The following is a 115,343-nucleotide window of genomic DNA, read 5'->3' as shown; positions in this document are numbered from 1 at the left end:
GAGGTATACCTCCCGCATGTCCCCCTGCTTGGATTCCCAATACTCGGCCGGAATAAAATGATGGGCCTCTTTGGAAGCGGCTAGCCATATTTCGATAAGGTCATTTAGATCTTCATTGGTCATCTGTCTGATCATCATAGGGGTATCGACTCCATTTCATAAACGGTGGGTTTCTTCGGTTGCTATATATTGACGATCCAGTTGTCGGTATTGGATCGCTTCGGCGACATGCCGGCTTTGGATGCCGTCGGATGCCTCGAGATCGGCGATGGTTCGGGCCAGCTTTAGGATTCGGTCATATGCGCGCATGCTCAGGCCCAGCGTATCGATGGTTGCTTGCAGGAGCTCTGCCGACTCCTTGTCCAGCCTCGCATGTTTTCTCAGAAAGCTGCCGAACAGTTCACTGTTCCAGCTGAATGGGAGCCCGTCATAGCGTTTCAATTGAATCGCTTGTGCCGCATAGACCTGATCCCGCATGTGCTCGGAGGATAGGGGCGGCGTGCTTCCCGGCCATTCCTTGGGCCGAGGCACGTCCACTTGAAGGTCGATTCGGTCCATCAAGGGGCCCGAGATTTTCGCCCGGTATTGGGCGATCCGGGAAACGCTGCAGGTGCATCGCTGATGAGGATGGTCGCTGCCGTAGTAACCGCACGGACAGGGATTCATCGAACAAGCCAGCATGAAATGCGCCGGGAAGGTAAAAACCGCCCGCGCTCTGCTTATGGTCACTTCACGATCCTCCAGAGGCTGACGCAGCACCTCCAGCACATGCCTTGAGAACTCGGGAAGCTCATCCAGGAACAGAATTCCTTTATGGGCCAGACTGACCTCTCCCGGCTTCGGAATGGTTCCTCCTCCGATGAGGCCGCCGGCTGAGATGGTGTGATGGGGAGAGCGGAAGGGACGTCTCTTCATCAGTCCAACGGAGGGCTTTAGCTTCCCGGCAGCGCTGAATATTTTCGTTGTCGTCAACGCTTCTTGGTCGGCCAGCGGCGGAAGTATGGTCGGGAGGCGCTTCATCAGCATCGTTTTACCGGTACCAGGGGGCCCGATGAGAAGGATATTGTGCATGCCGGCCGCGGCGATGGTCAGGGCGCGTTTGATATGCTGCTGCCCGATCACGTCCCTATAGTCTTCAAGCTGCCTGCCCTGATGGCTGCCTTCTTGCGATCTGCTTGCATTCATCGATCGGTCATACCTGAGCTGTGAGAGCGAAACGGTAACAGTACCATCTCCTGCAGCATCACTACGGCGAGTGGTTTCTGCTGGTGGATTCGGGACGAGCTCATTCAAATGACCGAGCCCATAGACCTCGATTCCTCCGATTAAAGCTGCTTCCGCCGCATTTTCCCGCGGAAGAAGAACGCCGGCATACCCTTCTTTTTGAGCTTGCTCCACCATCGGAAGAACTCCCGTCACGGGCCTGAGCGTGCCATCGAGTGCAAGCTCGCCGATGATCAATATTCGATCGGCATTCGAGAAGGCCCACTGCTCGCTTGTCAGCAAAATGCCGACGGCGATCGCCAGATCGAAGGAGGAACCTTCCTTGCGCAGGTCAGCAGGGGCAAGATTGACGGTCACCCGTTTCAGTGGATAAGTAAAACCGCAGTTTTTAATCGCTGCCCGTACTCGCTCGACGGATTCGCGGATGGAGGAATCGGGCAGCCCGATGATGGCGGTTTGCGGCAGCCCGTTAGCGAGGTCCACCTCCACTTGAATGATGACGCCGTCAATGCCGTGCAAGCAGGCGCTATGAAGTTTTCCATACATTAAGAAAAGCACCTCTTTTCAGATATCAGTGGATTGTAACAAGAACGAACATCCAAGATTCGAAAAGGGTGCTTCCTCATTTTCGCTGGGTGATTCTAGTCCGTATTGTAAAAGTTTCCCTCCTGTCTGTCAATTCGAGAGTATGTACAAAAAGCCCCGGCGTACAGGCAGGAACCCGGACAGGATGCGGGGTTTCGGCGATGAATGTACCGTGTTTCAGATGATTGCCACTTTTTCAGATTCTGAGGTCTGGCCAATAACGGGAAGGATTGTGAATGGTCAATGAGCAGCTCCGGCAGGTACAATCAAAACCGTAAACGTCAAGACGGGTTGAGCGTCGAGCGTTACATTATCATACATAAGGGAGAGGGTTGCGTGAAAATTTGGAACCGAAAGCTGGGGCTGGCGGCATTGGCTGCCGTTATGACCGGCGCATTGCTGAGCGGCTGCTCGAAAGATAACGCGGCAAACGAGGGGAATCATGAAAGCGCTGATACTGGGAAGGAAATCACGTTAGAGATGATGACCTTTTCCCATACGAATTGGCCGTACAAGGAGAATTGGCCGATTTATAAGTATTTAAAAGAGGAAACCGGCATCTCCTTCAAGGTACAACCCGTCATGAGCGATTATACGACCACGATGAACCTGGCGATATCTTCGGGCGAGATCCCGGATCTCATGATGGTCAACAGCCTGAATGCCGCCAACACGCACGGAGCCAGCGGAGCGTTCGTCGACTATTTCGAGCATCTGGATCAGATGCCGAATTACAAGAAGTTTCTTGATGATCATCCGGAGGTAAAGGCTGCTATTCTGTCTCCCGAGGGAAAAAATTATTTTATGCCGTTGTACGGACTTGAGCAGCAATCCAGGCGTTCCTGGCTTTACCGGGACGATATATTCAAGAAACACAATCTGACGCCGCCCACTACTTACGACGAGCTGTATACCGTTGCGAAAAAGTTGAAGGAACTGTATCCGGACAGCTTCCCGATTGCCGTGTTCAACGGATTGAGCCCGCTGGTTAATATGGCACCTGCGTTTAATACCAACAGCAGCTATTATTACGATTTCGAGAAGAACGAATGGCGCTACGGACCGACAGAAGACAACTACAAGAAAATGGTCGAATACATGAATAAATTTTACGCGGAGGGCTTGGTTGCGCCTGACTTCATGGCACATAAACGCAAGCAATTTAACGATCTGCTGCTTCAGAACAAATCGTTTATCGCCAGCGACTACATTGGCATCATGGATGAACTCCCGTTGATGCTGGGGGATGCAACGTCTGAGTTCAGCCTTGATTACATGGTTCCGCCTATCGGCACGCCGGATGGCAAGTCCCATAACGTATTTGCCGGATTGCAGAGTGACGGCTTTGCCGTAGCGTCAAATTCCAAAGAGCGGGATCGACTGCTGCAGTACCTTGATTTCCTGTTCTCCCCCGAAGGAATTGAGCTGGCAACCTGGGGCAGGGAAGGCGAGACGTTCACGACGGAGAACGGGGTTCGCACGTTCAACGATGATTACAAAGAGTTTGGCGACTTAAGGACCAAAACGGGAATCGCGACGGTCGGGGCTCACTTGGTATTGGACATGACCGCATACGAGTCCATGTATTCACCAAAAATGCGGGAAGCGATGAAAATCGCACCAGACCATGAAACGAAGCCGCAGCCAAGGCTTGCGTATACGAATGAAGAGAATGAAGTGCTGAGCATGGTCGGCGAAACCGTGAAGAAGTTCCATGAGGAGCAGATTGCGAAATTCATTTTGGGACAGAAACCGATGGATGAATGGGACACTTACGTGCAAGAAGTGAACAAACTTGGCGTGCAGCAGGTGCTGGATGTTCATCAAAGCGCTTATGAACGGACGCAGAAATTCCTGAACGAAGCCAAGTAATTTAACCTGAACGCCATGCACCCAGATGAACTGTGGCGGCTCTCTTTTTCGGACAGGCTCTTCGGATGCTCGTTAAGCCTGGTTCCGGTCCGCAGGGGGAGCCGCTTATGAATACCGCATGGATTTCGCTGCTAAAGGAGGATACGTTTTTTGCAAGCACGGCATTCGAGTTTCTTGACCAAAGTGAAGCGGGATAAATACCTGCTGCTGCTGCTTCTTCCCTGTGCTCTGTATTACATCATTTTTAAATATGTTCCCATATTCGGCGTTTCGATCGCCTTCATGGACTACAACTTGTTTAAGGGAATCGCGGAGAGCGACTGGGTGGGGTTCAAATATTTCAGCATGTTTTTTAATACGCCCGACTTCTGGCCTGTTCTCCGGAATACTTTTCTGCTGGGGTTGTATAAGCTGATTTTCGGCTTTCCTGCACCCATCATCCTTGCGTTACTCATTAATGAAGTGAGCAAATCTTTCTTGAAGCGGTTTGTCCAGACGGTCAGTTATCTTCCGCATTTCATATCCAATGTGGTTGTCGCGGGGATCGCGGTCATGTTTCTGTCGCCTACAGGCGGGGTGGTCAACCAGCTGCTGAATGCCATTGGGCTTGAACGGATCAACTTTCTGGTGGAAGCCTCCTGGTTCAGGTCGATTTATGTAACGACGGACGTATGGCAGCATATTGGGTGGGGGACCATTATCTATTTGGCTGCATTGACGGCCATCGATCCGCAGCTCTATGAAGCGGCGCGCATGGACGGAGCGAACCGGTGGAGACAGACGCTGAACATTACGCTGCCCGGCATCGCCCCGGCGATTGTGATCATCTTGATACTCGATATCGGAAAAATATTGGAGATCGGCTTTGAGAAGGTATACCTGCTTGCAACTCCCGCTACGTACGAGACGGCCGATATCATATCTACTTACGTATACAGAGTAGGCTTAACGCAAGGCAACTACAGCTATGCAACGGCGATCGATCTGTTTACCGGCATCATCAGCTTTATTTTCATTATCGCGGCAAATGCGTTCAGCCGGCGAGTCAGCGGAAGCAGCATCTGGTAGAGGAGGAACGTGATGAAACCCAAATGGAATTGGTTTGACGCCCTGAATGCCTTGATATTGACAGGGGTCGTAGGGGCGTGTTTATACCCGTTTGTCTACATGCTGGCCGTGTCCCTCAGCGATTCCGCCTCCATTGCCTCGGGGGAGGTCTGGCTGTGGCCGAAGGGCTTCAACCTGGATATGTATCAGTATGTGTTCGAGGACGGGCGCGTGCTGAAAGGATATAAGAATACGCTGATTTATGTCGTTCTTGGTACGGCAATTTCCTTGATGGTGACGGCGCTCGGAGCCTATTCGCTCTCCAAGGCCAAGCTGGTCATGGGTAAACCGATATTGATGCTGATCGTGTTTACGATGTTTTTCAACGGAGGCATGATTCCGACGTTTCTGGTCGTGAAGGAGCTGGGCTTTGTCAACACCATATGGGGCATGGTGCTGCCCGGAGCCGTAGCCACCTGGAATCTGCTGATCATGCGGACTTTCTTCATGGGGATGCCCCAAGAGCTTGAGGAATCCGGCAAAATCGACGGTCTGTCCGAGATCGGAATTTTCTTTCGGATTGTGCTTCCGCTCTCCAAGCCGGTGCTCGCCACCATCGGATTGTATTATGCGGTAGGGATGTGGAATAACTTCATGGGTCCGCTCCTGTACTTGCGGGATGCCGATATGCAGCCGCTGCAGGTGATATTAAGAAACATCGTGCTGTCGGGCCAATTGACGGGAACGGATGGGCCTGTTGTAGGCGATATCGTGGTGGTGGAGGATGGTCTGAAGTTCGCTACCATCATGGTGTCCACCCTGCCGATCCTGCTGGTTTACCCGTTTATCCAGAAATATTTCGTAAAAGGAGCTCTGATCGGCTCCGTCAAAGGTTAAGCGGCCGGCCGCTCACCTGCCTTACCGGATCCAATTGGTCTTCCGGTAATCGCCTGGTGTTTGGCCGGTTATTTTTTTGAACATGCGGATAAAGGAAGTGACGTTGCGGTAGCCGATCCGGTTGCCTACTTCCTGAATCGGCATGTTCGTCGTCTCCAGAAGCTCTTTTGCTTTTGTTATCCGGATGGCATTCAATTGGTCGCTGAAGTTACTCCCCGTCTTCTCTTTAATATACCCGGACAGATAGGTGGGTGACATGTTGAGTTTATAAGCAAGCTGCTCGAGCGATATTTCTTCGTTGTAATGGGACTCCAGGTACTGAATGACATATTGGATGATATCGTAATGCTCCTCCCGTTTCCGGCGGATCGCTTGGGTTGCATGGGAGAGCTCGTCGAGAAGGACTTCCCGGTATTGGTCGGGAGTTACGCTGTATGCAAGCATATCGGCATCATTCGGAAGCACGTCGGTATTGATCTTCAGCAGTTCTACGGTTCTTCTCATGCGGACCGAGACCGAATTGGCAAAATGGCTCAGCTGATCCGCCGTAGCCTCCTGCCGCTGCAACCGTTCCAATGCCCGATCGATCAGCATTTGGCAGCTGCTCTCGTTGCCCGCCTGCAAATTCACGTAAAACTCGTGTTCCTGCTCGGCTGTGAAGCCCGTAACATCGCCGCGGAGTTCCTTCTCCCAAATAATCTGGGTTTCTTCAAGCGGCCTGGCTTGAAGCAGGAACGACATGGCTTCCGCATAGGCTTGATCGAACTCCGAGGTTTGCTGGAAGACGGATGAAACCGCGATATTCACGAGATAGGTGCTTTGATCGTGATCAAAAATCCGTTTGAGCTGGGTGAGGCTCTGCTGCAGCGTGTCTGATTTTTCCTGCGTGTACACGATGGATAAGATTTGTTTGCCCTCCATCTGAAGGGTGTGCGATAAGGGAAAAGCCTCTTGGATCTGCAGCGTGATGATGTCCTTGATTTTGCCGGTTGCCCGTGTCATCAAGGCATCAAGCTTTTGAGTCGGGTTATGACGGTACCTCAATTGATAGACAATGACCATGAATGCTCCTTCGCCGACCCAAAGTTCTTTGGAAGCGGCGGTATCGATGGCAATGTTCTTGAACTGTGCCAAATAATGATAGCTGGTTAAGAGCGGTTTGGTTTGGTCCATCCATTCCTTGATCATCTTGCGCTCGTGCTGCAATCCCTTCAGGTGGTTGGAAATGGCGCTGAATTCGGCGATGCTTCCTTGATAAAGCTCCATCTCCGTTTGGCCCAGCCCCGTCACCATTCTCTTCAGCGGTTGGTTGATATTGCGAGAGAAGATCCACGATGCCAACGTGCCTATTAGCAGCGTAGCGGCAAATAACAGCACGGCAATCCAGTTCATGCGGCTGATGCTTTGATTAAGTTCGCTGTGCGGAATGATGGAGATATAGGTAAGACCGGAGCGTGCCCCTTTTTCGAAAAAATAGTACGATCCCTTCTCCATGATCCAATCCGACTGGCCATCCCATACCGGCAGCGGCTGGGAAGCCGCGTCCGGCGAGGATTCATACAGTTTCGTTCCCTTCGGGTCCAACAGCACGAAGCGGGAACCGGCCATTCCTTTATAGGATTCATACCAGCTTTTCATATTTACGAAAGCTATGATTTGCCAGGGGCTTCCTTGCACATCCGCGACTAACGGCAGCAGCTGCACCTCGCTCTTCTCGGTCCCGATGGAGAAGGCGCTGCTGGGAAGCATTTGCATAAACCCATTCGCGCGCTCTGTCTTTTTCCAGAACTCGTACGGGTAGGAACTGCTTATGTAATAGTGCTTGAACATGCGGTCATCGTTAACGATGCCGTCCCGTTCAAGCAGAAAGGCATGATTCCGGTAGTAGATCATGACATTATTCAAGTGATAGTATGGCTGGCTTACCAGGGTCCGAATCTGATCCGTCACCATTTCAACCTGCAGATAATCGATTCCTTTCTTTCCGCCGGCATCGGCCTGCCTGCTGATATTGCCGACGAATTCGTTATGCTGAAGGTTGAGGAGGAGGCTTTTCCAGGTGGAATATTGCTTCTCGAAATTATCGACGGTGTTTCGAATCAGGGTCAGATTATATTTGACGATCTCATTGTTCACATTGCGGGAATAGAAGGTCATCGACCATAGGTTGTAGGAGGAGAGCAGGATAATTACGACGAGAAAATAGACCAACATTTTGACGAACAAGGAATGAAGCGGAAAAAACGATGTCAACCATTTCATGCTGAATCTCCTTATGAAAATGCCTACTTGTCTTTCTCTTTTCCAAATCATTCTACCGGATCGCACAGAAAGGATAAAGAGTTTTATATTGCGTCACAGTTCGATCTCCCTGAAAAGGGATTTAATGGTATAATAGTAATAGATGAACTAATTCTATGGGGATGGAGAGGGAATCGAAATGACAATATTGTGGGAAAATATCTTAATTATGCTTGCAGCAGGATTGCTTGGCATTGCAATTGTGGTGTTAGGCATTATAGGTTTGATATTTTACGCGCGAAAAAACAGATGATGATACATATATTTCCAATTTATATCTGGAAGGAATCATACCCATGCCAAATCGAGTGGATAAACGGTGAACTTTTTAAGGTAAGCGTTTTAAAAACATGTTACAATAGCTTGGGTTTAATATATAAAGGTTGACAGTGCGAACTTTCATAGATTGGTTCCGTGTCAGCCAGCCTTGTTCCAGTCATGTTGATAGGAGGATTCGAGAATGAATATCCATGAATATCAAGGAAAACAAGTACTGAAGCAATATGGAGTAGCTGTTCCGAACGGCAAGGTAGCGTTTACGGTGGAAGAAGCAGTTGAAGCTGCGCAATCTTTGGGCAGTCCCGTAACCGTTGTCAAAGCGCAGATCCACGCAGGCGGCCGCGGTAAAGCCGGCGGCGTTAAAGTGGCGAAGAACCTGGATGAGGTTCGTGCTTATGCCGAAGAAATTCTGGGCAAGGTGTTGGTGACTCACCAAACGGGTCCGGAAGGCAAGGAAGTCAAGCGTCTCCTTATTGAAGAGGGCTGCGATATTCGCAAAGAGTACTATATCGGGGTGGTCGTTGACCGCGCTACCGGCCGTGTCGTCATGATGGCGTCCGAGGAAGGCGGTACCGAAATCGAAGAGGTTGCAGCAGCAACTCCTGAGAAAATTTTCAAAGAAGTCGTGGATCCGGCGATCGGACTTCAAACATTCCAAGCGCGGAAATTAGCGTATTCCATTAATATTCCGAATGAACTGGTAGGCAAAGCCGTTCAGTTCATGCTGGCCTTGTATAAGGCATTCGTAGAGAAGGATTGCTCTATCGCTGAAATCAATCCGCTTGTCGTAACCGGTGACGGAAACGTCATGGCTCTCGATGCCAAACTCAATTTCGATTCCAATGCGTTGTTCCGTCATAAGGACATCTTGGAACTGCGTGATCTGGATGAGGAAGACGAGAAGGAAATCGAAGCGTCCAAATACGACTTGAGTTACATAGCTCTCGACGGCAATATCGGCTGCATGGTTAACGGGGCAGGTCTTGCCATGGCTACGATGGACATCATCAAGTATTATGGCGGCGACCCTGCCAACTTCCTTGATGTTGGGGGCGGCGCAACAACGGAGAAGGTAACGGAAGCCTTCAAGATTATTTTGTCCGATCCTCAAGTAAAAGGAATCTTTGTCAACATTTTCGGCGGCATTATGCGTTGCGACGTTATTGCTACCGGTGTTGTCGAAGCAGCGAAACAGCTGGGACTGACTCGTCCGCTTGTTGTACGCTTGGAAGGAACGAACGTAGACCTCGGCAAGCAGATTTTGGCTGAGTCCGGTCTCAATATCGTGCCTGCTGATTCCATGGCCGACGGAGCACAGAAGATCGTCTCCCTCGTTCAGTAATATTTCATTCCTGAAGGGGCATGGCACGATGGGCTTCTTAGCCCTGCCGTGCGGTTGCTTTCATTTTCAAATAACAATAGGGGATGTGAATCAATCGTGAGTATTTTGATCGATAAAAATACAAAAGTTATCACGCAAGGGATTACAGGTAAAACAGCCCTGTTCCATGCAAAAGGCGCCTTGGATTACGGTACGCAGATGGTCGGCGGAACTTCGCCCGGCAAAGGCGGAACCGAAGTTGAAATCACGCTGGAGAACGGCGAAACCGTCAAACTGCCGGTTTACAACACCGTTGAGGAAGCCAAAGCCAAAACAGGCGCAACCGCAAGCGTCATTTATGTACCGCCTGCTTTTGCGGCCGACTCCATTCTGGAAGCCGTTGATGCCGAGATGGATCTGGTAATCTGCATTACGGAAGGCATTCCGGTGCTCGACATGGTAAAGGTATCCCGTTATATGGAAGGCAAGAAGACTCGCTTGATCGGACCTAACTGTCCGGGTGTCATCACGCCGGGTGAATGTAAAATCGGCATCATGCCGGGTTATATCCACACGCCGGGACATGTCGGGGTAGTATCGCGGAGCGGTACCTTGACCTATGAAGCCGTTCATCAGCTGACGGCTCGCGGCATCGGACAATCCTCCGCCGTAGGAATCGGCGGCGACCCTGTCAAAGGGACGGAGTTTATCGATGTGCTGAGACTGTTTAACGAAGATCCGAATACCAAAGCGGTGATCATGATCGGCGAGATCGGCGGAACCGCTGAGGAAGAAGCGGCTGAGTGGATCAAAGCCAACATGACCAAGCCGGTGGTAGGCTTCATTGGCGGCGCAACAGCGCCTCCAGGGAAACGCATGGGCCACGCGGGCGCGATCATTTCCGGCGGTAAAGGAACAGCCAAGGAAAAAATCGCTGTGCTTGAAGCATGCGGTATCAAAGTGGCTCCTACGCCTGCAGAAATGGGCTCGACCTTGGTTAGCGTGCTGGAAGAGAAGGGTCTGTTGGAGTCCTGCACAACGCACTAAGGCTAAGACCTATCCATTAATAGGCCAGATTAACGTTATAACTTAAGGTAAGCAACCTTTTATTTCCTGATTAGGAAATGAAGGGTTGCTTTTTTGTTTATGATTTTATATTTTAAGGAGGTCGCGTGATGAGGCTGGACAGATTACTGCTGGTTGCATTGCATGAAAGCGAAGGCATCGGATGGAAGACCATCAACCGAATGCTACTGAACGGCGAGCTGCATGAAGGCTTGCTGTCCTATGATGCGCAGGATTGGAGAGCGTGCGGTCTGCCTGTCGAAAAAGCAAACAAGCTGGCCAAAGAATTCCCTATCGCCGTCGAAAGAAAGCGTGTCGAACTGTCGAATGACGAGGAGGTCGAGCTTCGACAAGAGGAAGACAAGGTATGGAATTTGACAAACCGCACAAAAATACGTATTATAACAGCCCTTGATGCTGTCTACCCGGACATGTTGAAATCGTCGCCGCAAGCGCCCTGGGTTCTGTATTGCATCGGGGATCCTCATTTGCTGTCCACGCCAGGGATCGCGATGGTCGGCACAAGAATGCCTACCGGCTACGGGCGCAAGGTTGCATCGATGCTGTCTGAGGCGTTGACCCGAGCGGGGCTTATGGTTGTCAGCGGCATGGCCAGAGGCATTGACAGCGTCGTGCACGAAACCGCTTTGCGAAGCGGCGGGCCGACGGTGGCCGTTCTCGGAGCCGGCATCGATGTCATTTATCCGCCGGAGAACCGATCACTTTATGAAGAGATCGCGGCTAAAGGGCTTATTATTTCCGAATACCCGCCGGGTACCAAGGCGCTGCCGGGATTCTTCCCGCAGCGAAACCGAATCATCGCCGGGCTGACGCTGGGAACCGTAGTGGTGGAAGCGGATGCCCGCAGCGGGTCGCTGATTACGGCCGATTTGGCCCTGGAGGCGGGAAGGGACGTGTTTTCCGTTCCGGGACCGCTAACTTCACCCAAGAGCAGAGGGACCTTGGATTTGATCAAGCAAGGGGCCAAGATGGTCACGGAAGCAGAGGATATAATAGAAGAATATGATTCCTGGTTGCCAAAAGGGGTCTCGGATACATACAATAAGGAGCGGCGGGCCCCTCGTCAGGAGCGTCCGGATGAACTAGCCGGGTTGACAAATGACGAGCGACAAATATACCATATGCTCGAACAGGGTCCCGGGTCGTTGGATGAGATGATCGAGCGTACCCGGTGGGATTTTGGACATTTGCATTCAGTTCTGTTATCTTTAATCATAAAAAAGCAGATTACCCAATTACCCGGTGCTATATATAAAATCATATAATGGGAAAGTTTGAATGTTGGAGAGGAGGATGAACCTGTGGCGGATTCACTCGTCATCGTAGAGTCGCCTGCTAAGGCGAAAACGATTGGCAAATATCTCGGCAGCAAGTATATCGTGAAGGCTTCGATGGGTCATGTTCGCGATTTGCCGAAGAGCCAGATCGGGGTTGAGGTGGAAAACGACTTCAATCCGAAATACATTACGATCCGCGGAAAAGGTTCTGTCTTAAAGGAACTTAAGGATGCAAGCAAAAAGGTGAAAAAAGTGTACCTCGCAGCTGACCCCGATCGCGAAGGGGAAGCCATTGCATGGCATCTTGCGCATGCGTTGGAGCTGGATGATACTCAAAGCCTGCGGGTTGTATTTAATGAAATAACGAAAACGGCCGTGAAGGATGCCTTCAAAACGCCGCGCAAAATTAACATGGATCTGGTTAACGCGCAGCAGGCCAGACGTATTTTGGACCGATTGGTTGGTTATAAGATCAGTCCTATTCTATGGAAGAAAGTGAAGAAGGGTCTTTCGGCCGGCCGGGTTCAATCGGTAGCCGTCAAAATCATTCTCGACCGCGAGAATGAGATAAGCGCTTTCGTTCCGGAAGAATATTGGACCATAACGGCCAAGCTGGCGATTAAAGGCTCCGCATTCGAAGCCAAATTCACGCAGCTAAACGGCGCGAAGAAGGAACTGACCAATGAGCAGGAAGTGAATGAAATTCTCGAGGCGATTCGGGATGCCTCCTTCCAGGTCGGCGAAGTGAAAGAGCGTGAGCGTCAGCGCCACCCGTCGCCGCCGTTTACGACGAGTTCCTTGCAGCAGGAGGCTGCCCGTAAACTCGGTTTCCGTGCCGCCAAGACCATGTCGGTAGCCCAGCAGCTGTACGAGGGTGTTGAGTTAGGCAAGGAAGGCACCGTCGGTTTAATTACTTATATGCGTACGGATTCCACGCGGATCTCAGGTACGGCTCAAGAAGAAGCGAAGGAATACATCACCGAGAAGTACGGTGATCCGTTCGTGCCGGAGAGCCCGAGACAATATTCGAAAAAAGCTGCCAACGCCCAGGATGCGCACGAAGCGATTCGTCCAACGTCCGTGCTGCGCGATCCGGAATCGATGAAGCCGTTTATGAGCCGCGACCAGCTTCGGTTGTACAAACTGATCTGGGAACGCTTTGTGGCAAGCCAGATGTCTTCTGCAGTACTGGATACGCTTTCGGTGGACATCACTGCCGGGAATACGGTCTTCCGGGCGACCGGTTCGAAGGTCCGTTTCCCTGGATTCATGAAGGTTTACGTTGAAGGCAACGACGACGGGACGACAGAGGAAGACAAATACCTGCCGGAGCTTCATTCCGGAGACATTCTGGAGAAGCAGGACATTGAGCCGAAGCAGCACTTCACGCAGCCGCCTCCGCGTTATACGGAAGCGCGGCTAGTCCGAACGCTGGAGGAGCTCGGCATAGGGCGTCCGAGTACGTATGCGCCGACGCTGGAGACGATCCAGAAGAGAGGCTACGTTGCCATCGAAGAGAAAAAATTCATGCCGACGGAGCTCGGCGAGCTTGTCATCGAGCAGATGGAGCAGTTCTTCCCGGAAATCCTCAATGTGGAGTTTACGGCGAACATGGAAGAGGATCTCGACCATGTGGAGGAAGGCTCCGAGGATTGGGTCAAGGTATTGGCAGAGTTCTATGAGTCCTTTGAGAAGCGGCTTGAAGTAGCAGAGGAAGAAATGAAGGAAATCGAAATCGAAGACGAGGTTTCCGATGAGATCTGCGAAAAATGCGGCAAGCCCCTGGTTTATAAGCTGGGTCGTTTCGGCAAGTTTCTTGCCTGCTCGGGCTTCCCGGATTGCCGGAATACCAAACCGATCGTGAAGGACATTGGCGTATCTTGCCCGAAATGCAAGGAAGGCCATGTCGTGGAACGCCGGAGCAAGAAGGGGCGCGTCTTCTTTGGCTGTGACCGGTATCCCGAATGCGACTTTGTATCATGGGATAAACCGTCAACGAAGCCGTGTCCGAATTGCAGCAGTTTAATGGTAGAGAAGAAAAGCAAGCAAGGCATCAAGCTTCAGTGTACCTCTTGCGATTATTCCGAAATGGTCGAGGAACAGGATGAAGCAGCAGATTTGTAAGGCATACAGGGGGTAATGACGTTGACAGATTCACAGAGGGTTACGGTTATCGGGGCAGGACTTGCTGGCAGTGAAGCTGCCTGGCAGATCGCCAGCCGCGGCGTACCCGTTACACTATACGAGATGCGGCCGGTCGTAAAGACGCCGGCTCATCATACGGACAAGTTCGCCGAGCTTGTATGCAGTAATTCGCTTCGGGCGAACGGATTGACCAATGCGGTCGGCGTATTGAAGGAAGAGATGCGGATGCTGAATTCCCTCGTCATCGGATCGGCTGACCGCAATTCCGTCCCGGCTGGCGGCGCATTAGCCGTCGACCGCGACGGCTTCTCCGGAGAAATTACGGAAACCTTGCATCAGCATCCGTTAATCGAGGTCGTAAATGAAGAAATTCAGCATATACCTGAAGAAGGCATCGTTGTTATTGCTACGGGACCGCTGACTTCGCCGGCATTGTCGTCGCAAATCCGCGAGCTGATGGGCGAAGACTATTTCTATTTTTACGATGCGGCTGCTCCGATCGTGGAGAAGGATTCCATCGATATGAGCAAGGTCTATCTAGCGTCACGTTATGATAAAGGCGAAGCGGCCTATCTGAATTGTCCCATGACGGAAGAAGAGTTCGACGCCTTCTATGACGCTCTTATTAATGCTGAAGTCGCGCAATTGAAAGAGTTTGAGAAGGAGATTTATTTCGAGGGCTGCATGCCGATCGAGGTTATGATGAAGCGCGGCAAACAAACCGCCTTGTTCGGCCCGATGAAGCCTGTAGGATTGGTGAACCCGCATACGGGCAAACTGCCTTACGCCGTGGTTCAGCTCCGTCAGGATAATGCGGCGGGTACCCTCTACAACCTTGTCGGCTTCCAGACCCATTTGAAGTGGGGCGAACAGAAGCGCATCATTTCCATGATACCGGGACTCGAGAACGCCGAAATCGTGCGATACGGCGTCATGCACCGCAATACGTTTGTCAATTCGCCAAAATTGCTGGAACAAACCTATCAGGTGAAAACACGGCCGAATTTGTACCTGGCGGGACAAATGACCGGCGTCGAAGGGTATGTTGAATCGGCGGCGTCCGGATTGATTGCAGGCATTAATGCGGCAAGAGCGGCTCAGGGGCGTGAGGGGATCGTATTTCCTCAGGAATCGACCATCGGAAGCATGGCTTATTACATCACCCATGCGGATCCCGATAATTTCCAGCCGATGAACGCGAACTTCGGTCTTCTTCCGGGCCTAGAGAAGCGGATTCGGAACAAAAAGGAAAAGAACGAAGCGCTTGCGAACCGTGCCCTTGACGGGGTACGCGTATTTATTAGCGAGCATGAACTAAATACAATCTAATCTTATTTTCTTAGGGAGGTCCTGCCATCATGGAAATGACTTTTCACGCCACGACGATTTGCGCAGTGCGGCACAATGGCACGGCAGCTATAGCCGGCGACGGCCAAGTCACATTCGGTGAAAGTGTAGTCATGAAGCAGACCGCCAAGAAAGTGCGCCGTCTTTACCGGGGACAAGTTGTCGCCGGTTTTGCCGGTTCTGTGGCGGATGCGATCACGTTGTTTGAGAAATTCGAAGGCAAGCTGGAGGAGCACCATGGAAACCTGCAGCGGGCCGCTGTCGAGCTTGCGAAGGACTGGCGTCAAGACAGGGTGCTCCGTAAACTTGAAGCCTTGATGATTGTTATGGACAAAACGGGGATGCTGCTGATTTCCGGCGGCGGCGAAATCATCGAGCCTGATGATGATGTGCTGGCCATTGGGTCAGGAGGCAATTTTGCCTTGTCTGCCGGACGTGCGCTTAAGCGCCATGCAGGGCATATGGAAGCGAAAGACATCGCCAGAGAAGCCCTTCAGATCGCTTCTGAGGTGTGTGTCTACACGAACAGCAACATTATTGTTGAAGAGCTGTAAGAGGGCCATGCAGCAACATATAGCCATATCAGGGGTGGAGGTATTCGCGATGAGTAAAGAATCGATGACGCCTAGACAGATTGTATCCGAGCTGGATAAATACATCGTAGGCCAGAAGGACGCTAAAAAATCGGTCGCTGTCGCACTTCGGAACCGTTATCGCCGGAGTCTGCTGACCGAGGACGAGCGGGATGAAATCGTACCGAAGAACATTCTGATGATCGGTCCTACCGGCGTCGGCAAAACGGAAATTGCGAGAAGGCTTGCCAAGCTGGTCCATGCACCGTTCGTCAAGGTCGAGGCAACGAAGTTTACCGAGGTTGGTTATGTCGGCCGTGATGTGGAGTCCATGGTACGGGATCTGGTGGAAACCGCGATCCGGATGGTGAAGCTGGAACGTACGGAGAAGGTTAAGGACAAAGCCGAGGAAATGGCGAACGAGCGGATCGTTCAGCTGTTGGCGCCTTCAACCAAAGGCCAGAAGAGCCAGCGTAATCCCTTTGAGATGCTATTTGGCGGAGGAAACAACGAAACCCAGGCCGATGAGGAAGATGCGGACGATAAGGACGTTAGTCTTAAAGAGAAGCGGAGACAGGTGCGCTTTAACCTGCTGTCCGGCAAGCTTGAAGACGAAACGATTGAGATCGATGTCGAGGATGCCGCACCGAATATGTTCGACATGTTTGCCGGACAGGGCAATGATCAGATGGGCATGAATATGCAGGAGATGTTCGGCAACCTGATGCCGAAGCGTACGAAGCGCCGCAAGCTGTCCGTCAAGGAAGCCAGAAAAGTGCTTACGCAGGAAGAAGCAGGCAAGCTCATTGATATGGATGATGTCATCCAAGAGTCCATACGCCGGGCCGAGCAATCCGGGATTATTTTCATCGACGAAATCGACAAGGTTGCCAGCCAGGGCCGTCAATCGGGTCCTGATGTGTCCAGGGAAGGCGTGCAGCGCGACATTCTGCCTATCGTGGAAGGCTCCACGATCATGACGAAATACGGGCCGGTAAAAACGGACTTTGTCCTGTTTATCGCTGCTGGCGCATTCCATATCGCGAAGCCGTCGGATTTGATTCCCGAGCTTCAAGGGCGTTTTCCGATTCGGGTAGAGCTGAACAGTTTGTCGCTCGACGATTTTGTGTCCATTTTGACCGAGCCGAAAAACGCATTGACCAAACAATACGTCAATCTGCTGCGTACCGAAGACCTGGAAATCGAGTTTTCGCCGGAAGCGATCCGGGAAATTGCCCAAATCGCGGCTTCGGTGAACCAGAACACGGAGAATATCGGCGCACGGAGGCTCCATACGATATTGGAAAAGCTGCTGGAGGATCTGTCGTTTGAAGCGCCTGAATTGACGCTGGACCGGATGGTGATCACCCCGCAGTATGTCCGGGAGAAACTTGCCGGCATCGCCCAGGATCGGGACCTGAGCCAGTATATTCTGTAGTTGCATTCGTATAGGTCTATCTGCCGGGTATGCAAAAAGGAGATAAATGTCGATATTCATCCCGGCCTTTCTTGCTAGATGTCGAAGCGCTTTCGCATGTTGGAAGGGATCGGGACGGATTTCGCAATTTTTTGTGAATATTCAGGATGGGAACAGGACCTACCTAGCGGGTAAATTCACTTAAAATTTACAGATTTAGTGGTACGATTTGCAATAATATAGAAAAAAATCGGATAAAAATGAACACAAAGCCCTTCTTTTTGGTAAAAGATAGGGCTTTTTTCTTATTGTAAAAAGTCCCAATCTTTAAGAAACTTAGTTTATGTGACATCATGTTGTCTTTTTCTACTTAAGACCTAGGTTAGTTCGTACGGATTATATTATTTGTCGAAAAAAGAGGGTTTAGCTAGGAAGAGTGGAATACCTTTCGGCAAATCCAGTCAGGAGGAATGAGCTAGTGAATCTGTTGAATAATAGTTCTTTTCAACGGCTTCAAAGCGGTTTGGATGCAGCGAATCTCAGGAACAACGTGATTGCAAACAACATCGCGAACGTGGATACACCTCATTTTAAGAGATCCGAAGTATCCTTTGAGAGTCTTCTGAAGAAAGAAATGGATGGAGCCCAGTTGTCGCTTCAGGGCAGAAGAACGGATCCCAGGCATTTTGTCATTGGTCCAACCGGGTCAATCCCGGATGCCTCGGTCATAAAGGACGGCAGCAGTTCCATGAATAACAACCAGAATAATGTCGATGCAGACAGAGAAATGTCGCTGCTTGCAGAGAATCAGCTCCGTTATAATTCGTACGTACAAGCTGTGAATGAGCAGATTCGAATGATGCGTACAGCTATTGAAGGGAGATAGGGATTCATGAATATTAGCAATAGCTTCGGAATTAATGCATCAGCTCTTACGGCACAACGGCTTCGAATGGATGTTATCTCCTCCAACATAGCCAATGCGGAAACCACGCGCGCGCGAATCGAGAATGGACAAGCCGTTCCGTATCGCCGAAAGACGGTTGTGTTTCAGCCGCAGCAGGAATCATTTGAAGGGCTTCTCAGAGCCCAGATGAACGGTCAGAATGCAGGGCAAGGGGTTAAGGTTGCGCAGGTGCGGGAAGATCAATCCCCGTTGAAGCAGGTATATAACCCCACACATCCGGATGCGAATGCGGAAGGCTATGTCTTTATGCCTAACGTTGATATTACGAAGGAAATGGTGGATATGCTCGCAGCTACCCGTTCTTACGAGGCTAACGTTACGGCGATAAACGCTTCGAAAGCGATGATCATGAAGGCTTTGGAGATTGGAAGATAATACGATGATATATACATAGACCAGCATAGTAGGAGGAGAGAGAGATGATTCAGAATGCAATGTTCAGTGTTCAGGGTGTACAGCCGCTGCAAATGCAGGAGCAAGTGAAAAATGGTGCGACGCCTTCCGAATCGATCCGAGATTTTGGCTCTTACCTGAATGAAGCACTGAACTCCGTGGCCGCGCAGGAACAGAACGCGCACGTGATGAGCGATAAATTAATGATTGGACAAGTAAACGTAGATCAGGCGATGATATCCGCCCAACAGGCTCTGTTGAGCATTCAGCTCACGACACAGGTCCGAAACAAAGTGGTAGAAGCCTATCAAGAGATCATGCGCACGCAAATCTAAATGTTTCTAGCAAAGTTTCGGATGGGGTGACAATGTGAACGAGAGAATTACCCAATACCGGGAGAGAATGACCCAGTATTGGAACCAATTCAGCAACAAACAAAAAATAATGTTAATCGCTACCGTAGCATTTGTTCTAATTGCTCTTGTCGTACTAACGATGCAATTCTCTAAGACGAAGTATGAGGTAGCATTCCGGGATCTGAATTCCAGCGACGCCGCAGGCATCATCAGCCACTTGGAGACCCAGGGGATTTCCTACAAGCTGAGCGAGGACGGCAGAAGCATTCTGGTTCCGAGCACAAGCGCGGCTAAAGTCCAGATCGATGTAGGATCACAGGGACTGGTGCAGAATGGCACAATCGGATTCGAAACCTTCGAAAAGAATGCGTCAGCCATCGGGATGACGGATAACGAATTCGAAGTGAAATATGTAAATGCACTGAATGGCGAAGTCGAACGGCTGCTGGAGAAGATGCAGGGCGTTCAGGACGCAACGGTATTATTGAACCTGCCAAAAGAAAGTGTGTTCGCGAAAAACGGAAACGAAGATCAGGCCAGCGCTTCCGTGGTTGTGCAGTTCAAACCGGGCTATCGTCCTAATCAGGAAGTCATAGACGGGTACTACAACCTTGTAAAAACGGCCATTCCCAATTTGCCGATAGAGAACATTACAATCACCAATGACGAAGTCGAGCTGCTCGCAACAGCTAAAGGCGGTCAAGGCGGATTGATCGGCAAGGTGGAAGAAAATTTCGCGCTTCAGAAAAAATTCGAAAACGACGTAAGGCAAAATGTCCAGCAATTCCTCTCGCAGTACATGGGTTCGAATAAAGTCAATGTTCTTGTAGCTTCCAAACTGAACTTTGATCAGGTGCAAAGCAAGGAAAACATCGTAACCCCTGTGGATGAAGAAGAAATGAAGGGGATTGAGCTCAGCGTTCAGGAGATCCAGAAGAACTACTCGGGAACCGGCAGTCCTACAGGCGGCGTGGCCGGCGTAGGCGAAGAGGCCGTTCCGGGATATCCAAGCGATTCTGGAAGCGGAGAAACGAATTCGGAAGAGCTCTCCAAAACCGTTAACTATGAGGTTAACCGGATTACGAAGGATATCATTGCAAGTCCATATACTGTTAAAGATTTAACCATTAATGTCTCGGTTGAACCACCTGCCGGGCAACAAACTTTGGATGATGCCACAAGAACGGCTATTCAGAACATCCTGGTCAATATTGTAAGAGCATCGCTTTCGGATTCAGACTCTACTTATACAGACGCTGATTTGTCCAAAAAAGTTTCGGTTATTTCGCAGGTATTTAATGTAAATGCGGATGAAAATCCGAAATCCGTATTTTCACAGCCTGTATTATGGGGAATCGGTATCGCTGCGTTGGCATTGATTGCGGGAGGAACCTATTTCTTCATCCGCAGACGCAGACAGCAGCAGGAGGAGCTTGAAGAGGATATCCAGCTTCCGCCCGTTACGGAATTCCCGTCGATTAATCTCGAAAGCATAACCAATGAAAGCCAGGTTCGTAAGCAGCTCGAAACCTTGGCGAAGAAGAAGCCAGATGAATTCGTGAATTTACTTCGCACATGGCTAGCTGAGGAATAGAGGTGGAAGCATTGGCTAAGGGAAATAACCAAATGTTAAGCGGACGTCAAAAAGCGGCTATACTGCTCATTACACTTGGCCCGGAAGTGTCTGCTCAAATATTTAAGCATCTTCGAGATGAAGAAATCGAACAATTAACGCTCGAGATTGCGAATGTTCGCAAAGTCGACAGCGTCGAGAAAGATAGCATTATTCAGGAGTTCCATCAAATTTGCCTGGCCCAGGAATACATCTCGCAGGGCGGCATCAATTACGCGAAGGAGATTTTGGAGAAGGCGCTTGGACAGCAAAAAGCGATGGAAGTGATCAACAGGCTGACGGCAACGCTTCAAGTAAGACCGTTTGACTTCGCCCGTAAAGCGGATCCGAGCCAAATCCTGAACTTTATCCAGAATGAGAATGCCCAGACCATCGCACTCGTATTGTCTTATCTTCAATACGAGCAGGCATCCGCGATCCTGTCTTCGCTCCCGCAAGAGAAGCAGGCGGAGGTTGCGCGCAGGGTTGCAGTCATGGACAGTACTTCGCCGGAAGTCATCGCTCAGGTGGAGCGCGTGCTGGAACAGAAGCTGTCGGCTACGGTGACGCAGGATTACACCAGTGCGGGCGGCATCGAGTCCATCGTTCAAATTCTGAACGGCGTGGACCGCGGAACGGAACGGACGATCCTCGACTCCCTGGAAATCCAGGATCCCGAGCTTGCGGAAGAAATCAAGAAGCGGATGTTTGTATTCGAAGACATCGTCAACGTGGACAACCGTTCGATACAGCGCATCATCCGCGACGTCGAGAACGCGGACCTGCAGCTTGCGCTCAAGGTGGCAAGCGAAGAGGTGCGGGACGTTATTTTCCGCAATATGTCCAAGCGGATGGCCGAAACCTTCCGCGAAGAAATGGAATACATGGGACCGGTGCGGCTGCGTGACGTGGAGGAAGCCCAGACTCGGATCGTAAGCACGATCCGGAGACTCGAAGAAGCGGGTGAGGTTATTATTGCCCGCGGCGGAGGAGATGACATCATTGTCTAACTTGATCAAATCGTCCCACTATAAACCGATGGATGTGTTGAAAGAGTTGGATCTTGCTCGTCGTTACGCTTCGCCAACCGAGGAAACGGTGGAGGAGCCTGCACCGCCGACTGCCGAGCCGGCTGCTGTACAAACGCTGGCTGAAGCCGAACGTTTGAAGCATGAAATGCTAAAGGACGCTCAGGAGTTTGCCGAAAGGCAAATCCGTGAGGCCTCGGAAGAGGCGCAGCGTCTGCTGACCGAAGCGCAGGAGCAGATTGAGGCTTGGTGGACCGAAAGAAGGCTTCAGGACGAGGATTTGTCCGAAACGCTGAAAATGGAAGGCTTTAATCAAGGATATGCGGAGGGCTCTGCCAAGGCGGAGCTTGAGATGAAGGAACTGATGGAGCAGGCGACGCTGCAAGCGAGCGAGCTGCTTCAGCTCGCGCACCAAGCCAAGGAAGATCTGATTCAGGAGGCGGAGCCGTTTTTGGTGGAGCTCAGCTGCAGCATTGCGGAGAAGGTGCTGGATCGTCAGCTTACGATCGAACCGGAATTCACGCTGGAGCTGATTCGAAAGAACCTGGCGCGCAAGCGGGAAAAAGGAATCATTTCCCTCTGCGTAGCTCCCGATCAGTTCGAATTCGTAAACGCCGCGCGGGAAGAGCTCGGATTATCGATCGACTCCCAGGCGGAGCTTCAAATTTTGCCGGACTCCACGGTAAAGGATCGCGGCTGCGTCATCCGTTCTTCCTTCGGAAGCGTGGATGCACGCATCGATACACAGCTGGCCGAGATCAAAAAAGAACTCGTACGGATCGCCCTTGATGTCGAGGAACGGAGAAATCAAGATGAAGAAGCTGAATAGCGCCCGGTACATGGACCATCTGAAACATTTGGATCCCGTTCGCATCAACGGCAAGGTTACGCAAGTCATCGGATTGATGGTGGAGTCCGAAGGGCCGGATGCCAGCATCGGCGACGTTTGCTACATCTATCCCACGAAGCAATCCAAGCCGCTCAAGGCCGAGGTCGTGGGTTTCAGAGACAATAAAGTGCTGCTGATGCCTCTCGGCGAGCTTCACTCCATTGGCCCGGGCTGCGATGTAGTGGGTACAGGCAAACCGCTGAGCGTGCAGGTAGGTTCGGAGCTGCTTGGCAAAGTGCTGGACGGATTGGGACAACCGCTCGACGGATCCATTATTCCGGCACGCATGCCGCATTATTCCACCCATAACGTTCCGCAGAACCCGCTTAATCGGCCCAGGGTTCAGGAGCCGATCAGCATCGGCGTGCGAGCGATTGACGGATTGCTCTCCATCGGCAAAGGCCAGCGTGTCGGCATATTCGCCGGCTCCGGCGTCGGGAAGAGTACCCTGATGGGAATGATCGCACGCAACACCTCAGCCGATGTCAATGTCATTGCCTTGATCGGTGAACGGGGACGAGAGGTGCTTGATTTCATCGAGCGGGACCTGGGTCCCGAAGGGTTGAAACGGTCCGTTGTGATCGTGGCCACCTCGGATCAACCGGCGCTCATCCGCATTAAAGGAGCCCTGATCGCCACCACGATCGCCGAATATTTCAGGGATCGCGGACTGAACGTGATGCTGATGATGGATTCGGTTACCCGTTATGCGATGGCGCAGCGCGAAGTCGGGCTTGCCGTAGGGGAACCGCCGGCGATGCGCGGTTACACTCCGTCGGTATTTGCCAGTCTGCCGAAGCTTCTGGAACGCGCAGGCACGGGTCCGACGGGTTCGATCACCGCTTTTTACACGGTGCTGGTAGACGGCGACGACATGAACGAACCGATCGCGGACGCGGTCAGGGGGATACTGGATGGTCATATCGTCCTGAACCGGAATATCGCGAACAAAGGCCATTTTCCGGCGATCGACGTGCTGGCCAGCATTAGCCGGGTCATGAAAGACATCTCGCCTGAGGAACAAATCGATGCCTCCGAGAACGTAAAGCGTTTGATGGCGATCTACAAGGACTCGGAGGATTTGATCAATATCGGAGCTTACCAACAGGGCTCGAATGCCGACATCGATGAATCGATCGAATACATCGGCCGCATCTGGGATTTTACGAAACAAAAAGTGAATGAGAAGACCACATTGGATGAGGTTCAGGAACGTTTGATTTCCGAGTTTTCAAGGAGATGACTTTGAAGAATGAAATTTCATTATGCATTCCAGAAAATCGTAGACCTGAAAAGCAACGAGAAAACGCAAGCGGAATGGATGCTGTCAAGCGCCATCGGGAAGCTGCAGGCGGAAGAGAAAAGCCTGAATGAGCTGTATGAGATGCGGGATCAAATGTACCGTGCTCAGCAGGAAGCGGCATCGCGGTGCGTGCCTGTCGCAGAAATCCGAAACATTCAGGTCTATGCAGAGCACCTGGAAGAATGCATTGAACGGAAACGGGATGACATACGGATCGCCCATGTCAATGTAACGAAGAAACAAAAGGTACTGTCCGACAAAATGCTTGACGAAAAAGTGTGGCTGAAGGCAAGAGACAAATCCCAAGAAAAGTTCCGGCATGAAAGTCTCCTTCGGGAACAAAACGAGCTGGACGAAATGGCGACGGTACGTTTTGCGATCAGAGCCCGTTAAGGTTTGCAAACACCGGTGGGTATGACCGCGAGGGAGGAATGAGTGTGGCACGAAAAGACATGCCGCTTGATAAGGAAGAATCAGGCGGAGGATTTGAACGGATATTGTTGATTTTGGTACCTGCTATATTCACGATCGTTCTGCTCGGAGCGCTCGCCGTATTTTTCAGAGCCGATGTCCGGGATGGGCTGCTCGAAGTAGCCAATAAAATTCCGGTCGTTAAGAACTGGGTCCCTGACCCGGTGTTGACCCCGGAAGAGCAGAAGCTCAAAGAGGCGAAGCAGCAGGAAGAAAGCGCAGAAGCGACGATTGTGGAACTTAAGAAGCAGCTTGCCGAGAAAGAAGAAACGTTAAACCAAGTAACGGAGCAAAAAGCAACGCAGGAAAACAAGGTGAAAGAGCTGGAAACCCAAATAGAATCGATGCAAAGCACATCCACGGGCGGCGAGGCGGAAGAGGAAGACGCGTATACCAAGCAGATTCGTGAGCTGTCCAAGCTTTATGCGGACATGAGTCCCAGCAAAGCCGCACCGATCATGCAGAACCTGACGCTGGAAGAAATGGTGCTAATGCTGAGCCAAATGAAGAGCAGCAACCGGGTTGCCATCCTTCAGAAGATGGATCCGAAAACGGCGGCGGATGCAACCATGATGCTGAAAGACGCGGAGACCTCCGAAGATATTGCCATTGCCGCTTTGCAATCCAGGCTAAAGAAGAACGACGCGGAGGCTGCGCAGAAGAAAACCTCCGAGAACCTGGATAAAAGCCAGCTGAATCAGACTTTTGCCGGAATGACGCCCGCCAACGCCGCGGACCTGCTGATGCAAACGTACAAGATCAGCCCCGCGAAAACGATGACCATTCTAAATACGGTGGACGATGCTACGCGTTCGCGAATTTTAAATGCAATGTCCTCGAAAGACGCGGAGCTGGCAGCTAAGATATTGAATCGCCTGATGGGCTCTAAATAAGCTCTGAAATGAATCTCCATCCTCAGGAAAGGAGGTGAAATAGACGATGACAATAACGGTACAAAGCAGTATGTCTTCTTCCGTTAGCAGTACCGCGGGAAGCGGAAAGACCAGCGCAGCCGGTCAAGCGGCAACGGGTGTTTCCTTTGATGCGACGCTGGCTTACCAGATGAACGGCAGCGGCAGCGGCGCTGCAACAACTTCAACAGAAGTCGCGGCCAAGCTGGAATCCCTGCTTGCGCAGTATTCAGCGGAAACCGACGAATCGCTTGAAGGCTTAATGGAGCTGCTTCAAGGATTGCTGCAGGAGCTAGATACCATGGACCAGGCGTTAGAAGAGGATCCATCGTTATTGCAAGAGCTGCAGAACTGGCTGACGCAAGCGAACCTTCTGTTGAGCGGAACAGCTCCTCACGCCCAAGGTAACGCTGACGGCAATGAAATGCCGCCATTGGCTTCCCATCCGGAAACGATTCGGTTTGCGGTACAGGACACGATCAGCCAGCTGGCTTCGATGCTATCCAAATCGGGTCAAGTGGACCTCCAGACGGAGGCAGCCGTCAAACAACTTGTCCAGTCCTTCCAAAGTTTGCTTGGTCAAGGAACGGGGACTGGAGAAAGTAAAGCAAGCGGCAGTTTTGCCAACATCCTGAGCCAAAAGCAGCCGGACGCGGTACAGCCTAACATTGCAGCGAATACTGCAGGACAGTCGGCTTCATCTGAGACAACGGGGCAAGCGAACGCTAAATGGTCTACTCTGGCCACAAGTACCCCGGTTGACGGCACAGCAGCTGAATTTGCGTTAAACGAAGGAGATTCCCTATTGGAGCAGGGAACGGTTACTGCCGGTCAGCTGGCCCTGCGTTCCGGAACCCAAGTTGCGGTGAAACCTGCAGCTCCGCCGGTGCCTGTTGAGAATTTTTCTAACGAAATGACTTCCTTCATTATTAATAAGCTCGAAATCGTGAAGCAAACCGGTTTTACCGAAGCGAGAATCTCCTTGAATCCGGAGCATCTGGGCCAAGTAGACATCAAGCTAACGATGCAGAACGGCCAGTTGATCGCACAGTTCATGACGCGGTCGACGGATGCTAAAGAGCTGATTGACCAGCAAATGGCACAGCTTCGAAGCGCATTGCTGGCCCAAGGCCTTCAAGTTGAGAAAATTGAAGTTACGCAGAGCAGCCAGCCATCCAATGCCAATCTCTATCAGGATGGACGTCAGCCTGGATCAGGACAGCAGCAGCCGCAGCACCGCTCGAAGGAAAAAGATAGGCCTTCCGACGATGCCGTTCTTGCCGCGAATTTGACGGAAGAATTGAACGATTGGATTGCCGAGCATCAAGCCGACGATGAGACCTTGCAAGCAGGAACATTTACCGCGAAAGCCTAACAGTGAGGAGGTGAGCTTGGATGGCAACAAATCCGGTATCTACGAATAATATGTGGCCCAATTATGCCAAAGGAAACGTCAGCACTAAAAACGGAAACGGCCAAGAGCTTGGAAAGGACCAGTTCTTAAGCATTCTGATTACGCAATTGCGGCATCAGGATCCGCTTCAGCCGATGCAGGACCGGGAATTTATTGCCCAAATGGCCCAGTTTACTTCACTGGAGCAGCTGATGAATATCAATACTCAATTAACGGCAATGAGCCAGTCTTTGGGTGCTGCTTCGAGTTTGATCGGTAAACAGATCAGCTGGATGTTCAAGCCGGAGGATGGCTCAGATTCCGTCATGAAGAGCGGTCTTGTGGATTCCATCATCGTCCGCGAAGGCGTCCATTACGCAAAAGTCGGTGAAAGTGAAGTATCGCTTGACCAGATCGTGAAAATCGAGAACGCTATGGCCGAGAATGATCCAGGAGCAACGGATCCTGTTCCTTCCGAACCTGAAGCAGGCAATCCGGATCCGGGAGAGCCTGAAGCCGGAGACCCGGGACAAGATGAAGAGTCTGGGGGAACCTCACCATGAGTGACCGTATGATGATCGGGCATTTATTTCCCGGGAAAATACATCCCGCAGCGCTTCACAATGAACGAAAAACAACGCAAGCTCAACATAATCCTCCACCCGGGACGTTTCAGGAGCTCTTAAATGAGAATCTCCTTAAAATTAGCAATCATGCGGCGAAGAGACTACAGCAGCGCGGCATTGAATTGAAGGGGGATCAGTTGGAACAGATCCAGAGTGCGGTGGATAAAGCCGCAGCGAAGGGGAGCAAGGAATCGCTCATTCTGATGAAGGACATGGCCCTTATCGTGAATATTCCGAATCGGACCGTAGTTACGGCGATGGATGGCAAGGCGATGAAAGACAACGTGTTCACGCAAATCGATAGTGCAGTTATTATTTCATAAATCTGGCTGGCCCGTGAGGAAGCCAGGCGGCCGCTGATCGACAGAAGCGGTCCATAACAGAAGGAGGAAAATCGATGTTAAGATCCATGTATTCCGGCATTTCCGGAATGAGAGGTTTCCAAACCAAACTTGACGTCATTGGTAATAATATTGCCAACGTAAATACGGTTGGGTTTAAAGCGGGACGTGTCATGTTTAAAGATATTCTCAGCCAAACGATGTCCGGCGTAACGCCGGGAACCGACGATCCATCCGGCGGCGTAAACGCAAAGCAGATCGGTCTCGGCGTATCCATCGGCTCGATTGATACTTTGCATACGCCAGGCAGTGCAATGACAACCAATAATCCGACAGACCTGAGAATTGACGGAGACGGATTCTTCATGGTGAAGCTCAGCGAGGATCAAGAAGTGCCTTTCTTAACTCGTGCTGGCGACTTCCATGTCGACGTAGCGCGTAACCTGGTCACTTCGGACGGTATGCTCGTTCTCGATTCGGCGGGTGACCCAATCCAGCTGGACGAAGAGGTTACGGCATTCACAATTGCTCAGAATGGCGCCATCATTCAGAAGATGAGTGACGGAACGACGGAAGAAGGAGCCATTATCGGCGTTGCGAAAATTCCGAATCCGGAAGGCCTGGAAAAAATCGGAGGCAATATGTATCGCGTGACCCTGAATGCAGTTCCGGATGGCGATCTGGCTGCCGTCATGTTTGATGGGAATAACGCGGAAGAAGGAACAGGTGCGATTATTGCCGGTCAGCTTGAAATGTCCAACGTTGACTTGACAGGCGAATTTTCTGAAATGATCGTCGCTCAGCGCGGCTTCCAAGCTAACTCCCGGATTATCACGACTTCGGATGAAGTGCTTCAAGAAGTTGTCAATCTGAAACGATAAGGATGGATAGGGAGGGGCCCTCCCCTCCCTAATTAAACAAGGAGGCTATCCATGATATCGGTAACGAGGTTAAATGGTTCGCAGTTGTGGCTTAACGCGCTGTTGATAGAAATGGTTGAGGAGACTCCTGACACCTACATTACTTTGATTAATGGAAAACGGATGATTGTGCTTGAAAGTGCAAATGAAATCATCGCTTCCGTTAAGGCGTATCACCACGAGGTAGGCATTCATCAAGCCACCATTAAAGTGCAGCAATTGGAGGAACCTTCATGAAAAAGATGCTCCCCTGGTTAATTACGATCCTGTTATCGATTACGCTGATTGTCCTGGCCATCTTCCTGTTGTCGGACAAGCTGCTTGGCGATAACGGAAAAAGTCAGGCTTCGGCCAATGCCGCGGCTTTATCCAAGTTGTCGGCCGACGAGATCGTAAAGATGACATCGGAAATAACCGGTATCAAGACGAATCTGGCAGATCCTGAATTTGTTGCCCAGATGGCCTTTGCTTTTCAGCTTAACGATAAAAAAGCAAAGGAAGAATTCGATAAAATCAAGGAAATCAAGATCAAACCAATTATTATCAAAACGCTGGCCGACACGAAACCCGAATTACTGAATGATTCCAAAGGGCGCGAACAGTTTATTGCCAAGCTGCAAAACCTGATCAATAAGTCGTTAACGTCCGGTCACTTGATTCAAATCGAAATGACAGAAGTAATGATCGTAGGTATCTAGACTGTTCGTCGGACGACCTGTAAGGGGGTGAGTAGATGGTTGATGTTTTATCGCAGAATGAGATCGATGCCTTATTGGCCGCTCTCTCTTCAGGGGAAATGGATGCTGAAGAACTGAAAAAAGAGGAAACGCAAAAGAAAATCCGTTCTTACGATTTTAAGAGGGCCCTCCGTTTTTCGAAGGATCATATTCGAAGCTTGACTCGGATCCACGAGAACTTTGCACGCTATTTGACGACCTACTTCTCGGCGCAGTTACGTACTTTTGTGCAAATCAATGTGGTGCAGGTTGAACAGCTTCCGTATGATGAATTTATTCGCTCCATACCAAAAATGACAGTTCTTAATATATTTGAAGCCGAACCGCTCGTAGGTCGGATGGTGCTTGAGGTCCATCCCAACATTGCCTACGCGATGCTGGACCGATTGCTTGGAGGAACGGGCATTGCTCCGTCTTCCATCAGCTCGATGACCGAAATCGAAACGATTATCATGGAGCGCATATTCAGCCGGGCGTTCGATAGCCTCCAGGAGGCATGGAAAACGGTACTGGATATATCCCCGCGCCTCGAAGCATTGGAAACGAATCCGCAATTCATGCAGATCGTGTCACCGAACGAAACCATTGCGCTAATATCCCTTAGCACAAAAATCGGCGATACCACGGGCATGATTAACCTGTGCATACCGCATGTGGTGCTGGAGCCGATCATGTCCAAGCTGTCCGCGCATCAATGGTTCATCTCGGAGAAAAAAGCGAGCGTTCCGGAGGAAGTGGATGCTCTTAAACAGCGCGTAAGCAAAGCCAAGCTTCCGATCGTTGCCGAGCTGGGCGTTTCGCAGCTTACCGTGTCCGAGTTCTTGGGACTGAGCGTCGGCGACGTTATTTCGTTAAACAAGCCGATGCATGACGGACTATCCATCAAGGTCGGCGACAAATTAAAGTTTATTGGCAGTCCCGGAACGATAAAAGACCGGGTTGCTGTACAAATCGATGAAATTGTCATCGAAGGAGCTGAAGAATTTGACGAGTAAAGATTATTTATCCCAGGAAGAAATCGACGCTTTGTTAAAACAGTCGGAAATGGCATCACCAGCATCAATTCCTTCGGCGGCGACTGTCGATGACGTATTAACACCTCTGGAGCAGGATGCGCTGGGTGAGATCGGTAACATAACCTTCGGCAGCGCTGCAACCGCCCTGTCCACCTTGCTGGGCAAAAAAGTGGACATCACGACCCCCAGAGTTTCGATCATTAAGCGAAGCGAGTTCGAGGAAGAATTTCCGAAGCCGCATGTTGCGGTACATGTTAAGTACGTGGACGGATTTGAAGGAATTAATTCGCTGGTCATTAAGACACGCGATGCACAGGTCATTGCCGATCTCATGTTAGGCGGGGAAGGCAACCCGGTGGAAGAGGAACTCAATGAGATTCATATCAGTGCCGTTCAGGAAGCGATGAACCAGATGATGGGGTCTTCCGCAACGAGCATGTCGACGATTTTCAACCGGTTTGTCAATATATCGCCGCCAGGCATTGACATTCTCAACATGGCGAACGGGGAAGGGGTCAACAACCTGCCGCCGGATGAAACACTGATTAAGATTTCTTTCCGATTAATTATCGGTGAACTTATTGATTCAACCATTATGCAGCTGCTGCCCGTTCATTTCTCCAAGGATATGGTTCACATGCTCATCAACGGGACAGAAGAACCGCAGCCTGCGAAGCAGGAAGCTGCTCCGGCGGTGGAAGCGCCGGCCAGTGCCCAGGAATCGGTACAAGCACCGGTTAATCCGGCACAAACCCAAGACATGGGTCAAGGCTACGATTATGGACAAGGCTACGGTCAGCCTATGCCAGGACATGGCGGGCCCATCCCGCAGCAATCCATGCCATACGGTCAGCCGCAGACGCCTTACCAAGCACAGCCGCAGCAGTATGGCGGCATGCCGAATCGCAATGTGAATGTACAGCCCGTGCAGTTCGCTAATCTGCAATCAGCACCGTACACCCAGGTGGATGAAAACAATCTGAACTTACTGATGGACATTCCCCTTAAAGTCACCGTAGAATTAGGGAGGACCCAAAAGCAAATTAAGGATATCCTGGAAATGTCGCAAGGTTCGATTATCGAGCTGGACAAGCTGGCCGGTGAGCCTGTTGACATCCTCGTCAATCATAAACTGATTGCCAAAGGCGAGGTCGTTGTCATCGATGAGAACTTTGGCGTGCGTGTGACGGATATCGTAAGCCAATGGGACCGGATTCAAAAATTACAATAGCACAAACATTTTAGGGAGGATTTTTATCAATGGCTAACCGAATTCTGATCGTGGACGATGCTGCATTTATGAGAATGATGATCCGTGACATATTGGTCAAGAACGGATTCGAGGTTGTGGGGGAAGCACAGGACGGTGCACAAGCAATCGAGAAATTTAAAGAACTTCGTCCAGATCTGATTACGATGGATATTACGATGCCGGAAATGGATGGTATCGCAGCGCTTAAAGAGATTAAAAAAGTAGATGCCAATGCCAAAGTAATTATGTGCTCTGCCATGGGTCAGCAAGCGATGGTTATTGACGCAATCCAAGCCGGAGCGAAAGACTTCATCGTTAAACCGTTCCAATCGGACAGAGTTATTGAAGCCATCAACAAGACGCTTGGCGTATAAGGATTCTTCTTATGATGATGGCAGCTTCTGACAGATTGGGCTCAAGTAGTACTACCGGGTATTATTTACAGTTGTTTTATGTCTTTATCGTACTTGCCATCATCATTGCGTTGATCGTGTTCCTGATTCGCTTTCTAGGCAGAAAGAATCAGAGCTGGATGCAGGGCCGCTCCATTCGTACTTTGGGTGCGGTTGGTATGGGCCCTAACAAATCCCTTCAGCTCGTCGAAATTGGGGGCAGCATCTATGTGATCGGAGTTGGCGAAGACGTCCGGTTGGTGGACAAAATTTCTGATCCCGCTGAAGTTGCGCTTATCCAAGCTGCATTTGAACAGGATTCTGGAATACATAATGGGGCACTGCCGCCTTTTATAACGAAATTGGCGGCAAAACTCCGTAAAGACAAACCACCGGAAGAAATTGAGTTGGACGATACATCTTCTTTCCATGAAGTGTTCGAATCCAAGCTGCGCAGCGTACCGAACCGGAAAGAAAAGGTCGAAGAATTGCTGCGGGAGGATCATAAGGATTCATGAATAAAAAGATCTCGTACGCTATCACGATTTTCATCATGTTTGGATTATTGTTTTCCCATACGGCATTCGCGGATCCGATTCCGAACATTGATATTCAAATCGGTAATGAGGGAGACGCACCGGGGACAAGCTCCTTGTCCTTGATACTCCTGATCACCATTCTTAGTATTGCACCGGCGATTCTGGTGCTGATGACAAGTTTTACAAGGATTGTTATCGTGCTCGGCTTTGTCCGTACTTCGCTCGGAACACAGCAAACACCGCCAAACCAAGTGTTGATCGGCCTGGCGCTGTTCCTTACCTTGTTCGTTATGGCTCCCACGTTGTCCTCGATGAACGAGGTCGCGCTGCAGCCCTACCTCAAAGGGGAGATCACTCAAGCGGAAGCACTGGATAAGGCTCAAGACCCGATGAAGAAGTTCATGTTCGCGCACACAAGGGAAAAGGACCTGTTGCTGTTCATGAATTACACCGGCGCGGAGAAACCCGAATCCTACGAGGACATTCCATTAACGGTTTTAGTTCCGGCATTTGCCATTAGCGAGCTGAAGACGGGTTTCCAAATGGGTTTTATGATCTTCATCCCGTTTCTGGTCATCGATATCGTGGTTGCCAGCGTGCTGATGGCAATGGGGATGATGATGCTGCCGCCGGTCATGATCTCGCTGCCATTCAAGATTTTGCTCTTTGTTTTGGTGGACGGCTGGTATCTGGTAGTGAAATCCATGCTGATGAGCTTTAACCCGTAGCAATAAGCGGCAAGCAATTCGAATACAGGGGGACTAAGCCGTGAGCGCTGAATTTATTATCGGTCTGGCAGGACAAGCGGTCTATATTGTGCTCCAGGTGAGCGCGCCGATGCTGGTTCTCGCACTGGTTGTGGGACTAATCATCAGTATTTTTCAAGCGACAACACAAATCCAGGAACAGACGCTGGCTTTCGTACCAAAAATCATTATCGTTCTTGTAGCGTTACTGCTGTTTGGTCCTTGGATCTTAACGACGTTAGTGGATTTTACGCACGGTATTTTGGACAATCTCTACAAATATATCGGATAGGCTGAGTGTCCATGGAATGGTTGCAGCAAAGTTTACCAGTTTTCATGCTTATTTTTTGTCGAATAACATCTTTTTTTGTAATATCGCCAGTGTTTGCTTCGCGCGGTATACCTTCTTCTTACAAAATAGCCCTGTCGGCCATTATCGCCCTGATCGTTTATCTATCGTTCGGGCTCGGGGAAGTGGTTCCGCAAGATCTGTCATACGTCATCTTAATCGTCCAGGAAGTGCTGGTGGGACTGCTTCTAGGGTTCACTGCTTATCTCATCATGGCTGTCGTCCAAACTGCCGGGGCATTAATTGATATTCAGATCGGTTTCAGCATGGCGAATGTCATCGACCCGTTTACGGGGACGTCCACCCCATTAATCGGGAACTTCAAGTATTATCTCGCTCTGCTGGTGTTCCTGAGCATGAATGGTCACCATTATTTGTTTGATGCAATTATGTACAGTTATGATTGGATCCCAATCACGGGTGACGTGTTTGGGAAGATACATGAGGGTAACGTAACGGATTTTCTCGTTCGGACATTCTCGCACTCGTTTGTATTGGCCATTCAAATGGCGGCTCCGCTGGTGGCAGCCCTGTTCCTGACCGATGTTGGGCTTGGCTTTCTGGCAAGGACGGCTCCGCAGTTCAACGTGTTTGTCATCGGGATTATTATCAAAATCATCGTTGGGCTCGTGCTGCTGATGCTGCTTATGCCGATGCTGGTGTCCCTGTTTGATCATCTGTTTGCCAAAATGTTTGAAGCGCTCCGTGAGCTGCTCGGCGTTCTTGGCGACGAGCCGACTTAAGGAGGATGGAGGTGAAGCGGATGTCATACCGGTATCCGGTCGACTTACAGCTGTTCGCTGGCGAAAAGACGGAGAAAGCCACACCGAAGAAGCGCCAGGATACGCGTAAGAAGGGCCAAGTTGCCAAGAGCATGGAGGTATCGGGTGCATCGGTTTTGCTGGCGGCTTTCTTCTGCCTGTTGATCTTTGGCGGTTATATGAGGGACCGCACCGTTCGACTATTCACCGATATATACATTAATCGGCTCTCCATGAATGTAACGAAAGATAATGTGATGCAGCTGTTCGGGGAATATGGCGTTCAAATCTTGCTTCTGCTCGCGCCTTTGTTCATTTCGATTTTCGTTATAGCGCTGGTCGCTAATTATTTGCAGGTCGGATTTATGTTAACCGGCGAGACGCTGAAAATGAAGTTCAGCAAAATCGACCCCATCAAGGGGTTCAAAAATATATTCTCGATGCGTTCATTGGTCGAGTTTTTGAAATCGGTCATCAAGTTGACCATTATCGGTTACCTCGTGTACAGCACCTTGTGGGCTGCCAGGGAGGATTTGTCCTCCTTATCGACGATGGGACCCGATACCATCTTTCATTTCGTGGCCGATATCACCATGTCGCTCGGTTTTAAGATTGCCGTCGGGCTGATCATTCTGGCCGTTCTGGATTACATGTATCAGAAATACGATTACGAGAAAAACATTCGGATGTCCAAGCAGGACATCAAAGACGAGTACAAAAAAATGGAAGGCGATCCGCTGATCAAAGGAAAGATCAGGGAGCGCCAGCGTCGGATGGCACTTCAGCGGATGATGCAGGAAGTTCCGAATGCCGACGTCATCATCACGAACCCGACCCACTTCGCAGTGGCGATCAAATATGACGGGTCCACGATGGAAGCTCCGCAAATCATTGCAAAAGGCCAAGATTTCATGGCCTTGCGGATTAAGGAAATCGCGAAGGAACACGGAATTATAACGATGGAAAACAAGCCGCTGGCACGCGCTTTGTACCAACGGTCGGAAATCGGGGATTCGATTCCGGGAGACCTGTTCCAGGCCGTAGCGGAAGTGCTGGCCTATGTATATAAACTAAAAGGTAAAGCGAAATAACTAGGGACCGGAGGCGTCTGTGCAGTGAAAATAAAAGATCTATCTGTCCTTGCGGGTGTCATTGGCATCGTACTCATGATGATTCTTCCGATCCCGATATGGCTGCTCGATGTACTTCTGATTATCAATATCTCGCTGGCGCTCATCATTTTGCTGGTGGCCATGAATACGAAGGAAGCGCTCGATTTCTCCATTTTTCCTTCCTTATTGCTCATCACGACACTCTTTCGAGTAGCGCTTAACATATCGACAACGAAGCTGATCCTGTCGGAAGCTAACGCAGGCGAAGTTGTTGCCACGTTCGGCAAATGGATTGCCAACGGCGAAATTGCGGTTGGCTTCATCGTCTTCTTGATCCTCGTCGTCGTACAGTTCATCGTCATTACCAAAGGCTCGGAACGGGTAGCCGAGGTTGCGGCAAGATTTACCCTCGACGCGATGCCGGGTAAGCAGATGAGCATCGATGCGGATCTGAACGCGGGTCTGATCAATGAGCAGCAAGCCAGGGAGCGCCGCAGCAAGATCGAGCGCGAAGCCGACTTTTACGGCGCCATGGATGGTGCGAGTAAATTCGTCAAGGGTGATGCCATCGCCACGATCGTCATCATGCTCATCAATCTGATCGGCGGATTTATTATCGGGATCTCGATTCACGGCATGTCGTTCGGAGACGCGATGAGCACCTACTCGATCCTGACGATCGGGGACGGATTGGTCAGCCAGATTCCGGCTCTCCTGATTTCCACGGCAGCGGGCCTGATAGTTACGCGTGCTTCATCCGAAGGAAATCTGGCTGAGGATCTGACGGGGCAGCTCTTCTCATATCCTCATCTGTTGTACATTGTTGCAGGGACCGTCCTGCTGCTGGGGATCTTCACACCGATTCATCTGATCACGACCGCGCCGATTGCACTCATACTTTTTATCGCGGCACGGACGATGCAGAACAATTTGGATCGCAAGCAGGTGGAAGTGGAGCAGTTGGAAGAGGAACAGCAGATCGAAGAGGTGCGAAGCCCGGAAAGTGTGATCAACCTCTTGCAGGTCGATCCTATCGAATTCGAATTCGGATATGGGTTGATTCCGCTGGCAGACGCGCAGCAGGGCGGGGACTTATTGGACCGTATCATTATGATCCGGAGACAATGCGCGCTTGAACTGGGGCTCGTCGTGCCGGTCATCCGAATTCGCGACAATATTCAACTAAAACCGAACGAATATGTCATAAAAATAAAAGGGAATGCTGTCGGCGGCGGTGAATTATTATTAAATCACTATCTCGCCATGAGCCCGGGATACGAGGACGATTCCGTAACAGGGATCGAGACGACGGAACCGGCGTTCGGGCTTCCTGCACTGTGGATTGACGAAGCCATGAAGGAACGGGCGGATCTGGCCGGTTATACCGTTGTGGATCCACCGTCCGTCGTTGCTACCCATCTGACGGAACTCATTAAGAGACATGCCCATGAGCTGATCGGACGCCAGGAAACCAAGGCATTGGTAGACAATATTCGAGAAAGCTATCCGGTCCTTGTGGACGAGCTCATTCCTTCCGTGCTGACCATCGGGGAAGTGCAAAAGGTATTGGCCAAGCTCCTCCGCGAGAAGATCTCCATCCGGGATATGGTTACGATTCTCGAGACCCTTGCCGACTACGGGCATTATTCGAAGGACCCTGATGTCCTTACCGAATATGTAAGGCAAGCCCTATCACGGCAGATTACACAGCAATACGCTCAAGAAGGAGAGGCGATGCGGGTCATCACGGTCGGACCGCAGCTGGAGAAGAAGATCGCCGAGAGCGTTCAGCAGAGCGACCAAGGAAGCTATCTCGCGATGGATCCGGCATCCACGCAGAGCGTGTTTCAAAAGCTCAGCGAGCAGGTCAATCGGATTATTCAGATGGGACAGCAGCCCGTGCTGCTGACCTCGCCGGCCATAAGAATGTATCTGCGGCAGGTCATTGAACGAAGCATGCAGGATATCCCGGTGTTGTCCTATAGCGAGCTGGAGCCTAACGTCGAAATTCAAAGTGTCGGAGTGGTGAACTTATGAGAGTGAAAAGGTATATCGTCGACACGATGCCTGAGGCGATGCAGCATATTCGTACGGATTTGGGTGCGGATGCCGTCATACTGAGCACGAAGGAAACCAAGGTAGGCGGGTTCCTCGGAATGTTCACCCGCAAGAAAATAGAGGTGATCGCGGCGGTAGAGCAGGCGGAGAAGCCCAAGGGCTCTGCCCCGGTCAAGCCCAAAGTTACGCCTTCTGTTCCCTCAGGGGCTGTACCCAAGGCCTACCAGCGAACGGCTGAAATTTCGAAGCAAGGCCCTAAAACCTCCCCGCTTCCAGTGAATAACGCGGATAACGCAGCGGATGCTCGGCAAGAGGCCGACTATAGCCGCTTTGCCGAGTTGCTTAGCCAGGTGGCAGCTTCCGAGGAGGTTGTGGACAGGCAAAAGGACGAGGTCAGCCAGACGCAGCAGACTGCAGAGGCCGATACGGCAGCGGTACGCAGCGATTCAACGGAAGCCGCTGCTTCTGTTGAAGCAAAGAAACCATCCCGCGGGGGACAGGAGGAGTCGTTAAGTTCACGACTGGGAATCAGCGAATCCGAACAGAGGGTCCTTGAAGAGCTTAAGGAAATGAAGGAATGGATCGCGCGATTATCCAGGCAGAATCTGGAGGCGCAGCATCTTCCCGAGCCGCTGCATGTTATCCGGGATCAGCTGCTGAAGCAGGATCTATCGGCCAAGCTGGCGGAAGAGTGGCTCGCGGCCGCGGAAGATGCCTGGAAAGCCAGCCAAATGCAGATGAGCGAGACCGAGCTTCTGAACGTGATTTATAAGCAGGCCGAGGCGTTCCTTGAGGGGCGTATCGGCGACGGCGTTCAGCCCGGGACGCGGATCGTATATGTCGCTGGCCCAACGGGGGTCGGCAAAACAACCACGATTGCGAAGATCGCTGCAGAGCAGCTGTTCCGTAATCAACGCAAGGTAGGCTTCATTACGTCCGATACGTATCGGATATCCGCCGTTGAACAGCTTCGCACTTATGCTTCCATTCTCAATGTGCCGATGGAGGTCGTGCAGTCGCCCGGCGACATGCAGCGAGCCCTTCAGAAGCTCCAGGATTGCGATTTGGTATTAATGGATACGGCCGGCCGGAACTATCGGAATGAGCTGCTCGTTTCCGAGCTTCAAAGCCTGTTCTCCCATTCCGATCAAAGCGAAACTTATCTTGTTCTCAGCCTCACATCCAAGAGCAGCGATATGATCGAAATCGCGGATCATTTCAGCAAATACGAGCTGGATAAGGTCATATTCACGAAGATGGATGAAACCGGAAGCTACGGCGCCTTGTTTAATCTGATCGATGCCCACAACCTTCGCCTGTCTTATATGACCAATGGTCAAAATGTGCCCGATGATCTGTTGATGGCCGACCCTGAACGGTTATGCCATCTGCTGCTGGGAGAGAGTCGTACATGACGGATCAAGCTCACTCGCTTCGCCAGTTGGTTTCGGCCCAGCAGCCCGGGGATAGCGCCAAGGCGACCTCCGCAAGAACCGCCAAGATCATAACCGTCAGCAGCGGCAAAGGCGGGGTTGGGAAATCCAATTTCACGTTAAATTTTGCATTGACTTTGCAATCGTTGGGAAAAAAGGTTCTGGTCTTTGATGCCGATATCGGCATGGCAAACATTGACGTTCTGATGGGTGTTACCTCTCGGTACAGCCTGTATCATCTCATCCGCCGGGAGAAGAGCATAGAAGAAGTGATCCAGTATGGGCCGGATAAGCTGCCTTACATTGCCGGAGGTTCGGGTTTGGCGGACATGATGTCCCTGTCCGAGGAAGAGATGGATTATTTCATATCCCAGATCGAGCGCATTGCTTCCGGGATGGACTACATCATCTTCGATACAGGGGCCGGCTTATCCAAGGAAAACATGAAGTTTATTACCTCCGCTGATCAATGCTTTGTCGTTACGACGCCGGAGCCGACGTCCATCACGGATGCCTATGCGTTAATCAAGGTGGTCCACGGCACGGAAAGCAAGGTTCCGTTCAGCCTGATCGTCAACCGTGCAGGGGACGAGGAAGAGGCTCGTGAGGCGGCGGGCAAAATTATTTTGACGGCCCAGCGTTTTCTGGACATCGACATCAAGCTGCTCGGCTCGATTGCCGATGATACGCATGTTGTCCAGTCCGTTAAGCGACAGGTTCCGTTTACGGCAGCTTATCCACGGTGTAACGCTTCCAGTGATATCAGACGGATCGCGCTTCGTTACTTGGCCGTTCCTGCTGTCGCGGAGCCGGAAACTCCGAAGGGAATCAAAGGATTTATGCATCGATGGCTTAAACGTACGAAATGATTCTTCGGTTGGATTAATGGAAATAGGAGTGGACATCTATGAAGCCTTTTCGTGTGCTCGTCGTGGACGATTCCGCATTTATGAGGAAAATCTTTTCCGATTTCATCGAGCGCGACAAGTCTTTCCAGGTTGTCGGGACAGCCGAGAACGGGCTTGACGCCGTTGAGAAAGTAAAGGAACTGAATCCTGACGTTATTACGCTGGATGTAGAAATGCCGGAAATGAACGGGCTGGATGCTTTGAAGCTCATTATGGATGCGGGACCCCGTCCGGTTATCATGTTATCCGGCCTTAATGAACAAGGCATGAGGGAGACCATTCTTGCCCTCGAGGCAGGAGCATTTGATTTTATACGAAAGCCTTCCATATCGAATGCGCTTGATATTGAGCAGGTGCGTTCCGAATTGATGAAGCAGCTGAATGCGGCGATGCAGGCTAAACAGCGGAGGGCCTTGTGGGAAGAAGAAGAGCAGAGACGGCGGAGTGCGGACATCACGCTTCCTCTTTCGCCAAAGCCTTCTGAGACGACGCCGAAAAAGAAGCCGCAGGTGAAAGAAACGAGACCGGCGGCCAAAGGAACGGATCAGCGCGGCAAGCCGGCTGAACCGCTTCGCATGCCGGTATCCCGCTCGGTCGGGGAGAAGGCGGCTCTCCCGGACGTACCGGAGCTTTCCGGTTTCAAGCGAAAACGGGTTGAACGCAAACCTGAAGCGGAGTCGGCGCCAGCCGTGCTTCCCAAGAACGAGAGCCGCCCGCCGAGAGAGGCAAATGCCCAGCCGTCAACCGACCTGAAAGATTTGGTGGCGGTCGGCTGCTCAACGGGTGGCCCAAGAGCATTGAAAGCTTTTCTCGAGCAGATTCCCGGCGACTTCCATGCCCCGATCGTCATCGTTCAGCATATGCCGCCGAATTTCACCAAATCGCTTGCCCAGCGCCTGAATTCATTCAGTCAGCTGGAGGTCATGGAAGCAGAACACGGCATGGTATTGGAGCCAGGCAAGGCATACATTGCCCCGGGCGGCAGCCACATGAGGGTTCATCGTTCGGAAGGCGGTGCGTACCAAATCAGGATAAGCCAGGATGAGACCCGCAACGGCCATCGCCCGTCGGTGGATGTGCTGTTCGAATCCCTGCTGCCGTTGACCTCGGTCAAGCGGCATGCCGTTCTGATGACCGGCATGGGGAGCGATGGAGCGAGAATGATGAAGGAGCTTTACGATGCCGGCGTGACATCCACCTTCGCCGAGAGCGAGCAAACCTGCGTCGTATACGGGATGCCGAGATCTGCCGTCGAGCTGGGATGCGTAAGCCACGTTTTGCCGCTTCATGAAATTGCACCGAGGATGGTTCAAGCTGTAAATAACGGAAAGTGAACTTGAAGAGGAGGTGTCTCTCAATGGACATGAATCAATATTTGACAATGTTTATTGATGAGTCAAATGATCATCTGCAATCATTAAATGAAAACATGCTTCAATTAGAAAGCAACCCGGACGATATCGGGATCGTACAGATTATTTTCCGATCGGCTCATACGTTGAAAGGCATGGCGGCAACGATGGGATTTGAAGATCTGGCTTCTCTTACCCACCAGATGGAAAACGTACTGGATCTTGTCCGGAACGAAAAGCTTAAGATGCAGGATTTTATCTTTGACACGCTCTTCAAAAGCTTGGACGCTCTTGAATCGATGGTGCAGGATATTACCGAAGGCGGCGACGGAAAGGCGGACGTGTCCGCCATTGTAGCCTCCTTGCAGTCCATTGTGCGCGGAGAAGGCGCCTCGACTAACGGGGGATCTGTCGAAGGGAATAACGCCGCTGTGGCCGTTCAGGGAATCGAATTGGATGAGTTTCAATTTTCCGTGCTGGATCAATCGATTTCAGAAGGTCATCAGGTTCTATATATCCAAGTGACATTGCGAGAGGATTGCCAACTCAAAGCGGTTCGGGCCTACATGGTATTCGAAACGCTGGAGAGATCCGGTGAAATCGTCAAGACCTATCCGGACGTTCAAGAGATTGAACAAGGTGAATTCGATCGCGTATTTTCGTTGTATTACATAACGCAAAGAGAAACGCAAGATATTGAAAGCCAGATTCTGGGCGTTTCAGAGATTGAAGCTGCGACGGTGGTGGCGCTCGATCATGAATCCTTGCAGCAAATGGTTCAGGAGAGCGCGGCTACAGCCGAAGCGGTGAAGCCCGAAGCTCCTACGGCAGCTCCGGCGGCCGGGGGTTCACCGGAAGCCAAAAGCGCTCCTGCGCCTGCCAAAGAATCCAAGGCGCCTGCGCGTAATGCGGGGGGAGGCAATCCTTCTAGAACGATCCGGGTTGATATTGAACGGCTGGATGTATTGATGAATCTGTTTAGCGAGCTTCTGATTGACCGGGTGCGCCTGGAGCAGCTGGCCAGCGAGTCCAAAAACCAGGAGCTGACGGACACGGTTGAGCATATGAGCCGCGTAAGCAGCGATTTGCAGAATATCGTCCTGAAGCTGCGCATGGTGCCTGTGGATACGGTGTTCAACCGTTTTCCAAGGATGGTGCGGGACCTTGCCAAAACATTGGACAAGAAGATCGACTTGATTATTACCGGGGCCGACACGGAGCTGGACCGCACGGTAATCGACGAGATCGGCGACCCTCTGGTCCACTTGCTGCGAAACTCGGCTGACCATGGCGTCGAACCTGTTGCCGACCGCATAGCAGCCGGTAAACCGGAGACCGGTACCGTGCACCTGCGCGCGTTCCATAGCGGCAACAATGTGTTCATCGAGATTGAAGACGACGGGCGCGGCATCTACCGCGATAAAATTTTGAAGAATGCGCTGGCCAAAGGCGTCGTCACGGAAGCTGAGGCAGCGTCCATGACAGATGACGAGGTGAATCAGCTGCTGTTCGCTCCCGGATTCAGCACCGCCGAGAAAATTTCGGATGTATCCGGCCGCGGCGTAGGACTCGACGTCGTTAAATCGAAGATTGTTGCCTTGGGCGGTAACGTCACGATCTACTCCACTCCGGGAAAAGGCACCAATTTTTCGGTTCAGCTTCCATTAACGCTGTCCATCATTGCAGCCATGCTGATCCGGATGGGATCGGAGAAATATGCGATTCCGTTGTCCTCCATCGTTGAAACGGGCATCATCAAGCGCGGGCAGATCAAGCATGTGCACGGAAGCCGCATGATTCAGTTCCGGGAGTCGATGATACCGGTGATCTCGCTTAGCCGTTTGTTTGAAGTTCCGGATTTTGATGAGGAGCGGGAAGAGGAAACGGAGATTGTTGTGATCCGCAAAGGGGATCGTTTGGCTGCGCTCACCATTGATGATTTTATCGGACAGAGTGAAATCGTCATTAAAAACCTGGGCAAATATCTGCCTGCCATACAAGGGGTATCCGGCGCTACCATTCTTGGAGATGGACAAGTGGCTCTTATCATCGACGCAAATGCATTTATCAAATAATGGGTTGCTATCAAGCACGGCAGGCCACACATTCTGAAGGAGGACTTATTCATGGGAGAAGAAATCAAGGTTATCGTCTTTAGACTTGGCGAGGAAGAATACGGCATCGAGGTGGACAAGGTTCAAACCATCGAAAGAATGATGCCCATTACGCGCGTTCCCAAAACCTTCGCTTTCGTAAAAGGGGTAATCAACCTGCGAGGCGTCGTCATCCCAGTGATCAATCTGCGCGGCCGATTCGGTCTGGAAGAGGTTGAAGCTACCGATCAAACACGGGTTATTATCGTGGCAGTCAATGATATGCAGGTTGGCTTTATCGTGGATTCGGCAAGTGATGTCATCGATCTGAATACGGACAGCATTGACTCTCCACCTGAGGTTGTCGGCGGAATCAAAGCGAAATATCTTCGCGGTGTCGCGAAGGTAGGAGAGGAGCGCCTTCTCGTCATGCTGAATTTGTCCGAAGTGTTGAACAAGAGTGAGATTATTCAGCTGGAAGGCCTTGAGGAGTAGACAGTGGAGCTGTTTAAGCATGGCAAAGAAATCAAAATGGATGTTTTGAAGGAAGTGGGAAACATCGGAGCGGGCAATGCGGCAACCGCCCTCTCCCGTTTGCTTAACAAGCCTATTGATATGGCGGTTCCTAAGGTTCAACTCCTGCCGTTCGAACAGATTGCCGAAAGCGTCGGGGGGAGCGAACAGCTCGTTCTTGCCGTATTTTTACGGGTTGAAGGAAGCGCTCCGGGGAATCTCTTCTTTATTATGAGTCCGGAAGCCGGGAAGAACCTTCTGCTGAATCTGGCGGGCATTGAAGTATCGGAGGAGGAGCCATTCTCCGAGATGGAGCAGTCCGCCTTATGCGAGATCGGAAATATTTTGTCAGGCTCGTACTTATCGTCGCTCGCTGACTTCACGAATCTGTCCATGACACCCACGGTGCCGGCATTGGCAATGGATATGGCAGGTGCCATCCTAAGTTATGGATTGCTGCAGTTCGGAGAAATGGGAGACGATGCCCTCTTAATCAACACGACGTTCCTGGAAGGGCAAAACGAGGTGGAAGGCCAATTCTTCCTCATACCTGATCCACAATCATTTGCTCAAATATTCGAAGCTTTGGGAGTGCCTTTGGAGCATGATTGAAGAACAAACAATAGTGAAAGTAGCCATGGCGGATCTGAACGTCGCAGGTCCGAACGGTATATTGCGTACAACGGGACTCGGCTCATGCGTAGGACTGACGTTATATGATCCGGTCACGAAGATTGGCGGCATGGCGCATGTCATGCTGCCATCCTCGGCGATTGCCAGGGAGGGGCAGCTGAATCTGGCCAAATACGCCGATACGGCTCTTCCCATCCTGCTGAACAAGATGAGGAATTTGGGGGCGTCTCCGGCACGGATGGTAGCCAAAATGGCCGGAGGGGCTCAGATGTTTGCTTTTGCGGGTTCGGGCGATACGATGCGCATCGGTCCCCGGAATGTGGAGTCATGCAAAGCGGGACTCGAGCAGATGGGAATCATGCTGATTGCCGAGGACACCGGAGGAAATTACGGGAGAACCGTTGAGTTGGACTGCGCAACGGGTAAGTTTACAATACGAAGCGTACAAAAGGGCATAAAGGAATTGTAGCGATGATGGGAAAACTCCGTTTTTATCTGATTACCGGAATTGCCGGGTTTGTGTTCACATTTATTTTCTCCATACGTAACAATTTGTGGATGACTAGCATGTATCGGGCGCTGATTGCATGCGCGATCTGGTTTCTTCTGGCGTTCCTGCTGAATTGGATGTTTGCTGCCATTACGGGGCCGCAAGCAGCCGAAAAAGGGGACGCAGGCTCGCAGCGGGAGCAGGACCGAGGAACCGTTCTTGACTTATCCACGCCTGATGAGGATCGGGAATTGATGGATTTGATCCATGCCGAATCCAGCAGCAAAGAGAATGGAGACTTTGTACCGCTGAATCCTCCTAAGCTGGTTTCAACGAAAGATCCTGAAGAACTGGCCAAGGCCGTTCGTCACCTTACGGAAAAATAAGGAGGGTGAAGGCAATTGGACGAACGTAAAACTTCCGTCCTTAACCATGCGGATTTATGGAGCGCATGGAAGGAAGATGGAGACCATGAAGCGAAGAAGAAACTTATCGAATATCATTTGCACATCGTTGACTATGTTTCAAGCCGATTGGCCATCGGTCTTCCGAAGAACGTTTCTAAGGGAGATTTGGCCAGCAATGGGGTAATGGGTCTGATTGACGCCATCGAGAAGTTCGATTACAAACGAGGGCTGCAATTCGAAACCTATGCCTCTTGGCGGGTGCGGGGTGCTATTCTGGATTCGCTGCGCCAAGGGGATTGGGTACCGCGTTCTGTCCGTGAGAAGGCGAAGAAGATTGAAACTGCATATCAGCAGTTGGAACAGAAGTATTTACGCAGCGTCAGTGATTCCGAGATGAGCGATTACCTTGACGTGACCGAGAAGGAGTTCCGGCACATGCTGCAGGAAGTGGCGGTCATGACATTGACATCTTTGGAAGATCCGATCCGCGAGGAGGAGTCTGAGACCCGAATGTCGCTCCTGGTTGATGAGAAAGCGAAGAATCCGGATCACAAGGTCCATGAATTTTATCTGCGAGAAGCCCTGATGAAGGGTATCGGTAAATTAACCCCGAAAGAGCGGACCGTAGTTTCCTTATTATATTATGAGGATTTATCACTCAGCGAAATAGCTGAAGTGATGTCGCTATCACCTTCACGAATATCTCAGCTTCATTCCAAAGCGATTTTGAGACTTCGGGGCGCGCTCGATAAAGATCGGGATTTGCTGATGCAAAACGATTGACGCTTGCCATTTATGAAGGGGGTTCCTGGATTGTCTGTAGATTATGCATTGGATCAATACTTTAGCGTTTCGCTATCGGATGACAAGGTCGTCGCCTATATACAGTTCACCAAGTGGGAGAAGGATTTTTCTTGCTCCGTCGAGGCTCTTGAACAGTTTCTCAGAAGCCATCAGATTCGGTATGGCATTCAATATGATACCTTGCGGCGAATTGCGGACCATGGGGAGGAATATCAATATAGCAAAACGCCGATTGCCATGGGAACGGAACCGACGCACGGACAGAACGGTAAGATTCAATTTACCGTTGATTTCGGGAATGAGACGAATCTGAAGCCGCTGGAGGACGAGGACGGCAAAGTGGACTACAAAGAAGTGATTCGTTTAAATAATGTAAAGAAGGGGCAGCTGCTGGCTACCCGAATCCCGCCTACGAAGGGTGTGCCTGGAACCGCGGTCACCGGTGAAGAGATACCGAGCAAGCCGGGAAAGGAAGCACATTTCAAGGTGGGAAAGAACGTGGTGGTCAACGCCGAGAAAAGCGCCATGTATGCCGCGCTTGACGGACTGCTCACCAAAACCGAAAAAGGCAAAATCAATGTGTTCCCGGTATATGAAATTAACGGGGACGTGGATTACAGCATTGGCAATATCGATTTTGTCGGTACGGTGGTCATTCGCGGGAATGTGCTGACCGGGTTCAAAATCAAGGCGGCAGGGGACATTCGAGTCACGGGCTTTGTGGAAGGTGCCGAGCTGGAGGCTGAAGGATCCATTGATATATCAGGCGGGATCATCGGTTATAACAAGGGTTACGTTAAGGCGGGCCAGGACGTCAAAAGCTCGTTCATTCAGGATGGCAACGTCGTTGCGGGCGCCAGCGTATTCGTGTCGCAGAGCATCATGCATTCCAATATACGGGCCGTCCAGAATATCGAATGCAACGGGATGAAAGGGCTCGTGGTGGGCGGCATTCTGCAAGCCGGGGAAAAGGTCGTTGCGCGCACGATCGGAAACAGCATGTCGACGGCTACCGTCATTGAAGTGGGCGTTCTTCCCGAGCTGCGGAATGAACTGGCGGATTTAAGGGCCCAATTGAAGCTTTCGTTAGAGAGCATGGACAAAACCGATAAAGCGCTTTATCTCTTGAACCAGTTGGCTTCCTCCGGACAATTGTCGCCGGACAAGCTGGCGCTGCGAATCAAGCTGAATGCGACCAAAAAATCCAACATGGCAGAGCAAGCCGACATTAAGGAACGCATGCTGGAAATCGAGAAGATGCTGGAGGATACCGGCAAAGCTAGAGTGAATGTGGTAAAGACGATCTACGGCGGCGCCAAAATCGTTATCGGGCGGTACACCCGATTTGTTAAGGATCCCACGCAGCGGGTCTCTTTTTACTATCATGAAGGAGATATCACCATGGTTCCGTTGTTGTAGGAATGAAAGACAATTACAATGCTTGCGGACATGATCCCTATACCATGAGGTGATTCCATTGAGTTTAAAATCGGTTGAGATGCAAATTGCGGTCCCGAGAACCAATGAAGCGGGCAAGGTTCATAACGAATTCCAGCAGCGGCCGCAGAACGAACAGATGCTGTTAGCAGGTGAACAAACCAAGAACAGCCGGGCCGAAGCCCAGCGAAGCACGGAAGTGAGCGAGACGGCCGAAACAGCCGTGCGGGATGACGGGAGCCGCCAGTCCTCAGGCCAGCAGCAAGGGCGGGGGTCTGCAGAAGCGGTCGAGACTTTGGAACAGCCGGCGGAGCATCCCTATAAAGGCAAAAATTTCGATGTTTCGCTCTAGATAATTTATAGGCACAAAGGAGTTAATGGATTTGAAACCGTGGATATATATCGTGCTGCTAGGCATTGCGGCCGTGCTGTATGCTTTCATGCTGCCGAAACGCCGGGAAGAGACCGTGTCCAGCGAGCGGGTTGTAAAGGAAGTCGAGAACACGCTTGAAGGATACATGGCGGAAATCCAGAACGAGAACGAGCAGCTGGTCGAGCTGGTTAGTCAAATGAAGAAAGAACTTGATGCCAAGCAGCAAGCGCATCAGGAGCAGGTCAGCGATTTGCGGCAGCGCATGCTGGCCATGGAGCAGAAAATGACCGAATCGCAAACGCGTCTTCGAACGGCTGAAGAGAAGCTGGCGCAGGCAGCTGCGGCGGCTTCTTTGTCTGCAGAAGCGGCTGCAGCGTCATCGGAGGCGGATCATGCCCCTCCGGTCCATTCCATCAAATCCAGATACGCGGAACTGTTTGATTTATATGAACAAGGCAAATCTATCGATATGATAGCCAAGTCCACGGGACTTCAGCGAGGCGAAGTTCAACTCATTATCCAGTTGGCCAAACAGGAGGAATCCGTGTGATCAAGAACCGAATGTTTATGATGGGCCTCGGGAGCGGTCTGGTGATCGCCGCTGTGCTGCTGCAGCTGATGTGGATCGGCCAAGGTGCAACCGCTTCGGAGACAAAGGAGTTAACGAAGGAGCAGCTGGTGGCTGCAGCAGAGGCTTTGGATATGCAGGTCGTCGAAGGTACGGACGAGCTGATGACGGCGGAGCAGTGGGAAGAGAAGAGGCTGGGCGAGGGAGAAGGCGAGTCCGAAGGTGCCGAACCGGTCGATAAGCCTGAAGCGACGAAGCCTGAGGCGCCGAAGAAACCGGAGAGCCCGGAGAAGCCTGAAACGGACGCGCAGAAGAAACCGGAACCTTCTTCCCAGGTAACGAATCCGGCCAAGCCGAAAACACCGGCTAAAGCGGAGGCGTCTATTCAAGTAAAGATTCCGTCCGGAAACAATCTCAGCGATGTAGCAAACAGCCTTTTGAATGCCGGCGTCATTGACAACAAACAGGCATTCATCAATAAAGCTACCGAGAATAAAATCAACACCAGAATCCTGAGCGGTACGTACTCGTTTACGATCGGCGAGAGCTACAATTCGATTATCACAAAGATCACAACAAAACCCTCCAACTAGCACTCCGGTTGAGAGTGGTTTTTTTCTTTATTGTTACTCTTCAAGCCCCTGATTGGCTTGAGCTGGTCATGCACACAAAAGACATTGCAACCTGCCCATGGTTATGTTATAGTAATTGACGGTGTTAAAACACACGCCAGAGTGATTCCGTTGAGGGTGCTTCCTGGAATGGGAGTCTTAATGGAAAATGATCTTGGCGGAGGGACACACAAAAACCAAACTTAGGAGGTGCGTGAAGATGGCAGTAATTTCCATGAAACAGCTTTTGGAAGCTGGCGTTCACTTCGGTCACCAGACTCGTCGCTGGAACCCGAAAATGGATAAATTTATCTTCACTGAAAGAAACGGTATCTACATTATCGACCTGCAAAAAACGGTCAAGAAAGTTGAAGAAGCATTCAACTTCGTAAAAAGCGTAGCTGGTGAGAACGGTACAATCCTGTTCGTCGGCACGAAAAAACAAGCTCAAGATTCCGTGAAGGAAGAAGCAGAGCGTTGCGGCATGTTCTACATCAACCAACGTTGGCTCGGCGGAACTCTGACTAACTTCGAAACGATCCAAAAGCGTATCAACCGCTTGAAGCAGCTCGAAACTTGGGAAGAAGACGGCACGTTCCAAGTATTGCCTAAGAAAGAAGTCATCCTTCTCCGCAAAGAGAAAGATCGTCTTGAGAAATTCCTGGGCGGTATCAAGAACATGAAGGGCCTTCCAAGCGCATTGTTCGTTATCGATCCTCGCAAAGAGCGCATCGCTGTTGCGGAAGCTCGCAAATTGGGTATCCCAATCGTCGGTATCGTTGATACGAACTGCGATCCGGATGAAATCGACTATGTAATTCCAGGTAACGATGACGCGATCCGCGCTGTCAAATTGTTGACTGGTAAAATGGCCGATGCCGTTGTTGAAGCTCACCAAGGCGAAGAAACAACAGCTTAATCGGGATTAAACGTATAAACCATGAATTAAATGAAAAGGGTGGTTGGTAGGTGTATAACCTCTCACTGCCCTTTTTTTAAGATGTCAGGCCGGATTGCGCTACGAACATCAGCTTCTGGCAGGGCAAGGGAAACAAATACTTAAGCGGTCCGGAATTCTTGGAGAGCACGTCGAAGGACGGCTGCTTCCAGATTCCGACCGCCATACTTGATCATACCAATATGGAGGGAATTCTAATGGCAGTAACAGCTAGTGCGGTAAAAGAACTTCGCGAAAGAACAGGCGCGGGCATGCTCGATTGCAAAAAAGCGCTCGACGAAACAAACGGTGATATCGAAAAAGCGATCGCGGTGCTTCGCGAGAAAGGCTTGTCCGCAGCGGCTAACAAAGCTGGACGCGTTGCAACGGAAGGCGTTGTCGAGTCTTACATTCACGGTGGCGGACGCATCGGCGTTCTCGTGGAAATCAACTGTGAAACAGACTTCGTAGGCAAAACGGATCAATTTAAAGAGTTTGCTCGCGATATCGCAATGCATATTGCTGCTGCAAACCCTAAATACGTTCGTCGTGAAGAAGTACCTAGTGACGAGCTTGAGAAAGAAAAAGAAATTTTGAAAAACCAAGCCCTGAACGAAGGCAAGCCTGAAAAAATCGTTGAGAAAATGGTTGAAGGCCGCATCAACAAATACTATGAAGAGTATTGCTTGCTTGAGCAGCCTTTCATCAAGGATCCGGACAAAACGATCAGCACGCTGCTTAACGAAAAAATCAGCACAATCGGCGAGAACATCTCCATTCGTCGTTTTGCCCGTTTCGAATTGGGCGAAGGCTTGGAGAAAAAACAAGACAACTTCGTAGAAGAAGTTATGGCCCAGGTGAATAAATAAGCCGGATAGGCTAATATAAGTTATAGAAAAGAGTGGAACACACCTGTGTTCCTTCTTTTTTAAGAGATATAAAGGCATAAGAGAGATAAGATTGTTATAAATTCGGAGTAAAGACTACCCTTATCTCACAAGAAAGAATGGACTTAGGTCTTGATTAGACGACCAGAAGTTTCTACTTGAGACGGATGTTTTTACCCGATTTTTATAAACCGTCAAGCAGTGCCGGTGTGTCTGTCTGTCGTTTTTCAAACGGGCGTCGTATACTTAAGGCGCCGTCTTAAAGTGGAGGGTTATCATTTGGAACAGCCTGTATATAAACGAGTGATATTGAAAGTCAGTGGGGAATCCCTTTCAGGGCAGAATGGATATGGTATTGATGCTGAGACGATCTCATCGATCGCTGAGCAGGTTCGCGAGGTTGTCGAGCTTGGTGTGGAGGTCGCGATCGTATGCGGCGGCGGCAACATCTGGCGCGGTATCGCCGGCAGCGCGAACGGAATTGACCGTGCGACAGCGGACTATATGGGAATGCTCGCAACGGTGATGAACTCTTTGGCCCTTCAGGATGCTTTGGAGCAAATCGATGTGCCGACCCGGGTGCAAACCTCGATCTCCATGCAGCAAATTGCAGAGCCGTATATTCGCCGCAGAGCCATTCGGCATTTGGAAAAGGGCCGTGTCGTTATTTTTGCGGCAGGAACAGGGAACCCATACTTCTCCACCGATACGACTGCAGCGCTTCGCGCCGCGGAAATCGAAGCAGAAGTGATTCTTATGGCGAAGAACAAGGTGGACGGAGTGTACTCCGCTGATCCATTTAAGGATGAAACTGCCGAGAAGTACGAGCAGCTGACGTATCTAGACGTATTGAACAAAAACCTTGGGGTAATGGACTCTACAGCTTCATCGTTATGTATGGACAACAACATCCCGCTCATCGTCTTCGCTATTACGGAGCAAGGTAATATCAAGCGCGTCGTTCTGGGCGAGAAAATCGGAACGATCGTTAAAGGGAGTGTAGACTAATGCCGCAATCGGTGAAAAAGAATGCAGAAGAACGCATGGAAAAAGCGATCCTGTCTTTGAAACGTGACTTGGCAACTCTGCGCGCAGGGCGGGCAGCGCCGGCGCTCCTCGACCGGATCACGGTGGAATACTACGGAGCGCAAACTCCGCTGAATCAGCTGGCTAACATCAGCACGCCGGATTCCAGAACGCTCATGATTCAGCCTTGGGACAAGTCGTCCTTGGCGGATATCGAGAAAGCGATCATGAAATCGGATATCGGATTGACACCGGCGAACGATGGTAATCAAATTCGTCTCGTCGTACCTGCACTGACGGAAGAACGCAGAACCGAACTGGTGAAAATGACGAAGAAATTCGGCGAGGAAGCGAAAGTGGCCATCCGCAACATTCGCCGTGATGCCAACGACGACATCAAAAAATTGGAGAAAACGGATATTTCCGAGGACGAGTCCCGGAGACATCAGGAAGATATCCAAAAAGCGACGGATAAATTTATCGCAGAAGTCGACAAAGTCCTCGTTGCAAAAGAAAAAGAGATTATGGAAGTATAAGAGACTTGTGGCCCCTCCTGTCAATGGTGGGGTTTGTCTCTTTTTTTGCAGAAAGATGCCTGGAGGAAATGGAATGATCAAACGGGTTCGATCGTGGTTGAATCAGGAGGACAGTCAGCAGACGCATCAGCTCTCTCCGGACAACATCCCGCATCATGTTGCCATCATCATGGATGGCAATGGGCGTTGGGCGAAACGGCGCGGCATGCCGCGGATCGTTGGCCATCAGAATGGCATGAAGGCTGTCAAAAGAGCTGCCATAGCCGCCGATGAGTTGGGAATCAAAATATTGACGATGTATGCTTTCTCTACGGAAAACTGGACGCGTCCGAAGGATGAGGTCGATTTTCTGATGAAGCTTCCGCAGGAGTTTCTGGCTATTGAGCTGGAAGAGCTGATCGAGAAAAATGTCCAGGTCCGCATGATGGGGCATCCGGAAGACCTTCCGTCCCATACCGTGTCTGCGATGGAAGAAGCTGTTGCGAAAACTGCCGGCAATGACGGGCTTGTGCTTAACTTTGCGCTCAATTACGGCAGCCGGAAAGAGATCACCGAAAGTGTCAAGGCGCTCGGACGGGAAGTGCGAGACGGAATTCTCCGTCCTGAGGACATTACAGAGGAACTGATTGGCCAGCGGCTCCTCACAGGCGAATTGCCGGATCCGGATTTACTGATCCGCACAAGCGGCGAGCTGCGGCTGAGCAATTTTATGTTGTGGCAGCTCGCGTACAGCGAGTTATGGTTTACGGATGCCTATTGGCCGGAGTTCACCAAAGACCATTTGGTGGAGGCCGTAGCCGATTATCAACAAAGAACTAGGCGCTACGGTGGACTGTCGTAGCCGATGGAGGATGGAACGTTTTGAAACAGCGATTGATTACCGGAATTATAGCGGGAGCGGTCTTTTTAGGATTATGTTTCATAGGCGGTCTGTGGTACCATCTTCTGATTCTGGCGATGGCGCTAGTCGGTTACTATGAGTTTGTGCGCATGACCCATACGGCACCGTTCGGGGGAACGGCATGGATCGGGTATGCGGGAGTGCTGCTGCTTGTATTTCCATGGGGTCCGCTTGATCTGAAACTTCCGATCCCATGGGAACATGTGCTTTGGCTCCTGCTGCTCTTATTTTTGCTGGCGACGGTGACCACGAAAAATACGATAGATATCAAACGGATCTCTTTATTGTTTTTGGCATCGGTCTATATCGGCATCGGATTTTCCTTCATAGCCGAATCTCGGCATGCTCCGGACGGGCATGGCGTATTTTGGACTTTTTTGCTGCTGGCCTCGATCTGGGCAAGTGATGCGGGAGCGTATTTTGTCGGCCGCGCCATGGGGCGCCATAAATTATGGCCTTCCATAAGCCCGAACAAAACGGTGGAGGGTGCGCTCGGCGGTGTGATCATCGCCGTGTTCACGTCGCTGCTCTTTTCATTCTTCTCAGATGGAATCCTGACGGCTGGACATGCGGTTCTGATTGGGCTTTCCTGCGCCGTTATCGGCCAGCTCGGCGACTTGGTGCAATCCGCCTATAAACGGGTGTATGACATCAAGGATTCGGGCAAGCTGCTGCCGGGACATGGAGGAATACTGGATCGATGCGACAGTTGGATCGTCGTATTTCCGTTTGTACATATATTGAGTCTCCTGCCTTACTGATGAAAGGAAAGATGAGCATGAAGAAGATCAGCGTACTCGGCTCCACGGGCTCCATTGGCACCCAAACCTTGGATGTGGTGAGGATGCACCGGGAACAATTTCAGATTGAAGGCTTGGCTGCGGGGAGCAATAAGGAATTGCTGCTTCAGCAGGTTCAGGAGTTTTCTCCGCGAAAAGTGTCCGTTGCGACGAAAGAGCTTGCTGACAGCATAAGGCATGATCTTCCTGCCGGAACCGAAGTGTTTCATGGCCATGAAGGCCTGATCGAGATTGCGGCAGCGACAGACGCCGAGCTGGTCGTTACTGCGGTCGTTGGAAGTTTAGGCCTTTCTTCTACGCTTGCGGCCATTAACGAGGGGAAGACGATCGGGCTTGCCAATAAGGAAACATTGGTTACCGCAGGTCACCTGGTTACCGCTCAAGCCGCTGCAAAAGGGGTTAAGCTCTTGCCGATCGACAGCGAGCATTCCGCCATATTCCAATGCTTGAACGGAGAACGGCATGAAGATATCGAACGGATTACGCTGACCGCTTCCGGCGGGTCGTTCCGGGATTACACCCGCGATCAGCTGGTTAACGTTACGGTGGAGGATGCGCTTAAGCATCCAAACTGGTCCATGGGAGCCAAAATCACGATCGATTCTGCGACCATGGTCAATAAAGGGCTTGAGGTCATTGAAGCGCATTGGTTGTACGGCATACCGTACGACAATATTTCCGTGCTTCTCCACCCGGAAAGCATCATCCATTCTTTTGTGGAGTTCCGCGATTCCAGCATTATCGCGCAGCTCGGCAACCCGGACATGCGGGTCCCGATTCAATATGCGCTGACTTATCCCGAGCGGTGGTCTTCGCCTGCACCAAGGCTCTCCTTGGCAGAAGCAGGAAAGCTGCACTTCCGGGAAATGGACCTTGAGCGTTTTCCTTGTTTAAGGCTCGCTTATGAATGTGGTAAAATGGGTGGTACAGCGCCAACGGTATTCAATGCGGCCAATGAAATCGCGGTCGCCCGCTTTCTCCGCGGCGAAATCTCTTTTCTACGAATCGAAGAGATTATCGAGGAAGTGCTGCATCGTCACCATAACGTGCCGGAACCGGCGCTGGAGACGATTGAAGAGAATGATCGGATTGCACGTGAAATAGCTTCCCGACTATAAGTTTTGAAGTGTTTTTGAAATCTCCCTTGAAAAAAAGCGGACAGCTTGTGATTCTCTTGTGGACGACAGGAGAATAATGATAATCTATAGGGACATACTGCGTTCTCAGAGGAAAAGGGGGATGTAAAGAATTGGAAATGGTTCGGGTCGTTTTTTTAACGGTGCTCATGTTTTTTGTGATCGTTACCGTGCACGAATGGGGTCACTATTATTTTGCCCGGCGTGCCGGAATCTTGGTACGCGAGTTCGCGATTGGATTTGGTCCTAAGCTGTTCTCATATAAACGCCATGAAACGCAGTTCACGCTTCGTCTTCTCCCGTTCGGCGGATATGCCCGCATGGCCGGAGAAGATCCGGAACTTGTCGAGATTCAGCCCGGTCAGACGATTGCGGTTCGAGTGAACGCAGAGAATCAAGTGAAAAAGATTTATCTGGATCAACTCGACAACCGTAAAAATGTCATTCGCGGCGAAGTCCAGTTTATGGACATGGTGGACCGTTTGTCGGTTAGGCTTGATGTGGATGGTGAATTTCAGCAGTACGAGATCCATCCGCAAGCATTAACGGTAGCTAAAGGTGTCGAGACGCAGATCGCACCGAGAGACCGCCAGTTCGGCAGCAAGACCGTCGGCCAAAGAGCGCTTGCGATATTTGCCGGCCCTGTCATGAACTTTATTTTGGCCTTCGTGCTGTTTGCCCTTCACATTCAGATGGCCGGTATACCGGTCGAGAATCCAACCTACGTACAGATTGGCGAGATTACGAAAGGCATGCCAGCAGACGAAGCGGATCTGAAAGAGGGCGACATCATCGAGAGCATCAATGGAACGGCGATTGGGGCCGATTATCAGAAGATGATCGAATTGATTGCGGCCTCCAAGGACAAGCCGATGGAATGGACCGTACGTCGGGGCGAGGAATCTTTCGATTTGACGTTGACGCCTCGGACCATGGAGGGCCAGGAAGGCGGCAAGGTCGGGATCGTTCCTGAGCTTCCTACCCGATCCGCAGGGCTTGGAGAGACGATTACCGGCTCCGGGACGGCGATGGTTGACACCACCAATATTATTTTCCAGGGCTTCAGACAGTTGATTCAGAAGTTTTCCATGGATGATTTAGGCGGTCCTGTGCGCACCTTTGAGGTCACGGGGCAAATCGCCAAACAGGGTATCGAACAGTTGACCTATTGGGCGGCCATTCTAAGCTTGTACCTGGGCATATTCAACCTGCTGCCGATTCCGGCGCTGGATGGAAGCCGGCTCGTATTCTTGGGGATCGAGGCATTACGGGGCAAGCCGGTTGACCCGAACAGGGAAGGCATGGTTCACTTTATCGGGTTTGCGATGCTGTTCCTGTTAATGATTGCCGTCACCTATAACGATATTTTGCGATTGATCAACGGATAGACCTTAAGGTACGGCTCGGTGCGCCAGCCGCGACGAAAGCCGTACCTTTTTCTATTGTTAGCGGAGTTTCACGCATAACTGAGTTGCTATAATACAGGGCGCGCTTTATAGCCGCGGCCCGTTCACACATATCGCCAATAACGTCCAGTCAAGCCGCCTGAATGAACGGCTTAGACCATGCGTTTTATTAATGGGAGGAACACGATTTATATGTCTAAGGAATCGAAGGATAAACAATTCGTGACGGAGATCACGCCGCAAGGAGAAGATTTCTCGCGCTGGTACATCGATGTCATCAAAAAAGCGGACTTGATGGATTATTCCCCAGTCCGGGGCTGCATCGTCTTTAAACCGGACGGTTATGAAATTTGGGAGCATATCCAAGCGGAGCTGGATCGGCGCTTTAAGGCAACGGGACATCGGAACGCTTATTTCCCGTTGTTCATTCCGGAGAGCTTTTTCCAGAAAGAGAAGGAGCATGTGGAAGGTTTCAATCCAGAGCTGCCATGGGTGACCGAAGCGGCGGGCGAGAAGCTTGAAGAGCGTCTGGCTATTCGTCCGACTTCCGAAACGATGTTCGGGCACATGTATTCCAAATGGATTCAATCCTATCGTGATCTTCCTGTGCTGATCAATCAGTGGGCCAACGTGGTGCGCTGGGAGAAGCGCACGCTGCCGTTCCTCCGCACCAGCGAGTTTTTATGGCAAGAGGGTCATACCGCGCATGAAACGGAAGCGGAAGCAAGAGGGGAAACCATGCAAATGCTCGATATCTATCAGCAATTCGTAGAGGACTATCTCGCGATTCCGGTGATCAAGGGGCAGAAGACGCCTTCGGAGAAATTCGCGGGTGCCGTGGACACGTTCTCCATCGAAGCGATGATGAAAGACGGTCGGGCTGTACAAGCAGGCACATCACACTACATGGGTACCAACTTCTCGCAAGCTTTCGATATTCAATATTTGAACCGTGAAAATACGCTGGAATACGCACATACGACTTCCTGGGGCGTCAGCACGCGTCTTATCGGCTCCTTGATTATGGTCCATGGGGACGACCGGGGATTGGTGCTTCCTCCAAAAGTTGCGCCGACTCAAGTGATCATGATTCCAATCGGGCCTCCGAAGACGAGAGACGCCGTCGTGGGCCGTACGGACGAGCTGTTCCGTGAACTGAAATCCGCCGGGATCCGCGTACGGGTGGACGACAATCCGGATGTGCGTCCAGGCTGGAAATTCAATGAGTACGAAATGCGCGGTGTTCCGGTTCGTCTGGAGATCGGGCCTCGTGATATGGAGAATGGCGTCTGCGTGCTCGTTTCCCGCATTACGGGCGAGAAGAAGGTTGTGGAGCAGGCCAACTTGATCCAGGAAGTGCAGAGCATGCTGGAACAGGTGCATCAGGAAATGTTCGATCGTGCGAAGCAGTTCCGCGAGGATCATTTCTATTCGGTGGAGACGCTGGACGAAATGAAGGACAGCATGGAGGACAAGCGCGGGTTTACCTTGGCAGGATGGTGCGGTTCGGAAGCTTGCGAAGACACCGTGAAGCAGGAAACCGGCGCGACGAGCAGAAACATTCCGTTTGAACCGGCCGAGAACAAAACCAAGTGTCTCGTATGCGGCGAGGATGCGAAGCATACGGTGCTGTTCGCGAGAGCGTACTAGGAATTCGATATTATGACTTTCCGGATTGCATGACGAAGGGCAATTGTTCGTCCGCACCGGGGATTCATCATCTGGAGTAAGCTTCCGGATGGCAGTATGACGGACGCTCTCTTTCTCGGGGCAGGACGATGGAGTGCTGCCGGCGGAAGCTTTATTCTGTTTTTTATCCGCTCAACGCGGTCTGTCTATTGTGGATGTACGTCGATAGAAGTTTTTCTTACAGCTTTATGTTATGCAGGGGGAGGGAACCATGGGCACGACTGAAGATAAAAGGAAGCGATTTGAACTGCTGATCAAGCAGGGAGAAGTTCCGGCCAATCTGGTGGAACCCTATTTTTTAGACGGTGTGATTGAACAAGTAGAGACCAGCAGGAACAGCAAGGACTGGAGGATAACCGTTCAGAAGGAGACCTTGGTCCCGGCTGAAGTTTATCGTACATTTTGCCTGAGGATTCAGGAGAAGATGGGACATATCGCAAAGATCAAATTTGTGTTCCGGTATGGAAGCGGCGTTCCGGAGGCCGATATCGTGCAGGAGTATTGGGGCTTGTTTCTGGAGTGGGCACATCGGGAGATTCCGTCGGTCAATGGATGGATGACAAGGGCGAAACACGAGGTGGAAGACGGGCAGGTCCTTCTCTCCATGTCGGATGGCATGTCGCTTGAGCTTGCCCGCAAGAAACAGATCGATGCCGCCATTACCCGCTTCTTCGGGCAGTACTTCGATCTGACACTGCGCGTGAAGATGCAGGTCGGCGATAACGGCCAGGCCGCTTACGAGGAGTTCGAGCAGAGGAAGCGCGAGGAAGAGCGCGAGGTTATCGAACAGATCATGAGCAGCATGGAAGCGGAGCTGGATGCCGAGGACGAGGAAGAAGGCGCCGTTCGGCTTCAGGTTGGATATGATATCAAGGATCAGCCGGTTTCGATTCAGGAGATCCAGGACGAAGAGAAGAAAATTACGATCCAGGGTACCATTTTCGGATTGGACCGCAAGGAGCTCCGAAACGGCAGCACGCTGTTTACCTTCAACTTGACCGATTTCAGCGACTCCTTGCAGATGAAGATGTTTGGCAAAACGAAGGATGACTTGAAGGTCCTGAGCCTTCTTGAGAACGGCAAATGGGTGAAGGCGCGCGGTCGCGTGGAATATGACCGGTTTATGCAGGTGCCGGAGCTGGTGATGATCCCGTCCGACCTCAATGAGGTCCAGTCGCCCCCTTCCCGCAAGGATAACGCCGCCGAGAAGCGGGTGGAATTCCACCTCCATACGACCATGAGCACGATGGACGCGGTCACGCCGATCGACCGGTACATCAAAACCGCGGCCGCATGGGGACATAAAGCGATTGCCGTAAGTGATCACGGCGGTGTGCAATGTTATCCTGACGCAGCCAAGAACGCCAAGAAACACGGAATCAAAATGATGTACGGCGTCGAGGCCAATGTCGTGAACGATGCCGTCAACATCGTGGAACAGGCACAGCCGATTGAACTGAGCAGCGCGACTTACGTGGTATTCGATATTGAAACAACGGGTTTGTCCATCACCGCGAACAAGATCATCGAGCTTGCTGCCGTGAAGATGCACGAAGGCAAGGAGATTGGCCGGTACGCCACGTTTGTCAATCCGCACGAGCGAATTCCGTACCATATCCAGCAATTGACGAACATCAATGACGATATGGTCAAGGATGCTCCTGAACTGGAGCCGGTATTGAAGGAATTTGTTGAATTCGTCGGCGATGGCGTGCTCGTGGCTCATAACGCGCGGTTTGACATGGGGTTCATTCAGGCAGCACTCAAGAATGCAGGCATGGACACGCTGGAGAATCCGTATTTGGATACGCTGGAGCTGGCCCGACTGGTCCATCCGGGACTTAAGAATCACCGTCTTAACACATTGGCGGATAAGTACAAGGTGCTGTTGGAAAGCCATCACCGAGCAATTGACGATACGATTGCGCTGGCTGGAATACTGAACGGGCTCCTTAGCGATGTGGACAAAACCAAAGGCGTCAAGATGCTGGACCGCCTCAATGATTATGTAGGTACGGATCTGTCCAATACCCGTCCGTTCCACTGCGGGATTTATGCTTTGAATATGACGGGCAAGAAAAACCTGTACAAGCTGATCTCCATGTCGCATACCGAATATTTCAAGCGGGTGCCCTGCATCCCGAAATCCAAGCTCCAAGAGATGCGGGACGGACTGCTGGTGCTGTCCGGCTGCGAAAAAGGGGAGTTCTTCGAAACGGTGCTGAACAAGACGGAGGAGGAAGCCGAAGAGATTGCAGGCTTTTACGACGTTCTGGAAATCCAGCCGTTGACGATGTATATGCATTTGGTGGACAAAGGTCTGGTAGGCAGCCCCGAAGAGATCAAAACCGCGATTTCCAAAGTCGTGCGCATCGGCGAGAAGCTGAACAAGCCGGTCATCGCTACAGGGAATGTGCATTATCTGGAACCGCGGGACAAGCTGTTCCGGGACATCACCATCCATGGCATTACCGGCTTCAGCCCGCTCAAGGATATGCGCAAGCCAGACGCGCATTTTCGGACTACGGAAGAGATGCTCCAAGAGTTCGAGTTTTTGGGTCAGGATAAATGTTATGAAGTCGTTGTGACGAACACAAGCGAATTGGCCGACCGCTTTGAAGAGCTGGAATTGTTCCCGGATAAGCTGTTTACGCCGATTCTGGATGGCGCTGATGAAGAAATCCGCAACACCTGCTACGACACGGCCAAGTCCATTTATGGCGAGAACTTGCCGGAAGTCGTAGTGGCCCGGTTGGAAAAAGAGCTTGAGCCAATCATTAAATACGGTTTCTCCGCGAACTATTTGATTTCCGAGAAGCTGGTTAAGAAATCGAACCGGGACGGCTATTTGGTTGGTTCACGGGGTTCCGTAGGCTCCTCCGTCGTAGCGACATTCCTCGGCATATCCGAGGTTAACCCGCTACCCGCCCATTACATTTGCTTGAACAGCGACTGCAAGCACAGCGAATGGTTCCTGGACGGCAGCGTGCCGAGCGGATTCGACTTGCCGGATAAGGCTTGTCCGGAATGCGGAAACATGATGAAAGGCGAGGGACAGGATATACCATTCGAAACCTTCCTGGGTTTTAAAGGGGATAAGGTTCCCGATATCGACTTGAACTTCTCCGGTGAATATCAGCCGCATGCCCATAATTTCACTAAAGAGATGTTTGGCGAGGAAAACGTATTCCGTGCGGGTACCATCGGCACCGTGGCAGAGAAGACAGCGTTTGGCTTTGCCAAAAAATATGAGGAACACAACAACAAACGCTGGCGGGGCGCGGAATTGAACCGGCTGGCATCAGGCTGTACCGGCGTCAAGCGGAGCACGGGCCAGCATCCCGGCGGTATTGTCGTTGTGCCGGATTACATCGAAGTGGAAGAGATTACGCCAGTGCAATTCCCCGCGGACGATGTCAACGCAGAGTGGAAAACGACGCATTTCGATTACCATGCCTTTGAAGCGAATTTGCTCAAGCTGGATATTCTGGGACACGACGATCCGACGATGATGAGAATGCTCCAGGATTTGACCGGGGTGGATCCAACGACGATCCCGATGAACGATCCGAAAGTAATGAGCATGTTCAACTCGACGGAAGCGCTCGGCGTGAAGCCGGAGCAAATACGCTCGCCGGTGGCCACCTTCGGCGTGCCGGAGATGGGAACCAAGTTCGTGCGCCAGATGCTGGTGGAGTCGCAGCCGTCGAGTTTTGCTGACCTTTTGCAAATCTCGGGCCTGTCTCACGGAACCGGCGTATGGCTCGGCAACGCTCAAGAGCTCATCAAGAATGGCACCTGCAACATCAAAACCGTTATTGGTTGCCGCGATGACATCATGCTGTTCCTGATTTACAAGGCCGGCATGGACGCCAGCCTCGCATTTAAGATTACGGAAAGCGTGCGTAAAGGCCGGGGGTTGTCCCAGGAATGGATCGACGAGATGAAGAAATGCAAAGTGCCGCAGTGGTACATTGATTCCTGTCTCAAAATCCAGTACATGTTCCCGAAAGCCCACGCCGCCGCATATGTTATTTCAGCGGTGCGAACGGCTTACTTCAAGCTGTATTATCCGATTGAATACTACGCAACCTACTTCTCGGTACGCGCCGAGGATTTTGATATCGAATTATGCTGTCAGGGCTATGAGGCGATCTACCGCCGGATTGAAGAGATCGAGCAGCTCGGCTTCGGAGCGAGCCCGAAGGAAAAAGGCATGCTGCCGATTCTGGAGATGGCGCTGGAAATGACGGCAAGGGGCTTCTCATTCAAGAACATCGATTTGTATCAATCCGACGCCTTGAGATTCAAGGTGGATGGGGACTCGCTCATTCCGCCGTTCTCTGCGCTTGCGGGAATCGGCGATAACGCCGCCCGCAACATTGCCGCCGCGCGTGAATTCGGAGAATTCCTCTCCATCGAGGACTTCCAGCAAAAATCGAAGGCAAGCAAAACCGCCGTGGAGCTGTTGACCCAAATGGGATGCTTCCGCGGTCTGCCGGAGAGCAACCAGTTGTCATTGTTCTGATTCTTGTCATTCTTTCATGGCCGTGACGCCTTGACAGTCAAGGAGTCATACTTGTCACTATTACCAGACTATGTTATAATTTTTTTGGTAATCATGGAGATAAAACCGTTGTGTAAAGAGTGGGGCAACCCACTCTTTACTCTTTGGTATATAGGAAATCAACTTGGAGGTTATGTTCTTTGAGCACATCAAAGATTAAAACGACTGTGGAAGAAATGGTGCAGCCGTATTTGGACGAACACGGCTTTGAACTGGTAGATGTGGAATACGTTAAGGAAGGAAGCAACTGGTTCTTGCGCGTGTTTGTTGATAAGGACGGCGGCATTGACATTGACGATTGCGGTTTAATCAGTGAACACCTGAGCCAGAAGCTGGACGAGAACGATCCGATTCCGACGGCTTATTTTCTTGAAGTCTCTTCTCCTGGCGCGGAACGTCCCCTGAAGAAAAAAGAGGATGTTGCGAAGTCAGTCGGCAAGAACGTGTTTGTTACGGTATACGAGCCGATTAACGGGTTGAAGGAATTTGAAGGCAAGCTGGAATCCTTTGATAACGAGGAGCTGGTCATTCAGACCGCGAAGAAGCAGCACGTGATTCCATATGCAAAAGTAGCCAGTGCCAGATTGGCCATCATTTTTTAAACGGAAGTTTTGAAAGGGGGAACCGATTTTCAATGAGTATGGATTTTATTGAAGCGATGAATGAGTTGGAAAGAGAGAAGGGCATCAGCAAGGATGTGCTGTTTGAAGCCATTGAAGCGGCACTGATCTCAAGTTACAAGCGCAATTTCAACACGGCGCAAAATGTACGGGTAGACATGAATCGCAACACGGGTGTTATCAAGGTGTTCGCACGGAAGCTGATCGTGGACGAGGTTCTGGATCCGCGCACTGAAATTTCACTGCATGCCGCACGCGAGATCAATCCGCATTTTCAGATCGAAGATATAGCGGAAATCGAGGTTACGCCGCGTGATTTCGGACGGATCGCAGCTCAAACGGCAAAGCAGGTTGTTACCCAGCGCATTAGAGAAGCCGAACGCGGCCTGATCTACAGCGCTTTTATTGACAAGGAAGACGATATCGTTACGGGTACGCTGCAGCGTCAGGATTTGCGCAACATCTATATCGACCTTGGCAAGATCGAAGCGGCGCTGCCGCTTACCGAGCTTATGCCTAACGAGAAGTTCAAGCATGGCGACCGGATCAAAGCGTACATTACGAAGGTTGAGAACACAACCAAAGGGCCGCAGATTATGCTGTCCCGTACGCATCCGGGCCTTTTGAAGCGCCTGTTCGAGCTGGAAGTGCCGGAAATTTTCGACGGCGTCGTGGAAATTCGCTCGGTTGCGCGCGAAGCGGGATTCCGCTCCAAAATTGCGGTGTATTCCCGCAACGATGAAGTCGATCCGGTCGGCTCTTGCGTAGGGCCTAAGGGATTGCGCGTACAAACGATTGTCAATGAGCTTCGCGGCGAAAAAATCGACATCGTGCGTTATTCCGACCAGGTCGAAGAATACGTGGCCAATGCGCTGAGCCCATCCAAAGTGCTTGAAGTCCAAGTATTTGAAGATGAGAAGATGGCGCGCGTAATCGTTCCGGATTACCAACTCTCGCTGGCGATAGGGATCAAAGGCCAGAATGCTCGTCTCGCGGCGAAGCTGACCGGCTGGAAGATTGATATTAAGAGCGAAAGTCAGGCGGAGCAGGAATTTGGCAGACCGAAGTCCCAATCAGGTGAAATGCACCAAGATTCCGTCTCTGTCGATTAATTCCAAATGACGGGGGGTTGTCGTCTTGAAACAGAGAAAGATACCGCTGCGTAAATGTGTGGCGTGTCAGGAAATGATGCCGAAGAAAGAGCTCATCCGGATTGTCAGGACTCCCGATGACGCTGTCCTGATCGATCTCACCGGCAAAAAGTCGGGACGGGGAGCGTATCTATGCGGCAAGGTTTCCTGCTTCAAGCTGGCACACAAAAATAAAGCACTGGATCGAGCGTTGAAACAACATGTGAAGCCTGAGATCTATGAACAGTTGGCACAGGATTTCATCAAGGTTGAGGATGAATTCCTGGCTGCAAAAGAGAGTGCTGCCGATGATGAATAGGGCGCTTTCTCAGCTCGGCCTGGCCATGAGGGCAGGCAAGGTGGTTACCGGAGATGAGATCGTGCTCAAAGCCATCCGGTCTTCTGAAGCAAAATTGGTTATTCTGGCGGGTGACGCCTCAGATAATACAACAAAGAAGTTCCGCGACAAATGCGGTTCTTACAATATCCCTCTGGTAATCGGATTTGACCGGGAAAGTCTGGGCACAAGTGTAGGTAAACCCGAGCGGGTTGTGCTGGCAGTTACGGATCAAGGATTCGCAGAAATGATCTCCAAGAAAATGGAGACAATGTCGGAGGTGGAGTATATTGAGTAAACAGGAAAACAAAGACAATAAACTTCGAGTGTACGAATATGCTAAATCGTTGAACATGAGCAGTAAAGAAATTATCACGATACTTAAGCGTTTGAACGTTCCGGTCAATAACCACATGAGCGTAATGGAAAACGATACGGTGTCCAAGGTAGAGCAGTTCTTCAAAGATATCAAATCGAATGCGGCAGCCAAGCGGGACAGTGGCGACGCTCCCCGAACCGAGAACCGCAAACCTTCGGGTTCCGGAGCGAATGCAGCCGCATCCGTATCCCATGCTAAAACAGAAGGCACTTCCACTAACGTGAGTGCAGACGGCAACCGTAATGGGCAGGACGGTATGCGTCAATCAGGACAACGAGTATCAGGACAACAAGGTCAAAGCCAGCCCAAAAAACAACAGGAAAAGCAGGTAGGTATGAATAGTAGAACGAATTCAAACACACAACATGCTTCAGGTTCCCAGCGTCCCCAAGGAGGGCAGGATACCCGAAGAAACCAATCTGGCTCCGCACAAGGAAGCCAGCAGAATAATCGCAGCCAAGGCGCAAGACCGGGCGGCAGCACGCAGACCGGATCCCGTCCGCAAGGCGGAGGTCAAGGCGGCGGGCGTCCGCAAGGCAATAATCAGGGCGGATCGCGTCCGCAAGGCAATAATCAAGGAGGAACGCGTCCGCAGGGCGGCAACAACCCGGGCGGAGCGCGTCCTCAGAGCAAGCCGGGTGGAACCGGAGGCGGATTCTCAGGATCCAATAACAGCAACGGCCAGAACCGCGGTTCCAGAAACAACAATAACAATCGTTCAGACTCCAAGCGTTTTGATGACAACCGTCAGGGAGGATTCCGTGGCAATAATCGCGGTGGCAAGAACAACCGCGGCCGGAATCAACATAATCAGCAGCCGCCTCGTGAGAAAATCGACAACACGCCGAAGAAAATTATCGTCCGTGGCAACATGACCGTCGGTGAAACGGCGAAGCTGCTTCATAAGGACGCTTCCGAAGTCATCAAGAAGCTGATTTTCCTCGGCGTGATGGCCACCATCAACCAGGAGCTGGATATCGATACGATTCTATTGCTCGCTGGCGAATTCGGTGTAGAAGTCGAAGTGAAAATTCCGGTAGAGGAAGATCGTTTTGAGACCGTTGAAGAAAACGATGCTCCGGAAGAACTGAAAGAGCGTCCACCGGTTGTTACGATTATGGGTCACGTTGACCACGGTAAAACGACGCTGCTGGATGCGATCCGTTCCACGAACGTCTCTAGTGGCGAAGCTGGCGGGATTACGCAGCATATCGGTGCTTACCAAGTCGAGATCAACAACAAGAAGATTACGTTCCTGGATACACCGGGCCACGAAGCGTTTACGGCCATGCGTGCCCGTGGTGCACAAGTAACGGATATGACGATCATCGTGGTTGCGGCTGACGACGGCGTGATGCCACAGACGGTCGAAGCGATTAACCATGCGAAAGCGGCAGGTTTGCCGATCATCGTTGCCGTGAACAAAATCGATAAGCCGGACGCTAACCCGGATAAAGTGAAACAAGAATTGACGGAATACGAGTTAGTGCCTGAAGAATGGGGCGGAGATACCATCTTTGTTAACGTTTCGGCGAAACAGCGGATGGGTCTGGAAGACTTGCTTGAAATGATCCTTCTGGTAGCAGAAGTGAATGAATATAAAGCAAACCCTGATAAACGCGCGCGCGGTACCGTGATTGAAGCTGAGCTTGATAAAGGCAGAGGACCGGTAGCACGCATCCTCGTTCAGCATGGTACGTTGAAAGTGGGCGACGCCTTCGTAGCCGGCAACTGCTTTGGACGTATTCGCGCCATGGTGAACGATAAAGGCCGTCGTTTAAAAGAAGCCGGACCATCAACGCCGGTCGAAATTACCGGTTTGACTGAAGTTCCGGGCGCCGGCGATCCGTTCATGGTGTTTGAGGATGAGCGTAAAGCGCGTAATATCGCTGATAAGCGTGCGATTACCCATCGTCAATCCGAATTGAACACGAATACGCGGGTGACGCTGGATGATCTCTTCCAGCACATTAAAGACGGCGAGATCAAGGATCTTAACGTTATTATCAAAGGTGACGTGCAAGGTTCCGTCGAGGCGCTGAAAGGCTCCTTGAACAAAATCGAAGTGGAAGGCGTTCGCGTCAAGATTATCCATAGCGGTGCCGGTGCCATCACCGAATCCGATATTATTTTGGCAGCTGCCTCCAACGCGATCGTAATCGGGTTTAACGTTCGTCCTGACGTTCAAGCGAAGCAAACCGCCGAGCAGGAGAAGGTTGATATCCGTCTGCACCGTGTAATATATAATGTAATCGAGGAAATTGAGCAAGCTATGAAGGGGATGCTCGATCCGGAGTATAAAGAATCCGTGATCGGTCATGCGGAAGTCCGCAACACCTTTAAAGTGAGCAAAGTGGGTACGATTGCAGGATGTATGGTGACATCCGGTAAAATTACGCGTAACGCAGAAGCTCGCTTGATCCGTGACGGCATTGTCGTTCATGAAGGCAAGATCGATTCCCTCAAGCGCTTTAAAGATGACGCTAAAGAAGTGGCACAGGGTTATGAGTGCGGTATTACCTTGGTAGGCTATAGCGACGTCAAAGAAGGGGACGTAATCGAAGCCTTCATCATGGAGACGGTAGAGCGCTAACGAATGAGGTGATCAGACCATGGCAAAAATCAGAACTGGGCGCGTAGGCGAGCAGATTAAAAAAGAGCTCAGCCAACTGATCCAAACGGAATTGAAAGACCCGAGAATCGGTTTTATTACCGTGACCGGCGTGGATGTAACTAACGACCTTTCCCAAGCGAAGGTATACCTGAGCGTGCTCGGCGACGACGAGCAGAAGGCGGCTTCCTTGAAAGGGCTGGAGAAAGCAAGCGGCTTTCTCCGCTCCGAGCTGGGCAAGCGAATTCGTCTCCGGCATGTTCCGGAGCTGATCTTCAAATTCGACGATTCCATTGCTTATGGCAGCCATATTGAGAAGCTGCTGACCGAAATCGTGGATCGCGAAGAGAAATAGAGTAGTTTTTGTTTATAAAGGAGAGGGCGAATGCAGACCTATGAACAAGAGCTGCAGCAGGTGAAATCGTTTCTGCTGGAGCACGATGATTATTTGGTTGTGTCGCATGTTCAGCCCGATGGAGATGCAGTCAGTTCCACCCTTGCGGTGGGCTGGCTTCTCTCATGTCTGGGCAAGAAATTCACGATGATCAACGAAGGGCCCATCCCGAAGCGCATGAAAAAGCTGTGGCATGCAGAAGACATTCTCAATCTGTCCGAACAGCAGCCGGGAAGGACGTTTTCAAACGTCATTTGCGTGGATTGCGCGGATTTTGCGAGAGTAGGTTATACGCAGCAGGTGTTTGCCGATCATGCGAGCATCGTTAATATTGACCATCATCCAACGAATGATCGTTACGGAGCCGTTAACCTGGTTGTGCCCGAGGCGGCTGCAACCGCAGAAATCCTTTATGATTTGCTGAATTTGTTTGAAATCGATTGGGATGCCGAAATCGCTACTGCGATTTATACCGGATTGTTAACGGATACTGGCGGTTTTCGTTATTCCAATACGTCGCCCAAGGTCATGAGCATGGCTTCCGATCTGTTATCCTATGGTGTGAACGGCCCCGAAATTGCGGAAACGCTGCTGGAGGAAATGACGCTGCCGCAGATGAAGGTGCTGGTTCAGGCGTTAAACACGTTGAGTCTGTCGGATGACGGTAAAATAGCCTGGGTGTACGTAACCCCCGAGCATATGGAACTATGCGGTGCCGTTAGCGAGGATCTTGAAGGGATCGTCAATTATCCCCGAAACATTCAGGGAGTCGAAGTCGGGATTCTGTTCAAATCGCTGAAATCTGGAATGGTCAAGGCGAGTTTGCGTTCAGCCGGCAAAGTGGATGTTGCCGCATTGGCCCAAATTTTTGGCGGCGGCGGCCATGTCCGGGCAGCAGGGTGCAGCATGGAAGGCTCCCTTCAAGACATCATCCCTAAAGTAGTAGAGCAGGTGAGATTAAAGCTATGACGCAATTAGAAGGCATCTTGGCCGTTCACAAACCGGCCGGATGGACCTCCCACGATGTGGTAGCCAAAGTTCGGGGAATGGTTCGTTTGAAGCGGATTGGACATACCGGGACGCTGGACCCTGAAGTGACGGGCGTGCTTCCGTTATGCTTGGGGAGAGCCACGCGGGTCGTCGAATATCTGCAGGAGCTGCCTAAAGAGTATCATGCGGTCCTCCGCCTTGGATACTCGACCGATACCGAGGATATTACCGGGAATGTGGTGGAGACTGCGGATGAAGTCCGCGTGACCAGAGACGAGGCGCTTGAAGCGCTGCAATCTTTTACAGGCCAGATCTCTCAGGTTCCTCCTATGTACTCCGCCGTCAAAATCAACGGCAAACGATTGTACGAGCTTGCCAGAGAAGGCAAGACGGTGGAGCGCAAAAGCCGTACCGTAACGATTCATGAAATCGAGATGACGGACTTTGATCCGGAAGGGGAGTATACGGAAATTTCTTTCCGTGTACTGTGCTCCAAAGGTACATACATCCGCACGCTTTGTGTGGATATCGGGAGGAAGCTCGGCCTGCCATCCGTCATGGTTAAGCTGGTACGTACGATATCGGCGGGAATCACCGAGGCGCAGTGCTTGACCCTGGAGCAAATTGAGCAGTTCATGAAGGATGAAACGCTGCAATCCCGGCTTATTCCGGTGGATCAAGCGATTCACCATCTGGCAAAGCATACGGTTTCCGAAGAGAAGGCGGAGGCCGCTCTGAAGGGGCAACGCTTGTCCTCCAGGGCGGTAGAACCGGCCGTCGACAGTTCGGAGCCTATCCGTTTGTACGATATAAAGGAAAACTTTCTGGGCATCTATAAGCGTCAGGAAGAGACGGGCGCTATCGTTCCCGTGAAAGTATTTTCCTAAGCATGACTGGATTTAGTGAGTGGAGGTGAGAAATCATGAGGATTGTTTCATTATCTTATCCTGTATCTTCCGACATCGTACGAGAAGCTGCCGAGCCCAAGGTAGCGGCAATCGGCCAGTTCGACGGTCTTCACCTGGGACATGCCAGCGTGCTTTCGGCCGCTGTCAACATTGCTCGGGAGAATGGAGTGCCGGCCGCGCTCATTACCTTTTATCCGCACCCGAAGGACGTAATCGGTAAGGGGAGCTACGAAGGCTATCTGACTCCCCAGCCTGACAAGCAGCAGCTGCTTGAGCAGATGGGCATCGATGTTCTGTACGTCGTCGAGTTCAACAAAGAATTTTCCCAAGTAAGTCCGGAAGCGTTTGTTGAAGAAATGCTCTTTCCCTTGAATCTTCAAACGGCGGTAGTCGGATTTGATTTCCGGTTCGGCCATAAAGGCGCAGGAGATGCAGTTAAACTTCAGGAACTCGGCGAAGGCAAAATGTCGGTCGTTACGGTACCGCCATTCCTGGTCGACGGCGAGAAGGTAGGAAGTTCATCCATACGGATTGCCTTGAAAACTGGACAGCTGTCGGACGCAAACCGCTGGCTCGGACGGAATTACCACATACGGGGCACGGTCGTTCACGGGGAGAAGCGGGGAAGAAAGATCGGTTTTCCTACCGCGAACCTGGAATTGACGGATCCGTTCGTAGCGCCTGCATTGGGCGTCTATGCCGTCCGTGCTCGCACGGATAAGCATCACGACTGGATTCCTGGCGTCATGAACGTCGGCGTGAAACCGACGTTCCACGAAGGGATTACAGAACCGATCTTCGAGGTCCATCTGTTTGATTTCGAAGGGGATCTGTACGACCAGATCATGACGGTGGATATCGTTCAATATATCCGCAAGGAGCATAAGTTCGAATCGGTTCAGGAGCTTGTGGAATGGATTCAGCGGGATGCCGTCGAGGCCCGCAAAATATTGAATGTCACCGAATAAAACGTTTGGGGACAAATTGTTCGCAAACGGATTTTCTTTTTCAGGTAAAGTATGCTATACTCTTAGAGGTTGCCCGAGGATCGGGCAATTCTAACCTTGGCTTGGATGTTCGATCTCACCGTCGGTACCTGGGCCAACGGCGATTATAATGAGGGAGGTGAACAGGATGGCATTGACTCAAGAACGTAAACAACAACTGATTGACGAGCACAAAACTCATGAGTCCGATACAGGATCCCCAGAGGTGCAAATCGCTATCCTAACGGAAAACATTACGAACTTGACTGACCACTTGCGTACGCACAAGAAGGATCATCATTCCCGTCGCGGATTGTTGAAAATGGTCGGCCAACGCCGTAAGTTGCTTGCATACTTGAAAAACAAGGATGTTAAACGTTACAGTGCTTTGATCGAGAAGCTTGGATTGCGTCGCTAATCATCCATAAGATGTGCCGAAAACAGCCTGGTTGTCCACTGTCCTTCTTGGAACGACAGCGGCACAGCCGGGCTCTTTTCTAAGTATTGTGCAATTTACCGTTACGAAAGCTTCCCCACAAAGTACTGCGTACGCTTCATAGCCTAAACTCCACTTTGTGGGGTTATCTTAATATAGATTCTTGTTAGATGGTAGGCGTGGTCTGTTCGCTAAATTTCACTTCATGGTATAACCGGGGCAATCTATACGGAGAATGTTTTCTATACGGTTCGGGTTGTTCCTGTACATAGGTTCGTGATATTCGACCGCTTCGATGACTCTGGTTAGGAAATGTGGACAGCGTTTGGCAAAAACTTGCTGATGATTAGGATTTCAAAAAAATTTATCCCCATGAGGAGGGATTACATGGAAACACGTGTTGAAATGCAGCTTGGCGGAAGACCCCTCGTGTTCGAAACAGGGCGCCTTGCGAAGCAGGCTAATGCGGCTGTTATGGTTCGTTACGGCGAAACGGCAGTCCTGTGTACGGTGACAGCTTCCAGTGAACCGAAGGATCTGGATTTCTTTCCATTGACGGTCAACTATGAAGAGCGCTTGTACGCAGTCGGTAAAATTCCGGGTGGATTCATCAAACGCGAAGGCAGACCAAGCGAGAAGGCGATTCTTGCCAGTCGTCTGACAGACCGTCCGATTCGTCCGCTGTTTCCGGAAGGATTCCGGAATGACGTTCAAGTTCTGAATCTGGTGATGAGCGTTGATCAGGATTGCGAGCCGGAAATCGCGGCCATGATCGGTACCTCCGCTGCCTTGAGCATCTCGGACGTGCCTTTTAACGGTCCGATCGGCGGCGTCGCGGTGGGGCGCGTTGACGGCAACTTTGTCGTGAACCCGAACATTGCGGAGCAGGAAGCAAGCGATATTTATCTGGTCGTCGCCGGCACCAGAGATGCGATCATGATGGTCGAGGCCGAAGCGAACGAAGTTCCTGAGGAAGTCATGCTGGAAGCGATCATGTTCGGGCATGAGGAAATCAAGAAAATCGTAGCCAAGATCGAAGAGCTGGTGGCAGCTTGCGGCAAAGAGAAAATGGCGGTTAAGCTTCATGCGGTCAATGAAACCGTGAATCGCGAAGTGCGCGAATTTGCGGAAGCCCGTCTTGTTGAAGCCGTTCGCATTGAGGAGAAGCACGCTCGCCAAGATGCGATTGACGCTATCAACGACGAAGCATACACCGTGTTCGAAGAGAAATACATCGAGACACCCGAGTTGTTGAAGGATGTTAAAGAGGTCCTTCACGATATCGTGAAAGAAGAAGTTCGCCGTTTGATCACGCATGATAAAGTTCGTCCGGACGGCCGCGGTCTGTCTGAGATCCGTCCTATCGATTGCGATACCAGCCTGCTGCCTAGAACGCATGGCTCCGGTCTGTTTACGCGTGGACAAACCCAGGCTCTTAGCGTATGTACACTAGGTGCTCTAGGCGATGTACAGATTCTCGATGGAATCGATCTGGAAGAGACCAAGCGATTCATGCACCATTATAACTTCCCGCCGTTCAGCGTTGGGGAAGCGCGTCCGCTTCGCGCTCCAGGCCGTCGTGAAATCGGTCACGGTGCACTGGGTGAACGTGCATTGTCGAAGGTCATTCCGAATGAAGTGGACTTCCCGTACACGATTCGCCTCGTATCCGAGGTTATAGAATCGAACGGTTCGACATCCCAAGCGAGCATTTGCGCAAGCACGCTTGCCATGATGGACGCAGGGGTGCCGATCAAAGCGCCTGTAGCCGGCGTGGCGATGGGCTTGATTAAAGACGGAGACCATGTTTCCATCTTGACGGATATTCAAGGGATGGAAGACCATCTCGGCGACATGGACTTCAAAGTGGCAGGTACGCCTGACGGGGTTACCGCCATTCAGATGGATATCAAGATCGACGGCATCGACCGCGCGATTTTGCAGGAAGCGCTGCAGCAGGCAAAAGAAGGACGCATGCACATCCTTGGAAAAATGGCGGAAGCCATTCAAAAGCCAAGAGAAACGCTGTCCCAATATGCGCCTAAGATCATTACGATGCAGATCAATCCGGATAAAATCCGCGATGTTATCGGGGCCGGCGGCAAAATCATCAACAAAATCATCGAAGAGACCGGCGTGAAGATCGATATCGAACAAGACGGCCGCGTATTTATCGCATCGTCCAACGATGAGATGAACAAGAAGGCTCTTTCGATTATCGAAGGCATCGTGCGTGAGGTAGCTGTTGGCGAAATCTATACAGGTACTGTAAAACGGATTGAGAAATTCGGTGCATTTGTTGAAATCCTGCCAAACAAAGACGGGCTTGTGCACATCTCCCAACTCTCAACTGAGCGCGTAGCGAAGGTAGAGGACGTGGTTGCAATCGGTGACGTCATTACCGTGAAGGTTACCGAAATCGACCAGCAGGGACGGATTAACCTGTCTCGCAAAGCCGTGTTGACAACCGAAGCCAGCAAGAGCGGATCTTAATTCGCGCTTGCAGGTATAACCGCATATCGATAGAAGGAAAAGAGGCAGAACCTATCATTCTGGCTCTTTTTTGCTCATCAGACGCCGGGACTTCCTATGTTCTTGCTCCGGGATAAGCCTCGGATCAGGCTTTCCCGGCTAAGGCCTCATGTTTCGGTACATATTTCCGTCAGATCGCACATAAAATGGGACAAAGCTTCTCTAGGGAGGATGGATATGCCCATGAATGGAAAAAAGATGGCCGTGCTGCTGACCGGTGCCGCAATGGTGTCGGCTGTTGCTGTGTTCAGCGGGGCTTGGAAATACGTATCGGGGCTGGAGAACAAACCGGAGGCGCATCTCGTCAGCGGTTCAGAGACGGCAGTGGATCTGGATTTATTGGGTCAAATTGAAGCCGCTGCGGCTAAATCGCGTATCGAGCCGGTGGATGCCAGGGTGGACTCGGTGTGGAAAGCGATTCCCGGATACAATGGACTCGAAGTCGATATCGAAGCTACATATAAAGCAGCATCGTCGAAAAAACGTAAAGCCGGCGATGCCATTCCCTACGTTTACCGGCAAATACCGGCTAAAGTCACGCTCGATGATCTGGGGGAACAACCGATCTATCGAGGGAACCCCAGTAAACCGATGGTATCGATGATGATAAACGTGGCGTGGGGGAATGAATTTCTGGTGCCGATGCTGAATACGCTCGATGCGGAGAAGGTGAAAACTACGTTTTTCCTGGATGGCAGCTGGCTGAAGAAAAACCCGGAGCTGGCCGCCGAGATCGTGAAACGAGGCCATGAGGTGGAGAATCATGCCTTTACGCATCCAAACATGAGCCGTCTCAGCAGGGATCGGGCGGAGATGGAAATCGCAAAGACGCAGGATCTGCTTAAAGAAAGCCTGGGCGTAGTAAATAAGTGGTTTGCACCGCCTTCCGGCGATTTCAATCAGCAGACCGTATCCATCGCGCATGCAAGAGGATTGAAGACGGTGCTGTGGACGCTTGACACGGTTGACTGGAAGCATCCGGCGCCGGATGCCGTCGTTCAGAAGATCACGTCGAAGGTAGAGCCGGGATTTTTGATATTGATGCATCCAACGGACTCCTCTTCCCAGGCATTAAAAGGAATGATTGACGGAATACGGGCCAAGGGACTGGAGATCGGGACCGTTAGCCAGACGCTTTCACCGGAGCGAATCATGCCAAAGGGAAGTTGAGCCGCATGGTAAAGTTTGATAGAATGAATGGATGGCATGAGGCTGATTGTCAGCCGAAGTGAGCCTTTGATGGAACAGTTAGGGGGGCCTATTCGTGAAAAAAATACAATTGTCTAACGGCCTGAGAGTGGTTATGGAGCAAATCCCGACAAGTCGTTCGGTTTCATTCGGCATTTGGGTGAAAACCGGATCCCGCAATGAATCGGAAGACATCAACGGGATTACGCATTTTATAGAGCATATGATGTTCAAAGGGACGGAGCGCTTTGACGCCCGTGCCATTGCTGAAGAATTCGATGCCATCGGCGGTAACGTCAACGCTTTTACGTCCAAGGAATATACGTGTTATTATGCCAAGGTGCTGGATGAGCATTTTCCGATTGCCGTTGACGTGCTGTCCGACATGTTCTTCAATTCGAAGCTGGATGCGGGCGAGTTAGCCAAGGAGAAAAATGTCATTCTTGAAGAGATTGCGATGTATGAAGATACGCCGGATGATCTGGTTCATGATCTGATGTCGTTGTCAGTGTACGGTGACCACCCGCTTGCTTATCCGATTCTCGGCACGAAGGAGCGGCTGGAATCGATGGATTCGCAAGCGCTGAGATCCTACATGGACCGGCACTATACCATTGAGAATACGGTGATTGCCCTGGCCGGCAACATCAATGATGAAGTGATTGCGTTATTGGAGCGCCATTTTGGCGGCTTCGCCAACCATGGAACGTCGGAGCCGCTGGCGGTACCGGCCTTTTTGGACGGCGTGCAGTTCCGCAAGAAGAAAACGGAGCAGAATCATATCTGCATGTCGTTTCCCGGCTGCTCGATCGGCGACGAGCTTCAGTATGCGATGGTTCTGCTGAATAACGCCATTGGCGGCGGCATGAGCTCACGCTTGTTTCAGGAAATTCGGGAGAAGCGCGGGCTGGCGTACTCGGTGTATTCGTACCACAGTTCCCACGCGGATAACGGCATGTTTACCATCTATGCAGGCACAGCGCCCAAACAGACAAAAGAAGTGCTTCAGCTGACCACGGAAATGCTCCATGATTTGGCACAGAACGGGATGACGGAGGAAGAGCTGCGCAAAGGAAAGGAACAATTGAAGGGCAGTCTCATCCTGAGTCTGGAGAGCACGAGCAGCCGCATGAATCGCCTGGGTAAGAACGAATTGATGCTGGGCCGTCATTTCAGTCTGGACGAGATCATTAAACGGATCGAACAGGTCGACATGAAGGATGTCAACGCGGTTCTTGACCGGATGTTCGGGACTCCATATGCACTAGCGATGGTAGGAACTTCAGATAAAGCACTGAATGTACTTAGGAGGAATGAATTTGTTGCACTACGTTCAAATCAATAGATTGCCAGGAAATGAAGATGTGAAACTTCCGGTGAAAATGTCCGAGCTGGCTGCGGGTTTCGACCTGCACGCTGCCGTTCAAGAGCCGGTGGTGCTAAACCCGGGTGAGCGCAAATTAATCCCGACCGGTTTTGCGATTGCCATGCCAGCCGAGCTTGAGGCGCAAATTCGCCCACGCAGCGGTCTTGCCTACAAACATGGCATTACTTGCCTGAATGCTCCGGGTACGATTGACGCCGATTATCGCGGGGAAGTCAAGGTGCTGCTTGTCAATTTGGGACAGGAGCCTTTTGCGATTGAGCGTAATGAGCGGATTGCCCAGATGGTGTTCAAATCCGTGCCTGCCGTAGAATTTACGGAAGTTGACGAACTGTCCGATACGGTACGCGGGGCGGGTGGATTCGGTCATACCGGCAAATAAACCATACCATGGAAGCTTAAGGGTATCATCAGGATCATGATATCAGCATGAACACCGCTCCGGTTGAAACGGAGCGGTGTTTTTTTTCGTTGATCTTCAACCAGGATGGACATGGAGCCGGACTTATCTCTCCTAACGTTATTTACTGCGTTAAGGCGGTAGTTTAAAGGAAATACGCTCACCTCCCCATAGGCGGCAGCATAAGATGCTTTATACGTTGGTTTGAAGAAAGGAGCGAGGCCTTCCATGCTGACTGGAGTCCGGACCGTCTTTGTTGGAGGAGACGCAAGGCAAATTGAAGTGATTCGCAAATGCGCTGAGATGGATGCCTCCGTCATGATCGCCGGGTTTGAGAAACTGCAGGATTCTTTTCAGGGAGTGACTCGCGAGCCGCTTACGCCAGAGCTGTTATCGGACGCCGATGCTCTGATCCTGCCTGTAGTGGGATGTGATGATGAGGGACGTGTCAGCGCGCTGTTCTCGGAAGGGCCGCTGCGACTGCAGGAAGAACATATCGCGGCGATGCCCGGACATGGAGTGATCTATACAGGCATGGCGAAACCCTATTTGCGCTCGCTATGTGACAAATATAAGATCAAGCTGGTAGAGATATTGGAGAGGGACGATGTGGCTATTTATAATTCCATTCCGACCGCCGAAGGCGCACTCATGATGGCGATCCAAAACACGGATTTTACGATCCACGGATCTACCAGCATGGTGCTTGGTATGGGACGGACCGGATTTACAATGGCTCGCAGCCTGCAGGGACTGGGTGCCAAAATTCGGATGGGGGTACGTAAATCGGAGCACTACGCAAGAGCTGAGGAAATGGGCTGGAAGCCCTTCCTGGTAAGGGATCTGGGTTCTTATGTGTCGGATATTGACTTGCTTTTTAACACGATTCCAACTATGATAGTCACAGCACAAATCATCTCGAAAATGCCTCGGGAGGCTGTCATTATTGACCTTGCCTCCGCACCCGGCGGATGCGATTTTCGCTATGCCGAGAAACGGGGGATCAAAGCCATGCTCGCACCCGGACTACCCGGAATCGTGGCTCCAAAAACAGCCGGCATTATCATGGCCAACACGCTGGTGGAGCTGATTTCTGAAGAAATCAAGATTCGGGAGGATGCGTAAATGAATTGGAATGGAATTACAGTGGGATATGCCCTGACAGGATCGCACTGCACACTCGAAGAAGTGATGCCGCAGATCCAGCGATTCAAAGACGGGGGAGCGAATGTGGTGCCGATTGTATCGAGCACCATCATGACGACCGATACCCGATTCGGCACATCGGAAAATTGGCAGAAACAGTTGAAAGATATAACCGGGAATGATATTATTTCTACAATTGTGGAGGCGGAACCGCTGGGCCCATCCAAGCTGCTTGACGTCCTGGTTATCGCCCCTTGCACGGGAAACACGACCAGCAAGCTGGCCAATGCGATGACTGACAGTCCTGTCTTAATGGCAGCCAAGGCGCAGATGAGAAATTGCAGACCGCTGGTGCTGGCGATCTCAACGAATGACGGTCTTGGACTGAATGCGGCCAATATCGCGAAGCTGCTGGTTACCAAAAACATATATTTCGTCCCTTACGGACAGGATAATCCGCAGCAGAAACCGAACTCGCTTGTCGCCAAAATGAATCTGATTCCGGAAGCTTGTTATGCGGCATTGGAAGGAAAACAGCTCCAGCCGATGATCGTTGAATATTCTCGATAAATTTACAGAGAACGGTTATACCCTGAAAGAAATGAAGATGGTCCGCGAGACCAAAAAAATGATGGGCGACGAATCCATTGAAGGGACGGATAGTGTACGCATCCCGGTCGTTAACGGCATTCGAAATCCGTGTACGTTGAATTCAAGAAGGACTATGATCTGGAAGTAGTTCATCGCCTTTTGTCGAATGCACCCTCCCGGCGTGACGCTGGTTGACGACCCAGCAGCGCCATCGTTTGCTGCGGGAGGCCGTTAAGGAACCGTGTGTGTTCGCAGGGCGGCTTCGCCGCGATCTGGGGCATGAGCGTCAACTTACCATCTAGATCGTTACAGATCATCTTCTGAAGGGTGCAGCATGGAATGCTGTGCAAATCGCAGAAATCATCGTCAACAAACGGAACGGCCAGGCTTAAATAGCCGGCCGTTTCAGTCGGTCGGCCCGCAATTTACGTCTCCTGGGCATATATAAACGGAGGAATATTTTATGCGCATCTTAGTTCAAAAATTCGGCGGCACCTCATTGTCTACACCGCAAGCAAGAACCCATGTTATTGGGCACATCCAGCGTGAACTGGCCAATCACTACCAATTGGTCGTGGTTGTATCGGCTATGGGACGCAGAGGGGAGCCTTATGCGACAGACACGCTCCTGGACTGGATCGGGCATAACGGAAACGCGCTTCCCGACAGAGAACGGGATCTGCTGCTCTGCTGCGGTGAAATTATCTCGGCTTCAACGCTGTGCAGTCTCCTTCAGCAAGAGGGGATAACCGCAACGGTGCTGACGGGTGCACAAGCCGGATTTCTCACAGACGATCACTTCGGAAATGCACGTATCAAGGACGTAAAACCTGAACGGGTTTTGAAAGAGTTGGAGAGTCATCAGGTTGTCATCGTTACCGGCTTCCAGGGGCAGACCGATTCCGGCGACTTTACCACGCTGGGCAGAGGCGGAAGCGATACTTCGGCTACAGCGCTTGGTGCCGCGCTTCGCGCCGAAATGGTAGATATCTACACCGATGTCAACGGCATTCTAACGGCGGATCCCCGCATCGTCGAGGATGCGAAGCCGCTTAGTTACGTGAGTTACACGGAGATTTGCAACATGGCTCATCAAGGGGCAAAGGTCATTCATCCTAGAGCGGTTGAGATTGCCATGCAATCCCAAATTCCGGTCAGAGTGCGGTCGACCTTCTCGGATAATGAGGGCACGCTGGTAACCCAGCCTGAGGGCTTCAGAGATATTCAATCCGGAATCGTGGACCGCTTTGTGACGGGAGTTGCCTATGTAAGCAACATAACGCAAATCTCGGTGGAATGCGATCGCACGGAAGGTCTTCAACTGAAGGTATTTAAATCGATGGCCGAGCATTCCATCAGCGTGGACTTTATTAATGTTACCCCTACCGGAGTGCTTTATACGGTGTTTGACAGCGATTCGGAGAAGGCGATCGAAGTGCTGCAGAGCCTGGACCTGAAACCGAAAAGCCTATCCGGCTGTGCCAAAGTGTCCGTCATTGGCGGCGGCATCAACGGCGTTCCGGGCATCATGGCCAAAATCGTGGAATCCTTGAGCGAGCACGACATTCCGATTCTGCAATCCGCGGATTCGAATACGACGATATGGGTACTGGTGAAAAAAGAAGATATGGCTCAAGCGCTGCGCGCCCTTCATCATAAATTTGAGCTTCACCGATAAAATTACTAAAGACGGATATTCCCTTAAAACGTTTGATAGGAAATAATATAGATAAGATTACTTACGAAGGAAGCATTCCCGCGGGAAGGCTTTAAGGAGGAATCATTGTGGATTTCGGAAGACTGATTACGGCTATGGTAACCCCTTTTGATCAGAACGGCCAGATCAATTGGGACGAGACTGCGAGATTGATTGAGCACCTGATAGTGGAACAGAAGTCGGATTCCCTGGTCATTGCTGGAACGACCGGCGAATCGCCAACGCTTAGCGAAGACGAGAAGCTTGAATTGTTTAAGTTCGCTGTGAAACAGGCGGGCGGACGGAGCAAGATCATCGCAGGCACAGGCAGCAACAATACGTCACATTCTGCAGAATTGACGAAGAAAGCCGAAAGCTGCGGCGTCGACGGCATTTTGCTTGTAGCACCATACTACAACAAGCCGAACCAGGAAGGACTCTACCAGCATTTTAAGGCGATTGCCGAGGCAACCTCCTTGCCCGTCATGCTGTATAATGTACCTGGTAGAACGGGTATCAGCCTAAGCACGTCCACCACCTTAAGGCTGGCACAAATTCCGAACATCGTTGCGACCAAGGAATGTGCTTCGATTGACCAGGTTACCGGCATTGCCGCAGGTGCTCCCGAAGGGTTCATCGTATATTCCGGCGACGATTCCGCGGCATTGCCTGCATTGTCGGTAGGTGCTTATGGAATCGTAAGCGTGGCCAGCCATATTGCAGGTGCCCGCATGAAGGACATGATCGAAGCCTTCGTGGAAGGGAACGTGAAGGAAGCTGCCAAGCTTCATCAATCCTTATTCCCGCTGTTCAAAGGCCTCTTTGAATGTCCTGACCCGCTTCCGAATCCTGCGGCGGTTAAATTCGCTTTGAACGAACGCGGCTATCAAGTCGGCGGGGTTCGCCTGCCGCTCGTTGCTCCAAGCGAGAACGAGGCTGCTTTTATCCGTAATATGCTGTCTTCCTTGTAAACTGCCGCTTACCTATTTTCAGGGCCACTACCTTCATCGAAGGTGGTGGCTTTCTTCGTTTTAAACCCTTCTGATTCTGGGCATCCTATGGTCCACGAAGGTGGCTGACTTGTGTTTTCACTTTTTCATCATGTATAATGAATTCAAGTGACTGGGTGCGGTATTTTTTTGAAATTTAATATAACAATGGTACGACGTCCAAAACTATAGGAGGGTTAGATACATTTGTCTAAGAAAATAAGCAGCGATAAACTATCGATTTTTGCCTTGGGCGGCGTCGGTGAAATCGGGAAGAACATGTATGTCATCCAGTATGCAGGCGACATCGTTGTCGTGGACGCGGGATTGAAGTTCCCAGAAGAAGATATGCTTGGGATTGATATTGTTATTCCTGATATTAGCTATTTAACGGAAAATCGCGACAAAGTGAGAGGGATTTTGCTGACTCACGGTCACGAGGACCATATCGGCGGCCTCCCTTACGTATTGAAACACCTGAACGTTCCTGTATACGGAACGAAATTGACGCTCGGATTGGTGGAAAACAAGCTCAGAGAAGCGAATTTGCTTGGTGAGACGAAACGGATTCTGATCCATGCGGATTCGGAAGTTCAACTCGGAAACACATTGAAAGCGACCTTCTTCAAAACCAATCACAGCATTCCGGATTCCGTGGGGATCTGTATCGAAACGCCGGAAGGCAATGTGGTGCACACGGGGGACTTTAAGTTTGACCATACTCCGGTCAATGACCAGTATGCGGATCTGCAGCGTATGGCTGAGATCGGAAGCAAGGGAGTATTGGCTCTTCTGTCGGACAGTACAAACGCAGAGCGCCCCGGCTTTACGCCTTCCGAGAAAAACGTAGGCATCGTGCTGGAAGACATCTTCCGCAAAGCCGAGCAGCGGGTTGTTGTTGCAACGTTTGCATCGAACGTGCACCGTATTCAACAGGTTGTCAACGCAGCCGAGTCCACCGGACGCAAAATAACGGTAATCGGCAGAAGCATGGTTAACGTTGTATCCATTGCCGCAGAGCTTGGATACCTGCACATTCCGGACGGCATGCTGATCGAACCCGAAGAGGTAAACAAAATGGCAGCGGACCGCGTTGTCGTATTGTGTACGGGCAGTCAGGGAGAACCGATGTCAGCGCTCACGCGCATGGCACGTTCCACCCACCGGAAGGTGGACATTCTGCCGGGAGATACGGTCATCATCGCGGCGACTCCAGTACCTGGAAATGAGAAGTACGTGGGTCGTACGATCGATGAGTTGTTCCGTCTTGGAGCAGACGTCATTTACAGCGGATCCAATTCGGGCGTCCACGTGTCGGGTCACGGTAGCCAGGAAGAGCTTAAGCTGATGCTGAATCTGATGAAACCGCAATTTTTCATCCCTGTCCATGGCGAGTACCGGATGCAGCGCCGTCACGCCCTGCTTGCGGAATCCGTTGGCGTGGATCCGGACAACATTTTTATTACCGATATCGGAGAAATCGTGGAGATTCAAGGCGGTTCGGCCCGCAAAGCCGGCAAAGTGACCGCCGGCAATGTGCTGATTGACGGACTTGGCGTCGGAGACGTAGGGAACATCGTACTGCGCGACCGCAAGCTTCTGTCCCAGGACGGTATTCTGGTCGTTGTCGTTACGTTGAGCAAACAAAACGGCTCCATCGTTTCCGGTCCCGATATTATTTCCCGTGGATTCGTATACGTACGAGAATCCGAAGGGCTTCTGGATGAAGCCAACCGTATCGTTTCCAGCACGCTTCAGAAGCTGATGAGCGAAAACGTAAATGAATGGGCATCACTGAAGACCAGCGTGAAAGACGCTTTGGGACGCTTCTTGTATGAACAAACACGTCGCAGACCGATGATCTTGCCGATCATCATGGAAGTCTGATACGAGACAATACAATAAATCAGGCACACAGTCGCCCCTTTTTCGCAGGTAATAATTGGACGGTTTCCGCGAAAGAGGGGCTTTTTATATGCAAATCATGAAACTTCTCCCGATGGGTTCGGCAGGAGTTTTTTTGTTTGTTATGAGCAAGGCCTAATGCTGAATGCTCTGCCCAAGCATAAAAAAGCCGCGTCATTTGCCATACTAAGGGTTAGCTATGTGTTTGTTGCAGCAGCTAGACATTAAGAATAAAAAGGCAGGGATGCGCGATGGACAACGATCAACGGATGACGGGCAACAGAAAAGCGGGGTGGACTGGCGAGACGGAGGCGCCTCCGGTCGTTCCGACCGAGGAAGGCAAGAAAGCGGCCGTGACGGAAACCATTCAGCAGCTGGGACAGACGGGGCTTCCAACCGGCGGAGAATCCAACGTCTTTTGCATGACGATTATTGGGCAAATCGAGGGTCATCTCGTGCTGCCGCCGCAAAATAAAACGACCAAATACGAGCATATGATTCCACAGCTAGTGGCAGCCGAGCAGAATCCGCGAATCGAAGGACTCCTGATCATTCTGAATACCGTTGGCGGCGATGTGGAAGCAGGGCTTGCCATTGCCGAAATGATTGCATCGCTCAGCAAACCGACGGTAACGGTTGTCATAGGAGGGGGTCATAGCATCGGCGTGCCTATCGCTGTTGCCGCAGACCATTCGATTATCGCAGAGAGCGCAACGATGACGATTCACCCGATTCGCATGAGCGGGTTAGTCATTGGCGTGCCGCAAACCTTCGAATATATGGAGAAAATGCAGGAACGCGTCGTGCGCTTTGTGACGAGCCATTCGGGGATCACGGAGGAACAGTTCAAGGATCTGATGTTCAAGACCGGCGAATTGAACAGGGATATCGGTACTGCGGTTTCGGGTACAGACGCCGTAAAGTATGGCTTAATGAACGAAGTGGGTGGAATCGGACAGGCATTAAGCCGGCTGAACAGCATGATCGCCGAGCGTAAAACGATTCAGCCCGGGGGGATTACGCAATGACTTGGTACAGCGTCATGCCCTTGGATCCGACGACCGGGCTGCTTCAAGTGGAGCAGGAGGTCATGTCCAGGGAAGTTCGAGTCGATGGTATTTTGATGGAAGTGAAGCCTGTAACGGAAGAACAGGCGAAAATCGTTCGTTTATTGGATTGCGGGCTTCATGATTACTTGAACCCGCGCTACGCGCCAGGGACCATGATTCGCTATATTCCGACCGTCGAAAATGAGGCTAAAGGCTGAAAACAGAACATAGGTACGCCACCGAATATTATGCTATAATATGGATTCGGGGGTGACACATTTGGCAAAGCGGAAAAGAAAGAAGAAGGCAGCCTTTGCAGCCGTATTGAAATATGAAATTTATGGAATTGTATTGATGACACTCTCGGTCATCGCGTTATCCGGAGAAGCACCGGTGGGGCGTTCCCTGTCCAAGATGTCGGGATATCTGCTGGGTAAGTATTATTTTATCATCCCCCTAATCGGCATTTATTACGGGTTAATGGTGATGATTCACCGAAAATGGCCCAAACGGTGGAACAGCAGGCGTACCGGTGTCCTTCTCCTGGTATTATCGCTCACCTTAATGAGCAGTATTGCGGGTCTGGAGTCCAAATTGGCTCCGATCGGACAATTGAATGCATCGAGTGCGATGAGCCAGATACATAGTGATTTGCAGGGCGAGCTCCTTCATGCCGGGGCGGATGACGGACGTCATCCTGTCATGGGCCGGGATATCAGCGGGGGTTATGTTGGAGCCTTGCAGTTTGCCCTCTTGTTGATGCTGTTTGGCAGCATCGGGGCAAAGTTGATTGTGATTGTCATGCTGTTTATCAGCTTCATGCTGATTACGAATCTGTCCTATGTTGATTTAATGCGGATGTTCCGCGTCAGGGTTGTGAAAGCCGGGGAACGAATCCAAAAGAAAATGAACAGCCAGCAGACGAAATCAAAGGCGGCGGCGAAGGCAAGCGCAAAGGAGCAACGCATACAGCTGCCGGAGGATCTGGATGAAGACGATGACCTCGACGATATGGAAGGCATGCGGCTGCCGAAGCGTAAAGCGCCGCAATTCTTCCAACTGTTTGGTTCCAAGGGCAACAAGCGGAACGAAGCCGCGGAAGAGGCAGAGGATGTTATGGATGAGTCGGCTCCGGTATTTACGGTTGGCAACGGGCATGATGAGCATGATAAGGGCGAGGTCGTCCTGTTCAGCCGAGCGGATCAATCGGAGGAGGGGACGGATGCTGCATTTTCTGCACCGGATCCTGTACCTTCTTCGCCGATTATTCGCGATTTCTTCGAGCAGGTGAAGCAAGAAGGACGATTGGATGACGATCAAGACGATCACGAAGCGGTGATGCCTCCTGCGCATGAAGACCCTTCGGGGAACGCGGCATCAAGTTCGGATGCCATGGTTGACCCAGAGACGCTGAACGGCGAGACGAATTCAGCTGTTATCGCGGATACTGGGGGGCAAGAAGGATCGGCACCGGCAGCGCCACCGGCTCCGCCGCCCAAGCCGTACAAGCTGCCTCCGTTCCGGCTGCTGTCCAAACCGAACAACGGCGGCAAGGGTGGAGATCAGAACGATTACATGCAGACAGCGCGAAAGCTGGAGGCCACGCTGGAAAGCTTTGGCGTTCGGGCCAAGGTTCTGGAGGTTGTCCGGGGTCCGTCGGTAACCCGCTATGAAATTCAGCCGGACATCGGCGTCAAGGTCAGCCGGATCGTGAATCTGACCGATGATATCGCACTCGCGCTTGCGGCCAAGGATATTCGGATGGAGGCGCCGATTCCAGGCAAGTCCGCCATCGGGATCGAAGTGCCGAACAATGAAGTTTCGCTCGTCACCATGCGAGAGGTTATGGAAACGCCGACGTTCCAGGACGCGGAATCGAAGCTGTCAATCGCGTTCGGCCGCGATATTTCGGGCCAGACGATTGTCGGTAATTTGGCACGGATGCCCCATCTACTAGTTGCAGGCGCCACGGGTTCCGGTAAATCCGTATGCATCAACGGCATTATTACCAGCATCCTGTATAAAGCGAAGCCGGATGAGGTTAAGTTCCTGATGGTCGATCCGAAGATGGTCGAACTCAATGTCTATAACGGGATTCCGCATTTGATGGCGCCGGTGGTAACCGACCCGAAGCGGGCATCCTTAGCGCTTAAGAAAATCGTCGTGGAGATGGAGAAGCGGTATGAACTGTTCTCCAAGTCGGGGACGCGGAATATTGAGGGCTACAACAATCTAATGAAGGATAATCTGCCTGCGGTATTGCCGTATATCGTTGTCATCGTGGACGAGTTGGCCGATTTGATGATGGTCGCGGCCAACGACGTGGAGGATGCGATTACTCGATTGGCCCAAATGGCGCGTGCAGCCGGTATCCATCTGATTATCGCGACCCAGCGTCCGTCGGTCGACGTTATCACCGGGGTCATTAAAGCGAACATCCCGTCGCGTATTGCCTTTGGCGTGTCTTCGCAGGTCGATTCCCGAACCATTCTGGATATGGCGGGCGCCGAGAAGCTGCTTGGCCGCGGGGACATGCTGTTTATGCCGATGGGTTCCTCCAAGCCGATCCGCGTTCAGGGAGCCTTCATGAGTGATCATGAGGTCGAGAACATCGTGGATTTTGTCCGGGATCAAGGACAGGCGGAATATGACGAGTCGTTGGTGCCTGAAATCGAGGAATCCGCTGGCGCGGACGAAGAAGAATTGGATGAGTTGTATGAACAGGCGGTGACCATCGTATTGGAAGCCAAGCAGGCATCCGTGTCGCTGCTGCAGCGGAGAATGCGTGTAGGCTACACCCGTGCCGCCCGCCTCATCGATTCCATGGAAGCGCGCGGGGTGATCGGTCCTTATGAGGGCAGCAAGCCGCGGGAAGTGCTGATGTCCATGGAGCAATATCAGCAGCAGCAGAATCGAATCAGCTAAGCGACTCATTGTATGATCACAACTAAAAAAGGAAGCGAACAACCCTGGACTCCTGGTGGCTCGCTTCCTTTTTTGCATGTTCAGGGGACGCTGTTGATTTTACGATATTGGCTTGCCGTCATATTCATGATTTTCTTGAAGGTCCGGTCAAAATGGGTGAGGCTTTCAAAGCCGATCGATTCGGCGATGTCCACGATTTTCAGATCCGTATCCGTCAGAAGGCGCTGCGCCTCGCGAATCCGGGTCAGGTTGAGGTAATTAATGATGGTAAAGCCCGTAATCTCTTTGAAGATCCGGGACAGGTAGAACGGACTGATGTAGAAGGTTTCGGATAATCCCTGCAGCGTGATTTTGTCTGCGTAGTGAACGTGAATAAACTTGACCACGTCCGTGATTTTCTGATGGAGCGGATTCATGGAGACGTTGGCAGGCAGCGAGGCGGAATGGGTTAATCGATAGGTTTTGATTAATAACTCCGTAAGCAGCACCTGCAGCATATGCTCATACGAAGCGGAGCGTTCCCGGATCTCATCGGCCATTTTATTCAGAATTTGCATGATGATCGCCTGCTCCGGCACGGTTAAGCGCAGCAGCGGCCGATCCTGGTTAAACATGCCGAGCAATCCCGATGCCAGCAAGGGATGGCCTTTGCCGAGAAAGGAATCGCTGAAATTAATGACGATACGCTCATGCTCCGGGTCTCCATGGCCCGAGGTTTTATGGACATCGAATTTATTGATGAGAATCAGGTCCCCCGCCCGGATGGAGTACAGCTTCTCTTTGATAAAATAATGGCGTTCCCCCGAAACCAAATAGTAGATTTCGTAAGTTCCGTGATAATGGTTATTGCGTTCAAAGGGTTTCGTGCGGTGAATGCGATGATAATAAAATTCTCCTTCTTCTTCTCCGTAGGATACGGTATGGGTTTCGCTGGATATGACAATCGCCCCCGCTTCGTTCAGATCATAACATCTTGGAGCCATTCCAATTAATTCAGCTCTATTGTATCAACTTCTTCTTGCAAAACAAAGCAAGATATGTTGAATAAACCTCTATATTCGCAATAAACGTGAAGAAATCCAACTGATGATGCCGTAACATAGTAGATAATCTACAGAAACGGACGGTGAAATCATGAGACCTTTTATGGATGAACATTTTTTGCTTCATAACGAGACTGCTCGCATCTTATACCACGATTATGCTAAAGCCATGCCAATCATCGACTACCACTGTCATTTGAGTCCGCAAATGATCGTTGACAATCACCGGTTCGAGAACTTAACGGAAGCCTGGATCAACGGTGACCACTATAAATGGCGGGCGATGCGTGCTGCAGGCGTGGAAGAGGCCTACATCACGGGAGGGCCGGGCGTGAACGATTATGACCGCTTCTTGGCTTGGACCCGCACCGTGCCGATGACGATTGGCAACCCCTTATTCCATTGGTCGCATTTGGAGCTGCAAAGACTGTTCGGCATATCGGACATCATTCAGGAAAAGAATGCTCCGCGAATTTGGGAGGCGGCAAACAAGCGTCTCCAGGAACATGATTTTACGACCAGGGGGTTGATTACGTCAAGCAACGTGAAGGTCGTGTGTACGACGGATGACCCGGCGGATAGCCTGGAATATCATATCAAGCTGACAGAAGAAGGCGATGCCGGATTTCAGATGCTCCCGTCATTCCGTCCGGACAAGGGGCTGGAGATTAACCGGGAGACGTTCGTTCCTTGGGTGAAGTTGCTCGCCGAGCGAAGCCGGGTCGAGATAGCGGATTATCCGGCATTTCTGGCAGCGCTGGAGCAGCGGGCGGAATTTTTCCATTCGGTGGGCGGCAGGGTATCCGATCATGCGTTGGATTACGTGCCTTATCGAGAGGTCAGCGAGGCGCAGGCGGGCGACATTTTCTTGAAAGCGCTTCAGGGGGAGAGGGTTTCCCGGGAAGAAGAGGAACAGTTCAAGACGCATACGCTGCTTCATCTTGGCCGTGTCTACGCCAGGCTCGGCTGGGTCATGCAGTTCCATATCAATGCCCAACGCAACAACAACACAAGGATGTTCCGGCAATTGGGTCCGGATACCGGGTATGATTCGATTCACGATAGTCCGATCGCCGTACCGCTCGTTAAGCTGATGGATCGGCTCGATCAAGAGTCGGCGCTTCCAAGAACGATACTTTATTCGCTCAACCCCAGCGATAACGATATCCTTGCTGCACTTATCGGGAGTTTTCAAGGGGACGGCATTCCGGGCAAAATCCAGTTCGGCTCGGCGTGGTGGTTCAACGACACCAAAGACGGCATGGTCGAGCAGATGAGCAAACTCGGCAATATGGGCCTGTTGAGCCGATTCGTCGGGATGCTGACCGACTCCAGAAGTTTTTTGTCTTACACCCGGCATGAGTATTTCCGGCGTATTCTTTGCAATCTTCTCGGCGAGTGGGTTACGCGGGGCGAAGCGCCGGATGATCTTCCGTGGCTCGGTGGCATCGTGCAGGATATTTGTTACAACAACGCCGAGCGTTATTTCCGGTTTGGCCAGACGGAGGGAGATAAACCATGGGTACGAGCACAGACCGAAGCGGATCGTTGAAGTTGGTCGGACGGGAGTTTCTCCAGCAGCAGGATATACGTCAGGACTCGGAGATGTTGAACTTCCCCGTGAAGGTGCTGCAAATCGGCGAAGGTAATTTTCTCAGGGGCTTTTTCGATTGGATGATCTATGAATGCAACCGGCAGGGGCTGTTTCAAGGGAGCGTCGCGGTCAGTCAGCCAAGACCCGGCGGAAGGCCCAAGCTAGAGCAGCTGCGGGAACAGGAAGGGATATACGGCCTTCTGACCCGAGGTATCCAGGATGGACGAAAAGTTGAGGAGGAGCAGTGGATTCCGGTGTTCTCGAAGATCGTGGATCCCTACGCGGAATGGGAGAACTTCTTAAGGATCGCCGAGCTGGATTCCCTGGATATCATCGTTTCCAATACGACCGAGGCTGGTCTCGATTATCAGCGCAGTGAATGGAATCCGGACGAACCGGTGTTGTCGTATCCCGGCAAGCTGACCATGCTGCTGTATCGGCGTTATGAGCATTATGAAGGCTCGCCGGACAAGGGCTTGATGATATTGCCCTGCGAGCTTCTGGAACGAAACGGGGATATCTTGCGATCCATTGTTTTGAGGCATGCACAGGATTGGGGGCTTTCGCCGGCCTTTCAGAGCTGGGTGGCGGAGCACAATCTGTTCTTGAACTCGCTTGTAGACCGGATCGTAACCGGTTATCCGGAAGAAGCGGAGCGTTATTTTGACAAATGGAGTCATCAGGACCGATTGCTCAACACGGCCGAGCCCTATTATTTCTGGGCGATTGAGGGCGATCCGTCACTGGAGTCCAGACTGCCTCTACGGTCGGCGGGCCTTCAGGTAAGCTGGGTATCCGATCTGACCCCGTATCAGGTTAGAAAAGTAAGGATCTTGAATGGAACGCATACCCTTATGGCTTCAATAGGTCTGCTCCATGGCTTGAACGAAGTAAAGGAGATGACGGAAAGTGCTGAATGGGGTGATCGCATCCGAAACGCGATGCTCGAGGAAATCGTCCCGGGGGTGCCTCTCCCGCCTGGAGATGTTGCGGCATATGCCGAAACCGTGTGGGAGCGGTTCCGCAACCCCTTCATTCGGCACAGGCTGCAGGACATCGCCATGAACAGCATCTCCAAATTTAGGGTTCGGGTTTTGCCGAGCTTAAAGGAATATATCAGAATGCATTATGAGCTGCCAAGCACCATTACTCTTGGATTGGCTTCCTTGATCCGTCTGTATCATGCCGGCACGAAGGAGGGGCAATGGTACGGCACGCGACTTGATGGTGAACAGCTGCCTTTAAGAGATGATCCGGATAACCTGATGACACTGCAGCAAGCGTGGCAACAGGTAGACGGCGGGGAGTGGACTATACGTCAGCTTGTGGCCTCCATTCTTGGTAACCAGAGGATATGGGGCGAGGATCTGAACCGAATTCCCGCTCTTCATGAAACGGTAAGCAGCTATATCGAAGAAATGGAGCTGAACGAGACATGAGTGACATCGTCATACTTCACAGCAAGGATGATGTCGGCATTGCGCTTCGTCCTTTGTCGGCAGGAGAACATGCCATCGGGATCTTGAATGGGAAGGAGCATGCCATCGAATTAACGGAGGACGTCCCGAAGGGTCATAAGGTGGCTCTGCGGTTGATTGAGGCGGGTAACCATGTTTTCAAATTCGGTTATTCGATCGGTCTGGCGAAGGAAGCCATTCTGCCGGGGACCTGGATTCATACCCACAATTTGAAAACAGGTCTCTCCGGTGAAGTGGAGTATCAGTATAAGCCAAACGCAAACCAAGGGCTTGAGCCTTCAGCTGCCAGCCACGGTTCGTCAACTTTCCAAGGATATGTCAGACCGAACGGCGAGGTTGGAATCCGCAACGAAATCTGGATCATCAACACCGTCGGCTGCATTAATAAAACCTGCGAGCTGCTGGCACGAATGGCAGGTCAGCAGTTTCAAGGGAGAGGGATTGATGGGGTTTATCATTTTCCGCATCCCTACGGCTGCTCGCAGCTCGGGGATGATCTGAGCCATACCCAGCGCCTATTATCCTCCCTGGCTCAGCATGGCAATGCCGCAGGCGTGCTCATTATCGGGCTCGGCTGCGAGAACAATCAGATCGATCAAATGCAGGCCATGATCGGGGAGCAGGACGGGAATAGGATCAAATATATGCGTGCCCAGGACATAGAGGACGAATTGGAGGAAGGGTTGTCCCTTATATCCGAGCTCGTGGAATATGCGGAGACGTTCAAACGAACGGAGGTTCCTCTCTCCAAACTGAAAATCGGGCTGAAATGCGGCGGGTCGGACGGACTTTCGGGCATTACAGCCAATCCGCTGGCGGGCCGCATCGCGGATACGATTACCGCCTATGGAGGCACCGCTCTTCTAACGGAGGTGCCGGAGATGTTCGGAGCCGAAACGATCCTGATGGATCGGGCTGCCGACGAGCAGGTGTTCCAGGATATCACCTTGCTCATCAACAACTTTAAACAATATTTCGTCTCGCATGGACAGGAAATCTATGAAAATCCGTCTCCCGGGAATAAAGACGGCGGCATCACGACCTTGGAGGAGAAATCGCTGGGATGCACCCAAAAAGGGGGGACTGCAACCGTATCCGATGTGCTCCGTTACGGCATAAGAACTACGAAGCCGGGACTGAACCTGATCGAGGGGCCGGGCAATGACCTCGTATCGGTTACGGCACTCGCTGCAGCCGGTGCCCACCTCGTGCTGTTCACGACCGGAAGGGGAACGCCGTTCGGGGGGCCTGTACCAACCGTCAAAATCGCGACCAATTCCGAGCTGGCCAAACGTAAAAAGCATTGGATCGATTTTAATGCGGGAGCTCTGCTGGAGGGCAAAAGCATGGATGAGCTTCATGCGGAACTCTTGGAGGTCATCGTTCATTTGGCCTCAGGCGTTGAGAAGACGCAAAATGAACGGAATGGCTTCCGGGAAATATCCATTTTCAAGGATGGCGTTATTTTATAAATTCAATCGCTTTTTAGTAATTGATTAGAAAGAGGAGGAGCACGTATGTCCAATCCCGTACAGCAGCAGGCACAGTCCGCCTTGTCACCAATAGAACTCGCCACCAAGGCGTGCCAATCGATCATGGAAACGTATTCGCCCGAGCAGCTTCCGCCTGCAGGCAGGTGGCATTACCATCAGGGCGTATTTTTGGTTGGGTTGTCTCAATTGTGGAAATTTAACGGGGACGCCAAGTTTTTGGATTATATCAAAGGCTATGTTGATCATCTGGTGGACGCTAACGGCAACCTGCTGCTGGAGCGGGGGGAGCTGGATTCCGTTCAAGCGGGCCTGCTCCTGATGGAATTGGATGCTGTGTTTCCCGAATACCGCTACAGGGCCGCAGCGGATAAACTGCTCCGCTTGCTGTCCACGCTGAACCGGACCACCGAAGGCGGCTATTGGCATAAGGACCGGTATCCATACCAGATGTGGCTGGACGGACTGTATATGGGCGGCGTATTTACGATGAACTATGCGAGGCAGTATAACGAGCCGCATTTATTTGACGAGGTATTGTTCCAGGAGAAGCTGATGCGCTCCCATACCAAGGATGAGGCTACCGGTTTGTATTATCATGCTTGGGACGAGAGCCGAACGATGCCCTGGGCGGATCCGGTCAGCGGGCAATCTCCGGAATTTTGGGGACGCGCCATAGGCTGGTATGCGTTGTCGCTTGTCGAGTTCCTCGATTTACTGCCAGAGCATCATTCGGCGAGGGAAGAGCTGGCTGCCGCGCTCCGTGAATTAAGCGAAGCGCTGGTGCGTTATCAGGATCCGGCTACCGGTCTGTGGCATCAGGTAGTGGACAAAGGGGGGCGGGAGGACAATTGGCTCGAAACCTCCTGCTCCAGTCTTTTCACCTATACCTTGGCAAAAGGAGTCCGTTTGGGTTATCTGGATCCTTCTTTTATGACGTATGCAAGACAGGGATATCAAGGCCTGGTCCAATCCGTATATCGCAATGACAAGGGAAATTTGGTCATGCCCCAAATCTGCATCGGCACGGGCGTAGGCGATTACAAGCATTATGTGGAAAGGCAGCAATGCGAAAATGACCTTCATGGCGTCGGAGCGTTGGTCATGGCGTGCGTAGAGCTAGGCAGAAGCGACGGATGAAAGCGTGTTTGAACGCTGCAACTGATACAGAACATTTAAGGAGCTGTTCCCTCATAGGAGCAGCTCTCTTTGCGCTTATAGGATCTTCTGCGCTCATGCCGTCTCAGGGAATAGGTGCATAGGATATTGGCAGGCTTGTCATAATAACGGTAGCGAGGCTTGTTAAACCACAAGAGAAAGGTAGAGCGCAGCATGAAAAACTCAAGAATCTGGATTCTGATCAGCATTGCGATACTGTTATCTGCCGTCGTCTTCGCCCAGGGAAGGCTGAAAGCGGATCACAGTTCGAGTCTACAGGAAGCTTTGCCGACCTTTAGCCAGCAGACCATCAAATTCGGTTCCACTGGCGAAGACGTGTATGAGCTGCAAGGGCGACTGAAGTATCTAGGCTTTTATCACGGCAAAATCGACAGCGTGTTCGGTTCCAAGACCCAAGGCGCCGTCAAGTGGTTCCAATCCGAGTTCGGCATGAAGGTGGACGGCATCGTGGGGCCGAAGGTCAAACTGAAACTGTATAACGCAACCAAGGATTTCCGTCCGACCGCTCCGAAGCTTCATGAAGGCGGAGGTGCAGCGGCCGGTGCTGGCGGAAACGGCGGCGGTACTAATCAAGGGAATAACAACTTAGCCTCATCGAATACTATGGGCCTGTCCGACAATGATTTGAGAATCATGGCGAATGCCGTTTACGGCGAAGCGCGGGGAGAGCCGTTTGAAGGACAGGTCGCCGTAGCGGCCGTTATTCTCAACCGTGTGAAATCGCCAAGCTTCCCCAACACGCCGCATGGGGTTATATTCGAGCCGAGAGCATTTACCGCGGTCGCTGACGGCCAGATATGGCTGGAGCCGAACGCCCAGGCGCGAAAAGCGGTGGAGCAGGCGCTGAACGGCTGGGATCCTACAGGAGGATGCTTGTACTACTTCAATCCGAAAACAGCCACCTCGCCATGGATTTGGACGCGTCCTCAAGTCAAAACCATCGGTCAACATATCTTCTGTATGTAGCTCAACCAACGGCAACCGGGGCCTGTCTTCGGTTGCTTCTTCACTTTGCGATGGGTTAGAATGAAAGTTATCTATGAAGTAAATTATGGCAACGACAATCCATGATGTAAGGGGATATGGACCTTGACGAAAACGGAATTTGAACACGGTACTGCCGGAGGGATACGGATTCACGTGTTGCCGACAAACCGATTCAAGACATTTGCGATATCGCTTTACGCCGGAAGCCCGTTAGCAGAGGAAACCGTGACCTCGACCGCGCTTACGCCATTTGTACTGCGCAGAGGGACGGTCTCTTACCCGGAAACCAGAGCATTCCGCGAGCAGCTGGAGCAGCTGTACGGCGCCGGATTTGGTTTTGACGTGTATAAGCGCGGCGATTATCAGATCGTGCACTTCCGCATGGACACGATCAATGACTCTTTTGTTAAGAGCCCTGAGAGCCTGCTGCGCTCCTCATTTGCTTTTCTGGGCGAGGCATTCACCCAGCCTGTGCTAGAGAATGGCGCATTCCGCAAATCTTACGTGCAGACCGAGCGCGACACGGTCCGCAAGAAGCTGGAGTCTATCGTAAACGATAAGATCCGTTATGCCGCTGAGCGCTGCATTGAGGTTATGTGCAAGAACGAGCCGTACCGATTGCATCCGCTCGGAGAGCGGAAGGACCTTGACGGCATCACGCCGGAGGGCTTGTATGAATCTTATCAGAAATGGCTCCAAGAGTCCGTTTTGGATTTGTACGTGGTTGGCGATACGAGTCTGGATGAGGTGAAGACGCTCGTCGAGGAGCATTTTAAACTGAATCGGACGGAAAGCCGGGATTATGTTCCTTCTATCACGCGGACGGCCGCTAACGAGACGCAGACGGTCGTGGAGAAGCTGGACATTAATCAAGGCAAACTCAACATGGGCCTTCGAAGCACGATTACGTACGGAGATGATGAATATGCCGCTGCGCTTCTGTACAACGGGATTTTGGGAGGTTATCCGCATTCGAAGCTGTTCGTTAACGTGAGGGAGAAGGAAAGCCTGGCCTATTACGCTTCCTCCCGATATGACGGTCATAAAGGGATTGCTACCATCCAGTCCGGGATCGAGGTTCAAAATTTCGAGAAGGCGGTCGACATCATTCGCCAGCAGCTCGATGACATGGCCAAGGGTGCCATCTCGGACATCGAAATGACCCAGACGAAAGCCATGATCCGCAACGTGATCAAAGAAATGCAGGATTCGGCCTTCGAGATGATTGCGTATGATTTTAACCGCACGCTGTCGGGACGGGAACGTACGCCGGATGAGCTGCTGAAGCAGGTCGAGGGCATTGCAGTGGACGATGTGAAGCAGGCGGCTTCGGCATTTTCCCTGGATACGATCTATTTCCTGAAAGGTCAAAAGGAGGAATAGCCGGTGGAGAGCATTCATTATGACAACCTGCAGGAAACGCTGTATTACGAAGTGATGGATAACGGTTTGCACGTGTATGTGCTGCCTAAACCCGGCTTCCAGAAAACCTATGCGACCTTTGCAACCAAGTACGGTTCGGTCGATAACCATTTCAAGGTCCAAGGCGAGTCCGAGACCCGGGTTCCCGACGGAATTGCGCATTTTCTCGAGCACAAAATGTTTGAGGAGCCGGAAGGCGACATTTTTGCCAAGTTTGCTTCCAATGGCGCCTCGGCGAACGCTTTTACCAGTTTTGACCAGACCGTGTACCTCTTCTCGGCCACGGAGAACATTCATGAAAATTTGGAGACGCTGATCGATTTCGTGCAGAATCCTTATTTTACCGACCAGAACGTGGAGAAGGAAAAAGGGATCATCGGCCAGGAAATCAATATGTATCAAGACAACCCGGATTGGCGCGTGTACTTCGGACTGATCGAAGCGATGTATAAGGTGCATCCGGTGCATATCGACATCGCCGGCACGGTGGAATCCATCGGAACGATTACGAAGGAAGATCTGTATACGTGCTACAATGCGTTCTATCATCCGAGCAACATGCTGCTGTTCGTGGTGGGCGGCGTCGATCCCGAGGAAACGATGAACCTGATCCGATCGAACCAAGCCCGAAAATCGTACGACAAGCAAGGTTCCATTGAGCGTTTATTCGATCCGGAGCCGCAGGGAGTCGAAGAGAAGCGGAGAGAGAGCCGCCTGGCCGTATCGCTGCCGAAATGCCTGTTCGGCTTCAAGGAGAAGCAGGTCGGTTTATCGGCCGATGAGCAGCTGCGCCGCGACCTGACGACCAAGCTGATGATGGATCTCCTGTTTGGCTCCAGTACGGAGTTGTATCAGAAGCTGTACGATGAGGATTTGATCTCCGACAGCTTCGGCCATGAATATAACAGCTCGCCTCAGTATGCGTTCTCCGCGGTTGGCGGGGACACGAAGGATCCGGATCAACTGCTGGAACGCATCCGCACCGAGGTGGATAAGCTAAAGGCAGCCGGATTCCAAGCCTCGGACTTTGAACGGGCCCGCAAGAAGAAAATGGGCGGATATTTGCGCATGCTCAATTCCCCGGAAAACATTGCCCATGAATTTACTCGCTATCAGTTCCGCGGCGCCGATTTCTTCAACGTTTTGCCGGTTTATGAATCCATCACCCTAGAGGATGTCAACCGCCGCCTGCAGGAGCATGTCGATTGGAACCAACTGGCCGTATCGATCGTTGTGAGTCCGTAATGAAGCAAGGCATGGGAAGAGAATTGAAGCCGATCGGGGAAATGACGGTATTGATTACGGGTGCGAGCAGAGGCATAGGGGCGGCTGTCGCCGAACGCTTTGCCTCGGTCCGCATGAATGTGGTCATCCACTACATGAATTCGCACGAAGCGGCCAACGAGGTAGCCCGCCGCTGCATGGCTTATGGAGCCAAGGTATTAACCGTATCCGCCGACCTGCGCGACAAAGAGCAGATATTGCGGATGAAAGAGAAACTGCAGAGTCATGATATGGAGCCGGATATTCTGGTTAACAACGCGGGCGTGTCCCATTACGGGCTTTTGTCCGACGTGACGGAAGAGCAGTGGGATACTTTGATGTCCATTAACCTGCGTGGGACGTTTCTGTGTTCCCAGGCCTTTATGGGGCGCATGGTTTCCCGGCGCTTTGGCAGAATCATCAATGTATCCTCGATCTGGGGGTTATCCGGTGCCTCCTGCGAGGTATTGTATTCGACAAGCAAAGGCGGCGTTAACGCCTTTACGAAGGCTCTTGCGAAGGAGCTTGCCCCGTCTGGCGTGACGGTGAACGCCGTGGCGCCCGGTGCGGTCGATACGTCCATGTTGGGGCATCTGGAGTCGGATGAAATTCGCATGCTGGAGGATGAAATTCCGGTCGGCCGGTTGGCACAGCCGGATGAGATTTCGTCGCTGGTGTATTTTTTGGCGCTGCCCGAGTCGGGCTACATTACCGGGCAAGTGATCAGCCCGAACGGAGGATGGGTGACCTAGATCTCGTTCGTGGTGCAATTCACCACTCATAAGGTATTGGTTACGGGGACATATTACTATTGTTACTTTAAATCTGAATTGCCACCACGCAAAAGGAGGATTTAATTCATGTCATCCGTAATCAAAAACTTTGATTCCTGGAAGAAATTCCTGGGCGAGCGCGTCGTTCAAGCCGAGAAAGCGGGTATGAGTGAAGACACTATTTCCCAGCTGGCTTATGAGATCGGTGATTTCCTCGACGAGAAGGTTGATCCGCAAAACTCATCCAACCGTGCACTGAAAGAATTGTGGGATGTAGGTAACGAGGAAGAACGCCACGTTATCGCGCGTCTGATGGTGAAATTGGCCAAGAACAACGCATAATCCATTAACAAAAAGCCCCCCGACAATGGGGGCTTTTTGTCAAGAAAAAAGAATGTAATTTTCATGTCACCGTTAATACTTGCCTTTCATTTTTATTTTATATATCATTAACGTGACCCATTTTTCATTTGACCTGTTTTTGCGTGCAATTTTCGCTGGAATTTGTCGAATATTGATGGAAAAGAAGTGCAAAGAGGTGTCTTTGTGGAATCGAATCAATGGTACATGGAATATAAGATACATAAGAACCGGCCCGGTTTGCTCGGTGACATTGCATCCGTGCTGGGTATGCTCGAAGTGAACATACTGACCATTAACGGCGTGGAAGGACAAACCCGCGGAATGCTGCTCGAGACGGATGACGAAGAAAAAATTGTTCTGATGGGTAAAATGTTAAACAAAATGAAAAATATTACGGTATCAGCCTTGAGGCCCCCGAAACTGGTGGATATTCTGGCTGTCCGTCATGGACGATATATCGACCGGGACTCGGATGATCGTAAAACGTTTCGTTTTACGCGTGATGAGCTCGGTTTACTTGTTGATTTTTTGGGTGAATTGTTCAAAAGGGAAGGTAATCAGGTCATCGGCCTCCGCGGAATGCCCCGCGTGGGCAAAACCGAGTCCATTATCGCCGGCAGCGTCTGCGCGATGAAGCGCTGGACCTTTGTTTCCTCTACGCTGCTCCGTCAAACCATTCGCAGTCAACTCTCAGAGGACGAGATGAATACGAACAACATTTTTATCATTGACGGCATTGTGAGCACGATTCGATCCAATGAACGCCACTATCAGCTCCTGCAGGATATCATGGGGATGGAGAGCACGAAGGTGATCGAGCATCCCGATATCTTTGTTCGCGAATCCGAATATTCCTACGATGATTTCGACATTATCATCGAATTGCGAAACAATCCGGAAGAGGAAATCGTTTATGATACGTTCACGGGCTCTTATAGTGACGATTTGTAATATTTTTGTTTGACCTTGACCACGAAATTCTAAAGTAGGAGGTGATGGCATGTCCGAACTGGGACAGCAATTAAGGGAGGCGCGTCTGCAAAAAGGGATGAGCCTTGATGATGTGCAGGAAATGACTAAAATACGCAAGCGATACTTGGAAGCCATCGAGGCAGGGGATTACAAAGTACTTCCCGGCAGTTTTTACGTGCGGGCATTCATCAAAACCTATGCGGAAGCGGTGGGGATTGACCCGGACGAACTGCTTGAAGGGCATAAACAGGATGTTCCTAAATCCGAACCGGAAGCAACCATGGAGCCGGTTATTCAAAAGCGCGCCAGCAGACCGACAGCCGAACGGAACATGAAATGGCTGCCTACGCTGCTGATGTGGACGTTCCCGATCCTGATCGTTGTTGTCATATATTTGGTGGCCATCAATTCGAATGAGCCTAAGGACGAACCGCCGGTCAGCAACAATGATCAGACTCAGACCGATCAGGCGCAGAACCCGCAAACTCCGGATAACACGGATCCCGTGACGCCAGGCGACGGAGCGCAGGGCGGCGACAACACCCCGGACGGCACGGTTAACGAAGGCACGGACGGGGAAGGAACAGACGCCCCGGACGGAACAGATGGCACAGACGGGACGGATGGAACGGACATCGATGAACCGGGTGATTCAACGCCTGGAACGGCTACGGTGACGCAGGACCGGACGGAAGGCAAGAACACCGTATTTAAGGTATCGGGCTCGTCCGTGAAGGTTGAGATCGTGGCCACGAGCGAAGGCAAGAGCTGGGTCGAGGTATACCGCGGCAACAATACTTCCGGGGAGAAGCTGGCTTTCCAAATGCTCGAGAACGGTGCTTCGCTGAGCTTTGACATGGACAGCCAGGGACTCTTCGTGAAATCGGGGAATTCCGCCGCAACGACCATTACGGTTGGCGGCCAGCCCGTAACGGATGGCAAGTCCACGTCGCGCATCGTGCTGGAGCCGGCCGATGGTTCCGCAAGCACCATGGATAACACGGGTGCCGGGGATACTACGGATACATCGGATACCACCGACTTCGAATAATTGCCTGTCCTCCAGGTCATCATAACAGCATGCAGCTGCATGCTGTTATTTCACTTCCCGAAAGAGGTGATGCTCTGTGACGGTCAATTGGATTATATTCGGATTAGGCGTTATCGTCAGCCTCTTGGGCTATTATTTGATTCCGAGCAGCTGGGGGTATGGCATATTAGGCTTTGGGCTGGCACATATTTTACTTGGCATACTGAGTATGTTCCGCCGTCCGGTGCATGATGAGAAAGCTAGCAGTTGAGGGAGCGGGCTTCGTTTTCGCCGGATGATGTTGGCGATAAGCGGAGTCTTTTTCGTTCCTGATCCATCGCGGATTCCTTACAGGATTAGACTTGTCTCTCGGTTTTACCTATAATAGAAGCATTATCGCCAAATGAAAGGAAGGATTCACCATGGCTTCAGAAAGCTCATTTGATATCGTATCCAAAATGGATATGCAGGAACTTACCAATGCGGTTAATCAAGCGGAGCGCGAGATCGAAAACCGTTTTGACTTCAAGGGCAGCAAGAGCAGCTTGAAGCTGGACAAGGACGCGCTGGTCATTGCCTCCGATGACGAGTACAAACTCAACGCCGTTATCGATATTTTGCAGACCAAGATGGTGAAGCGGGGCTTGTCGCTTAAAAATGTGGAGTACGGTAAGATCGAGCCGGCTTCCATGGGTACCGTCCGTCAGCGTCTGACCTTGAAGCAAGGAATTGACCAGGAAAATTCCAAAAAGATCAATATTTTGATCCGTGATTCCAAGCTGAAGGTCAAGAGCCAGATTCAAGGAGACCAGATTCGGGTAACCGGAAAAAGCAAGGATGATCTTCAGCAGATCATGCAGCTGCTTCGCAAAGCGGACCTTTCCTTGGATCTGCAATTCACCAATTTTAAATAAACGCTCCTCTTCCTCCAAGCAATGAGGCTCCAATTTCGGGTAGGCTCGGCTGGTTTGTTTCTTTTGACAGGGCGTCAACGGAAATATTATACTAAAAAACGATATATAAGGATTAACGTATACATAGATTACTGGGGGATGAAAATGACAGACAGCGATGCACGCTTCAAACCCTTTAGGCTCTTGGGAAGAGCGACCCTGATGAAATGCAGAAGGATAACCGCTGCAGGGTCTGCCGAGTTAACAAGACAACCCGTTGCAAGGGAGGTTGCCCCATGAATTTACCCAATCGTATCACGTTGGCCCGCATTTGCTTGATCCCTGTCATGATGATTTTCCTGCTGGTGGATTTTGATTTTTACCCGGATCCCATTGTGTGGAATGATTTTGTCCTGCCCTATAACCAATTGATTGCGGCACTGATATTCATACTTGCTGCAAGCACGGACGGGATTGACGGGTATCTGGCCCGGAAAAACAATATGGTGACGAATCTGGGTAAACTTCTGGATCCGCTGGCGGACAAACTGCTGGTTGCGGCCATACTCATATCGCTTGTAGAGATGGGAAAATGCGAATCCTGGATTGCTGTTGTCATCATCAGCAGGGAATTTGCGGTGACTGGCTTGAGACAAATTGCGCTTCTGGAAGGTTCGGTAGTCGCAGCAGGTCAATCCGGAAAAATCAAGACGGTGATTCAGATCGTGGCGATTGTCGCGCTTCTGATCAACAATTTCCCGTTTGTATTTTTGGGGATTCCGTTTGATGTCATTGCGATCTGGGCTGCCGCGCTGATTACGATCTATTCGGGAATCGAATATTTTGTCCAGAACAGGCACCTTCTCAAAGGTACCGGGGCATAACGGCAATAGGAGCCATCCTATTGCTTTTTTCTTCCGCCGGGCAAGGAATAACGAAGGCAGCTACTAACGAAGAGATAGAAGATACGGGAGGATCGATGAATCATGAAAGCAGAAATCATTGCAGTTGGAACAGAACTTCTCCTCGGACAGATCGTGAATACCAATGCACAGTATTTGTCCAGACAGCTTGCTTCAATGGGGATCGACGTGTACTATCAAACCGTTGTCGGGGACAACCTGGACAGGCTCAAGGAGGCCTTGCGCCTGTCCAGCAGCAGAGCCGATATTGTACTCCTGTCCGGCGGTCTCGGTCCCACGCAGGACGATCTGACGAAGGATGCGCTGGCTTCCTTTCTAAATCGTTCCTTGCATATCGACCGGATGGCCATGGACCGGATTGAACGCTTCTTTCATGAGCGGGGATCCGTCATGACCGAGAACAATCGGCGCCAGGCTCTCGCCATCGAGGGAGGAACCCCGCTTCCGAACGAGACAGGCCTCGCCGTCGGGAACGCGGTATCCTATGAAGGCACTCATTATATCGTTTTGCCGGGGCCGCCCAAAGAATTGATGCCGATGTTTGAGCAGGAGGCCAAGCCTTGGCTTCTGCAGCATGTGCTCACGGATGAGCTTCCCATCTATTCGAAGATGCTTAAATTCGCGGGCATTGGGGAGTCCGCGCTGGATCAGCGCCTGGAGGACCTGATTACGGCCCAGACCGATCCGACGATTGCTCTGTATGCCAAGGATGGGGAGGTCACCGTCCGCATCTCCACGAAGGCCTCCAGCGAGTCTGACGCGATGGTCCGACTGAATGAACTGGAGGCCAGGATCCAGGAGAGAGGGCCTGAATTTATGTATGCCAACGAGGATGTGCCTATCGAAAAGGTCATCGTGGACATGATGGCAGATCGAAGCTGGACCCTGAGCGCGGCGGAGAGCTGCACGGGAGGACTTGTAGCGGAGACCCTGACCTCCATTCCCGGAAGCGCATCGATGTTTCTTGGGGGGATCATCTGTTACACTAACCAGATCAAGGAGAAGCTTGTGCATATCCCTCATGCGCTGCTGGAGGGCGACGATGCGCCGGGGGCCGTCAGTGCGGAGGTTGCAGAAGCGCTTGCGGATCATGTCCGGATGGTAACCGACAGCGACTTCGGTTTATCGGTGACAGGCGTGGCAGGTCCGGGTTACGCGGAACGCAAGCCTATAGGGCTGGTCTACATCGGATTGTCCCAAAGGGGCAAAGAAACGGAAGTGCATGAGCTGAACCTCCAAGGCAACCGCGAAACGATCCGGCTCCGCGCAACCAAAGCGCTGCTATACCGGCTTTGGCAGCGTCTCGTAGCGTCTGAGCAGGCTTAGGCTTCGTGGAGAAAAAGGGACCGAGCATTTGGAAAAGTAAAAAATTTACACCTTGCTAAATAGCCGTTCTTGAATTTAGGAACCGTTGCAAGTATAATGGGAAATACGGAAGAACCGTGGCATATCGATTGATGTTGCCACGGTTCTTGTTCTTTATACATAGGGTTCGGAGCATGAACGGGAAGGGGAGTTGAATAAAAAAAACGAATGTATGTTCGAAAAAAAGCTTGGCAAACGTGTCAAAACAAGGTATGATAAGACTATCAACAGTGAAGGGTTGTGGAACAATTGTCAGATCGTCGTGCTGCGCTGGAAATGGCGCTTCGTCAGATAGAGAAACAGTTCGGAAAAGGTTCCATCATGAAACTGGGTGAATCCACCCATATGCAAGTTGAGATTGTGCCAAGCGGATCGTTGGCATTGGATATAGCTTTAGGAACCGGCGGCTTGCCTAGAGGCCGGATTATCGAAGTGTACGGCCCGGAATCCTCCGGTAAAACAACAGTAGCCCTGCATGCCATCGCAGAGGTTCAGAAGGCTGGCGGACAAGCTGCATTTATCGATGCCGAGCATGCTCTGGATCCATCGTATGCAAACAAACTGGGCGTTAATATTGATGAATTGCTGCTCTCCCAACCGGATACGGGCGAGCAGGCGCTGGAAATTGCGGAAGCTCTGGTACGGAGTGGAGCCGTCGATGTCATCGTTATTGACTCGGTTGCCGCGCTTGTACCGAAAGCCGAGATCGAAGGCGACATGGGTGATTCCCACGTAGGTCTGCAAGCCCGTCTGATGTCCCAGGCTCTTCGTAAATTGTCGGGTGCCATCAATAAGTCGAAAACGATTGCCATCTTTATCAACCAGCTTCGCGAGAAGGTTGGCGTTATGTTCGGTAACCCTGAAACAACCCCAGGCGGACGTGCTCTGAAGTTCTATTCCACGGTTCGTTTGGACGTGCGTCGAATTGAGAGCATCAAAATGGGCAACGATGTGGTGGGTAACCGCACACGGATTAAGGTTGTTAAGAACAAGGTAGCTCCACCTTTCAAACAGGCCGAGCTTGATATTATGTACGGCGAAGGCATCTCTAGAGAGGGAAGCCTGATCGATATCGGTACGGAGCTGGATATCGTGGATAAGAGCGGAGCATGGTATTCTTATGCCGGTGACCGTCTTGGTCAAGGCCGCGAGAATGCGAAGCAGTTCTTGAAGGAGAATCCGGAGATCGCAAGCGTGATCGAGAACAAGATCCGTGAAGCGAGTAATCTGACGACGGCTGTTCCTGAGCCTTCCGACAAGGAGAAGGAACAAGAGCAATTGGAAGAGCAAGAGTTGTTTAAGGTAGAGTAATAAATCGCTGGTTAACGATGACAGTGTTTGGGACCGTCCGGTGTGGGTAACGCCAGACGGTCTTCTTTGCATTTATTTCTGCCGAATCATTGGTCTTGACGATGTGTCGAGAAGCGTGCAGCAGTGAAGGGAGCGTCGTATGGATATAGAGAATAAAGAAATGTCGGGGCAGGCGGATTCCTCGGGAATTGGACATTTTCCGGAAGACGAGGATCTGGTCATAACTTCTGTCGAAATGCTGAAAAAGCCCAAACACCGGTATCAAATCGCGTTCGGTCCGTACCTTATGACCGTTCATGAAGACGTGATGCTTAAATATCGCATGTTAAAGGGAAATGTTTTTCGCAAGGAAGAGCTGCTGGAGATTGTCGTGGCAGATGAGCGGCAGCGGGCTTACGTGGAAGCGCTGAATCATTTGGCTCGGAAACCTAGGACGACTCAGGAGATCACGCAGCGTCTGCAGCAAAAGGGGTTCGAGCCCGGCAGCGTGGAGACGACGCTGGAACGCCTCGAGAAGGACAAGCTGTTGGATGACGCGCTGTACGCTAAGATGTGGGCAGAGCAGCGCATGACCAGCCATAAGAAGGGACGGCTGTGGGTTAAGCAGGAGCTGAGGCAGAAGGGGATCGGCACCGAGCTGATTTCGGAGGCTTTGGGCGAGATCAGCGCAGAATCGGAATTGGAGAGCTGCTTGGCCGTGGGACGAAAAAAATGGCAGCAAACCCAGGGGGAGCTGCTGGATCGCAAACGTAAAACCGGAGCATATTTAATGCGTAGGGGGTTCGGGGGAGAGCCTGTGCGTCAGGCACTCAAACTTCTGATTGAAGAGGAGCAGGAGAAAGGCGAATGGGACGAAGAGCCGTATGATATTGAATAAAGCGCAAGCAGGTGCGCATTTTTTCGCTAAAGAAATGGTTTCACTGGATGAAACTGACGTTTACCCATTGCTTTCCCTTGACAATATCTTTTTATAAATACTAAAATAAATATGAATCTTTTTATCATAAATTAGAATCCTTTTTCCTTCCAAAAAAGTGACTACTTTGTGAAAGATTCTTAAATCGCCAATTCATAGTGAAATGTATTCCGCTGGCTAAGGCGGGATTTGCGTACGGTCATTATGGCGTGCGCAGTATGGACGGCAGCTTCCACTGCCGGAAAATTTTATGTATGAATGAGTAACCTGACAATTGCACATTTTCCCAAGGAATGCCTTGGAGGAACCAACGAGGAGGTGATCAGATGGATTCCATTTGGTGGATCGTAATCGTTCTCGTTGTAGCCGCTATATTCTTTGGGTTCGGTTATTTTATTCGCAAATCCCTTGCAGAAGCTAAAATTTCCAGTGCCGAGCATGCCGCTTTGCAGATCGTCGAAAGTGCGAAGAAGGAAGCAGAAGCATTGAAGAAAGAAACGGTTCTCGAAGCTAAAGACGAAGTTCATAAAATCAGAGCCGAAGCTGAAAAAGACACTCGCGAGCGCCGGAATGAAATTCAACGGCAGGAGCGCAGATTGTTGCAAAAGGAAGAGTCGCTGGATAAAAAAATAGAATCTTTGGAACGTAAAGAAGAACAAGTGGCGAACAAAGAGAAACGAATAGAGGAAACCCAGCAGCAAATCGATGCCATTTACAAGAAGCAAACGACAGAACTGGAGCGCATCTCCAACCTGACGATGGAGGATGCCCGCAGCATCATTCTCAGCAATGTTGAGCAAGAAGTTCGTCATGAAACCGCTCAGATGATCAAAGAAATCGAGCAGCAGGCGAAGGAAGAAGCAGATAAGAAATCACGCGAGATCATCACGCTGGCTATTCAACGCTGTGCGGCTGATCACGTAGCTGAGACCACAGTTTCTGTTGTCACCTTGCCGAACGAAGAAATGAAAGGCCGGATTATCGGACGTGAAGGCCGAAACATTCGTGCGCTTGAGACCCTTACAGGGATTGACCTTATTATCGATGATACTCCGGAAGCTGTCATTCTGTCCGGATTTGATCCGATTCGCCGTGAAATTGCCCGTACGGCTTTGGAAAAGCTCGTGGCGGACGGACGGATTCATCCGGCTCGTATCGAAGAAATGGTGGAGAAATCCCGCAAGGAAGTGGACGAACGCATTCGCGAGTATGGAGAACAAGCCACTTTCGAGGTTGGCGTACACGGTTTGCATCCGGATTTGATCAAAATTTTGGGTCGACTGAAATTCCGTACGAGCTATGGACAAAATGTGTTGAAACACTCCATGGAAGTGGCCTATTTGACTGGCCTGATGGCCGGCGAACTGGGCGAAGACATCGTGCTTGCGAAACGGGCAGGACTGTTGCATGACATCGGTAAAGCGCTGGATCATGAAGTGGAAGGATCGCACGTTGAAATCGGCGTGGAGCTGGCGAAGAAGTATAAGGAACATCCGGTGGTTATCAACAGCATTGCCTCTCATCACGGTGATTGCGAAGCAACTTCGGTTATCGCCATGCTGGTGGGTGCAGCCGACGCATTGTCCGCTGCCAGACCGGGAGCACGCAGAGAGACGCTTGAGACGTACATCCGTCGTCTTGAGAAGCTCGAGGAAATTTCCGAATCCTTTGAAGGTGTTGAGAAATCCTACGCCATTCAAGCAGGACGTGAAGTTCGCGTCATGGTACAGCCGGAAAAAATCGACGATGCCGAAGCATTCCGCTTGGCACGCGACATTACCAAAACGATTGAAAATGAACTGGATTATCCGGGTCATATTAAAGTCACCGTTATCCGGGAAACCCGTGCGGTCGATTACGCGAAATAGAGTTTGGACCTTAAAAAGTGGCCGCATTCCGGCCACTTTTTATCTTTAAGATATCCGAAAATACATATCGGACTATCCATGAATCGGGAACCGACCTGCCTGGGATCAAGTCAGGACAGGATAGGACAGGCTCCCCTGAAGGAGTGATTGACATCAAAGTATTATTCATCGGAGACATTGTCGGCAGCACAGGACGCAAGGCGCTGAAAGCTTCCCTTCCCGAGCTGAAGTCCAAATATAATCCGCACATCATTATTGCCAATGGGGAGAACGCGGCTTCAGGCCGCGGCATCACCTCGGCCATAGCCAATGAATTTTTCAATTGGGGCATTCATGGCATCACCTTGGGAAACCACACGTGGGATAACAAGGATATTTTTGAATTTATCGACGACGAACCGCGCATGATTCGCCCGGCGAATTTCCCGCCCGGCACACCCGGCCGCGGATACACCGTCATTAAAGCGAACGGCAAACAGCTGGCGATCGTGAATTTGCAGGGACGGACATTCCTGCCAGCCATTGATTGCCCGTTCCGGGCCGCCGATGACATCGTGGATGAGCTGCGCCAAAAGCATAAATGCATCCTTGTGGATTTTCATGCTGAGGCGACCTCGGAGAAAATTGCCATGGGATGGCATCTGGAAGGCCGTGCCTCGATGGTGGTCGGCACGCACACCCACGTCCAGAGCAATGACGATACCATACTCCCGGGAGGAACGGCATACATTACGGATACCGGGATGGTGGGATCCAAGGAAGGCATCCTGGGCATGCAGCGCGATGCGGTCATGTATAAATTCAAGACCCAGCTTCCTGCCCGTTTCCAGGTCGACGAAGGCAAATGGCAGTTCCACGCTGTATGCGTGGACATGGATGAGGAGACGGGAAAAGCCCGGAAGATCCAAAAAATCCGCATGTACGAAGATGAATGGCGAATGGATTAAAAGCGTCAAAATCCGTTTAATTAAATTAGGTACGGATGGTAAAAAGCAGGAATTTTTTCCCCTCTCACGAATAACATCTAGTAAGCGGAAGCAAACCATCACTCAACATTCCCAGGGGAGGTACTTACCATGGAAGTATTAAAAGTTTCAGCAAAATCCAATCCTAATTCGGTTGCAGGGGCGCTCGCTGGAGTTCTTCGGGAGCGGGGCGGAGCGGAACTGCAAGCGATTGGGGCGGGAGCACTGAACCAGGCCATTAAAGCGGTAGCAATTGCCCGGGGATTTGTAGCACCGAGCGGGGTGGATTTGATATGCATCCCTGCTTTTACGGATATTGTGATTGATGGCGAAGACCGGACGGCAATTAAATTGATCGTGGAACCTAGATAAATTTCGAATGTTGAGGATGAGCCTGTTTACTCTGCTAAGCGTAAACAGGCTTTTTGCTGTGACAGGTCAGAAGGGAGATGAGCGCCGCGATGCGGACGGTTGATTTTCACTGCGATGCTTTGAGCAAAATGTGGGAAGATCCCAAAGCCTCTTTTGTGGACGGCCCGCATTTGGACGTAACGTTGCAGCATTTGGAGCAGGGGGATCTGGCGCTTCAGGTGTTCGCTGTGTTCTTGTCGGAGAAATTCGGGAGGCCCTCCTTTGAACGCGTATTGGCCCAACTGGAAGTATACCGAAGCCGCATCGTGAACGCGGGTCATCTGAAGCCCCTGCTTTGGCGGGAACAAGTCCGAGAGATGAGACAACGCAAGACGGAGCGGTACGGCGTGCTGTCGCTGGAAGGCGTTGACGGGCTGGAGGGCAATCTGTATTACGTTCAGCTTTTATTTGATATGGGCGTACGATTGATGGGAGTTACCTGGAATTATGCCAACTGGGCAGCGGATGGCGTACTGGAGCAGCGAAACGGCGGGTTTACGGAACGGGGACGTCAGCTGATCGAGCAATGTCATAGAACAGGCATCATTCTGGATGTGTCCCATCTGTCCCAGGCCGGTTTCTGGGAACTGGCGGAGCTGACTCAGCGGCCCGTCATTGCCTCGCATTCCAATGCGTACTCCATTTGCCCGCATCCCCGGAATTTGAGCGATGAACAGATACGCGCACTGATAGCGTTAAACGGCATGATCGGCATCACGTTTGTGCCCTGGTTTATCCGCAGCGGTGTCGAGCGCGTGAAGCCGGAGGACGTCCTGCCGCACATCGAAAAGATTTGTGAGCTGGGCGGAGAGAAGCACATCATATTCGGGTCGGATTTCGACGGGATCGATCAATGGATCGAAGGGCTGGAGCATCCGGGCCGGTATCCGGATTTTCAAGAGCTGCTGCTCAAGTTTTATTCCGAATCGATGGTCAAGGGCTGGATGTCGGATAATCCGCTGCGTTTTCTTGAACAGCATTTGCCTTCATCGCCGGTTCAAGAAGATGAACATGACGCATAACATCCTGGATTCGAGGATAACTATGACAATCCTGTTGCAGATCGTTCAAGAAACGAAAGAAGGCGGCCTGAAACACGCGGGTTGCCTTTTTATTTTTGGGTAATAGAGAGTATAATAGGTGATGGCATGTACAGCATATAGAGAAAAACAAGGAGTGAGACAGATGAGTAAAACTGTACCTGTGGGTGTATCCGCCCGCCATATTCATTTAACCCAAGAGCATATTGAGGCATTGTTCGGCCCTGGATATCAACTTACAGAGTTCAAACCTTTGTCCCAGCCAGGACAATTCGCGGCCAACGAAACGGTAGCGGTCATTGGAACGAAGGGACAATTCGATAAAGTAAGAATTTTGGGACCTGCGCGTCCTGCAACCCAGCTGGAAATTTCCCGTACGGATTCCTTTGCCATCGGCGTGAAAGCACCCGTGCGCGAATCCGGAAACATTGCCGGTACCCCGGGAATCACGATTAAAGGCCCGGCAGGTGAAGTAACGGTGGACGAAGGTGTCATCGTGGCCGCTCGTCATATTCACTTCCATACATCCGATGCGGAACAGTGGGGCATTAAGGACAAGGACCTGCTCAAAGTGCGCCTAGGCGGCGAACGCGGCCTCGTGCTGGAGAACGTCATTGCCCGCGTATCCGACAATTTTGCGCTCGACATGCACATCGATACCGATGAAGCCAACGCAGCCGGCGCCAAAAACGGAGATACTGCTGAAATTATTGATTAATCCGCGGCTATAGAAAGCCATAAGAACATACTGTATGTGTCACGCATGCGCAACTTTTACAAGTTCGCAGTCAAGAAGAGCCTGGATCGATTCATCGATGCCAGGCTCTTTTTTGGAAATTCCAAGTTTACGGGCGGCGTGCTGCCGAACATGGGAGAAGAAAATCAACGGCCAAGGAACGCTCTAATAGCACCAGGGTGGTAGCTTAGGCATAAAGATCATGATATAATTTAAAACAGTGCCTATTTAAGCAATATTGTCATGTAAACCAGAGATTTTGCGGATCTAAGGAGTGACCTAGCATGTCGAAAGAAAGTAAGGACTACTCCAAGTATTTTGATTTTTCAGGAGCCAAAGTTCTCTCGGAAGATGAACACGGGAAGAGAATTCGCATCAATGGCCGGGAAATCAACATTCTTTCGGAGCCTAATCATAGACAGGAAAAACAACGCGGCAAACAGAGTGTCGAAGTCCTGTACGATACCGAGCTGCCTGAGGAGTTCCGAAGCATCGGGGCTGGCAAGCATTATATCGTGTATACGTACGGATGCCAGATGAATGAGCATGATTCCGAGACGATTAAGGGATTGCTGGAGCTGATGGGCTACCGGGCAACCGAGGATCGCAAGCAGGCGGACATCATTTTGCTTAACACATGTGCCATTCGTGAAAATGCGGAGGACAAGGTGTTTGGCGAACTCGGCCACCTGAAGCATCTGAAGACGGAAAAGCCGGATATGCTGCTTGGGGTTTGCGGCTGCATGTCGCAGGAAGAATCGGTCGTGAATCGAATTCTCCAAAAGCATGGCTTCGTGGATCTGATCTTCGGCACGCATAACGTACATCGTCTGCCTCACTTGATTCAGGAAGCGCTCTTCAGCAAGGAAATGGTGGTTGAAGTGTGGTCCAAGGAAGGCGACATTGTCGAGAATCTTCCGAAGAAAAGGGAAGGTCTCCGCGGCTGGGTCAACATTATGTACGGCTGTGATAAATTCTGTACATACTGCATCGTCCCTTACACCCGCGGCAAGGAACGCAGCCGGCGACCGGAGGACGTCATTGCGGAGGTTCGCGAATTGGCCCGTCAAGGGTATAAGGAAATTACGCTGCTCGGTCAAAACGTCAATGCGTACGGCAAAGATTTTGAAGATATCCAGTATCGCTTCGGCGATCTGATGGATGATATTCACAAAATCGATATCCCGCGCGTTCGCTTCACGACATCCCATCCAAGGGACTTCGACGATCATCTGATCGAGGTGCTGGCGAAGGGCGGCAACCTGGTGGAGCATATTCATCTGCCGGTGCAGTCGGGAAGCTCGCAAGTGCTCAAGAAAATGAGCCGGAAATATACCCGCGAGACGTATTTGGAACTGGCCCATAAGATTAAAAAGGCGATTCCCAATGTAGCGTTCACCACTGACATCATTGTCGGTTTCCCCGGCGAAACCGATGAGCAGTTTGAGGAGACGCTGTCCCTCGTACGGGAAGTAGGTTATGACTCCGCGTATACCTTTATTTATTCTCCGCGCGAAGGAACGCCGGCAGCGGTGATGGAGGATAATGTGCCGATGGAGGTTAAGAGCGAGCGTCTGCAGCGCTTGAATGCCGCCATTAATGAATACAGCCGCAAGAGCAACGACAGGCTGCTTGGATCTACGGTGGAGGTGCTGGTTGAAGGAGTCAGCAAGAACAATGATTCCATGCTGTCCGGACGCACGCGCACGAACAAGCTAGTGCATTTTGAAGGCTCGACGGACCTCGTAGGCAGCTTTGTGAATGTACGGATCACGGATACGAAGACCTGGTATATCAAAGGGGATATGATCCCGGACGCGATTCCTGCCTCAGATGCGGTATAATGGAGGGGCAAGAAGCATGCCAATGCAGCATAGACCGTTACCCAATGGATCCATGCCTGCATATACCCATATAGATGATGAAGAATTGGAGCGATGAACCTTGGCACATGATCATGTTCGTATCAACACCTACGGTATGTCCACTTATAATACGCGTGAATTGATTATACGCGACGATATTCTGGCGAAAGCCGGCGAGCTGGCGGATTTGATATCCACAAGCGAAGAAGTTCAGATGTTTAAGCAAGCGGAAGAGAAGATCCAGAATCACGAACGGGTCCAAAACCTGATCAAAACCATTAAGAAAAAGCAAAAAGAAATCGTGGCTTTTGAAACGTTCCAGAACAAGGACATGGTGGCAAAAATCGAACGCGAGATCGAAGAACTGCAGGAGGAGATCGACGGCATTCCGCTCGTGATGGAGTTCCAGCAAAGTCAGAGCGACATTAATTATCTCCTTCAGCTGGTCGTGTCCGTGATTCACGATACCGTTTCGGAAAAAGTGAACGTGGAAACAGGTAAAGATACGCCGCCAAGCAGCTGCGGTTAAAGGAAACGAGGTGCGGAATGGTTCCGCACCTTTTCTGTTCTTGTTAAGGCATGCACAGAATGAGAATGTATAGGGCATAGTAAACTTATATAGAGATCGGGCTAGGAAATCCTTGACATCATTTTTAAATATGTCATAATGAAATTATCAAATTAATAGTTATGGTGATGGAAATGACGGATCGCGAACAGGCGCCAAAGAGCAATGCCAAGAAATACAGAACACCGGACGGTGTGCCCGCCGATATCGTGATGTTTACCCTGACGAAGCGGGAACGGAAGACTTTTACCAAGACACTGCCCATTCGGGAGCTTAAGGTGATGCTGATCCGGCGCAGGTCGTGGCCTTGTGCCGGCATGTGGGCGCTACCCGGCGGTTTTTGCCGTGAAAGCGAGTCGATTTACGATGCCGCCAAACGGGAGCTGAAGGAAGAGACCGGGGTGGACGGCGGACACTTGGAGTACTTGGGCGTGTACAGCGCGCCGGGACGTGATCCAAGGGGCTGGATTATCAGCCATGCCTTCTATGCACTCGTAGAGGAGTGGATGCTGGAGCACCGCCAGGCTGCCGATGACGCGGAAGAGGTTGGCCTGTTTACGGTGGCGGAAGCTCTGGAGGAGCTGGAGCTTGCCTTTGACCACAGGGATATTATGATGGATGCTTACCGCAAGATTCAGCTGCAAATGCTGCAAACGACGATTGCCAGGCAGTTTTTGCCGGAGCATTTTACGCTGAGCGAGTTATACCAGGTCATCCAGACAGTTGTGCCCGAGTTCAACGAACCCAACTTTATCCGTAAAATCACATCGACCCGCAGCAGGCAGGGGATACTGGAAGAAGCGCGGGATGAGAACGGCAAGCCGCTAAGCTCCAACCAATATTCCCAACGTCCGGCCCAATTGTACCGATTTACGGATCATGCGCCGCTGCTATCGATTTATACGTAGCAGGTCTATGATTCAACCGCTGTTATTTTATCGATCACATTAATCATGTCGTAGAGGAGTGTGTCAGATGAAAGCCTTAATCGTGATAGATTTCACGAATGATTTCGTGGATGGTAACCTGCCGGTAGGGAAGCCCGCCATCGACATTCAGAAGACCATTGCAGAGTTGACCCGGTTATACAGCGATCGCGGAGATTTTGTCGTCATGGCCGTTGACCTGCATGAGCAGGACGATGCTTTTCACCCCGAAACCAAGCTGTTTCCTCCGCATAACATCCGGGGAACCCGGGGGCGGGAATTATACGGCGAATTACAGCAGGTCTATGAGGATCGCA

General features: G+C 51.3%; 109 protein-coding genes and 1 pseudogene (2 of these 110 running past the window's edge). 106 read left to right on the top strand and 4 right to left on the bottom strand.

What is annotated here, in order from left to right; all coding sequences use genetic code 11:
• A protein-coding gene (locus M1D70_RS20495; RefSeq protein WP_456287784.1) for an N-acetyltransferase crosses the window boundary here: on the bottom strand, nucleotides 1-138 show its beginning. It extends 306 nt beyond the left edge of the window; the window shows 138 of its 444 coding nt (coding positions 1-138); its start codon is at nucleotides 136-138; the stop codon falls past the left edge of the window.
• 18 nt (nucleotides 139-156) lie between these two features.
• Nucleotides 157-1,770: a YifB family Mg chelatase-like AAA ATPase gene (locus M1D70_RS20490; protein ID WP_456287783.1), complete on the bottom strand. Its 1,614-nt coding sequence runs from the start codon at nucleotides 1,768-1,770 to the stop codon at nucleotides 157-159.
• Nucleotides 1,771-2,145: 375 nt separating this feature from the next.
• On the opposite strand from M1D70_RS20490, the gene M1D70_RS20485 reads away from it, so the two are divergent.
• The 3 genes from M1D70_RS20485 to M1D70_RS20475 all read left to right on the top strand — a co-directional run bounded on the left by M1D70_RS20485 (nucleotide 2,146) and on the right by M1D70_RS20475 (nucleotide 5,625).
• Entirely contained in the window at nucleotides 2,146-3,681 is a 1,536-nt protein-coding gene (locus tag M1D70_RS20485; protein ID WP_456287782.1) for an ABC transporter substrate-binding protein, read from the top strand.
• A 174-nt stretch (nucleotides 3,682-3,855) separates the two neighbouring features.
• Nucleotides 3,856-4,749, top strand: coding sequence for an ABC transporter permease (locus M1D70_RS20480; RefSeq protein WP_235201591.1), 894 nt, complete (start codon nucleotides 3,856-3,858; stop codon nucleotides 4,747-4,749).
• 12 nt (nucleotides 4,750-4,761) lie between these two features.
• Nucleotides 4,762-5,625, top strand: coding sequence for a carbohydrate ABC transporter permease (locus tag M1D70_RS20475; RefSeq protein WP_009594779.1), 864 nt, complete (start codon nucleotides 4,762-4,764; stop codon nucleotides 5,623-5,625).
• A 21-nt stretch (nucleotides 5,626-5,646) separates the two neighbouring features.
• On the opposite strand, the gene M1D70_RS20470 is transcribed toward M1D70_RS20475, so the two are convergent.
• Entirely contained in the window at nucleotides 5,647-7,887 is a 2,241-nt protein-coding gene (locus M1D70_RS20470) for a helix-turn-helix domain-containing protein (protein WP_456287781.1), read from the bottom strand.
• A gap of 499 nt (nucleotides 7,888-8,386) precedes the next feature.
• On the opposite strand from M1D70_RS20470, the gene sucC reads away from it, so the two are divergent.
• The 77 genes and pseudogenes from sucC to M1D70_RS20085 all read left to right on the top strand — a co-directional run bounded on the left by sucC (nucleotide 8,387) and on the right by M1D70_RS20085 (nucleotide 87,645).
• Nucleotides 8,387-9,547 (top strand): ADP-forming succinate--CoA ligase subunit beta, encoded by a 1,161-nt coding sequence (sucC, locus tag M1D70_RS20465; protein ID WP_009594712.1) that lies wholly within the window; start codon nucleotides 8,387-8,389, stop codon nucleotides 9,545-9,547.
• A gap of 96 nt (nucleotides 9,548-9,643) precedes the next feature.
• On the top strand, nucleotides 9,644-10,573 hold the full coding sequence (sucD, locus tag M1D70_RS20460; RefSeq protein ID WP_009594770.1) for a succinate--CoA ligase subunit alpha: 930 nt from the start codon (nucleotides 9,644-9,646) through the stop codon (nucleotides 10,571-10,573).
• A 128-nt stretch (nucleotides 10,574-10,701) separates the two neighbouring features.
• Nucleotides 10,702-11,877 (top strand): DNA-processing protein DprA, encoded by a 1,176-nt coding sequence (gene dprA, locus M1D70_RS20455; RefSeq protein ID WP_456287780.1) that lies wholly within the window; start codon nucleotides 10,702-10,704, stop codon nucleotides 11,875-11,877.
• A gap of 36 nt (nucleotides 11,878-11,913) precedes the next feature.
• Nucleotides 11,914-14,013 carry a type I DNA topoisomerase gene (topA, locus tag M1D70_RS20450; RefSeq protein ID WP_009594778.1) on the top strand — a complete coding sequence of 700 codons (2,100 nt, stop codon included), beginning with the start codon at nucleotides 11,914-11,916 and terminating at the stop codon, nucleotides 14,011-14,013.
• A gap of 15 nt (nucleotides 14,014-14,028) precedes the next feature.
• The gene (trmFO, locus tag M1D70_RS20445) at nucleotides 14,029-15,363 is read left to right on the top strand and encodes an FADH(2)-oxidizing methylenetetrahydrofolate--tRNA-(uracil(54)-C(5))-methyltransferase TrmFO (RefSeq protein WP_009594693.1); all 1,335 of its coding nucleotides are present in this window, start codon (nucleotides 14,029-14,031) and stop codon (nucleotides 15,361-15,363) included.
• Nucleotides 15,364-15,392: 29 nt separating this feature from the next.
• A complete protein-coding gene (hslV, locus tag M1D70_RS20440) occupies nucleotides 15,393-15,935 on the top strand; it encodes an ATP-dependent protease subunit HslV (protein WP_006211334.1) in 543 nt (180 codons plus the stop codon).
• 49 nt (nucleotides 15,936-15,984) lie between these two features.
• Nucleotides 15,985-17,391, top strand: coding sequence for an ATP-dependent protease ATPase subunit HslU (gene hslU / locus M1D70_RS20435; RefSeq protein ID WP_009594759.1), 1,407 nt, complete (start codon nucleotides 15,985-15,987; stop codon nucleotides 17,389-17,391).
• A gap of 457 nt (nucleotides 17,392-17,848) precedes the next feature.
• A complete protein-coding gene (flgB, locus tag M1D70_RS20430; protein ID WP_009594762.1) occupies nucleotides 17,849-18,256 on the top strand; it encodes a flagellar basal body rod protein FlgB in 408 nt (135 codons plus the stop codon).
• Between the two features lie 6 nt (nucleotides 18,257-18,262).
• Nucleotides 18,263-18,712 (top strand): flagellar basal body rod protein FlgC, encoded by a 450-nt coding sequence (flgC, locus tag M1D70_RS20425; RefSeq protein ID WP_009594707.1) that lies wholly within the window; start codon nucleotides 18,263-18,265, stop codon nucleotides 18,710-18,712.
• A 44-nt stretch (nucleotides 18,713-18,756) separates the two neighbouring features.
• Nucleotides 18,757-19,065, top strand: coding sequence for a flagellar hook-basal body complex protein FliE (gene fliE, locus M1D70_RS20420; protein ID WP_009594713.1), 309 nt, complete (start codon nucleotides 18,757-18,759; stop codon nucleotides 19,063-19,065).
• Nucleotides 19,066-19,099: 34 nt separating this feature from the next.
• Nucleotides 19,100-20,680, top strand: a complete 1,581-nt coding sequence (gene fliF / locus M1D70_RS20415; RefSeq protein WP_009594716.1) for a flagellar basal-body MS-ring/collar protein FliF — start codon at nucleotides 19,100-19,102, stop codon at nucleotides 20,678-20,680.
• An 11-nt stretch (nucleotides 20,681-20,691) separates the two neighbouring features.
• A complete protein-coding gene (fliG, locus tag M1D70_RS20410) occupies nucleotides 20,692-21,708 on the top strand; it encodes a flagellar motor switch protein FliG (protein ID WP_015736330.1) in 1,017 nt (338 codons plus the stop codon).
• Nucleotides 21,701-22,555, top strand: coding sequence for a FliH/SctL family protein (locus M1D70_RS20405; protein WP_277746393.1), 855 nt, complete (start codon nucleotides 21,701-21,703; stop codon nucleotides 22,553-22,555). Before fliG ends, M1D70_RS20405 begins: the two co-directional genes overlap by 8 nt.
• Nucleotides 22,539-23,858, top strand: coding sequence for a flagellar protein export ATPase FliI (gene fliI / locus M1D70_RS20400; protein WP_009594717.1), 1,320 nt, complete (start codon nucleotides 22,539-22,541; stop codon nucleotides 23,856-23,858). Before M1D70_RS20405 ends, fliI begins: the two co-directional genes overlap by 17 nt.
• 9 nt (nucleotides 23,859-23,867) lie before the next feature.
• Nucleotides 23,868-24,311: a flagellar export protein FliJ gene (gene fliJ, locus M1D70_RS20395; protein ID WP_009594763.1), complete on the top strand. Its 444-nt coding sequence runs from the start codon at nucleotides 23,868-23,870 to the stop codon at nucleotides 24,309-24,311.
• 38 nt (nucleotides 24,312-24,349) lie between these two features.
• Entirely contained in the window at nucleotides 24,350-25,282 is a 933-nt protein-coding gene (locus tag M1D70_RS20390; RefSeq protein ID WP_456287779.1) for a kinesin, read from the top strand.
• 46 nt (nucleotides 25,283-25,328) lie between these two features.
• Nucleotides 25,329-26,675, top strand: a complete 1,347-nt coding sequence (locus M1D70_RS20385) for a flagellar hook-length control protein FliK (protein WP_456287778.1) — start codon at nucleotides 25,329-25,331, stop codon at nucleotides 26,673-26,675.
• Between the two features lie 20 nt (nucleotides 26,676-26,695).
• Entirely contained in the window at nucleotides 26,696-27,256 is a 561-nt protein-coding gene (locus M1D70_RS20380) for a flagellar hook capping FlgD N-terminal domain-containing protein (RefSeq protein ID WP_433940611.1), read from the top strand.
• On the top strand, nucleotides 27,253-27,642 hold the full coding sequence (locus M1D70_RS20375) for a TIGR02530 family flagellar biosynthesis protein (RefSeq protein ID WP_036673620.1): 390 nt from the start codon (nucleotides 27,253-27,255) through the stop codon (nucleotides 27,640-27,642). The genes M1D70_RS20380 and M1D70_RS20375 overlap by 4 nt, the downstream gene beginning before the upstream one ends.
• 74 nt (nucleotides 27,643-27,716) lie before the next feature.
• The gene (locus M1D70_RS20370) at nucleotides 27,717-28,541 is read left to right on the top strand and encodes a flagellar hook-basal body complex protein (RefSeq protein WP_009594695.1); all 825 of its coding nucleotides are present in this window, start codon (nucleotides 27,717-27,719) and stop codon (nucleotides 28,539-28,541) included.
• A 51-nt stretch (nucleotides 28,542-28,592) separates the two neighbouring features.
• A complete protein-coding gene (locus tag M1D70_RS20365) occupies nucleotides 28,593-28,817 on the top strand; it encodes a flagellar FlbD family protein (RefSeq protein WP_009594749.1) in 225 nt (74 codons plus the stop codon).
• On the top strand, nucleotides 28,814-29,278 hold the full coding sequence (locus M1D70_RS20360) for a flagellar basal body-associated FliL family protein (protein WP_009594755.1): 465 nt from the start codon (nucleotides 28,814-28,816) through the stop codon (nucleotides 29,276-29,278). Before M1D70_RS20365 ends, M1D70_RS20360 begins: the two co-directional genes overlap by 4 nt.
• Nucleotides 29,279-29,313: 35 nt before the next feature.
• Complete coding sequence (fliM, locus tag M1D70_RS20355) at nucleotides 29,314-30,312, top strand: flagellar motor switch protein FliM (protein ID WP_009594751.1); 999 nt, start codon at nucleotides 29,314-29,316, stop codon at nucleotides 30,310-30,312.
• Nucleotides 30,302-31,564, top strand: a complete 1,263-nt coding sequence (fliY, locus tag M1D70_RS20350; RefSeq protein WP_456287777.1) for a flagellar motor switch phosphatase FliY — start codon at nucleotides 30,302-30,304, stop codon at nucleotides 31,562-31,564. The genes fliM and fliY overlap by 11 nt, the downstream gene beginning before the upstream one ends.
• A 29-nt stretch (nucleotides 31,565-31,593) precedes the next feature.
• Entirely contained in the window at nucleotides 31,594-31,959 is a 366-nt protein-coding gene (locus M1D70_RS20345) for a response regulator (RefSeq protein WP_006211317.1), read from the top strand.
• Nucleotides 31,960-31,970: 11 nt separating this feature from the next.
• On the top strand, nucleotides 31,971-32,495 hold the full coding sequence (locus M1D70_RS20340) for a flagellar biosynthetic protein FliO (RefSeq protein WP_036673618.1): 525 nt from the start codon (nucleotides 31,971-31,973) through the stop codon (nucleotides 32,493-32,495).
• Complete coding sequence (gene fliP / locus M1D70_RS20335; protein ID WP_009594726.1) at nucleotides 32,492-33,244, top strand: flagellar type III secretion system pore protein FliP; 753 nt, start codon at nucleotides 32,492-32,494, stop codon at nucleotides 33,242-33,244. The genes M1D70_RS20340 and fliP overlap by 4 nt, the downstream gene beginning before the upstream one ends.
• Nucleotides 33,245-33,284: 40 nt before the next feature.
• Nucleotides 33,285-33,554 carry a flagellar biosynthesis protein FliQ gene (gene fliQ / locus M1D70_RS20330; protein ID WP_009594725.1) on the top strand — a complete coding sequence of 90 codons (270 nt, stop codon included), beginning with the start codon at nucleotides 33,285-33,287 and terminating at the stop codon, nucleotides 33,552-33,554.
• A gap of 11 nt (nucleotides 33,555-33,565) precedes the next feature.
• Entirely contained in the window at nucleotides 33,566-34,354 is a 789-nt protein-coding gene (gene fliR / locus M1D70_RS20325; protein WP_036673615.1) for a flagellar biosynthetic protein FliR, read from the top strand.
• Nucleotides 34,355-34,374: 20 nt separating this feature from the next.
• Nucleotides 34,375-35,463 carry a flagellar biosynthesis protein FlhB gene (flhB, locus tag M1D70_RS20320; RefSeq protein ID WP_036673629.1) on the top strand — a complete coding sequence of 363 codons (1,089 nt, stop codon included), beginning with the start codon at nucleotides 34,375-34,377 and terminating at the stop codon, nucleotides 35,461-35,463.
• Nucleotides 35,464-35,487: 24 nt separating this feature from the next.
• Nucleotides 35,488-37,521: a flagellar biosynthesis protein FlhA gene (gene flhA / locus M1D70_RS20315; protein ID WP_009594696.1), complete on the top strand. Its 2,034-nt coding sequence runs from the start codon at nucleotides 35,488-35,490 to the stop codon at nucleotides 37,519-37,521.
• On the top strand, nucleotides 37,518-38,957 hold the full coding sequence (gene flhF / locus M1D70_RS20310) for a flagellar biosynthesis protein FlhF (RefSeq protein WP_009594754.1): 1,440 nt from the start codon (nucleotides 37,518-37,520) through the stop codon (nucleotides 38,955-38,957). The genes flhA and flhF overlap by 4 nt, the downstream gene beginning before the upstream one ends.
• A complete protein-coding gene (locus tag M1D70_RS20305) occupies nucleotides 38,954-39,844 on the top strand; it encodes a MinD/ParA family protein (protein WP_456287776.1) in 891 nt (296 codons plus the stop codon). Before flhF ends, M1D70_RS20305 begins: the two co-directional genes overlap by 4 nt.
• A 38-nt stretch (nucleotides 39,845-39,882) precedes the next feature.
• Nucleotides 39,883-41,217 (top strand): protein-glutamate methylesterase/protein-glutamine glutaminase, encoded by a 1,335-nt coding sequence (locus tag M1D70_RS20300; protein WP_009594752.1) that lies wholly within the window; start codon nucleotides 39,883-39,885, stop codon nucleotides 41,215-41,217.
• A gap of 23 nt (nucleotides 41,218-41,240) precedes the next feature.
• Complete coding sequence (locus M1D70_RS20295; RefSeq protein WP_009594704.1) at nucleotides 41,241-43,310, top strand: chemotaxis protein CheA; 2,070 nt, start codon at nucleotides 41,241-41,243, stop codon at nucleotides 43,308-43,310.
• A gap of 51 nt (nucleotides 43,311-43,361) precedes the next feature.
• Nucleotides 43,362-43,823 carry a chemotaxis protein CheW gene (locus M1D70_RS20290; protein WP_009594767.1) on the top strand — a complete coding sequence of 154 codons (462 nt, stop codon included), beginning with the start codon at nucleotides 43,362-43,364 and terminating at the stop codon, nucleotides 43,821-43,823.
• A gap of 36 nt (nucleotides 43,824-43,859) precedes the next feature.
• On the top strand, nucleotides 43,860-44,453 hold the full coding sequence (locus M1D70_RS20285) for a chemotaxis protein CheC (RefSeq protein WP_285857496.1): 594 nt from the start codon (nucleotides 43,860-43,862) through the stop codon (nucleotides 44,451-44,453).
• Nucleotides 44,446-44,943: a chemotaxis protein CheD gene (locus M1D70_RS20280; RefSeq protein WP_456287775.1), complete on the top strand. Its 498-nt coding sequence runs from the start codon at nucleotides 44,446-44,448 to the stop codon at nucleotides 44,941-44,943. The genes M1D70_RS20285 and M1D70_RS20280 overlap by 8 nt, the downstream gene beginning before the upstream one ends.
• A gap of 2 nt (nucleotides 44,944-44,945) precedes the next feature.
• Nucleotides 44,946-45,350: a hypothetical protein gene (locus M1D70_RS20275; RefSeq protein ID WP_456287774.1), complete on the top strand. Its 405-nt coding sequence runs from the start codon at nucleotides 44,946-44,948 to the stop codon at nucleotides 45,348-45,350.
• A 15-nt stretch (nucleotides 45,351-45,365) separates the two neighbouring features.
• Nucleotides 45,366-46,154: a FliA/WhiG family RNA polymerase sigma factor gene (locus tag M1D70_RS20270; RefSeq protein ID WP_009594718.1), complete on the top strand. Its 789-nt coding sequence runs from the start codon at nucleotides 45,366-45,368 to the stop codon at nucleotides 46,152-46,154.
• A 30-nt stretch (nucleotides 46,155-46,184) separates the two neighbouring features.
• On the top strand, nucleotides 46,185-47,594 hold the full coding sequence (locus M1D70_RS20265) for a DUF342 domain-containing protein (RefSeq protein WP_009594724.1): 1,410 nt from the start codon (nucleotides 46,185-46,187) through the stop codon (nucleotides 47,592-47,594).
• Nucleotides 47,595-47,652: 58 nt separating this feature from the next.
• A complete protein-coding gene (locus M1D70_RS20260) occupies nucleotides 47,653-47,964 on the top strand; it encodes a hypothetical protein (protein ID WP_456287773.1) in 312 nt (103 codons plus the stop codon).
• A gap of 25 nt (nucleotides 47,965-47,989) precedes the next feature.
• A complete protein-coding gene (locus M1D70_RS20255) occupies nucleotides 47,990-48,535 on the top strand; it encodes a DUF6115 domain-containing protein (RefSeq protein WP_009594748.1) in 546 nt (181 codons plus the stop codon).
• Nucleotides 48,532-49,146 (top strand): hypothetical protein, encoded by a 615-nt coding sequence (locus M1D70_RS20250; RefSeq protein ID WP_456287772.1) that lies wholly within the window; start codon nucleotides 48,532-48,534, stop codon nucleotides 49,144-49,146. Before M1D70_RS20255 ends, M1D70_RS20250 begins: the two co-directional genes overlap by 4 nt.
• Nucleotides 49,147-49,384: 238 nt before the next feature.
• Nucleotides 49,385-50,083, top strand: a complete 699-nt coding sequence (gene rpsB, locus M1D70_RS20245; RefSeq protein WP_009594753.1) for a 30S ribosomal protein S2 — start codon at nucleotides 49,385-49,387, stop codon at nucleotides 50,081-50,083.
• Nucleotides 50,084-50,319: 236 nt separating this feature from the next.
• Nucleotides 50,320-50,970: a translation elongation factor Ts gene (gene tsf / locus M1D70_RS20240; protein ID WP_009594741.1), complete on the top strand. Its 651-nt coding sequence runs from the start codon at nucleotides 50,320-50,322 to the stop codon at nucleotides 50,968-50,970.
• Between the two features lie 297 nt (nucleotides 50,971-51,267).
• Nucleotides 51,268-51,996, top strand: a complete 729-nt coding sequence (pyrH, locus tag M1D70_RS20235; RefSeq protein WP_006211297.1) for a UMP kinase — start codon at nucleotides 51,268-51,270, stop codon at nucleotides 51,994-51,996.
• Nucleotides 51,996-52,550, top strand: a complete 555-nt coding sequence (frr, locus tag M1D70_RS20230) for a ribosome recycling factor (RefSeq protein ID WP_009594750.1) — start codon at nucleotides 51,996-51,998, stop codon at nucleotides 52,548-52,550. Before pyrH ends, frr begins: the two co-directional genes overlap by 1 nt.
• A gap of 73 nt (nucleotides 52,551-52,623) precedes the next feature.
• Nucleotides 52,624-53,391 carry an isoprenyl transferase gene (locus tag M1D70_RS20225; RefSeq protein ID WP_009594721.1) on the top strand — a complete coding sequence of 256 codons (768 nt, stop codon included), beginning with the start codon at nucleotides 52,624-52,626 and terminating at the stop codon, nucleotides 53,389-53,391.
• Nucleotides 53,392-53,411: 20 nt separating this feature from the next.
• Nucleotides 53,412-54,212, top strand: coding sequence for a phosphatidate cytidylyltransferase (locus tag M1D70_RS20220; protein WP_009594697.1), 801 nt, complete (start codon nucleotides 53,412-53,414; stop codon nucleotides 54,210-54,212).
• A gap of 17 nt (nucleotides 54,213-54,229) precedes the next feature.
• Nucleotides 54,230-55,369, top strand: a complete 1,140-nt coding sequence (locus M1D70_RS20215; RefSeq protein ID WP_456287771.1) for a 1-deoxy-D-xylulose-5-phosphate reductoisomerase — start codon at nucleotides 54,230-54,232, stop codon at nucleotides 55,367-55,369.
• Nucleotides 55,370-55,506: 137 nt separating this feature from the next.
• Nucleotides 55,507-56,775, top strand: coding sequence for an RIP metalloprotease RseP (gene rseP, locus M1D70_RS20210; RefSeq protein WP_456290471.1), 1,269 nt, complete (start codon nucleotides 55,507-55,509; stop codon nucleotides 56,773-56,775).
• A gap of 210 nt (nucleotides 56,776-56,985) precedes the next feature.
• Nucleotides 56,986-58,443 carry a proline--tRNA ligase gene (gene proS / locus M1D70_RS20205; RefSeq protein ID WP_009594764.1) on the top strand — a complete coding sequence of 486 codons (1,458 nt, stop codon included), beginning with the start codon at nucleotides 56,986-56,988 and terminating at the stop codon, nucleotides 58,441-58,443.
• Nucleotides 58,444-58,693: 250 nt separating this feature from the next.
• Nucleotides 58,694-63,010, top strand: a complete 4,317-nt coding sequence (locus M1D70_RS20200; protein ID WP_009594777.1) for a PolC-type DNA polymerase III — start codon at nucleotides 58,694-58,696, stop codon at nucleotides 63,008-63,010.
• A 179-nt stretch (nucleotides 63,011-63,189) separates the two neighbouring features.
• Nucleotides 63,190-63,651, top strand: coding sequence for a ribosome maturation factor RimP (gene rimP / locus M1D70_RS20195; protein WP_009594781.1), 462 nt, complete (start codon nucleotides 63,190-63,192; stop codon nucleotides 63,649-63,651).
• Between the two features lie 32 nt (nucleotides 63,652-63,683).
• Nucleotides 63,684-64,781: a transcription termination factor NusA gene (gene nusA / locus M1D70_RS20190; protein WP_009594773.1), complete on the top strand. Its 1,098-nt coding sequence runs from the start codon at nucleotides 63,684-63,686 to the stop codon at nucleotides 64,779-64,781.
• A 25-nt stretch (nucleotides 64,782-64,806) separates the two neighbouring features.
• Nucleotides 64,807-65,118, top strand: coding sequence for an RNase P modulator RnpM (gene rnpM, locus M1D70_RS20185; protein ID WP_009594698.1), 312 nt, complete (start codon nucleotides 64,807-64,809; stop codon nucleotides 65,116-65,118).
• Nucleotides 65,111-65,434, top strand: coding sequence for a YlxQ family RNA-binding protein (locus tag M1D70_RS20180; RefSeq protein ID WP_175320809.1), 324 nt, complete (start codon nucleotides 65,111-65,113; stop codon nucleotides 65,432-65,434). Before rnpM ends, M1D70_RS20180 begins: the two co-directional genes overlap by 8 nt.
• The gene (gene infB / locus M1D70_RS20175; RefSeq protein WP_009594775.1) at nucleotides 65,427-68,108 is read left to right on the top strand and encodes a translation initiation factor IF-2; all 2,682 of its coding nucleotides are present in this window, start codon (nucleotides 65,427-65,429) and stop codon (nucleotides 68,106-68,108) included. The genes M1D70_RS20180 and infB overlap by 8 nt, the downstream gene beginning before the upstream one ends.
• Before the next feature lie 19 nt (nucleotides 68,109-68,127).
• The gene (gene rbfA, locus M1D70_RS20170; protein ID WP_009594729.1) at nucleotides 68,128-68,481 is read left to right on the top strand and encodes a 30S ribosome-binding factor RbfA; all 354 of its coding nucleotides are present in this window, start codon (nucleotides 68,128-68,130) and stop codon (nucleotides 68,479-68,481) included.
• Between the two features lie 30 nt (nucleotides 68,482-68,511).
• Nucleotides 68,512-69,489: a DHH family phosphoesterase gene (locus M1D70_RS20165; protein WP_009594706.1), complete on the top strand. Its 978-nt coding sequence runs from the start codon at nucleotides 68,512-68,514 to the stop codon at nucleotides 69,487-69,489.
• Nucleotides 69,486-70,397 (top strand): tRNA pseudouridine(55) synthase TruB, encoded by a 912-nt coding sequence (gene truB / locus M1D70_RS20160; protein ID WP_009594709.1) that lies wholly within the window; start codon nucleotides 69,486-69,488, stop codon nucleotides 70,395-70,397. The genes M1D70_RS20165 and truB overlap by 4 nt, the downstream gene beginning before the upstream one ends.
• 35 nt (nucleotides 70,398-70,432) lie before the next feature.
• Nucleotides 70,433-71,386 carry a bifunctional riboflavin kinase/FAD synthetase gene (locus tag M1D70_RS20155; RefSeq protein WP_009594733.1) on the top strand — a complete coding sequence of 318 codons (954 nt, stop codon included), beginning with the start codon at nucleotides 70,433-70,435 and terminating at the stop codon, nucleotides 71,384-71,386.
• Nucleotides 71,387-71,552: 166 nt separating this feature from the next.
• Nucleotides 71,553-71,822: a 30S ribosomal protein S15 gene (gene rpsO, locus M1D70_RS20150; RefSeq protein WP_006211281.1), complete on the top strand. Its 270-nt coding sequence runs from the start codon at nucleotides 71,553-71,555 to the stop codon at nucleotides 71,820-71,822.
• Between the two features lie 405 nt (nucleotides 71,823-72,227).
• The gene (gene pnp / locus M1D70_RS20145) at nucleotides 72,228-74,333 is read left to right on the top strand and encodes a polyribonucleotide nucleotidyltransferase (protein ID WP_009594737.1); all 2,106 of its coding nucleotides are present in this window, start codon (nucleotides 72,228-72,230) and stop codon (nucleotides 74,331-74,333) included.
• A gap of 216 nt (nucleotides 74,334-74,549) precedes the next feature.
• Nucleotides 74,550-75,542 carry a polysaccharide deacetylase family protein gene (locus M1D70_RS20140; protein ID WP_009594745.1) on the top strand — a complete coding sequence of 331 codons (993 nt, stop codon included), beginning with the start codon at nucleotides 74,550-74,552 and terminating at the stop codon, nucleotides 75,540-75,542.
• Between the two features lie 94 nt (nucleotides 75,543-75,636).
• Nucleotides 75,637-76,905, top strand: a complete 1,269-nt coding sequence (locus M1D70_RS20135) for a M16 family metallopeptidase (protein ID WP_009594719.1) — start codon at nucleotides 75,637-75,639, stop codon at nucleotides 76,903-76,905.
• Nucleotides 76,880-77,326 carry a dUTP diphosphatase gene (gene dut / locus M1D70_RS20130; RefSeq protein WP_015736296.1) on the top strand — a complete coding sequence of 149 codons (447 nt, stop codon included), beginning with the start codon at nucleotides 76,880-76,882 and terminating at the stop codon, nucleotides 77,324-77,326. Before M1D70_RS20135 ends, dut begins: the two co-directional genes overlap by 26 nt.
• A gap of 246 nt (nucleotides 77,327-77,572) precedes the next feature.
• Nucleotides 77,573-78,469 (top strand): dipicolinate synthase subunit DpsA, encoded by an 897-nt coding sequence (dpsA, locus tag M1D70_RS20125; protein WP_009594734.1) that lies wholly within the window; start codon nucleotides 77,573-77,575, stop codon nucleotides 78,467-78,469.
• Nucleotides 78,470-79,060, top strand: a complete 591-nt coding sequence (locus M1D70_RS20120; RefSeq protein ID WP_009594715.1) for a dipicolinate synthase subunit B — start codon at nucleotides 78,470-78,472, stop codon at nucleotides 79,058-79,060.
• Nucleotides 79,053-79,473, top strand: a pseudogene (locus tag M1D70_RS20115) (Asd/ArgC dimerization domain-containing protein); the annotation flags it as partial. The gene M1D70_RS20120 and the pseudogene M1D70_RS20115, both read left to right, overlap by 8 nt.
• A 71-nt stretch (nucleotides 79,474-79,544) precedes the next feature.
• Complete coding sequence (dapG, locus tag M1D70_RS20110; RefSeq protein WP_009594743.1) at nucleotides 79,545-80,759, top strand: aspartate kinase; 1,215 nt, start codon at nucleotides 79,545-79,547, stop codon at nucleotides 80,757-80,759.
• A 107-nt stretch (nucleotides 80,760-80,866) separates the two neighbouring features.
• Complete coding sequence (dapA, locus tag M1D70_RS20105; RefSeq protein WP_009594731.1) at nucleotides 80,867-81,748, top strand: 4-hydroxy-tetrahydrodipicolinate synthase; 882 nt, start codon at nucleotides 80,867-80,869, stop codon at nucleotides 81,746-81,748.
• A gap of 225 nt (nucleotides 81,749-81,973) precedes the next feature.
• Complete coding sequence (locus M1D70_RS20100) at nucleotides 81,974-83,653, top strand: ribonuclease J (RefSeq protein ID WP_009594732.1); 1,680 nt, start codon at nucleotides 81,974-81,976, stop codon at nucleotides 83,651-83,653.
• A 269-nt stretch (nucleotides 83,654-83,922) separates the two neighbouring features.
• Nucleotides 83,923-84,699, top strand: a complete 777-nt coding sequence (locus tag M1D70_RS20095; RefSeq protein ID WP_009594727.1) for a ClpP family protease — start codon at nucleotides 83,923-83,925, stop codon at nucleotides 84,697-84,699.
• A complete protein-coding gene (locus tag M1D70_RS20090) occupies nucleotides 84,696-84,938 on the top strand; it encodes a YlzJ-like family protein (RefSeq protein ID WP_009594714.1) in 243 nt (80 codons plus the stop codon). The genes M1D70_RS20095 and M1D70_RS20090 overlap by 4 nt, the downstream gene beginning before the upstream one ends.
• 40 nt (nucleotides 84,939-84,978) lie before the next feature.
• Nucleotides 84,979-87,645, top strand: a complete 2,667-nt coding sequence (locus M1D70_RS20085; RefSeq protein WP_456287770.1) for a DNA translocase FtsK 4TM domain-containing protein — start codon at nucleotides 84,979-84,981, stop codon at nucleotides 87,643-87,645.
• Nucleotides 87,646-87,725: 80 nt separating this feature from the next.
• On the opposite strand, the gene M1D70_RS20080 is transcribed toward M1D70_RS20085, so the two are convergent.
• On the bottom strand, nucleotides 87,726-88,628 hold the full coding sequence (locus M1D70_RS20080) for a helix-turn-helix transcriptional regulator (protein WP_009594702.1): 903 nt from the start codon (nucleotides 88,626-88,628) through the stop codon (nucleotides 87,726-87,728).
• Between the two features lie 151 nt (nucleotides 88,629-88,779).
• Here M1D70_RS20080 and uxaC point away from each other — a divergent pair, with 151 nt between their 5' ends.
• From uxaC to M1D70_RS19950, 26 genes are all read left to right on the top strand, one after another.
• Entirely contained in the window at nucleotides 88,780-90,240 is a 1,461-nt protein-coding gene (gene uxaC / locus M1D70_RS20075; RefSeq protein WP_456287769.1) for a glucuronate isomerase, read from the top strand.
• Nucleotides 90,207-91,721, top strand: coding sequence for a tagaturonate reductase (locus M1D70_RS20070; protein WP_456287768.1), 1,515 nt, complete (start codon nucleotides 90,207-90,209; stop codon nucleotides 91,719-91,721). The genes uxaC and M1D70_RS20070 overlap by 34 nt, the downstream gene beginning before the upstream one ends.
• Nucleotides 91,718-93,232, top strand: a complete 1,515-nt coding sequence (locus tag M1D70_RS20065) for a UxaA family hydrolase (protein WP_456287767.1) — start codon at nucleotides 91,718-91,720, stop codon at nucleotides 93,230-93,232. The genes M1D70_RS20070 and M1D70_RS20065 overlap by 4 nt, the downstream gene beginning before the upstream one ends.
• A gap of 45 nt (nucleotides 93,233-93,277) precedes the next feature.
• Entirely contained in the window at nucleotides 93,278-94,390 is a 1,113-nt protein-coding gene (locus M1D70_RS20060; RefSeq protein ID WP_456287766.1) for a glycoside hydrolase family 88/105 protein, read from the top strand.
• Between the two features lie 192 nt (nucleotides 94,391-94,582).
• Nucleotides 94,583-95,395: a spore cortex-lytic enzyme gene (gene sleB, locus M1D70_RS20055; RefSeq protein ID WP_009589318.1), complete on the top strand. Its 813-nt coding sequence runs from the start codon at nucleotides 94,583-94,585 to the stop codon at nucleotides 95,393-95,395.
• 123 nt (nucleotides 95,396-95,518) lie between these two features.
• On the top strand, nucleotides 95,519-96,799 hold the full coding sequence (gene yfmF, locus M1D70_RS20050; RefSeq protein ID WP_009589320.1) for an EF-P 5-aminopentanol modification-associated protein YfmF: 1,281 nt from the start codon (nucleotides 95,519-95,521) through the stop codon (nucleotides 96,797-96,799).
• 3 nt (nucleotides 96,800-96,802) lie between these two features.
• Nucleotides 96,803-98,083 carry an EF-P 5-aminopentanol modification-associated protein YfmH gene (gene yfmH, locus M1D70_RS20045; protein WP_015736283.1) on the top strand — a complete coding sequence of 427 codons (1,281 nt, stop codon included), beginning with the start codon at nucleotides 96,803-96,805 and terminating at the stop codon, nucleotides 98,081-98,083.
• Nucleotides 98,083-98,853 carry an elongation factor P 5-aminopentanone reductase gene (gene ymfI, locus M1D70_RS20040; RefSeq protein WP_456290470.1) on the top strand — a complete coding sequence of 257 codons (771 nt, stop codon included), beginning with the start codon at nucleotides 98,083-98,085 and terminating at the stop codon, nucleotides 98,851-98,853. The genes yfmH and ymfI overlap by 1 nt, the downstream gene beginning before the upstream one ends.
• 108 nt (nucleotides 98,854-98,961) lie before the next feature.
• Nucleotides 98,962-99,216 (top strand): DUF3243 domain-containing protein, encoded by a 255-nt coding sequence (locus M1D70_RS20035; RefSeq protein ID WP_009589302.1) that lies wholly within the window; start codon nucleotides 98,962-98,964, stop codon nucleotides 99,214-99,216.
• 204 nt (nucleotides 99,217-99,420) lie between these two features.
• Complete coding sequence (locus M1D70_RS20030) at nucleotides 99,421-100,188, top strand: DUF3388 domain-containing protein (RefSeq protein WP_009589314.1); 768 nt, start codon at nucleotides 99,421-99,423, stop codon at nucleotides 100,186-100,188.
• 49 nt (nucleotides 100,189-100,237) lie between these two features.
• Entirely contained in the window at nucleotides 100,238-101,260 is a 1,023-nt protein-coding gene (locus M1D70_RS20025) for a RodZ domain-containing protein (RefSeq protein ID WP_456287765.1), read from the top strand.
• 76 nt (nucleotides 101,261-101,336) lie between these two features.
• Nucleotides 101,337-101,510, top strand: coding sequence for a hypothetical protein (locus tag M1D70_RS20020; protein ID WP_009589315.1), 174 nt, complete (start codon nucleotides 101,337-101,339; stop codon nucleotides 101,508-101,510).
• A gap of 151 nt (nucleotides 101,511-101,661) precedes the next feature.
• Nucleotides 101,662-102,153, top strand: coding sequence for a YajQ family cyclic di-GMP-binding protein (locus tag M1D70_RS20015; protein ID WP_009589306.1), 492 nt, complete (start codon nucleotides 101,662-101,664; stop codon nucleotides 102,151-102,153).
• Between the two features lie 275 nt (nucleotides 102,154-102,428).
• Nucleotides 102,429-103,016, top strand: coding sequence for a CDP-diacylglycerol--glycerol-3-phosphate 3-phosphatidyltransferase (pgsA, locus tag M1D70_RS20010; protein ID WP_009589313.1), 588 nt, complete (start codon nucleotides 102,429-102,431; stop codon nucleotides 103,014-103,016).
• A 102-nt stretch (nucleotides 103,017-103,118) separates the two neighbouring features.
• Entirely contained in the window at nucleotides 103,119-104,381 is a 1,263-nt protein-coding gene (locus M1D70_RS20005; RefSeq protein WP_456287764.1) for a competence/damage-inducible protein A, read from the top strand.
• A 288-nt stretch (nucleotides 104,382-104,669) separates the two neighbouring features.
• The gene (gene recA / locus M1D70_RS20000; protein ID WP_015736279.1) at nucleotides 104,670-105,731 is read left to right on the top strand and encodes a recombinase RecA; all 1,062 of its coding nucleotides are present in this window, start codon (nucleotides 104,670-104,672) and stop codon (nucleotides 105,729-105,731) included.
• A 139-nt stretch (nucleotides 105,732-105,870) separates the two neighbouring features.
• The gene (locus M1D70_RS19995; protein WP_456287763.1) at nucleotides 105,871-106,608 is read left to right on the top strand and encodes a regulatory protein RecX; all 738 of its coding nucleotides are present in this window, start codon (nucleotides 105,871-105,873) and stop codon (nucleotides 106,606-106,608) included.
• 365 nt (nucleotides 106,609-106,973) lie between these two features.
• Nucleotides 106,974-108,515: a ribonuclease Y gene (gene rny / locus M1D70_RS19990; protein WP_456287762.1), complete on the top strand. Its 1,542-nt coding sequence runs from the start codon at nucleotides 106,974-106,976 to the stop codon at nucleotides 108,513-108,515.
• A 143-nt stretch (nucleotides 108,516-108,658) separates the two neighbouring features.
• A complete protein-coding gene (locus M1D70_RS19985; RefSeq protein ID WP_009589304.1) occupies nucleotides 108,659-109,462 on the top strand; it encodes a TIGR00282 family metallophosphoesterase in 804 nt (267 codons plus the stop codon).
• A gap of 129 nt (nucleotides 109,463-109,591) precedes the next feature.
• Nucleotides 109,592-109,852, top strand: a complete 261-nt coding sequence (locus M1D70_RS19980; RefSeq protein WP_006211249.1) for a stage V sporulation protein S — start codon at nucleotides 109,592-109,594, stop codon at nucleotides 109,850-109,852.
• An 89-nt stretch (nucleotides 109,853-109,941) separates the two neighbouring features.
• The gene (locus M1D70_RS19975) at nucleotides 109,942-110,913 is read left to right on the top strand and encodes a dipeptidase (RefSeq protein WP_456287761.1); all 972 of its coding nucleotides are present in this window, start codon (nucleotides 109,942-109,944) and stop codon (nucleotides 110,911-110,913) included.
• A 163-nt stretch (nucleotides 110,914-111,076) separates the two neighbouring features.
• Nucleotides 111,077-111,649: a phosphate propanoyltransferase gene (gene pduL, locus M1D70_RS19970; protein ID WP_009590461.1), complete on the top strand. Its 573-nt coding sequence runs from the start codon at nucleotides 111,077-111,079 to the stop codon at nucleotides 111,647-111,649.
• A 302-nt stretch (nucleotides 111,650-111,951) separates the two neighbouring features.
• Complete coding sequence (gene miaB, locus M1D70_RS19965) at nucleotides 111,952-113,511, top strand: tRNA (N6-isopentenyl adenosine(37)-C2)-methylthiotransferase MiaB (protein ID WP_009590463.1); 1,560 nt, start codon at nucleotides 111,952-111,954, stop codon at nucleotides 113,509-113,511.
• A 100-nt stretch (nucleotides 113,512-113,611) separates the two neighbouring features.
• Nucleotides 113,612-114,061, top strand: coding sequence for a RicAFT regulatory complex protein RicA family protein (locus tag M1D70_RS19960; RefSeq protein ID WP_456287760.1), 450 nt, complete (start codon nucleotides 113,612-113,614; stop codon nucleotides 114,059-114,061).
• Between the two features lie 161 nt (nucleotides 114,062-114,222).
• On the top strand, nucleotides 114,223-115,008 hold the full coding sequence (locus M1D70_RS19955) for an NUDIX hydrolase (protein ID WP_456287759.1): 786 nt from the start codon (nucleotides 114,223-114,225) through the stop codon (nucleotides 115,006-115,008).
• A gap of 67 nt (nucleotides 115,009-115,075) precedes the next feature.
• Nucleotides 115,076-115,343, top strand: partial view of a cysteine hydrolase family protein gene (locus tag M1D70_RS19950; protein ID WP_015736271.1) — the 5' end (the start) only. 290 nt of this gene lie beyond the right edge of the window; 268 of the gene's 558 nt are visible here — the first part of the coding sequence; its start codon is at nucleotides 115,076-115,078; the stop codon falls past the right edge of the window.

This window comes from Paenibacillus sp. AK002, from assembly GCF_053903045.1.
The sequence above is the reverse complement of the archived record's forward strand: the minus strand, read 5'-3'. Positions and strand labels throughout refer to the sequence as shown.

Bases quoted from the DNA above. Each gene is read 5' to 3' on its own strand.
- M1D70_RS20490 (WP_456287783.1), bottom strand. From the start codon at position 1,770: ATGTATGGAAAACTTCATAGCGCCTGCTTGCACGGCATTGACGGCGTC.
- M1D70_RS20475 (WP_009594779.1), top strand. From the start codon at position 4,762: ATGAAACCCAAATGGAATTGGTTTGACGCCCTGAATGCCTTGATATTG.
- M1D70_RS20470 (WP_456287781.1), bottom strand. From the start codon at position 7,887: ATGAAATGGTTGACATCGTTTTTTCCGCTTCATTCCTTGTTCGTCAAA.
- sucC (WP_009594712.1), top strand. From the start codon at position 8,387: ATGAATATCCATGAATATCAAGGAAAACAAGTACTGAAGCAATATGGA.
- dprA (WP_456287780.1), top strand. From the start codon at position 10,702: ATGAGGCTGGACAGATTACTGCTGGTTGCATTGCATGAAAGCGAAGGC.
- trmFO (WP_009594693.1), top strand. From the start codon at position 14,029: ATGACGTTGACAGATTCACAGAGGGTTACGGTTATCGGGGCAGGACTT.
- hslV (WP_006211334.1), top strand. From the start codon at position 15,393: ATGGAAATGACTTTTCACGCCACGACGATTTGCGCAGTGCGGCACAAT.
- hslU (WP_009594759.1), top strand. From the start codon at position 15,985: ATGAGTAAAGAATCGATGACGCCTAGACAGATTGTATCCGAGCTGGAT.
- flgC (WP_009594707.1), top strand. From the start codon at position 18,263: ATGAATATTAGCAATAGCTTCGGAATTAATGCATCAGCTCTTACGGCA.
- fliE (WP_009594713.1), top strand. From the start codon at position 18,757: ATGATTCAGAATGCAATGTTCAGTGTTCAGGGTGTACAGCCGCTGCAA.
- fliI (WP_009594717.1), top strand. From the start codon at position 22,539: ATGAAGAAGCTGAATAGCGCCCGGTACATGGACCATCTGAAACATTTG.
- fliJ (WP_009594763.1), top strand. From the start codon at position 23,868: ATGAAATTTCATTATGCATTCCAGAAAATCGTAGACCTGAAAAGCAAC.
- M1D70_RS20390 (WP_456287779.1), top strand. From the start codon at position 24,350: ATGAGTGTGGCACGAAAAGACATGCCGCTTGATAAGGAAGAATCAGGC.
- M1D70_RS20385 (WP_456287778.1), top strand. From the start codon at position 25,329: ATGACAATAACGGTACAAAGCAGTATGTCTTCTTCCGTTAGCAGTACC.
- M1D70_RS20380 (WP_433940611.1), top strand. From the start codon at position 26,696: ATGGCAACAAATCCGGTATCTACGAATAATATGTGGCCCAATTATGCC.
- M1D70_RS20375 (WP_036673620.1), top strand. From the start codon at position 27,253: ATGAGTGACCGTATGATGATCGGGCATTTATTTCCCGGGAAAATACAT.
- M1D70_RS20370 (WP_009594695.1), top strand. From the start codon at position 27,717: ATGTTAAGATCCATGTATTCCGGCATTTCCGGAATGAGAGGTTTCCAA.
- M1D70_RS20365 (WP_009594749.1), top strand. From the start codon at position 28,593: ATGATATCGGTAACGAGGTTAAATGGTTCGCAGTTGTGGCTTAACGCG.
- M1D70_RS20360 (WP_009594755.1), top strand. From the start codon at position 28,814: ATGAAAAAGATGCTCCCCTGGTTAATTACGATCCTGTTATCGATTACG.
- fliM (WP_009594751.1), top strand. From the start codon at position 29,314: ATGGTTGATGTTTTATCGCAGAATGAGATCGATGCCTTATTGGCCGCT.
- M1D70_RS20345 (WP_006211317.1), top strand. From the start codon at position 31,594: ATGGCTAACCGAATTCTGATCGTGGACGATGCTGCATTTATGAGAATG.
- M1D70_RS20340 (WP_036673618.1), top strand. From the start codon at position 31,971: ATGATGATGGCAGCTTCTGACAGATTGGGCTCAAGTAGTACTACCGGG.
- fliP (WP_009594726.1), top strand. From the start codon at position 32,492: ATGAATAAAAAGATCTCGTACGCTATCACGATTTTCATCATGTTTGGA.
- fliR (WP_036673615.1), top strand. From the start codon at position 33,566: ATGGAATGGTTGCAGCAAAGTTTACCAGTTTTCATGCTTATTTTTTGT.
- flhB (WP_036673629.1), top strand. From the start codon at position 34,375: ATGTCATACCGGTATCCGGTCGACTTACAGCTGTTCGCTGGCGAAAAG.
- flhF (WP_009594754.1), top strand. From the start codon at position 37,518: ATGAGAGTGAAAAGGTATATCGTCGACACGATGCCTGAGGCGATGCAG.
- M1D70_RS20305 (WP_456287776.1), top strand. From the start codon at position 38,954: ATGACGGATCAAGCTCACTCGCTTCGCCAGTTGGTTTCGGCCCAGCAG.
- M1D70_RS20300 (WP_009594752.1), top strand. From the start codon at position 39,883: ATGAAGCCTTTTCGTGTGCTCGTCGTGGACGATTCCGCATTTATGAGG.
- M1D70_RS20295 (WP_009594704.1), top strand. From the start codon at position 41,241: ATGGACATGAATCAATATTTGACAATGTTTATTGATGAGTCAAATGAT.
- M1D70_RS20290 (WP_009594767.1), top strand. From the start codon at position 43,362: ATGGGAGAAGAAATCAAGGTTATCGTCTTTAGACTTGGCGAGGAAGAA.
- M1D70_RS20285 (WP_285857496.1), top strand. From the start codon at position 43,860: ATGGATGTTTTGAAGGAAGTGGGAAACATCGGAGCGGGCAATGCGGCA.
- M1D70_RS20280 (WP_456287775.1), top strand. From the start codon at position 44,446: ATGATTGAAGAACAAACAATAGTGAAAGTAGCCATGGCGGATCTGAAC.
- M1D70_RS20275 (WP_456287774.1), top strand. From the start codon at position 44,946: ATGATGGGAAAACTCCGTTTTTATCTGATTACCGGAATTGCCGGGTTT.
- M1D70_RS20255 (WP_009594748.1), top strand. From the start codon at position 47,990: ATGGATTTGAAACCGTGGATATATATCGTGCTGCTAGGCATTGCGGCC.
- rpsB (WP_009594753.1), top strand. From the start codon at position 49,385: ATGGCAGTAATTTCCATGAAACAGCTTTTGGAAGCTGGCGTTCACTTC.
- tsf (WP_009594741.1), top strand. From the start codon at position 50,320: ATGGCAGTAACAGCTAGTGCGGTAAAAGAACTTCGCGAAAGAACAGGC.
- frr (WP_009594750.1), top strand. From the start codon at position 51,996: ATGCCGCAATCGGTGAAAAAGAATGCAGAAGAACGCATGGAAAAAGCG.
- M1D70_RS20225 (WP_009594721.1), top strand. From the start codon at position 52,624: ATGATCAAACGGGTTCGATCGTGGTTGAATCAGGAGGACAGTCAGCAG.
- M1D70_RS20215 (WP_456287771.1), top strand. From the start codon at position 54,230: ATGAAGAAGATCAGCGTACTCGGCTCCACGGGCTCCATTGGCACCCAA.
- rseP (WP_456290471.1), top strand. From the start codon at position 55,507: ATGGTTCGGGTCGTTTTTTTAACGGTGCTCATGTTTTTTGTGATCGTT.
- proS (WP_009594764.1), top strand. From the start codon at position 56,986: ATGTCTAAGGAATCGAAGGATAAACAATTCGTGACGGAGATCACGCCG.
- M1D70_RS20200 (WP_009594777.1), top strand. From the start codon at position 58,694: ATGGGCACGACTGAAGATAAAAGGAAGCGATTTGAACTGCTGATCAAG.
- nusA (WP_009594773.1), top strand. From the start codon at position 63,684: ATGAGTATGGATTTTATTGAAGCGATGAATGAGTTGGAAAGAGAGAAG.
- M1D70_RS20180 (WP_175320809.1), top strand. From the start codon at position 65,111: ATGAATAGGGCGCTTTCTCAGCTCGGCCTGGCCATGAGGGCAGGCAAG.
- rbfA (WP_009594729.1), top strand. From the start codon at position 68,128: ATGGCAAAAATCAGAACTGGGCGCGTAGGCGAGCAGATTAAAAAAGAG.
- M1D70_RS20165 (WP_009594706.1), top strand. From the start codon at position 68,512: ATGCAGACCTATGAACAAGAGCTGCAGCAGGTGAAATCGTTTCTGCTG.
- truB (WP_009594709.1), top strand. From the start codon at position 69,486: ATGACGCAATTAGAAGGCATCTTGGCCGTTCACAAACCGGCCGGATGG.
- M1D70_RS20155 (WP_009594733.1), top strand. From the start codon at position 70,433: ATGAGGATTGTTTCATTATCTTATCCTGTATCTTCCGACATCGTACGA.
- rpsO (WP_006211281.1), top strand. From the start codon at position 71,553: ATGGCATTGACTCAAGAACGTAAACAACAACTGATTGACGAGCACAAA.
- pnp (WP_009594737.1), top strand. From the start codon at position 72,228: ATGGAAACACGTGTTGAAATGCAGCTTGGCGGAAGACCCCTCGTGTTC.
- M1D70_RS20140 (WP_009594745.1), top strand. From the start codon at position 74,550: ATGCCCATGAATGGAAAAAAGATGGCCGTGCTGCTGACCGGTGCCGCA.
- dpsA (WP_009594734.1), top strand. From the start codon at position 77,573: ATGCTGACTGGAGTCCGGACCGTCTTTGTTGGAGGAGACGCAAGGCAA.
- M1D70_RS20120 (WP_009594715.1), top strand. From the start codon at position 78,470: ATGAATTGGAATGGAATTACAGTGGGATATGCCCTGACAGGATCGCAC.
- dapG (WP_009594743.1), top strand. From the start codon at position 79,545: ATGCGCATCTTAGTTCAAAAATTCGGCGGCACCTCATTGTCTACACCG.
- M1D70_RS20095 (WP_009594727.1), top strand. From the start codon at position 83,923: ATGGACAACGATCAACGGATGACGGGCAACAGAAAAGCGGGGTGGACT.
- M1D70_RS20090 (WP_009594714.1), top strand. From the start codon at position 84,696: ATGACTTGGTACAGCGTCATGCCCTTGGATCCGACGACCGGGCTGCTT.
- M1D70_RS20085 (WP_456287770.1), top strand. From the start codon at position 84,979: ATGGATTCGGGGGTGACACATTTGGCAAAGCGGAAAAGAAAGAAGAAG.
- M1D70_RS20080 (WP_009594702.1), bottom strand. From the start codon at position 88,628: ATGGCTCCAAGATGTTATGATCTGAACGAAGCGGGGGCGATTGTCATA.
- uxaC (WP_456287769.1), top strand. From the start codon at position 88,780: ATGAGACCTTTTATGGATGAACATTTTTTGCTTCATAACGAGACTGCT.
- M1D70_RS20070 (WP_456287768.1), top strand. From the start codon at position 90,207: ATGGGTACGAGCACAGACCGAAGCGGATCGTTGAAGTTGGTCGGACGG.
- M1D70_RS20065 (WP_456287767.1), top strand. From the start codon at position 91,718: ATGAGTGACATCGTCATACTTCACAGCAAGGATGATGTCGGCATTGCG.
- M1D70_RS20060 (WP_456287766.1), top strand. From the start codon at position 93,278: ATGTCCAATCCCGTACAGCAGCAGGCACAGTCCGCCTTGTCACCAATA.
- sleB (WP_009589318.1), top strand. From the start codon at position 94,583: ATGAAAAACTCAAGAATCTGGATTCTGATCAGCATTGCGATACTGTTA.
- ymfI (WP_456290470.1), top strand. From the start codon at position 98,083: ATGAAGCAAGGCATGGGAAGAGAATTGAAGCCGATCGGGGAAATGACG.
- M1D70_RS20035 (WP_009589302.1), top strand. From the start codon at position 98,962: ATGTCATCCGTAATCAAAAACTTTGATTCCTGGAAGAAATTCCTGGGC.
- M1D70_RS20025 (WP_456287765.1), top strand. From the start codon at position 100,238: ATGTCCGAACTGGGACAGCAATTAAGGGAGGCGCGTCTGCAAAAAGGG.
- M1D70_RS20015 (WP_009589306.1), top strand. From the start codon at position 101,662: ATGGCTTCAGAAAGCTCATTTGATATCGTATCCAAAATGGATATGCAG.
- pgsA (WP_009589313.1), top strand. From the start codon at position 102,429: ATGAATTTACCCAATCGTATCACGTTGGCCCGCATTTGCTTGATCCCT.
- M1D70_RS20005 (WP_456287764.1), top strand. From the start codon at position 103,119: ATGAAAGCAGAAATCATTGCAGTTGGAACAGAACTTCTCCTCGGACAG.
- M1D70_RS19995 (WP_456287763.1), top strand. From the start codon at position 105,871: ATGGATATAGAGAATAAAGAAATGTCGGGGCAGGCGGATTCCTCGGGA.
- rny (WP_456287762.1), top strand. From the start codon at position 106,974: ATGGATTCCATTTGGTGGATCGTAATCGTTCTCGTTGTAGCCGCTATA.
- M1D70_RS19980 (WP_006211249.1), top strand. From the start codon at position 109,592: ATGGAAGTATTAAAAGTTTCAGCAAAATCCAATCCTAATTCGGTTGCA.
- M1D70_RS19975 (WP_456287761.1), top strand. From the start codon at position 109,942: ATGCGGACGGTTGATTTTCACTGCGATGCTTTGAGCAAAATGTGGGAA.
- pduL (WP_009590461.1), top strand. From the start codon at position 111,077: ATGAGTAAAACTGTACCTGTGGGTGTATCCGCCCGCCATATTCATTTA.
- miaB (WP_009590463.1), top strand. From the start codon at position 111,952: ATGTCGAAAGAAAGTAAGGACTACTCCAAGTATTTTGATTTTTCAGGA.
- M1D70_RS19955 (WP_456287759.1), top strand. From the start codon at position 114,223: ATGGTGATGGAAATGACGGATCGCGAACAGGCGCCAAAGAGCAATGCC.